Source organism: Achromobacter sp. JUb104, from assembly GCF_024806975.1.
Taxonomy (GTDB): domain Bacteria; phylum Pseudomonadota; class Gammaproteobacteria; order Burkholderiales; family Burkholderiaceae_B; genus Achromobacter; species Achromobacter spanius.
The window spans coordinates 1,587,063-1,700,435 of record NZ_JANUEY010000001.1; the positions used below are offsets into that span (position 1 = coordinate 1,587,063).

Genomic DNA, 113,373 nt, shown 5'->3' on the forward strand with positions numbered 1-113,373 from the left:
CGCATCCGTCAACGCCGCGCCGCCGCGCGACTTCAAGACCAGCGTCGTCAGCTCGGGCATCTGCTCGGGCGCGCTGGCATGCCAGCCCGGCGGGGCGGCGTCGGAGCTCAAATCCATCCAGTAAAAGCCATAAGGCGGCAGCGTCAGCAGATAAGGCAGTTCGCCGATCGCGGGGAACGGCGTGCCGCCCAGCATTTCCACCGGCACGCGGCCGCTGAACGCTTGCAGCGGCAATTCCACGGGCTGCGCCGCGTTGGACAGGTTGGCCACGCACAGGATGATGGTGTCGTTCCATTGGCGCAGGTACGCCAGAATCTTGCGGTTGCCGGGCTGGATGAAGCGCAGCGTGCCGCGGCCGAAGGCGTGGGTCTGGCGGCGCTGCGCCAGCATGCGGCGCGTCCAGTTCAGCAGGGAATGCGGGTCGCGCTGCTGGGCCTCGACGTTGACGGCCTCGTAACCGTACAGCGGCCCCATCAGCACGGGTAGCGGCAGGCGCTCGGGGTCGGCGCGCGAGAAACCGCCGTTGCGGTCGGGCGACCATTGCATGGGCGTGCGCACACCGTCGCGGTCACCCAGATGCACGTTGTCGCCCATGCCCAGTTCGTCGCCGTAATACAGCACCGGCGTGCCGGGCATCGACAAGAGCAGGCTGTTCATCAGTTCAACCCGGCGGCGGTCGCGTTCCAGCAAGGGGGCCAGGCGGCGGCGGATGCCCAGGTTGATGCGCGCGCGCGTGTCGGCGGCATAGACGCTCCACAGGTAATCGCGTTCACGGCTAGTCACCATTTCCAGCGTCAGCTCGTCATGGTTACGCAGAAAGATGGCCCATTGGCAGGTTTCGGGTATGTCCGGCGTCTGCCGGATGATGTCGGTGATGGGAAAGCGGTCTTCCTGCGCAATCGCCATGTACATGCGCGGCATCAGCGGAAAGTGGAACGACATATGGCATTCGTCGCCGGTGCCGAAATATTCCTGCGCGTCCTCGGGCCATTGGTTGGCTTCAGCCAGCAGCAGGCGGTTGGGATATTCCTGGTCGATCACCGCGCGTATCTGCTTCAGCACCTGGTGCGTTTCCGGCAGGTTCTCGTTGTTGGTGCCTTCGCGTTCCACCAGGTACGGCACGGCGTCCAGGCGCAGCCCGTCCACGCCCATGTCCAGCCAATAGCGCATCACCGACAGCACTTCTTTCAGCACCTGCGGGTTGTCGTAGTTCAGATCGGGCTGATGCGAATAGAAGCGGTGCCAGAAGTAGGCGTTGGCCTCGGGGTCCCAGGTCCAGTTGGACTTTTCCGTGTCGCAAAAAATGATGCGGGTGCCGGCGTAGGCCTTGTCGTTGTCGGACCACACGTAGAAATTGCGCGCCGCCGAACCGGGGCGCGAGGTGCGCGCCCGCTGAAACCAGCGGTGCTGGTCCGACGTGTGGTTGACCACCAGTTCGGTAATGACGCGCAAGCCGCGCGCATGCGCCTCGCGGATCAGTTTGCGCACGTCGGCCACGGTGCCGTAGTCGGGGTGCACGCCCCGGTAGTCGGCAATGTCATAGCCGTCGTCGCGCCGTGGCGACGGGTAGAACGGCAGCAGCCAGATCGTGTTCACGCCCAGGCTGGCGATGTAGTCCAGCTTCATGATCAGGCCGGGGACGTCGCCCACCCCATCGTCATTCGAGTCGAAGAACGACTTCACATGCAACTGGTAGATGACGGCGTCCTTGTACCAAAGACCGTCATCTTTCTGGGGGTGGGTTTCACTGATCATATTGGGCTCCAAGCGCGGTCAACCATGCAGGGACAGGCGCCAGACACGATAGGGTTGGTCGGGAGACAGCGTCACGGTGCGCGTCGCGTCGCGCCAGGTGTCGCGGCTGTCCGTCAGCAGGTCTTCGACTTCAAGGTGCGCGGGCCGGGCTTCACCGAACAACCAGAAGGGCACCTCCAGATGCGTGGTTTGCGGGTGGAAAGGGTCCAGGCTGATGGCGGTGAACACCACGTTGCCCAAGCCGGGCGTGGCCTTCACGAAGGCCAGCACGCGGTCGTTGCCGCTGGGTATTGCCGTCAGCCCGCGATGCGTTTGCAGGGCGGGGTTGGCGCGGCGGATCTGGTTCAGGCGCGCGATTTCGGCGCGGATGTTGCCGGGGGCACGCCAGTCGCGCTGGCGCAGCTCGTATTTTTCGGAATCCAGGTATTCCTCTTTGCCCGGCACCGGCGCGGCCTCGCACAGTTCAAAGCCGCTGTAGACGCCCCACAGGCCCGAGCCCATGGCGGCCAGGGCGGCCCGGATCAAGAAGCCGGGGCGGCCCGAGGTCTGCAAGAACACCGGGTTGATGTCGGGCGTGTTCACGAAGAAGTGCGGCCGGAAGAAGTCAGCCGGCGGCGGGTGCGAGATTTCTTCCAAATACGACTGCAATTCGGCGCGGTCATTGCGCCAGGTGAAGTACGTGTACGACTGCGTGAAGCCCACCTTGGCCAGCCGGTACATCATCTTGGGCTTGGTAAAGGCTTCGGACAGGAACAGCACGTCGGGATGCTGCCCATGCACTTCGGCTATCAGCCATTGCCAGAAGGGCAGCGGCTTGGTGTGCGGGTTGTCCACGCGGAAGATGCGCACGCCGTTGTCCACCCAGAACAGCACCACGTCGCGCAGCGCGCGCCACAGCGCCAGTTTGCGGGCGCGGCGCGGCGGGCCGCCATAGAAAGAGACGTTGACGATGTCCTGGTATTTCTTGGGCGGGTTCTCGGCATAGCGCAGCGACCCGTCGGGCCGCCACGAGAACCAATCAGGGTGCTCTTTCAGCCAGGGGTGGTCGGGCGAACATTGAATGGCGAAGTCCAGCGCCATTTCCAGACCGTGTTCTTGCGCGGCGCGCACCAGGCGCAAAAAGTCGGGCAGCGTGCCCAGCTTGGGTTCGATGGCGTCGTGCCCGCCGTCGGGTGAACCAATCGCATACGGGCTGCCCACATCGTCCGGGCCGGCGGTCAGCGCATTGTTGCGGCCCTTGCGGTTGCTTAGGCCGATCGGGTGGATGGGCGGCAGGTACAGCACGTCAAAGCCCATTTCCTGGATGTCGGGCAGGCGTTCGATCACGTCGTCAAACGTACCGTGGCGGCCTGGTTCGCGGGCTTGCGAACGCGGGAATAGTTCGTACCAGGCGCTATGGCAGGCTTGCGGCCGGTCGACCCAGATGGGGTAGGGGGCCGGCGTCACGGTTTCAAAGGGGCGGGCGTCCAGCGCGCGCATGGCGGCGGCCAGCTCGGGGCTGAGCAGCAGCGCGATGTGCGCCTCGGTGGGTTCCGTGCCCGCCTTCGGGTCGGGCAGGGTTTTCAACGCCTGCTTGACGACCGCCACGCTGTCGGCGGGATAGGCATGCTGGCTGGCGCGCTTATCGGCTTCGCGCAGCAACTGCATGCCCTCGGCCACTTCAAGCTGTAGCGCAAGGCCGGCGTCGTGCTTGACCTCCAGGTCGTGGTGATAGGTCTGCCAAACGTCAAACCACGCCGCCACCTGGAATTTGTGCGGTCCGATTCGCCGGGGCCGAAAACTAGCCTGCCAGCGGTCGTTGGACAGCAGTTTCAGCGGCGTGCGTTTCCAGTTGGCTTCGTCGGCGGCGCGCCAGCGCACTTCGCCCGCGATGCGGTCGTGCCCATCCATCAACAGGTCGGCCTGGACGGTGATGCGCTCATGCACCGTGCACTTCACGGGATGCGCGCCATCGTCCACGGCGGGCGACACGCTTTCAATGGCCACGCGCAGGCCGGCCCCGCCTTCGGTGCGCGGGCCGGGGTGGCGCGAGGCCTCGCGCACGGGCGGCATGGGCGTCACGGACAGCAGCATGCAGGCGCCGGGCGGCAGCGTGTCGCCAGCTAGGACGGGCGCGTCCGTCATGCGTTGGGGCAGGATGTCGCCGGGCGGCAGGCTGGGGGCCACCGCATCCCAATCGATGTGGGCGGGCTTGGCGTCGGCGGGGTTCAGGGCCAGCACGGCCGTGGCGCCGTCGGCGGTGTTGCGCAGGATCAGCGTGGCGCGGCCATCGCGGCCGCCCAGCACACAAGGCAACCCCGCGGGCAACCCCGTGGGCAGGTCCTGGCCGCTTAGCCATTGGTTGATGTCTGGAATCTGGGCGGGCGCGTCGATCTCGGTTTCCGTCGCCATCCAGCCATTCGCGGTAAAGGCGGCGGCCCAGGCGCCGCGTATATCCGCGTCAGGCCGGTTCGGGGCGTGGCCTTCCAGCGGCTGCGTGCTGGCCAGCACCGGCGCCACCCGCTGTAGCCGCGCGGCTTCTTCGGCCAGCCAGGCGGACTTGTAGTCCCACCAGGGCAAGGACGAAAACACGCCATCAAAACCGGCATCGCGCAGCGCGTCCAGTTGCGGCTGGGTCAGGCCGGGCGTCCACGCCAGGCAGCGGGGCGGGGAGGCATGTTGGCGCAGCGGGGCCAGCAGGTCGCGCCAGCTTGCGGCGGGCAGCGCCTGCGGCGATTCAAAGACAAAACCGGCCACGCCCGCGTCGACCCAGCGCAGCAGCCGTTCGGCCCAAGCGTGCGCAAACCCGCGGGCAAACTCGGGGGGCGGTTCGCGGTTCAGCGCCATCACGCCCCAGGTGCTCAGCGGCAAGCGCGGGTCGCGCGCGGGGTCGTCAGGCGGCGCGTGGTACCAGCCGGGCTGCGCGGTAGAGGGGCTGGCATCGACCGACACGCGGTCCAGCACTACCCGCAGCATCAGCATCAAGCCTTGCGCCGTGGCGGCGCGGGCCAGGCGGCCAAGACGCTCGGTGATGGGCTCGGTGCTATCGCCTGCCGGACTCAGGTCGGCATCGATGGGCGCCAGCGTGCGCGCATCGGCCGGCCGCAGCCAGGGCGGCGGAATCAGCACGGCATTGAAGCCGGCTTGCTGGATGCGGGCCAGCCGGGCTTGCAGCGTGGCGGGGTCGCCTGCCGTCGGCGCGCCGTCCGGCAAACCCAGGGGCGCGTGGCAGATGCGCAGCGCGGCGGGCAAAGAGGGGACGGGCGTCGAAGCAGCAGCCATGGGCATTCGCCTTTTCAGATGGGCATCGGCATGGAGCCGCGGGCCTGTCGGGTGCGCAGCTGGCGAGTGCCGGCAGCGCGGTCGGCCGAGGAAGCCGTGGCAGATTGCGTGGCGGACTGCGCGGCGGCTTGCACAGCGGTGTCGTCCGCGTCCGCGTCGGCGCGACCGGTCAGGGCTTGAAGCAGGTCTTCGTACGCACCCACGGCACGCTGCCAACTGAAGTCGGTGCTCATGGCGTTGCGCTGCATGGCGCGCCACAGCGTCGGGTGACGGCGCAGGTGCATGGCGCGCGACAAGGCATCGGCCATGGCGTCGGGGTGGTCGCCGTCAAACAGCAGGCCGTTGGCGAATGCCATCGCGGTCAGCGGCACGTCGGTACCCGGGTCTTCGATGGTGTCGGCCATGCCGCCCACGCGCGACCCGATCGGTACGGTGCCGTAGCGCATGGCGTACAGCGGCGTCAGGCCAAAGGGCTCGAAGCGGCTGCCGTGCAGCAGGATGTCGCCCCCGGCGTGCAGGCGATGCGCGCCCGCCTCGTTGTAGCCAATGTGGGTGGCGCAGCGCTGCGGGTAGCGGTCGGACAACGCCTTCAGCGCGGCTTCCAGGCGGCGGTCGCCCTGGCCCAGGATGGCGACCTGCATGTCCGGGTGGGCATCCAGGGCGCGCGGCAAGGCTTCGGCGGCAACGTCGGCCATCTTCTGGTCGGTCAGGCGGCTGCCCATCACCACCAGGCTGGCTTGCGGGTCGGCGGCCAAGCCGAATTCGCGTTGCAGCACGGTCTTGCACAACCGCTTGTTGGCCAGATCGGCGGCGGTGTAGCGCAAGGGGCCCAGGTGCGGGTCGCGCGCCGGGTCCCACAGCACGGTGTCGATGCCGTTCGGAATAGCGATCAGGTCGGCGGCGCGCTCGCGCAGCAAGCCGTCCAGCCCGCAACCGAATGCCGGGGTCAGGATTTCGCGGGCGTAGGTGTGGCTGACGGTGGTGACGCGGTCGGCGTGAGCGATGCCGGCCTTCATGAAGTTCAGCTTGTTCCAGGCCACGCAGGCGTGCTCGCCCCGGAAGGCGGGGGCAATGCCGAAAGCGGCGGCATCCTCTAGCGGGAACTGGCCCTGGAATGCCATGTTGTGGATGGTCAGCACGGATTTCACGTCATCCAGGCCCGCCTGGCGCATCAGCATGGGGATCAGCGCCGCGTGCCAGTCGTGCGCATGCACCACATCGGGGCGCGCAAGCCCCGGCACGCCGCGTGCAATACGCACGGCAGCGTGCGACAGCGCGGCGTAGCGCAGCCCATTGTCCGGATGTTCCTGGCCATCTTCGTCCACATAGAGGCCGGCGCGGTCATAGAGCGCATCGTTTTCCAGCAGCAGGAAGGGCAGCTCGGACGCGGGGCATACCCCGGCCAGCAGGCGGGCGTCGCCGCCCGGCAGGTCTTCCAGCCGCGCCACTTCGCGCACGCCTTCCAGGCGCTTGGCGGCGCCTCGATAAGCGGGCAGCAAGACGGTAGCGGGCACGCCCCGCTGGACCAGCGCCCGCGCCATGCCGGTGATTGCATCGCCCAAGCCCCCGGTCTTTGCCAGGGGGAATGCTTCGGCAGCCACTATAAGAATTGTCGTCGCCATGCTTGTTGCTCCGGGAAGGTCGGAGGGCCGCTGAAAAAGTGGGCCCGATTCCGTAAGGCTTTCTTATGCGCAAGTGGCGTGCCCAACACGGCGGGGCGAGGGCGGGCGCGGGCTTGAGCGCGGGCTAACCCCAGGGCGGGTCGGGGGGTTGCTGGCGTTTTTGCTGGCGTTTGTAAATTTGGGAGCAGCGCAACAAATTGCGTCTGGCGAGCGTTGGGGAGAGGCTGATTTCGGCAGCAGACCGAGGAGACGGGAATGCGGATTGCGGCGCGCCCGGATTCTGCTTTCCGTATGCCGAGCCATCCGGCCGGTACTCGGATTCAGCAACACCTGACCACAAGGAGCGCCAACGTGAAAACCGTTTCCGATTTTGTCCTCGCCCGCTTGGGCGAATGGGGCGTGCAGCGTGTGTTCGGCTATCCCGGCGATGGCATCAACGGCCTGATCGGCGCGTTTGGGAAAAACCAGGAATTGGAATTCGTCCAGGCACGCCACGAAGAAGGCGCGGCCTTCATGGCCTGCGCCCACGCCAAATTCACGGGGCAGGTCGGCGTGTGCCTGGCCACGTCCGGGCCGGGCGCCATCCACCTGCTTAACGGGCTGTACGACGCCAAGCTGGACCATCAACCCGTCGTGGCCATCGTGGGCCAACAGGCGCGCAGCGCGCTGGGCGGTGACTATCAGCAGGAGGTAGACCTGGTCAGCCTGTTCAAGGACGTGGCGCACGACTTCGTGCACATGGTCACGTCGCCGCTTCAGGCGCGCCACATGGTGGACCGCGCCATGCGTATCGCCATGGAACGGCGCGGCGTGACCTGCCTGATTTTTCCCAACGACGTGCAGGACCTGGAAGCCGTGGAGGCGCCGCCGCGCGAGCATGGCACCGTGCACACGGGCATCGGCCTGACGTCCCACGCGGCGGTGCCCCCGGAAGCCGCGCTGGATAACGCCGCCGCCATCCTGAACCAGGGCGAGCGCGTGGCGATGCTGGTGGGCGCGGGCGCGCTGGACGCGGGTGACGAGGTGCGCGCCGTGGCCGAACGGCTGGGCGCGGGCGTGGCCAAGGCCTTGCTGGGCAAGGCCGTGCTGCCGGACGCGCTGCCGTATGTGACCGGCGCCATCGGCCTGCTGGGCACGCAACCCAGTTGGGAAATGATGAACGAGTGCGACACCCTCTTGATGGTGGGCACGTCGTTCCCGTATGCCGAGTTCCTGCCCAAGGAAGGGCAGGCGCGCGCGGTGCAGATTGATGTCGATGGCCGCAAGCTCAGCCTGCGCTATCCGGTCGAAGTGGGACTGGTGGGCGACGCCCGCCTGACCTTGCAGGCGCTGTTGCCCAAGCTGGAAACCAAGGCGTCCGACCGCTGGTTGAAGGGCATAGAAAAGCGGGTGTCGCGCTGGCGCGAAACCGTGGTGGCGCGCGCGATGGTCGAGGCCAAGGGCGTCAACCCCCAGCGCCCCTTCCTGGAACTGTCCAGCCGCTTGCCGGCGCACTGCATCGTCACCTGCGATTCGGGTTCCGCGGCCAGTTGGTACGCGCGCGACGTGCAACTGCGCGAGGGCATGATGGGGTCGGTGTCGGGCGGGCTGGCCAGCATGGGCTGCGGCGTGCCCTATGCCCTGGCGGCCAAGCTGGCCCATCCCGGGCGGCCAGTCGTGGCGCTGGTGGGCGACGGCGCCATGCAGATGCTGGGCATCAACGAACTGATCACCATCGCGCACCGGTGGAAGGACTGGGACGACCCGACGCTGGTGGTGCTGGTGCTGAACAACGGCGATCTGAACATGGTGACGTGGGAGCAGCGCGTAATGGGCGGCGACCCGCGTTTTCCGGATTCGCAATGGCTGCCGCCGTTCTCGTATGCGGACTACGGCCGCATGCTGGGCCTGGAGGGCATCCGCGTGACCGAACCCGACGACGTCGGCCCCGCTTGGGGCCGTGCGCTGAACGCGGGCCGGCCCACCGTGCTGGAAGTGGTGACCGACCCCGAGGTGCCGCCGATGCCGCCGCACATTCCCCCCAAGCAGATTGCGGCCTACCTGACTGCACTGCGCAAGGAAGACATGGCCACCGGCGCCGCCGCGCTGCGCGCCACCATCAAGCAATGGTGGGCAAGCTGACGGAGGCAAGCCCTGGGCCGGGCGCCGTGTGCAACACCCTGTGCGAAATCCGCGCGGCGGGCACGGCGTTTGCGGACAGGGCGGGTCCTACCACCTAGTCGCTGAACGGATGTTCGGCAAAGGAGACACAGCATGGAAACTCAAACCAACATCGTGGGCGGCCCCAAGAGCAATCCCGGCGGCCCGGGCCCGGAGGTCATGGCCGCAAGCACGCTGGAAGGCAATGACGTCTACAACTCGGCGGGCGAAGATCTGGGTTCGATCAAGGAAATCATGATCGACGTGCCCCGGGGCCGCGTGGCCTACGCGGTGCTGTCGCGCGGCGGCGTGCTGGGTATCGGCGACAAGCTCTTCGCGATTCCGTGGAAGGCGCTCACGCTGGACACCGACCGCAAGTGCTTCGTGCTGGACATCGACGAAGAAACGCTGAAGAACGCGCCGGGCTTCGACAAGGACAACTGGCCCAGCATGGCCGACGAGACGTGGGCGCGTAACCTGCATACGTATTACAAGCAGGATATCTATTGGTAAGCCGCCAGCTCGGGCCATTAGCGCATGGCCCGGGTGGCGCCTACCATCAAGGCACCGGCCGCGGATCCCCGATTCGCGCGCCGGTCACCATTTCAGTCACCCAATTCACCAGCACCGAGGTATAGGCCCGCTGCGCGGATTTTTCCGTCAGCGCGTGGTCGGCGCCGTCGATGATGCGATGGGTCATCGAATGCGAGCGGCGGAACGCCGAGCGGTAGCTCATGATGGTGGAATGCGGGATGAAGGTGTCGTGCTCGGCTTCCACGATCAACACATCCCCGCTGAATTCCGCGCAGGCTTTCAGGGCGCGGTTCGTTTCCGGCGCCACGTAGGTGTTGCGATAGGCGCGCAGCGTTTCCCGGTTCAACTGGTTTTTCGGCAGCAGCCATTCTTCATCGCGGTACAAGGCGGGCACGTGCAACGCCAGCCAGCGCACGCGGCGCAGGCTGCTCAGCAGCGCGGCCAGATAGCCGCCATAGCTGCTGCCCACCACCGCGACCGACCCCGAATCTAGCGACGGATGGGTGGCAAGCAGGTCGTAGGCCGCCATCACGTCGCGCAGGTTATCTTCGCGCGTGACTTGTAATTGCTGCTCGCGCGTGGCCGCGTGGCCGCGCAGGTCGAACGTCAGGCAGACGCAGCCCAGCGCGGCAATGCCCTTGGCGCGCGACAGGTCAAACTGCTGGCTGCCACCCCAACCATGGATGAACAACACGCCGGGCACCTTGTTCTCGGGCGTCAGGAAGGTGCCGTCCAGCACCTGATCGTCAACGGACAGCGCGATGGGATTACTGTGCGCGGCCATTGCCAACCTCCTTCCAGCCATCCAAACCGTCCAACACGGCGGCCGACTTGCTGATGTGGCCCACCGCGGAATCCTTGCCGTGAAAGATCAGATGCTGCGGGATCGGCCGCGCGTGATCCTGCCCGTAGCGTTCGCGGGTGGCGGCGCGCACCGACGTCAGCGACGGCGACAGCGCAAACGCCTGCATCGCGGCCAGCTCGGCAAGACTTGCGCCGCCCGCCCTCCAGGACTGCTCCAGCACGCCGGCCCGCGCTTGGCCCGCGCGGTTGGTGCCGAACGCCACATCGTAGTTGCGGCGCGACGCGAACAACTGCGGATAGGCGGTGGACACCGCCGTGTCGTATTGGCAGGCCATGGCCACGGCCTGCCGTTCGGGGTCTGTCAGATCCAAGGCACGCAGCTTATCGAAACCGCCGCGCGCCACCCGCAGCACCGACCCGCCGTAGACGGCTATGCCCTGGTTGTCGGGCGTGAGCGATTGCGTGCCCACATATGCAATTTCCATTTTGCCCACGCGCGCCCAGCCGACGCTGTAGGTGGACACGTCTGCCAAGTCTTCTTCCAGCACCAGGCCCAGCCGGCGCATGGCGTAGGGAGATTGCTGCGCCAGCGCCGCGCGCAGTTCCTCGGCATTGCGCACCACGACCTGACCGCGCCCGGCGGTGGCGTCGGTGGGTTTGACGCGCAACGGCCCGTCTTGCAGCATCCGCATCCCGGCGGCTTCGGCATCCGCCAGGGTAAAGGCGCTATAGCCGGCCAGCACCACCTCGCGCAGCGCATCCGCCAGATCGCCCACCCAGGCCTTGGGCGCCTTCGCCTGAGGGCCGATCAGTCCATGTGTGATGGCTTTGCCGGCCACGAAGGAATAGGGGGCGACGCCGCCGTACAGGTCGGCCGCGCGGGTAATGCCCAGCCGGGCCGCGCGGATGGGGCCGATGATGGTGCGGTCGGGCACGTAGTAGGGCGGCGGTTCATCGCGGCGCCGGCTGGGGCGGTAGTCGGGTTCAAAACGGCGTCCCAACAAGGCCGCCAAGCGGACGGCCATGGCTTCTTGCGAGGCCACCTCGTGCTCGGAGGCGTTGGCGCGGCGGGGGTATGCCACCACCAGGTCGGATTCGCTATCGGAGTCGCTCGGAGATGGGGACGGTTTCATGAGGGCGGGTGGAGCAAGTTGTGTTCCTGGTCGGCTGGCGCACGGCGCTTGCGCCACGCGGCCAGGGCTTCAAACAGCGGAAAGGCGGCCAACGCCAGGCACATGGGCGCCAAGGCATAGCAGGCGCGGTAAGCCAGGGCGGCGCCCAGCGCTTCGGAATACGGCATGCGCGGCGCCAGCACGGCCACGAAGATGGCCTCGGTGGTGCCCAGCCCGCCCGGCACCCGTGTCAGCACCGCCGCAAAACTCGCGCACAGCAAAATGCCCAGCACCAGGGGGTAGGGCGCCTTGCCCTGTAGCAGCACGTAGGCCACGGCGCCCATGAACATCCAGGACAGCCCGGCAAACACGCATTGCATCACCGCCATGCGCAGGCGCGGCAAGGTCACGCGCTGGCCCATGAAGGTGGCCGAGCGACGGCTGGCGCGAGCGCACAGCCACACGTACGCGATGCCGGCCGCCAGCAAGCCGGCGCCAATCAGGCGCAGCACGCCGCTACCCACGTCCCAGCCCTTCGGCACCGTCAACGCGCCGCTGACGAACACCACGCCCGCCACCCAGGCATAGCCGATCCAGTTCGACGCGGCCGAGAAGACGGCCACGCGGGTCGCCACCGATTTGCGGCAGCCCAGCCTGGCATACATGCGCAAGCGCGCGCCCAGGCCGCCTACCAGCACGCCCAGGCTGAGGTTCAGGGCATAGCTCACCATCGCGATGCCCATCACCAAGGGCCAGGCCAGCTTGTGCCCGGTATAGCGGCGACCAAGAAGGTCCAGCGCGGCATAGCTCAGATAGCCCAGCACCACCAGGCCGCTTGCCATCAGGATGGATTCGCCAGGAATGCTGCGCATGGCCTGCCAGACCTTCGGCCAATCCACCGAGCGGCCAAAGTAGAACAGCAGCACGGCCACCACGGCCAGAACTACCCAGGGCAGCACCTTCTTGATGCGCGGCCAGCGGTGACGCAGGGAACGCATGAACGTTGTGCGATAGACCCTCATGCGGCCTCGCTTTCGCCCGGCTCGGGCGGTTTGATGGTTTGCAGGCGCGGCTTGTGGGCGGGCAGGGCGCCCGCCCAGGTCGGAAAGCGCCGCAGGAAGTGAAACACCACCACGCCCACCCAGAAGCGCCGCAGCGCGCGCGTGGACTTGGAACTGAAGGGCACGGGCTTGCAGTCCTGCGCGATCAGGTGGTCCAGGCTATCCCGCAGGGCTTTGTTCAACGAACTGTCGCGCACGACCACGTTGGCTTCCAGGTTCAGGGCCAGGCTCAAGGGGTCCAGATTGCTGGAGCCCACCGTGCACCAGTCATCGTCCACGCAAGCCACCTTGCCGTGCAGCGGCCGCTTGCAGTATTCGTAGATCTCCACGCCGGCGTTCTTCAGGTAGTCATACAGCATGGTGGCGGCCAGGCGCGCCACCAGCATGTCGGGCTCGCCTTGCAGCAGCAGGCGCACGCGCACGCCCCGGCGCGCCGCCTTGGTCAGGTCGCGCAGCAGGTGGTAGCCGGGAAAGAAATAGGCATTGGCGATCAGCACGTCCTGCTTGGCGGCGCGCAGGCCGGCGCGGTAGTAGCGTTCGATGTCGGTGGTGTGGCCGTTGTTGTCGCGCACCACCAGGCGCCCGCCGCCGTCGCCTTCGGGCACCGAAGCGGCGGCGGGGCGCCGCCAGCGGCGGGGGGGCTTGCGGCCGCCCCCAAGGGCGGAACGGGCGTAGTCGGCCAGGTCGGCCGCCAGGGGGCCGTCCACCCGCACCGCATAGTCCTGCTTGGCTTCGGGGCCGAAGTCCGCCAGGTGGTCCGCCGAAAAGTTGATGCCGCCGATCAGCGCGCACACGCCGTCCACCGCGACGATCTTGCGGTGCATGCGGCGAAACAGATTGGTGCGCACCCCCAGCAGGCGGGGGCGGGGGTCGAAGATATGAAAGCGCACGCCGCTTTCAGTCATGGCGCCAATGAACTCCTGGCTGAGCTGGTCCGAGCCGTAGCCGTCAACCAGCACGTCCACGCTGACGCCGCGCCGGGCCGCGTCAATCAAGGTCTTCTGCAAAGCCTGCCCGACTTTGTCGTCGAACAGGATGAAGGTTTCCACCAGCACTTCGTGCTTGGCGGAGGCGATGGCTTCGTTCACGGCGGGGAAATAGCCCTCGCCGTTTTCCAGCAGCGTGTAGCGGTTGCCTTCCCGCCATCCCAAGTTAGCGGCGGTCATAGTGCGATCTCCGCCGACAGGGGCACGTGGTCCGACAGGCGCGACCACACGCGCGAGGCCTGCGGCACGGGCCGCCAGTCACGCACGTTGCGCACGTAAATGCGGTCCAGCCGCAGCAGCGGCCAGCGCGCGGGAAAGGTGCGGGCGGGGCGGCCCAGGCGGGTGGTGAACACCTCTTGCGCGCCGCAGGTGGCCATGAAGCGGTCGGCGTTCAGACGCCAATCGTTGAAATCGCCCGCAATCAACAGGGGTTCGCCGTCGGGCACCTCGCGGGCGACCAGTTCGCACAGGCGGCCAAGCTGTTCGCCGCGATGGCGTTCCAGCAGGCCCAGGTGAACGCAGATGGCATGCACCGGGGCATCGCCCGGCACGCGCAGCACGCAGTGCAGCAGGCCACGGCCTTCATGGCCGTTCACGCTGATATCGTGGTTTTCGTAGCGCTCGATCGGGTAGCGCGACAGGATCGCGTTGCCATGATGGCCCGCCGGGTACACCGCGTTGCGTCCATAGGCGTAGTCCGACCACAGCGTGTCGGCCAAAAATTCATACTGCGACAGCGCCGGCCAGGCCTCGTGCCGTTCGGCATGATCCTGATGCTCGCCCAGGACTTCTTGCAGGAACACCACATCCGGCGCCGCCTTGCGCAACGCCTCGCGCAGGTCGTGCAGCATGAATCGCCGATTGAAGCTGGTGAATCCCTTGTGGGTATTGACGGTCAATACCGTCAAGCGCCGGTGGGATTCGTCGGTCGGGACGGGCATGGACTCTCCGGGGGAAATGGGTCCACAACCCTGCGCAAGTTTCGTGCCTGAGCTGAAAGCCGAGGGCGAATTTCATTGGGGGAAGGGGTGCCGGACTACATAGGAAGGGCCATGCTGGACGGGTGGCCGGAACTGCCCGCACTGGTCAAATTTGCCTGGGCCGGTATCGAATCGCCGCGTCATACCCGCATAAAAAACGGATTCTGAATCTGCAAAATCAAGGTTGTGCCCGCTTTTGCGTAGGGCCACAATCGGAATCCCCGCTATGCGGCAACCCGCCCGCAAGGAGAATTTGCATCATGACGATTGCCCCTCAGCCTTTGGACGCCAGCGTGGTCCAGGCCCTGTCCCGCATCACCACGGCCACGCTCACGACCGTGCTGTTGAAGAAAGGCTTGCGCAACGTGTGGGTACGCGGCGCGCGGCCACTGGCGCCGGGCGCCAAGCGGATTGTCGGGCGCGCGTTCACGCTGCGCTTCGTGCCCGCCCGCGAAGACCTGGCCACGCCCGCGTCTTGGGCGTCGCCCATATCCACGCGCGCCGCCATTGAAGACATGCCCGAAGGCTGCATCGCCGTGGTGGATGCGATGGGCGTTACCGATGCCGGCATCTTCGGCGACATCCTTTGCGCCCGCATGCAAAAGCGCGGCGTGGTCGCGCTGGTGACTGATGGCGTGGTGCGCGACCTGGAAGGCGTCGAAGGCACGGGCCTGCCCGTATGGTGCGCCGGCGCGGCGGCCCCGCCGTCGGTGGCCGGGCTGACCTTCGTCGGCTGGCAAGAACCCGTGGGCTGCGGCGGCGTGGCCGTCTTTCCCAACGACGTCATCGTGCTGGACCGTGACGGCGCCGTCCTCATCCCCGCCGCGCTACTGGACGAGGTGGTCGACATCGCCATCGAACAGGAACGCCTGGAAGGCTGGATCATGCAGCAAGTAGAAGCCGGCGAAAAACTCCCCGGCCTCTATCCTCCCAACGAACAAACTCGGGCCAAATACGAAGCCTGGCGAAACACCCAGTCGTAGGATGGGTGAAGCGCGGCAAACTCACCCAAAGAATCCCGCCCAATGCCGCGCGCAACCCATCACCCGATCAAGCAACCCTCAATTCCCCCCCCGTATATTCCCCGCAACCCCGCCCGCCACGGCGCCGATCGCGGCGCCCGTCCAGGCGCTGCCGCCCGCAATGGCGGCAATCCCCGCGCCCGCGGCACCCCCAATGGCCGCCCCGGACATGGTCCCTTGCTGTTTCGGCGTCATGTTCGTGCACGCCGCAAGCGTCCCTATCGCGACGCCGATGACTAACGTTCGAATAGCTTTCATGACGGCTCCTTCAAGGCTTGCGCTTCATGCCAGGAACGACGACCTCGAACCACAAGGTCTCGATCACCGGACGGTCCAGCCGCGAGGGGTTCGCGGCATACCAACCGTCCAGGCTCTGGGCCACCGTATCCAGGGTTTGCGTTTGCAGGCCCCTGGAAAACCTGGGCACCAGGCTCTGAGTATCGGGCGGCGCGCGGCGTGCCTGGTACGCGCGTTCGACTTCAAGCAGGTTGGAAATCCCCAATAGATAGGCTTTCTTGAGATTGGCGTCGGACTCCGTCCATTGCTTGCCGGTAATGATGGGGGCGGGGTCTGACATTTGCGCCACGCTGGGCGCGGTGGTCAGCAGAGACAGCGCCAGGGCTGCCGGACCTAACAGGTGTTTCACTTTCATCGCATCGCTCCTCGCGGGCTTAAAAGATCAAAAACAACCTTTGGATACCGTCCGCGAAAACCGGGCCAAGCAGGCCCGAAGCGGAAATCGGTAACAGTGAATTTATGCCTGAACGCAGGCGGCGGCAAGCAAGGTTTTGGGGGAGGGCGCGCGGCACCGGAGTCGCGGGCCGGCGCCATGGCGCGTAAAATGCGCGGCTTGACGCCGGCATTCGCCGGCGTCGTGGATTGGACGCATGCGTACCGGATTGTCCCGTCGCCTTCCTCGCTTTGCCTCGGCCGCCGATTTCGGGCGGCTGTTGCTGCTGCTGTTGCTGGTGGCACGGGCCTGGGTGCCGACCGGATACATGCCCGATGCCGACGCGCTGCGGCAAGGCCGGCTGGCGCTGGGCTTCTGTACGGCGGGCGGCAACGTCATGGCAGCCTTGCAATCGCTGGGTGAACGGCAGGCGCCTGGCGATGGCCATCAGACGATGCACGGCGAGCCCATGCTGCACGCCGATGATGGCCACCCCGGCCACCCCGGCCACCACGGCCACCATGGCGCCGGCCATGACGACGAACGCGGCGCCGGGCAGGAATGTCCCTTTGGCCTGAGCGCGCATCAAATCCTGAACCTGCCGCCCTTGGCGGCCGTGGCGCCCGTGCTGTTGCGCTGGCTGGCGCAGCGCCCGCCAAAGGTGGACGGCGCGCGCCCGCCCATGCCGGCCGCCGGCCCGCCCTTGGGCCAACGTGCGCCACCCTCGATACGCGGATAACTGTTTCCGCCATGCGCCCCGCGCGCATGCTTGCCGCCCGACCGGGGCGGCGTTGTTCGTATTCGAGAATCCCATGTCCACCCACACCCTGGATACCGCCTCCGCGCCTGCTCGCGCGCGGGTTGCGGGCAACAGCGCCTTACTGGCGTTGATCACGCGCCTGCACTTTTACATCGGGCTGTTTGTCGGCCCCTTCATTTTGGTGGCCGCCGTCACCGGCACGCTGTTCGTGCTGACTCCGCAGATTGAAAGCCTGCTGTATGCGGACCAACTGCACACCGCGTCCACCGGCCCGGCACAACCCCTGGCCAGCCAGGTCCGGGCAGCGCAAGACCGCATCGGCCCCGGGCCGCGCCTGTTTGCCGTGCGGCCCGCGCCGGCTCCGGGCGACACCACGCGCGTGATGTTCACGCAGCCCGGCATGGGCGATTCGGAAAGCCGCGCGCTGTTCGTCGACCCCGTCACGCTGGACATCAAGGGCGACATGACGGTCTACGGCACCAGTGGCACACTGCCGTTTCGCACCACTCTGGACTACCTGCACCGCAACCTGATGCTGGGGGCGCTGGGCCGCAACTACAGCGAACTGGCCGCGTCCTGGATGTGGCTGGCCACGCTGGGCGGGCTGGTGCTGTGGTGGGCCGGACGCCGCCGCAAGGCAAACGCAAATCAGGCGTTGGCCCAAGCCGCAGCCCAAGCCCGCAGCCCCAGGTTGCGCGCGCGCCGCTGGCACAGCTTGCTTGGCTTGTGGTTGGCGCTGGGGCTGTTGTTCCTGTCCGCCACCGGCCTGACCTGGTCGAACTGGGCGGGCGGCCGCGTGGACCAACTGCGCGCGCAACTGGGCTGGATCACGCCGGCGATTACGCTGAAGCTGCCGGGCGCGGCGGCCGGTGCGGCGGCCGGTGCCGCGGCGGCCGGTGCCGCGACCGGCCCGGCGATGGGCGGTGGTGAACACGCGCATCATCACGGCGGCATGCAGATGGAGGGCGGCGCTATGGCAGCCCCCATGGCTGCCCCCCAAGACCCCGCCCGCGATTTCGACCGCATCCTGCAAACCGCGCGCCAGGGCGGCATCGACAGCACGCAGCTGGAAATCCGGCCGCCGCGTAGCGCCGACCAAGCCTGGATGGTGCGCGAGGTAGACCGTTCCTGGCCCACCCAGGTCGACACCATCGCCATCGACCCCGCCGCCTACACGATCACCAGCCGCGCCGATTTCGACACCTTTCCGCTGATCGCCAAGCTGATCCGCTGGGGCGTCGACATGCACATGGGCATTCTGTTCGGCTGGCCCAATCAGTTGCTGATGGGCGCGATCGGGTTGGCGCTATCGGCCATGATCGTGCTGGGTTATCGCATGTGGTGGTTGCGGCGTCCGGCAGCGGGTGCCGGTGCTCAGACCCTGACCCAAGCCTGGGCCGCCCTGGGCTGGCCCGCGCGCATTGCCGTATTGGCGGTGGCGGCGGCGCTGGGCTGGTGCCTGCCCGTCATGGGGGTAAGCCTGCTGGCGTTCCTGGTGGTGGACGTGCTGCGCTCGTGGCGCCTTCAGTTGCCCACGCGCCGCGCGTAGCTGGCCAGCACGATGCGCTCGGACTGCGCCAGGTAGTCCTTCAGCGCATCGGCCGCCTTGCCGAATTCGCCGGCTTCCACGCTTTGCAGAATCTGCTGGTTCATGTCGGCATAGGGCGCGTGCAGGAATTCCGGGTCTTGCAACAGCCCGAAGACCAGCCGCAGTTCGGCCAGCAATAAGGAAAACATGGCGTTCAGCCGGTCACTGTCGGCCAATTCCACAATGGCCATGTGAAACGCCATGTTGGCGGTTCCCACGCCGGGCCAGTCCTGGCGTTCGCGGCAAGCCAAAGCGTCTTCCACGGACTGGCGCATGCGCTGGCGCGCCGGATGGTGCGGGTACGCCTGCGCCAGCGCCTGGCATTCGATCATGCGCCGCACCCGATAAATATCAATAATGGAAGCCATGCTGGGCACGGCCACCGCCACCCCTCGGTTGGGCGAGTGCGTCAGCAGGCCTTCCTTGGTCAGGTTGCGAAACGCCTCGCGCAGCGTGTTGCGCGAGACGTCCAGCGATTGCGTCAGCGCGGCTTCCGACAGCCGCTGACCGGGCATGAATTCCCCGTTGATCAGGCGGCGGCGGATCTGCTCGGTGACCTTGTCGGTCAGGGTCTGGTGCGCGGCGGGCAGCGTCATAGGCGAGGGGGGTCTAAATACCCGGTGGTGAAACCCGGTAGTGAAATTACCGATAGGCGAAAGCCTGGCTTTGATCTACCATACTAACCAATTTGTAGAACAATTGTGTAACTATCGTTCCACGATCAGCGGCAAAAAGAAGGCGTGCCGCCATCGGACTAAGGATCAAACATGGCTGAGATCGATTTAAACAGTGACTTGGGCGAAAGCCTTGGCGCCTGGCGCATGGGCGATGACGAGGCCATGCTGGCGGTGGTGTCCAGCGCCAACGTCGCCTGCGGTTTCCATGCGGGCGATCCGGCCGGCATCCTGAGCACCTTGAAGGCCGCGCGCGCCAATGGCGTGACGGTGGGGGCGCATGTGTCCTACCCAGACCTGACGGGTTTCGGCCGACGCAACATGGACGTGGCCAGCGCCGACTTGGTGGCCGACGTCATCTACCAGATTGGCGCGCTGAAAGGCCTGGCCGCCGCCGCCGGCACCGAGGTGCGCTACGTCAAGCCGCACGGCGCGCTGTACAACACCATCGCCCACGACGCCCGCCAGGGTAATGACGTGATCACGGCCATTCTGGAAATCGACCCCAGCCTGGTGCTGGTGGGCCTGGCCGGCGCGCCGCTGTTGACGCTGGCGCAAGAGCGCGGCCTGCGCGTGGTAGCCGAAGCCTTTGCCGACCGCGCCTACACCCCGCAAGGCGCGCTGGTGTCGCGCCGTGAAAAAGGCGCCGTGCTGCATGACCCGAAAGCGGTGGCGCAACGCATGCTGCGCCTGGTGCAAGAGGGAGTGGTGGAAGCCATTGATGGCAGCCTCACCCGCGTGCAGGCCGATTCCATTTGCGTGCACGGCGATAGCCCTGGCGCAGTAGACATGGCGCGCGCGCTGCGCACGCAGCTTGAGCAGGCCGGCGTCAGCATCCGCGCTTTCGCGGCCGCTGCCCCCCGGCAATCCGCCTAGGGAGCCAGCGTGCGTTTTCTGCCTGTAAACACCGACGCGCTGCTGGTTGAGCTTGATGACCTGGAACAGACCCTGGCGCTGTTCGCCGCGCTACAGGGCCGCCCGATTGAAGGGGTGACTGAACTGGTGCCCGCCGCCCGCACCGTGCTGGTGTTGTTCCAGCCCGGCGTGGTCTCGCGTGAGGCGCTGATTGCCGACATCGGCGCGCGCGACACCTCAAGCCGCGTGGCGCGCGACGGCAAGCTGATCGAGATTCCCGTCCATTACAACGGCGAAGACCTGGACGACGTGGCGCAGCACCTGGGCATCACGCGCGAAGAAGTCGTGCGCCGCCACACGGGCGGCACCTACAGCGTGGCCTTCACCGGCTTTGCACCGGGCTTTGCCTACCTGAGCGGCGGCGATCCCACGCTGGACGTTCCGCGCCGCAAGACCCCGCGCACCCGCATCCCGGCAGGCGCCGTGGCGCTGGCGGGTACGTTCAGCGGCGTGTATCCGCAAGCCAGCCCGGGCGGCTGGCAGATCCTGGGCGTGACGCCGGTCGCCATGTGGGATTTGAACCGTGACACGCCCGCGCTGCTGCAACCGGGCTATCGCGTGCGATTCATTGACGCGGGCGCGGCATCAGTAGCGGACACGTCCGCTGCATCGTCGGCATCGACCGCATCGACGGCATCCGCCGCCTCGACCACTCCGAACGCATCAACCTCGACCGCTTCAACATCACCCGCCACGCCGCCCGGCACCTCCCGCGCTGCATCCGCCACCCCCGCGCTGGAAGTCGTATCGCCCGGCTTGCAAGCCGTGTTCGAAGACCTGGGACGCCCCGGCCAGGCCCGCCAGGGCGTGGCCGCCTCCGGCGCCATGGACCGGGGCGCGTTGCGCGCCGCGAACCGGCTGGTGGGCAATGCAGCCGGTGAGGCCGCCATTGAAATCGTCTACGGCGGTTTCCAGGTGCGCGCCCACGGCCCGTGCGTGCTGGCCGTAACCGGCGCGCAGGGCAGCATCACTTTGCGCAACGCCGCCGGCGCAAGCTGGACGGTCCCCGGCTACCAAGCCTTTGCCATGGACGACGGCGACACGCTGACCCTGGGCCAACCGGACGCCGGCATCCGCTACTACGTGGCGGCGCGCGGCGGCTTTGCCGTGGAACCCGTGTTGGGCAGTTGCTCTACCGACACCCTGGCCCGCGTCGGCCCCGAACCGCTTGCGGCCGGTGACCGCATCGGCATCCGGCCAGCCGGGCAGGGCGCCATCGTGGGCGCACCCGAAACCGCGCCCGCCAACCTGCCGCGTACCGACGCCGAAGTGGTGCTGGACGTGGTGCTGGGGCCGCGCACCGACTGGTGCGACGCCGACGCCGTGGCGCTGCTGTCGCGCCAGGCCTGGACCGTAACGCCGCAATCCAACCGCGTCGGCATCCGCTTGCAGGGCGACGCGCCGCTGCAACGCGCCAACCATGCCGAACTGCCCAGCGAGGGCACCCGCAAAGGCTCGATCCAGGTTCCCGCCAGCGGCCAGCCCGTGCTGTTCCTGGCCGACCATCCGCTTACCGGCGGCTACCCCGTCATTGGCTCGGTCGCGCCCTGGCACCTGGACCGCGCCGCGCAAATTCCCATCGGCGCGCGCGTGCGCCTGAACCCCATTTCCGACTTCGTTCCGGTTGACGTGCCCGCCGTACAAGTCACCCCGACATAACGTGAACCCGCCTGCCATGAAGAAAGTCCTGATTGCCAACCGTGGCGAAATCGCCGTCCGCATCATCCGAGCCTGCGCCGACTACGGCGTGAAATCCGTAGCCGTCTATGCCGATGCGGATTTCGATGCGCTGCACGCGCGCATGGCCGACGAGGCCTATGGCCTGGACGGCGACCGTCCGGCGGATACCTATCTGAATATCGACAAGCTGCTGGACGTGGCGCGCCGCAGTGGCGCGGACGCGGTGCATCCGGGCTACGGCTTTCTGTCGGAAAGCCCCACGTTCGCCCGTGCGGTGATCGACGCCGGCCTGACCTGGATCGGCCCGTCGCCTGAAACCATCGAGCGGCTGGGCGACAAGGTCCAGGCGCGCAAGATTGCACTGGCGGTGGGCGCGCCCCTGGTGGCCGGCACGGCCGACCCCGTCAATGGCGCCGAAGACGTGCTGGAATTTGCACGCGAACACGGCTTGCCCATCGCCATCAAGGCGGCGTTTGGTGGCGGCGGCCGGGGCCTGAAGGTGGTATGGCGCATGGAAGACGTGGCCGAACTCTATGAGTCGGCCGTGCGCGAAGCCGTCACCGCCTTCGGCCGTGGCGAATGCTATGTCGAACAGTTTTTGGACCGCCCGCGCCACGTCGAAGCGCAGGTGCTGGCGGACCAGCACGGCAACGTGGTGGTGCTGGGCACGCGCGATTGCTCGTTGCAACGCCGCAACCAGAAACTGGTGGAAGAAGCGCCCGCGCCGTTCCTTAGCGACGACCAGCGTCAGCGCATCCATGCGTCCGCGCGCGACATCTGCGCGCACGCCGGTTATGTCGGCGCCGGCACCGTGGAATTCCTGCTTAGCGCGTCGGGCGCCATCTCGTTCCTGGAGGTCAACACGCGACTGCAAGTCGAGCACCCCGTCACCGAGGAAACCTGCGGGCTGGACCTGGTAGTGCAGCAACTGCGCATCGCTGACGGCCTGCCGCTGGGCTTCAGCGAGGCGCCCGCGCCGCGTTGCCATGCCATTGAATTCCGCATCAACGCCGAAGACGTGGGCCGTGGTTTCCTGCCGTCACCGGGCCGCATCGCCAGCTTTGCCCCGCCGTCCGGGCCTGGGGTGCGGGTGGACAGCGGCGTGGAATCGGGCTCGACCATTCCGGGCACCTTCGATTCCCTGATGGCCAAGCTGATCGTCACCGGCGCCACGCGCGAGCAAGCCATTGCCCGCGCCCGCCGCGCGCTGGCCGAGTTCCGCATCGAAGGCGTGGCGTCCGTGCTGCCGTTTCACCGTGCGGTGTTGGCGCATGACGACTTCCTGGGCGACGCATCGGGCTTCAAGGTGCACACGCGCTGGATCGAAACCGACTTCGCCAACGACCTGGAAGCCGCCGTGCGCCCGGAACCGCTGGGCGCCGTGACTCTGCATCGCACGGCCGTTGAAATCGACGGCCGCCGCGTGTCGCTGGGCCTGCCCGCCGAACTGCTGCGCGGCCTGCATGCCGCCGGGGCAGCCTCGGAGGACGCTGGCCAAGCCAACACGGCCAACGCCAACGCCCAAAGCGTAGCCGCGCCCATCGCCGGCACCATCCAGGCGTGGAAGGCCGAGGATGGCGCCACGGTGAAAGAGGGCGATCTGATCGCCACGATGGAAGCGATGAAAATGGAAATGCAGGTGCTGGCGCATCGCAGCGGCGTGCTCAAGCACGAAGCGCAACCGGGCCAGGCCGTGGCGGCAGGCGCGGCGATCGGGCGGATTGACTGATTGACTAAGCGTCGGCTATTGCGGGCGTTCCCAGCCCCCGCCCAAGGCGCGGTAAGACGCAATGGCCGCGCGCGCCGACTCGGTTTGCGCCTGTGCGCTGGCATCGCGGGTGCGTAGCACGGCGCTGTCGGCGTCCAGCACTTCGATCAGGCTGACAATGCCGTTCTGGTAGGCAAGGAATGAGCTTGTGCGCGCCTGCGTCAGCGCGTCCACGCCTTCGGCCAGGTAGCGCGACTGCTGTTCACGTTTGACCAGGGCCGAGAAGGCGTTTTCCACATCTTCGGAAGCGCGCAGCACCGCCAGGCGGTAGGCCGCCAGCGCTTCGGCGTTGCGGCCACGGGCGTTTGCAATGTCGGCTTCGATACGGCCGAAGTCGAACAGGCGCCAGCGCAGGCCAAGCATGCCTTGCATCTGGTTGGCGCTGTCGTTGAACAGGTTGCCGGATAGGGTGGTGGCGGTGCCAAGCACGGCGCCTAGCGAGAATGTTGGGTAGTACTCGGCGATCGCCGCGCCGATACCGGCGTTGGTAGCGGCAAGCTGGCGTTCGGCCGCGATCAGGTCAGGGCGGCGGCGCAGCAGGTCGGCCGGGGTGCCGGTGTCTGCAATGGCGGGCGGCAAGGGGATGGGCGCGCTGGCGGCCAGCAGGGCGCGATTGCTGCCGGGCGGCTCGCCCAGCAGCACGTCCAGCGCGTTCATGGCGGCCGACAGGCCGTCTTCCAGTACGGGCACGGTGGCGCGCACTTCGGCCAGCGCGCCTGTCGACTGATGTACCTGGAGTTCCGCGGCGAGCCCTTTGTCGAATTGCAGTTGCACGGTGGCAAGCAACTGGCTGCGTGTCCGGACCTGTTCACGGGCGATGTCCAGGCGGGTCTGCAATCCACGGATCAAGACGTAGATGTCGGCGGTTTGCGCCGCCACGGCAAGCCGGGCGCCGGCAACGCCGGCTTCGGCGCCTTGGTAGTTGGCAACGGCGACTTCACGTTGGCGTTGCAGGCCGCCGAACAGGTCGACCTCCCAGCCGGCGTTCAAGCCCAGTTCGTAATAGTCGCCATAGCGGTTGTAGTCGGGCGTGGCGTTCAGCAACTGGCCCTGCGGCGTCTCCAGGGACTGGCGCGCACGGGCGGCTTGGCCCGCCACGGCGGCCGAGGGCAGCATCGCGGCGGTGGCGCTGCGCAGACCCGCGCGCGACTGGGCCACGCGCGCCACGGCCTGCGCAATGTCCAGGTTCTGGTCGAGCGCGCGCTCCACCAATTGGGTCAGCAGCGGATCGTGAAACCCTTGCCACCAGACCCGGGTATCAGCGGCGGCCGGCGCCTGACGCGCCTGGATCGCGGCCTGTCCCATAAAATGCGGGGCTGACGCCGTATCGGGCTGCTGATAATCGGGGCCAACAGCACAACCTGCCAGAAGCAAGCTTGAGAGAAACAGCGGCACAGCATGTTTACGGGGCAGCATGACGGGGTCCTGCAAGACAGGTGAAAGAGAAAGTTGGCGCGCGTCGAACGTCCGTACCAGGGTTTGAGACGCGCCCATGCATCGAAAAAAAGATCACGAATAAACCGCGAATGGTGACTATTGTACGATATGGTCATTAGTCGTCAATCGATATAGCCATAAGGTAGCGTTCCTATGTCCGACTCGTCCCAGCAATCCCAAGGCCATCGCGGACCGACCGATCACAGCGTGCGAGACCAGATCGTCCAGGCGGCCAACACGCACTTCAGCCACTATGGCTACGACAAGACCACGGTGTCCGACCTGGCGCGCGAGATCGGCATTTCCAAGGCCTACATCTACAAGTTCTTCGATTCCAAGCAGGCCATCGGCGAGGCCATCTGCACCAACGTGCTGGGCCAGTTGATGGCGGGCGTGGAGCAGGCCATCGCCCAGGCCGAATCGCCCACCGACCGTTTTCGCCGCTTCTTCCTGAGTGCCGTGGAGCTCTCAGCGGAGTTGTTTTTCCAGGACAGGAAGCTCTATGAAATCGCGGCGCATTCCTCACTGGAAAAATGGGCTTCCTCTCAGGCCTACGAACAGCGCATGCGAGCCATCCTGACCGACATCCTGCGCGAAGGAAGAGAGCAGGGCGAGTTCGAGCGCAAGACCCCGCTGGACGAAACCGCGCGGTCGATTTATCTGGTGATGCTGCCCTTCATCAGTCCGCTTTTGCTTCAGTACAACCTGGACCGCTTGCCGGACGCCCCGCGTGAAGTGGCGAGCCTGGTGCTGCGCAGCCTGGCGCCCTGAGTGCTGGAAGTGGGGTCCGATCTGACCCCCGCAAAATCCCATTTAGTGACTATTGACAATATTGGTCATTAGACGCAAACTGCGCGGCAATCCGATTGCCCCAGGGGTGTCTTATGGTTTCTCGTCGTTCTGCCGTCACGGCGATCCCGGCCATCATGGCCGTCTTGTTGACCGGCACATTGGCCGGCGCATTGTCTGGTTGTAGCCCCGGCGCAGCCGATGATCCGCGTACCGGCATACCGCTGGTCAGGGTTGCCACGGTGCAAGCACCAGCCCCGGCGACCCGGGTGTACACCGGCGTGGTGGTGGCGCGGGTGCAAAGCGATCTGGGGTTCCGGGTGAACGGCAAAGTGGCCGAACGCCTGGTCGACACGGGCCAGCAAGTCAAGCGCGGCCAGCCGCTGATGCGGCTGGATCCCACCGACCTGGCCTTGGCGGCACGGGCGCGTTTGCAGGCGGTGCATGCCGCCCGCGCACGCGCTTCGCAAACGGCGGCGGACGAAAAGCGCTATCGCGTCCTGGTGGGCGCGGGCGCGGTGTCGGCATCCGCCTATGACCAGGCCCGCGCCGCGGCCGATACGGCCCAGGCCGATCTCAGCGCGGCGCAGGCGCAGGCCGATGTGGCGCGCAACGAAACGGGTTACGCCACCCTCTACGCCGACGCCGATGGCGTGGTCATGGCCACGTTGGCCGAGCCCGGCCAGGTGGTGACGGCGGGGCAGCCGGTGGTGCGCGTGGCGCGGTCGGGCCAGCGCGAGGCCTTGATTGATCTGCCCGAAACCGTGCGGCCGGCCTTGGGTTCCACCGGCGAAGCCACGCTGTATGGCGGCTCAAGCCAGCCCATTCCGGTGCAACTGCGAGAACTGTCCGACTACGCCGATCCGCGCACGCGCACGTTCGCGGCGCGCTACGTGCTTGACCCCAAGGCCGCGCAAGCGCCGCTGGGCGCCACCATCTCGGTATCGATTGCGGGCGCGCAGGGCAAGCCGGTGTTTCAAGTGCCCCTGGCGGCGCTGCACGATGAGGGCCGTGGGCCGGGTGTCTGGGTCTTGTCGGGCGAGCCCACGCAGGTGCGCTGGCGTGCCGTCACGCTGGCGGGCCTGGGGGAAGAGACCGCCGCCGTCAGCGCGGGCCTGGCCCCGGGCGAGCGCTTCGTGGCGCTGGGCGCGCACCTGTTGCATGAGGGCGAGACGGTGCGCGTGGCCGCGCCGCAGGGCCGGCGCGCGCTGGCCGCCACGGCGGGAGCGGCGCAATGAGCGGGTTCAATATTTCGGCGATCGCGGTGCGCGAGCGCGCCGTCACGCTGTTTCTCATCATCGCGATGTCGGCCGCTGGCATCTTCGCCTTCCTGCAACTGGGGCGGGCGGAAGACCCCAGTTTCACGGTCAAGACGCTGACGGTGGTCACCGCCTGGCCCGGCGCCACGGCGCAGGAGATGCAGGACCTGGTGTCCGAACCGCTGGAAAAGCGGATGCAGGAACTGAAGTGGTACGACCGCACCGAGACCTTCACGCGGCCCGGTCTTGCCTTCATGACGGTGACCTTGAAAGACAGCACGCCGCCTTCGGCCGTGGCCGAAGAGTTCTATCAGGCGCGCAAGAAGCTGGGCGACGAAGCCGCCAAGCTGCCCCCTGGCGTGCTGCCCCCGATGGTGAACGACGAGTATGGCGACGTGACCTTCGCGCTCTACGCCTTGAAGGCGCACGGCGAACCGCAGCGCAAGCAGGTGCGCGAGGCCGAGGAACTGCGGCAGCGCCTGCTCAAGGTGCAAGGGGTGAAGAAGGTCAACATCCTGGGCGAGCGCCCCGAGCGCATCTTCGTGGAGTTCTCCTACGCGCGGCTGGCAACGCTGGGTGTGTCGCCGGGCGAACTCTTTGCCGCGCTCAACGCGCGCAATCAGGTGACGCCGGCGGGCTCGGTGCAGACGCACGGCCAACAGGTGCAAATTCGCCTGGATGGCGCCATTGACGATCTGGAGCAAATTCGCGCAACGCCCATCGTGGTCGGCGGCCGTACCTTGCGCGTGGGCGATGTGGCCGACGTGAAGCGCGGCTATGAAGATCCCGCCACGTTTTTGATCCGCAGCCAGGGCGAACCCGCGTTGATGCTGGGTGTGGTCATGCGCGAAGGCCACAACGGCTTGGAACTGGGCGGCGCGCTTGCGGCCGAGGCCAACGCGATCGCGAAGGATCTGCCGCTGGGCATGAGCTTCACCAAGATCACGGATCAGGCCGTCAACATCGAAGAGGCCTACGACGAGTTCATGCTGAAGTTCTTCGTGGCGCTGGTGGTGGTGATTGTGGTGAGCCTGGTCAGCCTAGGCTGGCGCGTGGGCGTGGTGGTGGCGGCCGCCGTGCCGCTGACGCTTGCCGGGGTGTTCGTCATCATGCTTGCCACGGGCCGCGACTTCGACCGCATCACGCTGGGCGCGCTGATCCTGGCGCTGGGGCTGTTGGTGGACGACGCCATCATCGTGATCGAAACCATGGTCGTGAAGATGGAAGAGGGCATGGACCGCATCGCGGCGGCCACCTACGCCTGGGGCCACACGGCCGCGCCCATGCTTGCGGGCACCTTGGTGACCGCCATCGGCTTGATGCCGGTGGGTTTCGCCAAGTCCACCGCCGGGGAATACGCCGGCAACATCTTCTGGGTCGTGGCGTTCGCGCTGCTGACCTCATGGGTGGTGGCGGTGGTGTTCACGCCTTACATCGGCGTGAAGCTCTTGCCCACGATCAAACCCGTGCAGGGCGGCCATGGGGCCATCTACGGCACGCCCGGTTATCAACGCCTGCGACGTGGCATCGTGTGGGCGGTGGCGCACAAGAAGAAGGTTGCGCTCAGCGTGGTCGGCTTGTTCATCCTGGCGTTCGTCGGGCTGGGCCAGGTCAAGCAGCAGTTCTTTCCGGTGTCCGATCGGCCCGAGGTGCTGCTGGAAGTGCAGATGCCAGAGGGTTCCAGCATCGAAAGCACCACGGCGGCGGTCACGTCGGTGGAAAAATGGCTGGCTCAGCAACCCGAAGCGAAGCTTGTCACCAGCTACATCGGGCAGGGCGCGCCACGCTTCTATCTGGCGATGTCACCAGAACTGCCGGACCCCTCGTTCGCCAAGATCATTGTGCTGACCAGCAGCGAAAAGGACCGCGACGCGCTCAAGCTGCGTGCGCGCCAGGCGGTGGCCGATCAGCTTGCGCCGCAGGCGCGGGTGCGGGTGTCGCAACTGGTGTTCGGGCCGTACTCGCCGTTCCCGGTGGCGTTTCGCGTGGCGGGGCCGCAGGAAGAAACCGTGCGCCAGATCGCGCAACAGGTGCGTCAGGTGATGCAGGAAAACCCGTCGATGCGGCAGGTCAACACCGACTGGGGCGAGCGCGCGCCCACGCTGCATTTCGTGCTGGACCAGGACCGGTTGCGCGCCATCGGCCTGAGCTCCACCGACGCGGCGCAGCAGTTGCAGTTCCTACTGACGGGCATCCCGGTGACGCGGGTGCGCGAAGACATCCGCTCGGTGGAGGTGGTGGCGCGCAGCGCCGGGGCGCAACGCCTGGATCCCGCCGAGATCGGCGCGTTCACGCTGGTGGGATCGTCGGGCCAGCGGGTGCCGCTTGATCAGATCGGCCATACCGAGGTGCGGATGGAAAACCCGATCCAGCGCCGCCGCGACCGCGAGGTCACCATCACCGTGCGCGGCGACGTGGCCGAAGGCGTGCAGCCGCCGGATGTCTCCAAGCAGATCCTGCCCAAGCTGCAACCCATCATCGCGGCGCTGCCGGCCGGCTACCACATCGTGGCGGCGGCCGACCTGGAAGAAGCGGGCAAGGCCAACGCGGCGCTGGCTGCCGTGTTCCCGCTGATGTTCATCCTGATGCTGGTAGTGATCATCTTCCAGGTGCGGTCGATGTCAGCCATGATCATGGTCGTGCTGACCGCGCCGCTTGCGCTGGTGGGGGTGGTGCCGACGCTGCTGCTGTTCAACCAGCCGTTCGGCTTCAACGCCATCCTGGGCATGATCGGTCTGGCCGGCATCATCATGCGCAACACCTTGATCCTGATGGGCCAGATCCATATCAACGAAGAGGAAGGCTTGACGCCGTTCCACGCCGTGGTGGAAGCCACGGTGCAGCGCGCGCGGCCGGTGATCCTGACCTCGTTGGCCGCCGTGCTGGCGTTTATTCCGCTGACGTTCTCGGTGTTCTGGGGGTCGCTGGCCTACACGCTGATCGGCGGCACCATTGGCGGCACGGTATTGACGCTGGTGTTCCTGCCGGCCTTGTACGCCATCTGGTTCCGCATCAACCCGCAGCAGACACCGGCCGTGGAACCCCAGGCGGCCGGCGCCTTGCATCAGCTACACCGCTGACACGTTCCCCGCCGACCCGCCCGTGGCGGCGTCCGGCGGCACCGTCACGATTGAGGTCAATGACGGGTCCGCCGGCTTCAGCGCCGCCAGGTTCGGCCGAGGGCGTTGCAGTTCGGCGTTGCCCGCAAAGGCCTGCTCCATGCCTTGCGCCGCCTGTAGCACTTCGCGGTCGCCTCGGAAGCGCCCGATGATCTGCATGCCAAACGGCATGCCCAGGTGGTCGCTGCCGCAAGGCAGGGTCAGGGCAGGGTGGGTGGTCAGTGTGATCACATACGTGAGCGCCAGCCAGCGGTAGTAGTTTTCCTGGCGGCGGCCGTTGATGGACTCGGCATACAGCTGCGTCCACGGAAACGGCGAGACGGGCGTGGTGGGCGACAGGATCAGGTCGTAGTCGTCGAAGGCGCGCTGGAAACGCTTGATCAAGCGCGTCTGCTCGGCCTGCGCCCAGGCGCAATCCTTCAAGCTCATGGCCGCGCCCATTTCGAAGTTGGCGCGGCTGTTGGGGCCGAGGCTGTTGGGGTCTTTCTCGTAGGCGTCGCGCATGCCGGCCACGAAGGCCTCGGCGCGCAGCACGTCAAAGCAGCGGTGGGCGTCGCCGAAGTCCAGCTCGATGGGGTCGCAGGCGGCGAACAGGTGGCGCATGGCCGCGATCTTGGCGCGGAAGGTGGCACGGATGCCGTCGTCCACGTCGCACACCCCGAAGTCTTCGGTATAGGCCACGCGCAGGCGGCCAAGGTCGGCGGTGCCGGGGGTCAGGAATTGCAGCGGGTCCAGCGGATAGCTGAGCGGGTCGCCGGCGTCCGGGCCGGCACTGGCGGCCATTTGCAGGCAGGCGTCGGCCACCGTGCGGCCCATCGGGCCGACGACGGAAATCGGCGTCCAGCCCAGCAGCTTGCGCACGCTGGGCACCACGCCAGGCGACGGCCGAAAGCCCACCACGCCGCACTTGGATGCCGGAATGCGCAACGAGCCGCCGGTGTCCGACCCGGTGCAAAGCGGGAACATGTCGGTGGCAAGCGCCGCAGCCGAGCCGCCCGAGGAACCGCCCGCATTCAGGTTGGGGTTGAACGGGTTGCCGGTGGCGCCCCACACGGTGTTGCGCGAATTGGCGCCCGCGCCCATTTCGGGCACGTTGGTCTTGGCGGCCACGATGGCGCCGGCGTGGCGCAGGCGCGCCACCAGCGTCACGTCTTCCGTCGGCACATGGTCGCGATAGATCTGCGAACCAAAGGTGGTCAGCAAACCAGCGGTGGGTTCCAGGTCTTTCACGCCCAGCGGCAGGCCGTGCAAGAGGCCCAGCGTGTCGCCCGCCATCACCGCCTGTTCGGCGGCTCGCGCTTCGGCGCGGGCCCGCTCGAACGCGGTGGCGGTCACGGCGTTGATGTAGGGGTTGATTGCCTCGACGCGCGCAATGCACGCCTCCAGCAGTTCCACCGGCGAGAGTTGACGCGCCCCGATCAGGCGCCGCAACTCCACCGCGGACAAGGTGACGAGCGTATCGTCCAGTGCCATGAATGCTTCCTTTAATCGATCGTGATGTTGGCGCGCTGCGCAACATCGCGCATCTGCGGCAGTTCTTTCTGGATCAGCGCTTCGCCCTCGGCGGCGCTGGAGAAGGCCGCTTCAAAGCCCTGCGCCTCAAGGCTCTTGCGCACGTCGGGCGACGCGACCGTGGCGCGCAAGGCGGTTTCAAGCTTGGTCTTCACGTCGGCGGGCAGGCCGCGCGGGGCGGCGACCATCAGCCAGGTGTCCATGGCCACCGACGGATAGCCCTGTTCGGCAAAGGTCGGCACGTCGGGCAGGAAGCTAGACCGCGCGGGAGCCGACACGGCCAGCACGCGCACCTTGCCTTGCTTGCTTTGCGGCAGCGCGGCCGCCACGGTGTCGACCGAGAACGGAATCTGGCCGCCGATCAGGTCGGTCATGGCAGGGGCACTGCCCTTGTAGGGCACGTGGATCATCTGGATACCGGCGGCCGACAGGAAGGCTGCACCGACGAAGTGTGCGGTGGTGCCGGCGCCAAACGACCCATAGGCGGGCGGTTCCTTGCTGCGTTCCTTGGCGTAGGCCACCAGTTCCTTCAGGTTCTTGACCGGCACCTCGGGGTTGGCCAACAGCGCCAAGCCGGTGCGGCCAACAATGCCGATCGGCTCGAAGCTCTTGACCGGGTCGTAAGGCAGCTTTTTCTGAATGGCGGGGTTGACCGTGAAGGTGGTGCCGGAGCTGACAAACAGCGTGTAGCCGTCAGGCGCGGCCTTGGCCACGAAGCCGGCGCCGATGGCGGTGCCTGCCCCGGCGCGGTTTTCCACCACGATGGTCTGGCCCAGTTCCTGGCCGAGCTTTTGCGCGATGACGCGGCCCAGCACGTCGGTGGCGCCACCGGGCGGGAAGGGCACCACCAGGGTCACGGGGCGCGTCGGGTAGGCATTCTGCGCGCTGGCCACGGCGGGGAGGGCGAAGGCGCCGGCCAAGGCGACGGAAAGGGCAATCAAGGGAGTCTTCATGGTCATGCTCGACAAGAGTGGTGGAGGGGCGGCGCGTCTGTCGGCGCCTGGGGAGTTGCCGCGAGTTCTTGCCCGCGGTTCAGAAATCGGTCGTACTCTTCGGCCGGCACGAACAGCCCGCCCGTGGTCCAGGCCAGATGCGTGGCGCGCGGCATGTGTCGCAGCAGCTTATGTTGGCGCAGCCATTGCTGGCCCGCGATGCTGCCCAGCAACAGGCGCGGCCCGGAAAAACCCGCGGCGGCCGACGGCTCGATACGCAAGCCTTCGCTGTCATGCAGGCGTGCCAGGTCGCCGTAGAGCGTGTCGTCCGCCACCGTGTAGACGCCGGCCAGCAAGTGGCCGACCGCGTCATACGCCAGTTCGGACGCGCGCGGCACGGCCAGGCCATCAGCCTCGGTCTGATTGGTCAGCCCAATGTCGTAGACGGACGGCGGCACCGGCACGCCTGGCAATTCGCCATTGCCGGCCATCATGCGCAGCAGAAAGCAGGGCGACTGCACCGGCTCGGCAAAGAAGCAATGCACGTGCGCACCGAACAGCAGCGACAGGCCGAAGGCGATGCCGCCCGGCGCGCCACCCACGCCACACGGCAGGTATACAAACAGCGGATGCTCAGCATCGACCACGATGCCGGCCTGCGCAAGCTGGTCACGCAGCGCCAGGGCGGCGGCTGCATAACCCAGAAACAGCGAGGCCGATCGTTCGTCGTCAACAAAATAGCCGTGCGAATCGGCCTCGACCTGACGGCGGCCGGCCGCCACGGCTTTTTCGTAATCCCCCTGATGTTCGACCACCTCGACGCCGCGAGCGCGCAGGCGCGCCTTCTTCCATTCCTTGGCATCCGAAGACATATGCACGGCGGCACGAAACCCCAGCGCCGACGCGATCACGCCAATCGACAGGCCCAGGTTGCCGGTCGAGCCCACGGCCACCTGGTATTGCGCAAAGCAAGCACGCGCCTCTGGCGTGCCTAGCTTGCGATAGTCATCGCCCGGCGCGATCAAACCGCGTTCCAGCGCCAGCTTCTCGGTGAATTCCAACACTTCATGAATGCCGCCGCGTGCCTTGATCGAACCGGCCACGGGCAAAGCGTGATCGGCCTTCACCCACAGCCGCCCCGATGCCACCGGCAAGCCCAGCGCCTCTTGCATGGCGGCGGCCTCAAGCAGCGGTGATTCGATCACGCCGGCGGATTCTTCCAGTTCCGGAAACAACTGCGCCAGCAACGGCGCAAAACGCGCAAAGCGGTCATGCGCGGCATGTACGTCGGCCAAGCCAAAGGGTGCGGCGGCTAGTGCGGCCGCAGGAGCCGCGCCGTTGTCGGAACGGGTCCACAACGCAGGCCGCGCGGCACGCAGCGCTTGCAAGGACAAAGAGGAAACGGAGGCGTGGGACGGTGGCATGAACACGGTTGCAAAATGAAAAACGTCATCGAACGGTCACATCCTAGGCTCGGCCTTAGCGTTGCGGCAATATGCGTTGTTAGAATTGTTCGTTGCGCTTAACGCAAACCATGGGGAAACCCGATGAACGTGCAAGTCCTGCAAGAAATGGCCGTTCGCTACTTCCTGGAAGTGGCGCGCTGCGGCTCTGTCAGCGTGGCGGCGGAAAAGCTGGAAGTGGCGCCGTCAGCGGTCAGCCGCCAGATTGCACGGCTGGAGCGCGAGCTGGGCACCTTGCTGTTCGAACGCCGATCGCGCGGCATGGTCTTGAACGCCGCCGGCGAATTACTGGCGGCGCACGCCAAGCGCGCGCAGCAGGACGTAGAGCGCGTCAGCGGCGAAATCATGGGCCTGCGCGGTTTGCGCCAGGGGCTGGTGCGGGTCGTCTGTACCGAAGGTTTCGTGCACGACGTGGTGCCGGCCGCCATCGCGGAATTCCGCAAGCAATACGCCGGCATCCGCTTCACGCTGGAGGTGTGTTCGCAGCGCGAGGTGCCGGCGCGGGTGCGCGATGGCGCGGCCGACATCGGCATTACGCTGGGCCTGACCTCGCATCGCGACATGCAAGTTGAACTGCGCATGCCCGCGCCCGTGCGCGCGGTGGTGGCCGCCGACCATCCGCTGGCGCGCCGCGCCGACGTCTCGCTGGCGCAATTGATGGCCTATCCGCTGGCCTTGCCCGACGCCGATTCCACCTTGCGGCAATTGATCGACATCAGTTGCAGCCGCCAGCAATTGCAGTGCGAACCCGTGTTCTCAAGTCGCAGCGTCGACGCGCTGGTGGCCTTTGCCGGGGCAGGCGGCGGCGTGGCGTTCTGCGGCGAACTGGCCATCCGCTATCGGCTGCGCGGCAAGCAAGTGGTGGCCGTGCCGCTGCGCGACCGCGAAATGAACGAACGCCACTTTGAAGTGCAGACGCTGGCCGGCCGTGTGCTGCCGGAAGCGGCCAAGGCGTTCATCGCCAGCCTGCGCACGCAGTTGAATGCGGAATGACCCTATAGGCACACGCCGCGCCAGGCGTATGATTTCAGCCAGAGGATCAGCACCGGCCTGACGGCGGGCAGCCAGCCCGCGCGCCAGCCTTGCCTATCACGGCTTCGCATCGTCCCATCCGCTTTCCTTGCGCTGGGGCGCACAGGCGTCGCGCCATGAACCATCCGCTGCTTGCTGCCTGCTTCGGATCACCGCCGGGTGATCACGATTTCAAGGTATTCACTGGGCACCACCATCGTCGCGTCGCCAGAGCGATTGAACCGGTCTATTTGCGCCAGCAGATCGCTTTCCAGAGCGGCTTGCGCGGCAGGCTCCAGCATGGAAAACGCCTTGAGGACCGGGCCGTAATAGCTTCTGAATATCTGCACAAAATGCGCTGGCGAAAGATAGCGGAACACGAAGTGCCGCGCTTCCACCTGGATCGCCGAGGCGTGCGCGCCGAACATCTCGTCGATGCGCGCCCGGGTGCCCCACAGCGCGGGCGATTTGACGCCGGCCGGTGGCGGCACATGCTTGCCGATGGTCTTGAAGATCTGGCCCACGAAGCTTTCCGGCGTCCAATTGGCCAAGCCGATCTTGCCGCCCGGACGGCACACGCGGATCATTTCGGCGGCGGCCTTGTCCTGATCGGGCGTGAACATCACGCCGAAGGTGGAAACCACGGCGTCAAAGCTGCCTGGCGCGAAGGGCAGGGCTTCGGCATCGGCTTCCTGGAACTCAATCTTCAGCCGATCGGCGGCGGCGCGTTCGCGGCCACGGCTAAGCAACGCGGGCACATAGTCGGTCGACGTCACCTCGCACCAACGCCGTGCGGCGGCCAGCGACGCGTTGCCGTTGCCGGCCGCCACATCAAGCACTTTCTGGCCGGCGCGCACATCAAGGGCTTCGCACAGCTGCTCGCCCACGATCTGAAGCGTGGTGCCAATAACGGCATAGTCTCCGGAAGACCAGGTGGCTTGCTGCCGGGTCTTCACGGCGGCAAGGGTGGGCGGGGGGGAGGCCTGGGCGGGAGTTTGCGCGGGAGCCTGTGCTTCGGGAACAGCGGCAATATCGGATGCGGACATGGTCTGTCTCCATCAATACAAGGAAAAAGCACCGGCGGATATCGCCGGCACGGTGCCGATGCAAGGGCAGGGGCCAAACGGCTTGCGCGGTTCGTGCAATCGGTACTCAACCGTAGAGCGGGCGCGTGGAGGCTAGCGTGGTAGCCGGCGTGGAATCCCAGGCGGCTGGCGGGGAGGGATTTCCCGAGGTAAGCACCATCCGTATTCAACTGCTGGGGCCAACAGCCATCAGCAGGGCGGGTCAGCCTGTGCCGTTGCCGCCATCTCGCAAGCTGCGTGCGCTGGTGGCCTACCTGGCGCTGGCCTCGCACCCCGTTTCCCGCGCGCATCTGTGTGAGCTGCTCTGGGACATCCCGAATGATCCGCGCGGTGAACTTCGCTGGTGTCTCAGCAAGGCAAGAACCTTGTTGGACGATCCGGGCCACCCCCGCGTCCAGGCGGCGCAAGACAGCGTCACGCTGGACCTGCACGATTGCCGTGTGGATGTGGTCGACATCGAACAGGCGATGCGGCAGGGCATCAATAACGTCGGCACGGAGCGGCTACGCATGTTGGCGGCGCTGTTTGCCGGAGATTTCCTGGACGGATTGCTGATCCGATCCTGCCCAATGTTCGATAGCTGGCTGGTGGCGCAACGGCGGCGGTTCAGAGCCTGCCAGGTGGCGGTGCTGGAACACCTGGCGACGACGTTGCCCGACGGATCCGAAGAACGCTACGACTGCCTGGACAAGTGGCTGCGGCTTGCTCCCTTCGACCGGCACGCGCATGTGTTGATGCTGCAATCGCTTAACGCGCGTCAGCAGCTACGCGAAGGCGAAGAGCACCTGGCCGCCGCGATCCGCGCGTTTGAAGACGAAGGGCTGGATTGGCGTCCGTTGCGGGATGAATGGCGGCAGTTACGGCTGGCGCCGGCTGAGTTCCCCAGGTCGCCAGATTTGCCTAAGTCGCCGGCGACGCACGAGCCCCCTGAGCCGTCGGCAGCGCCCGGCATCGCCGCGCTTGCCGCATCGCCAGAAGGGGGCAAGGCCCAAACCCGACGCGCCTCGATCGCGGTCATGCCTTTCACAGACGCATCGGCACGCAACGGTGTGCGGGGAGGGCTGGGCGATGGCTTGGCCTACGACATCATCACCCGCCTGGCCAAGCTGCGTAGCCTGTTCGTCATTGCCCAGGGCACCGTCTTCGCCCTGGACCAGCGCAGCGTCGGGCCGGAAGAGGCCGGTCGAACGTTGAATGTGGACTTCGTGGTCAGCGGCATGTTGCGCCGGCATGCGAAGCGGATCATCGTTGACGTGGCGCTTGTCCAAGCCCGGACCGCCCGCATCGTGTGGGCAGAAACCTTCGATCACGCAGTGGACGACGCCTTTGTGGCGCTGGACGAGATCGGCAACCGGATCGTTGCCTCGGTCGAGATCGAAGTTGAATCCGCCGAGCGCGAGCGCGCCATCCTCACGCCACCCAATTCGCTGGACGCCTGGTCGGCGCACCATCGCGGCCTGTGGCACATGTACCGCTTTAACCAAGTTGACAACGCGCAGGCAAGACGTTTCTTCCAGATGGCGGTGCGGCTGGACCCGACGTATTCCCGCGCGTACGCCGGGCTGTCGTTCACGCATTGGCAGGACGCTTTCCAACGCTGGGGCGAGCAGAACCCGGCTATGGATCTGGCGTACCAAGCCGCAAGCCAGAGCTTGACCGCCGACGACCGGGATCCCGCCGCGCATTGGGCCATGGGCCGGGCGCTGTGGCTGCGCGGCAGCCAGGACCCATCGCTGGCGGAATTGCAGCGAGCGGTAGACCTAAGCCCGAATTTTGCGCTGGGGCACTACACCTTGGGCTTCGTCCATTGCCAGTCGGGCGACGCGCAGGCGGCGATCGGGTCGGCCGATCATTCCCGCCATCTGAGCCCGTTTGATCCCTTGATGTTCGGCATGCTGGCCGTGCGTGCGTTGGCGCTGGTCCGATTGGGGCGCGTTGAGGAAGCCGCCGATTGGGGCGTGAAGGCGGCCATGCGTCCAAATGCGCACCTGCACATCTTGGCGATCGCCGCGCATTGTTTGGCGCTGGCCGAGAGGCAGGACGAGGCGCTGGGGTTTGTGGCCTTGATTCATCAGGCAAATCCCGCGTATCGGGTGGCGGATTTGTTGAACGCGTTCCGGTTGACGACGGATGCGGAGGGCTTGTTCAGACTAGCGGCAATGAAGATCGGCTTGGCTTAATGGAAATCGCATAATGTGTATTATGTAAAGTGACAAATAGACGAAGCCCTGCCCATATCCCAGCCGCAAGCTGTCATCCAACGCTATCTATCCGTAATCAACCCCGCCAGCAACGTCTTGCTCACACCAGAACCTTCCGCCTTGCACTCGTCCCGGACCTGGCCCGCCTGATCCCCAACCGAATCTGCTTTTCAACCTCCAGCACCGCAAACAACACCACGCCGACGCCCACGATCAACACCCCATCCCACACCGGCACCGACTCCGTGCCGAAGATGACCTGCATCGGCGGCAAGTACGTCACCGCGAACTGCGCGGCCGTCACGGCTATCACCATCGCCCAGACCACCTTCGTACCCGCCACGGCTTTCCACGTCAGCGACGTCCCGTAGATGTTCCGAACGAAGAACAGATGGAAGATTTCCATAACCACTAGCGTGTTGAACGCCATGGTGTGCGCCAGCCCCATCGAGTAGCCGCTTGCCGTGGCGTAGTGAAAGATGCCGAACACGGCGATCAGGAACAACACGCTTACCAGCAAGATGTGCCAAGCCAGTTCGCCGCCGATCAGCGGTGTGCTGGGCGCGCGCGGGGGCCGGCGCATGGTGTTTTCTTCCGTGGGTTCAAAGGCCAAGGCCAGCCCCAGCGTGACCCCGGTCACCAGGTTGACCCAAAGAATCTGGATCGGCGTGACAGGCAGGCTGGTGCCGACCAGCAGCGCCACGATCACCGTCAAGGCTTCACCGGTGTTAGTGGGCAGCGTCCAGCTAACCACTTTCTTGATGTTGTCGTAGACGGTTCGGCCTTCGCGCACGGCGGCGACGATGGACGCGAAGTTCTCGTCTACCAGCACCAGTTCAGCCGCTTCCTTGGCGGCCTCACTGCCCTTCTCTCCCATGGCGATGCCCACGTCGGCGCGGCGTAGCGCCGGGGCGTCGTTGACGCCGTCGCCGGTCATCGCAACGATCATGCCTTGCGATTGCAGGGCCATGACCAGGCGCAGCTTATGTTCGGGGCTGGTGCGGGCAAAGATGTCGCAGTCCTGGGCCGCCTGCCGCAACGCGGCGTCGCTCAGGCCGTCCAGGTCGGCGCCGGTCAACACGGTGTGGGTGTCTTGCAGGCCGATCTGCGCGCCGATGGCGGCGGCGGTCTTGGCGTGGTCGCCGGTAATCATCTTGACGCGGATGCCGGCCTCTCGGCAGGCGCGTACCGCCTCGATGGCCTCGGCCCTGGGCGGGTCGATCATTCCCACCATGCCCAGCAGCGTCAAGGTTCCGTCGACATCGCTGTTCTCAAGCACGGTATGCGTGGGCTTCATGGACCGCACCGCAAACCCAAGCAGGCGTTGGCCGCTGGCGGCGATGCGGTCGGATTCCGCGTGCCAATACGCAGTGTTCAGCGGTTCGACACCGCCATCGTTGGCGCGCTGGTGGGCGCACATGGCCAGGATGCGTTCCGGCGCGCCCTTCACATAGATGAACGCTCGGCGCTCATGGTCGTGGCACAGCGTTGCCATGAAGCGCGTCTGCGAATCGAAGGCGATCGCGTCCGTGCGCGTCCAGCCCGCCCGAAGCTTCTGGACGTCCGCGCCGGCTTTCTCTGCAAACGCCAGCAGCGCGCCTTCCATCGGGTCGCCCTCGACCACCCAAGCGCCATCATGCTGACGCAGCGCGGCGTCGTTGCACAGCGTGCCGGCGCGTGCCAGTTCCTGCAACACGCCATGGTTTGACGCCTCTACGGCCGCGCCGTCAAGCAGGATGCTTCCTTTGGGTTCGTAGCCCACGCCGTCCAGCGCCAAGACGTGTTGCGGGGTCAAGACGGTGGCCACGACCATTTCATTGCGGGTCAAAGTGCCGGTCTTGTCGGTGCAGATGACGGACACGGCGCCTATCGTTTCAATGGCGGGCAGGCGCCGCACGATGGTGTTGCGCTGGGCCATTGCCTGCACGCCGATGGCCAGCGTGATGGTCAGCACGGCCGGCAGCCCTTCCGGAATGGCGGCAACCGACAGGCCGACCACCGCCATGAACAGTTCGGTGAATTCGTAGCCATGGACGAAGTAGCCATGCACCAGCAGCAGCGCGGCAACGGCAAGGATCACGGCGGTCAGCCACCTGCCAAAGCCATCCATTTGCTTGACCAGGGGCGTGGTCAGCGTTTGCACCGTGTCCAGCAGTGTGCTGATCCGCCCGATTTCCGTTTGCAAGCCGGTTGCCACCACTACCCCTCTGCCCTGCCCGGCTGCCACCAACGTGCCGCAATAGGCCATGGGCGATCGGTCGCCCAACGCCGCGTCGGTGGCGAGGGGGTTCGTGTGCTTTTCCACGGGCACGGATTCCCCGGTCAGCACGGCTTCCTGTACCCGCAGGGAATGCGCCGCCAGCAGGCGTATATCCGCCGGAACGCGGTCGCCCGCCTCCAGCAGCACGATATCGCCAGGCACCAGGGTCTCGCCCGAGATGCTGCGGCGCTCGCCATCGCGCAACACATTCGCGCGCGGAGCCAGCATCTGGCGGATGGACGTCATGGCCTTCTCTGCCTTGCCTTCCTGAATAAAACCGATGGCGGCGTTTGCCAGGACAACGGCCAGGATGACGCCGGTGTCGACGCCATGTCCCAGAAACGCGGTGATGGCGGCCGAGCCCAGCAGCACGTAGATAAGAACGTTGTGGAACTGTGCAAGGAAGCGGCTGAGCATGCCGCGCTGGCGTGCAACCGGCAGCCGGTTGGGGCCGAAGGTGGCCAGTCTGGATTCGGCTTCGGCCTGGTCCAAGCCTTTGGGCGTGGCCTTCAAATCGGCCAACACCGCGTCGCCCGCTTGGGCGTGCCAGGGGGAACCGTTCTGTTCTTGCGCGGCGTCTTGCATGGGTGGATTTCCTGTGCCGGGGTAGGGCCTTCCGGGGTACGGCCATCCGGGGTACGGCCCCCCAAGCATCGCACGGCCAGCTTGAAGAAGATTGATGTGGATCAACACCGTGCTTGAAGGCTGGATCATGCTGATAGCAGGCGCTCAGTCCCACTACGCCAAGCCCCTTAACTCTTGGAGACACCATGAAGAACGTACTCATCCCCGTCGACGGCTCGGACAACTCCCTGCGGGCCGTGCGCTACATGATCGATCGCGTGCGCGAATATGGTCCTTGCACCCTTCACTTGCTGAACGTGCAGCTTCCGATCGTGTCCGGCACAGTACTGACCTTCATTTCGGCGGCCGCCATCCAGGAATACTACGAAGACGAAGCCAAAATGGCCCTGGCGAAGGCGAAAGACATGCTGGATACCGCCGGCGTCATGTACCAGGCCGAGCTGCGCGTGGGCGCCGTCGCCGACACCATCAAGACCTACGCCGCGGAACAGCACTGCGACCATATCGTCATGGGCTCGCGCGGGCTGGGCGCGGCGGGTAGCCTGCTGCTTGGCTCGGTGGCGATGAAGGTACTGCACACCATCCATATCCCGGTGGTGCTTATCAACTAGCACGCGGACATTGCCCGCGCCCTGCTTTGCCGGAGAATCAACATGTACAACCGTATCCTGGTGCCCATCGATGGAAGCGCCACCTCCGAGGCGGGCTTGAAGGAAGCCATACGCATGGCGCAACTGACAAAGGCGAACATGCGCATGGTTCACGTAGTGGATGAGCTGTCGTTCGCGATGACGGTCGACGCCTACCGCTATCACGCGGGCGAACTCCTGGACCTGACGCGACAGACCGGCGCCAAGCTGCTTGAAGCCGCCGTGAGCACGGCGCGCGCGGCGGGTGTCGAGGCCGACAGCGTGCTGTACGAGAACCTGGACCGCACCGTCCACCAGCGCGTGCTGGACGAGGCCGACGATTGGAAGGCGGAGTTGATTGTCATGGGTACCCACGGGCGTCGCGGAGTGCGCCGGGCGGTGCTGGGCAGCAGCGCCGAGGCCATCATGCGCGGCGCGGCAGTGCCCGTGCTGCTGGTGCGGGCGCCGGACGGCTAGCCGGGGCCGATGCGGGTGGGCGGTGACGGGTGGCGGTATCTTGCACCCGCCGCCCATCTCTGTTGACCAATATCAATATCCACCGCGCCCGGCGGAACAAGATGGAAGCAACGATACAGTGGACAGGCTTGGACGCTGGCGTTCTGGAGAAACATGATGCTGGCACGCGACCTGATGTCCCAAGATCCCTTTTGCGTTAGTGCAAGTACACCGGTGTCGACGATTATTCACGCGATGCTGGACAAGAACATCAGCGCCGTCATGGTGACCGGCGACAGCGGCGAATTGATCGGCCTGGTCAGCGAAGGCGATCTGGTGCGCCGCCAGGACAGCGTGCATCAAAAGAAAAAAGACCATTGGCTGTCGCTGCTGGCGCAAGGCGAGGCGTTGAACCTGGAATTTCTGCATAGCTTGCAGTTAGGCGAGCGCACCGCCGCCGCCGTGATGAGCCGCCCCGTCATGACCCTGGACGACACCGCGCACCTGTCCGAGATTGTTGACGTGATGCTCAAGCACGGCATCAAGCGGGTACCCATCACCCGCGACGGCAAGCTGGTGGGCGTGGTGAGCCGCCGCGACATCCTGCGCGCCCTGCTGGCGCAGGAATCCTGAGCGTGCCGCTCGAACAAGGAGCCATGATGTCGCGCACAGCCATTATTTTCTATTCGCGTTCCGGCACGGGGCGCTCCGTGGCCGAACGCCTGGCCACGGCGTCTGGCTGGCCGGCGTGGGAAATCCGGGACGCCAAACCCAGGGCCGGCCTGTCCGGCGACCTGCGCTGTGTCGTGGACAGCCTGTTCAAGCGTAGCCCGGCGTATCGGTATGACGGGCCCGAGCTGGATGTGCTGGACCATGTGGTGCTGGTGGCGCCGGTTTGGCTGCGTTCCCTTGCCGCGCCCATGCGCGCCTTCCTGAAGACCGAAGCGTCTTTTCTGCCGGCCTATTCCGTGATCTGCGTCATGTCGGGCGTGGGCGGGTTTCGCGCTGTCGACGATATCGCCACCTTGGCGGGCAAGAAGCCCCGATCGATCCTGCTGTTGAAGCAGGCAGACGTACTGGCGGAAGAATGCGATGCGTCCCTTTTCCGCTTCAAAGAGCAGGTGGCCGCGGCCACCCCGGCGGGCCGCGACGACGCCCAGGTGATACCCGCCGTGGATTAAGCGCCCCAACCAAACGCCCTACCCCTCCCGGAGCGGTCTTTTGCGATCTGGATTCGCGTGGCAATGTGTGCTGCAATGATTCGTCGCTGGTTGTCGCAGCCCCCGTCCAGGGCAATGCTACGCAATGGGAAATTCGTCGAACGCACCTCCGCTGATCGACATCATCCAGTCCGCCACCGAGCCGATCATCACGATCGACGGGCAGCAGCATATCGTGATGTTCAACGCCGCGGCGGAACGTGTCTTCCTTCGCGATGCCGCAAGCACCATCGGCGCCAAGCTGGACATGCTGATACCCGTGCGCTTTCGCCAGGTCCACGCCAGGCATGTCGACCGTTTCAAGCACACGGGCATCTCTGAGCGTCAACTGGGCCAGGGCGCGCCGTTGTGGGGCTTGAGGTCCAACGGCGAAGAATTTCCCATGGAAGCGTCGATCTCGCAGACGCATACGGAATCCGGCGTATTCCTGTCCATTTTCCTGCGTGACGTCACCGAGCGGCAACGCATCGATCAGGCGCTGCGCGCCTCGCGCGATGAACTGACCCGCTTGTCCAACGCCTTGCTGCATGTGCGCGAACAAGAAAAAAAGCACATTGCCCGCGAACTGCACGACGACCTGGGCCAAAGCCTGACGGCGTTGACGATGGAACTGTCGCAACTGGAATCCACCATCGGCGCGAATGACCCGAAAGCACGCGAGCGGGTGCGGGAACGTGTGCAGGTGATGCGCGCCTTGGTCAAAAGCACGTTCGCGTCGTTGCGGCGCATTGCTTCCGACCTGCGCCCAGTCATGTTGGATGACCTGGGCCTGGCCGCCGCCGTCGAATGGTTGGTGGCTGGTTTTGTGTCGCGATACGGTATCGATACCGACGCCCGCATCGAAATCGGCCCGGCCGAACCGTCCAAACGGGTGGCCACCACCCTCTTCCGGGTGGTACAGGAAGCGCTGACCAACATCGCCAAGCACGCGCAGGCCAGCAAGGTGCAGGTGCACCTGTCCTGCACCACTACCCATTGCAGCCTGACCGTGCAGGACAACGGCGTGGGCACAACGCCCGACAGCATTGCCAAGAAGCTGCCCATGTCGCTGGGCTTGCAAGGCATCCGCGAGCGCGTGCGGCTGCTCAATGGCGAAGTCACGATCACCACGCGCAAGCAAGGGGGCTTTCGCCTGGAGGCCAAGGTGCCCGCCGAACATCCGAACTTGCCAGGGGAAATGAATTGATCACCCTGATGCTTGCCGACGACCACACCTTGCTGCGCGAAGGGCTCAGGCGGCTGCTTGAACAGGCGGGCGACATCACGGTGGCGGGCGAAGCGCGAGACGGCTCGGAAGCGCTGCGGCAGCTTGCGATGCGGCCCTGGGACCTGATCGTGCTGGACATGTCGATGCCGGGCCGCGATGGCGTGGGCCTGATCCGCCAGATAAAGGCGGACTTTCCCAAGGTGCCGATCCTGGTGCTGACCATGCATGGCGAGCAGCAATACGCCGTGCAGGCGATCAAGGCCGGCGCGGCGGGCTACCTGACCAAGGACAGCGCGGCCGACGAACTGGTGCAGGCCGTGCGCAAGGTGGCGGCTGGCGGCCGCTACCTGAGCCGGTCGCTTGCCGAGAGCATCGTGTTCGAGCGGCACGGCGATGTCAGCGGTCTGCCGCATCTGCTGTTGTCCGATCGGGAACTGTCCGTATTCCGGTATCTGGCGTCGGGCATGAGTAATTCGGATATTGCGCGGCTACTGTGCCTGAGCATCAAGACCGTCAGTACCTACAAGGGCAGGATCCTGGTGAAGATGCAGTTGCGCAACCAGGCCGACCTGGTGCGTTACGCCATCAAGCACGATTTGTTTGACGACGAGGCCAGCTCCGGCAAGTGATGAGGGACACCACGCAGCGCTCATCACGCCTCGGTAGCCCTGCTCGTAGGAATACGCCTACAGCTGTAGTCTGTTTCCCCTGAAAACTGGCGGGCTGCGCTGATAGTGCAAGCGAGTTTGATGATGCAGACTGGCGGTGGAGTGTGCCAGATGGCCCGTGAAACCTCCATTTTTCACCCGGCGGCCATCTTCACCTGACGTGAGGCGCAGCCATGGATGCTTCCCTTGTCCCTTCCCTTGTCCCCTACCCAGGCAACGGATCCCGGGGGGCCGCCCGGCGCGGCACCGGCATCCACGATGGACCGGTGCGGCTGCCGGCTGATTGCGACTTCTGCGGCATGGCGCGAATCTGCCAGCCGGGTCGCAACAATCACCTCCAACCTATCCACGATACGGCGCGCAACTGGCGCCTGGTCCACCGTGGCGAATCCGTTTACCGGGCCGGCGACTCCTTGTTGAATCTGTATTACCTGCGCGCCGGGTCGATGAAGATCCGCGTCACCAACCCATCCGGTTCCGAGCAGATCGTGGCGTTTCCGATTGCCGGTGCGTTGTTGGGGCTGGATGCCATCGCCACGGGCGCGCACGAGTGCGATGCCATCGCGTTGGAAGATTCGCTGGTGTGCGTGCTGCCCTTCGACGAGCTGATGTCCAATTGCCTGCACGACTCGGTGGCCTCGCGCGAATTCAACAAACTGATCGCCCAAGAGGTCAACCAGTTCCGGCGCCTGCTGACGGCGTTGGGCTGCATGTCGACCGAGGGCCGCATCGCGCGTTTTTTGGTGAACCTGTCGGAACAGATGGCGGCCAATGGCTATTCCGCCCGCGAATTCACGCTGAAGATGACACGCGAAGACATCGCCAACCATCTGGGCATGACGATCGAAACGGTATGCCGAACCTTCGGACGGATGCAAACGGCGTCGCTGCTGAGCGTCAGCAGGCGGAACCTGGAAATTCGCAATTTGGAAGCCTTGAGGAAAGTCGGTAGCGTCTAGCGCGGCGTAGCGTCGTTTGTCGTGTCCCACTACGCCCCGCCACGCCCTGGCTAATGCGAGAACAGCACCGGTACGGTCATGGCGCCCAGCAGCGAACGGGTGGCGCCGCCCAGCACCCATTCATGCATGCGGCTGTGCCCGTAGGCCCCCATGACGATCAGGTCCGCATTGAAATCCGCCGCCGCGCTCAGGATCGCGTCGCCGATGACGGTGTCGTCCATGTTCCTGGATTCTTGCTCGGGTTGCGGAAAACCGTGGCAGGCGCAGTAGGCCGCCAGATCTTCGAAGGGTACGCCGGCCTCAGGCTTGACGTCCGCATCAGGGGTGCCGACCAGCACGCGCAGCGCCCGGGCGTTGCGCAGCAGCGGCGCGGCGTCGGCGATGGCGCGGGCGGCTTCCCTGCCCCGGTCCCAGCAGTACAGGATGCGCATGCCGATGTTTGGAAACGCGCCCACCGAGGGCAGCACAATCACGGGCCTGCCGGCGGTCAGCAAGGTTTGCTCCACAAAATTATTGCCCGTTGCGGCGTACAGGTCGTAGGCGTTTTGCTGGCTGATGATGAGTACGTCCGAACACCGCGCATGCCGCACCGCACATTCAGCGGGTGCGTCGTCCCCTTGCCGCCACGACACGGCCACGCCCGCGTCTAGCGCGGCTTGGCTGAACGAGGCCTGGACGGCGGCGCGGCCCCGGGTGTTCATCTCGCGGGCCATGTCTATCGAGCGCACCCAGAGCCCCGCGGCGTCGTAAAAATAGCCCGGCAGCATGTAGCTGGCGAAGATGCCGGTCAGATGGGCGTCATGCGCCTTGGCCAGGCTCAGGCCCAGATCGATGCGGCGGGCGCAGTCGACCCCATTGTCCAGATGAACCGCGATACGGCTGAACATGGTTAGTCACCTTGTTGCCAGTCGGCGGCCACCCGCCTCCAAGAACCATGCTGAGCCGTCCTGAAGTTTCGATGTTGACCTTTATCAACGGAAAATCGGGGACGAAATTCCGGGCTCCCTGCCGCCCGCCATTGCAGGGCGGGCGGCAGGCGTCAACCGAGCCTGATCGCCAAGGCCGCCAGCGTCAACGCCAGCACCGGCAGCGTCAGCACAATGCCCACCTTGAAGTAGTAGCCCCAAGAGATCCTTGTGCCTTTTCGTTCCAGTACGTGCAGCCACAGCAAGGTGGCCAGGCTGCCGATCGGCGTGATCTTCGGGCCCAGATCGCTGCCGATGACGTTGGCGTAGATCATCGCTTCCTTCACCACGCCGCTTGCCTGGCTGGCGTCGATGGATAGCGCGCCGACCAGCACCGTGGGCATGTTGTTCATGATGGACGACAGCAGCGCGGCCATGAACCCGGCGCCAAAGGTCGCCGCCCAGACGCCCTGCTCTGCGAACCGGCTCAGCATATCCGCCAGATATTGGGTCAGCCCGGCATTGCGCAAGCCGTACACCACCAGGTACATCCCCAACGAGAAAACCACGATCTGCCACGGCGCTTCGCGGATCACTTTGCGCGTGCTGATCTTGTGGCCACGACCGGCCACCAGCAGCAGTATCGCTGCGCCCACGGCCGCCACCACGCTGACCGGCACGCCCAGCGGTTCCAGCCCAAAGAAACCAATCAACAGCAGCGCTAGCACCGCCCATCCTGACCGGAACGTGTTCAGGTCGCGGATGGCCGCGGCGGGCGGCTTGAGCTGGCTTTCGTCATACCGTTGCGGAATGCTCTTTCTGAAGTACAGGAACAACACCACCAGCGACGCCAGCACGGCCACGACGTTCACCGGCGCCATCACCGCCGCATAGCGGTTGAAACCGATGTCGAAGAAGTCGGCCGAGACGATGTTCACCAGGTTCGACACGATCAGCGGCAAGCTGGCGGCGTCGGCGATAAAGCCCGCCGCCATCACAAACGCCAGCGTCGCCCCGGGCGTGAATCCCAGGGCCAGCAGCATGGCCATCACGATCGGGGTCAGGATGAGCGCTGCGCCATCGTTGGCGAACAGCGCGGCCACCGCCGCGCCCAGCAGAATGATCAAGGCGAACAAGGCGCGGCCGTTGCCCCTGCCCCACCGCGCCACATGCAGCGCGGCCCATTCAAAGAAACCGGCCTCGTCCAGCAGCAGGCTGATGATGATGACGGCGATGAAAGTGGCCGTGGCGTTCCAGACGATGTTCCACACCACCGGAATGTCCGACACCTGCACCACGCCGGCGGCCAAGGCAAGCCCCGCGCCCAGGCTGGCGCTCCAGCCGATGCCCAAGCCACGCGGCTGCCAGATGACCAGGATCAGGGTAAGGATGAAGATCGTTATTGCGGCGAACATGCGGGCGTCTCGTCAGGCCTTGGGCGGCTCGACGCCGATCTGCTTCAGTTCTCGGTGGATGGCGGCCTTGTCCAACGCCGCGATAGGCAAGCTGGTGAAGACGTTGATGCGCGACGAGATCTGACGGAACACCTTTTCGAACACATGGCGGCGTTCGTCTTCCGAACCGACGGCGGCGGCCGGGTCCTCAAACCCCCAATGCGCCGAAATGGGCTGGCCAGGCCACACCGGGCAAACTTCGCCGGCCGCGTTGTCGCATACCGTGATGATGAAATCCATCTGCGGCGCATCCGGCGCGGCGAATTCATCCCAGCTTTTGCTGCGCAGGGTATCTGTCGGATAGTCCAGGGCCTTGAGCTTTTCCAGCGTCAAGGGGTTGACCGTGCCGCCCGGCTGGCTGCCGGCGCTGTAGGCGTGAAAGCGTCCTTTACCCAGGGTGTTGAGCAAGGCCTCGGCCATGATGCTGCGCGCGGAATTGCCGGTGCAAAGAAAGAGTACGTTGTAGACCTTGTCAGTCATGATGAGGACTCGTGAGTTGAGGTGGACGTATAGGGAGGCGGACGTCGAAGGCGGCATGCCACGCCAGACATGGCGTGCAGGCTTGCCGCCGCAGCGGCTTCAAGTCGGCGACTTCAAGTCGGCGACGCCAGCTTAAAACGTAAATTCCAATAGTTCAACAAATATTGTAGTATTCGCAACATGGACAAAAACACCGCAGTCATCGTCTTCGAATCGCTCGCCTCGGGCGTCCGGCTGGACATCTTTCGGCTGCTCGTGCGGGCCGCGCCTGACGGCTGCGTGGCGGGCCAGATCGCCACCGAACTCAGCTTGCCGCCCACCAACCTGTCGTTCCACTTGAAAGCGCTGACGCAAGCCGGCCTGCTGACGGTTGAGCAGGAAGGCCGCTTCATGCGCTATCGCGCCAACACCACGCTGATGTACGGGCTGGTGGACTACCTGACCGCCGAGTGTTGCGCCGGCGTGGCGTGCGCCGAGCGGCCCCAGGACGCGGAGTGCCAGTAATGACGCTGCCCTCCTCTGCTCGCCAGGCGGATGTGGTGATCGTGGGCGCGGGGCAAAGCGCCTTGGCGCTTGCCTATTTCCTGAAGCGCACGTCGCTTGATGTCGTCTTGCTGGACGCCAGCGCGCAAGCGGGTGGCGCCTGGACGAATGGCTGGGATTCGTTGCAGCTTTTTTCCCCCGCGCAATGGAGTTCCTTGCCGGGTTGGCCGATGCCGGCTGTGCCTGGGTATCCCACCCGCGATCAGGTTGTCGAGTACCTGGCGCGCTATGAAAGCCGCCACGGGTTCAACGTGCACCGCCCCGTGGTCGTGAATGCGGTACGCAAGAACGAATCCGAATTCATCGTCGAAACCGACCAAGGAGTTTGGCGCAGCCGCGCCGTGGTCAGCGCGACCGGCACCTGGAGCAAACCTTACGTGCCGCCCTTCGATGGCGCGTCCGAGTTCCGTGGCAGGCAGATCCATTCCGCGCAGTACCGGTCACCCGCGCCCTTTGCCGGCCAGCGCGTCCTGGTCGTGGGCGGCGGCAACTCCGGCGCGCAGATTCTGGCCGAGGTATCCCGCGTGGCGGACACCACCTGGGTCACGCAGACCGAGCCCCTGTTCTTGCCCGATGACGTGGACGGCCGGGTGCTGTTCGAACGGGCCACGGCGCGTTGGCAGGCGTTGCAACAGGGCAAGCAGCCGGACGATCTTCCCGGTGGATTCGGCGACGTCGTCATGGTTGCGCCCGTGCGCGAGGCCCGAGAACGCGGCGTGTTGCACTCGGTGCGGCCGTTCTTGCGCTTTACGCCACAGGGCGTCGTCTGGCCGGACGGTAGCGCCACCGACGTGGACGCCGTCATCTGGTGCACGGGCTTCCGGCCCGCGCTGGATCACCTGGCGCCGTTGGGCGTCATCAATGCCGAAGGCCGGGTCCCGCTGGCGGGTACGCAGGCGTCGGCGATGCCCGGCTTGTGGCTGCTTGGGTATGGCGAGTGGACGGGCTTTGCGTCCGCCACGCTGGTCGGCATCATGCGCACGGCCAAGTCCACGGCGTTGGAGGTGGCTGCTTATGTTCAGGCTGATCCGCTGACGCCACGCCGTGTTGAAGCGCCCGCTTCTGAACCTTCCTCGTTTGACTCCCCCTCTTCCATTCCGACCTAACTCCACCTAAACCAACCTGACAGGACACCATGAGCACCGTCACCATCTATCACAACCCCAAGTGCGGCACGTCGCGCAACACCTTGGCGCTGATTCGCAATGCCGGCGTTGAACCGCAAGTGATCGAATACCTGCAAACGCCGCCGGACCGCGCCACACTGCTTGACCTGATCGCGCGCTCGGGCCTCTCGGTAAGAGACGCCATCCGGCAAAAGGAAACCTCCTACCGGGAACTGGGCCTGGACGACGCATCGCTCACCGACGACGCCCTGATCGACGCCATGCTTGAACACCCCATTCTGATCAACCGCCCCTTTGTGGTGACGGCCAAGGGCGTGCGGCTGTGCCGGCCGTCCGAGCTGGTGCTGGACATTCTGGAAGAAGCGCAACGCGGTGCCTTCGTGAAAGAAGACGGCGAAGCGGTGATCGACGAGCACGGACAGCGCGTGCGCTAAGCCCCCGATGGCACACCGCCCGATGTCCCAGCAAGCTGCCTCCCCCGATAAAGCGCATGGTCTGGTGACCGCGCTGGGCATTGGGCAGATCTGTTCGTGGGGCTCGCTGTACTACAGCTTTCCCCTGATTGCCGAGGCGATGGGGGCCGAGCTTGGATGGAGCAAGCCCGATCTTTACGGGGCGGCCACGCTGGGGCTGATGCTGGCGGCGCTGGCCGCCTATCCCGTGGGCGTGGCGGTGGACCGGGGGTATGGCCGCTGGGTGATGGGGCTGTCGTCCCTGGCGGCCGGCGGCTTGCTGCTGCTGTGGTCGCAGGTGACGTCGCTATGGGCGTTCTACGTCCTGGTGGGCGGGATCGGGGCCTTGCAGGCCGCCACCTTGTACGAACCGGCGTTCGCTGTTGTTGCGCGCCGGGTCGGCCCTGGCCATTCACGCGCCGGCATCACCGCGCTGACGTTGTGGGGCGGGTTCGCCAGCACGGTTTTCATTCCGCTGGTGCAATGGCTGCTGAACCATTGGGGCTGGCGCGAAGCGTTGATGGCGCTGGCGGCGGTCAATGTGTTTGTCTGCGCCAGCGCGTACTTGCTGTTCATATCACCCGCGCGTGACGCCAAGCCCGCCAGCGACGTGACGCCGGCTGAAGAGCGCGAACGAAATCGCCTGGCGGTTCGGGACGCCTTGCATCGCCCTGTTTTCTGGGCCTTGCTGGTGTCCTTGACGGCTTATGCGGCGATGTTCTCGGCCTTCACCTTCCATATGTATCCCCTGCTGCGCGAACGCGGCATCGATACGGTGTCGGTGGTGCAAGCCATTGCGCTGATCGGCCCGGCCCAGGTGGCGGGGCGGATCGTGATCAGCCTGTTCGCGGCAAAGGCCTCGATGCGCGCCGTCGGCACCGCGGTCGTCACGATTTTCCCGCTGGCCTTTGGCGCGCTGGCCTTCCTGCGCGCCGATTTCCCGACCGTGGCGGCGGTGTGCGTCGTCTACGGCGCGGCCAATGGCATTTTCACGATCGTGCGCGGCATGGTGGTACCCGAAATGCTGAGCCGCCACGCCTATGGGGCGATCAATGGCTTGCTGACCGTGCCCATGACCTTTGCCCGAGCCGCCGCGCCGGTGGGCGCCGCCGCCTTGTGGGCGGTCGGGTCTTCTTACGACACGGTGCTGGCCGCCATCGTGGCGGTGGCGGTTGTACTGGCCGCGGGCTTTTGGCTGGCCGCCTGGATCAGCCGCCCAAGGCTTCAATTGATTTGAATGATTTGATTAGAGAGTGCAGCAATGACGACGTATTCCCCGCCTTCGGATCTTTCCGCTACAGACCTGGACCTGCCCAGCCTGGACGAAGCCTTGCTGGATGTCCCCAGCCACGAAAAGCTGGCGCTGGAAAGCGGCGCCACGCATCCGCCGCGCATTCTGCTGCTGTACGGTTCCCTGCGCGAGCGCTCGTATAGCCGCCTGCTGACTGAAGAAGCCGCGCGCATCCTGACCCGGCTGGGCGCGGAAACCCGCATCTTCGACCCCCGTGGCCTGCCGCTGCCCGATGGCGCACCCGCCGATCATCCCAAGGTGGCGGAACTGCGCGCGCTGTCGCTGTGGTCCGAAGGGCAAGTCTGGTGCAGCCCGGAACGCCACGGCACGCTGACAGGCGTATTCAAGAGCCAGATCGATTGGCTGCCCCTGGAAACCGGCAGCGTGCGCCCCACGCAAGGCCGCACGCTGGCCGTCATGCAGGTGTCGGGCGGATCGCAATCCTTTAACGCCGTGAACGCGCTGCGCGTGCTGGGCCGATGGATGCGGATGGTGACCATTCCCAACCAGTCGTCCGTGGCCAAGGCGTTTCAGGAATTCGACGAGGCCGGACGCATGAAGCCGTCTGCCTACTACGACCGCGTGGTCGACGTGATGGAAGAGCTGATCAAGTTCACCCTGCTGGTGCGCGACCGCAGCGATTACCTGACCGATCGCTACAGCGAACGCAAGGGCATGGCGGAAGAAGCCGCGCGCCTGGCGCGCGCGGCGATGGACCACGAAGCGGTGGCGTCCTAGGCCACCGCTTCCTTACGCGCGGCGGTGGCGTCCTAGGCCACCGCTTCCTTACGCGCGGCGGTGGCGCCGTAGGCCACCGCCTCCCTACGCACCACGCGGTCCTGACGCCTTAATCAATCGCCGCGCCCGCGGTTTTCACGACCTTGCCCAGGCGGGTGTATTCCTCGGCGCCAAAGTCCTTCAGCGTTTGGCGCGTGGTGGGCGACGGGATGGCGCCGCGCGATTCCAGCGTCTTCTTCACGTCGGGTCGTTGCAGCGCCTTGTTGACGGCGGCGTTCAGCTTCTCCAGCACCTCGGGAGGGGTGCCCTTCGGGGCGTACAGGCCGTCCCAGGCGAAGAACTCGTAGCCCTTCACGCCGGCTTCGTTCATCGTGGGAATGTCGGGATTGGACGCCACGCGCTCGGGCGTGGTCACGGCCAGCGCGCGCAGCTTGCCGGCGGCGATCTGGCCCGACACGTTGGGCATGACGTCGATCAGGAACGAAATGCGCCCGCCCAGCAGGTCGGTCATGGCCGCGCCGCCGCCCTTGTACGGGATGTGCATGACCTTGATGCCCGCCATCTGGTTCAGCAATTCACAGGCCAGATGCGACGACGTGCCATTGCCCGCCGAGCCGCAGGTCAGTTCGCCGGGGTGCGATTTGGCGTAGGCCAGCAGTTGGTCCAGCGATTTGAAGCGGTCGTCGGTACCGTTCACGACCAAGGCCGCGGCGATGACGGTAAAGCGCGAGATCGGCTCGAAGTCGCTGGGCGCGTAGCCCGGCGATTTATACAGCCAATGGTTGGTGGCCTGCGTGCCGTTGGTGCCGTATGACAGCGTGTAGCCGTCCGGATTGGCGCGCGCCGCGATGGACGTGCCGATGTTGCCGCCCGCGCCGGGGCGGTTTTCCACGATGATGGATTGGCCCAATTCGCGCGACAAGGGCTCGGCCACGAGCCGCGCCAGCGTGTCGCCGCCGCCGCCCGCCGCGAAGGGCACCACGAGCGTGATCGCGTGGGTGGGCCAGGCGGCTTGTTGCGCCAGCACGGTGGCGGATGGCAGGGCTGCACAGGCGGTGGCCGCCAGGCAAATCAAGGTCTTGGAAAGTTTCATGCTTGTCTCCTGTGGGGATTGTGTGCGCGCCCGCTTGGGTTTTAGGTGGGTTTTAGGCTTATCGGGCGCGTGTTTTTTTGCGAGCGTTGTAGTGGGATCTGGCCTTTCGGGTAGCAGAAAGTGTGTAGCGGGACGTGTTGGGTGCGACGTGTTGAGCGGATGCCTCAGACGAAGCGGCAACTCACCGACCCCAGCGAACCGTAGTCCACGTGGAAGGTGTCGCCGGCCTGGGCAAAAACGGGCCGCGTGAACGAGCCGCTAAGAATGATCTGGCCCGCTTCCAGCGCCACGTCGTGTTCCGCCAGCTTGTTGGCCAGCCACACGACGCCGTTGGCGGGGTGATTCAGCACGCCCGCCGCCAGGCCGGTTTCCTCGATGACGGCATTGCGCGACATCATGGCGCCGACCCAGCGCAGGTCCATGTCGCCCACGCGCACGGGGCGGCCGCCCATCACCACGCCCGCGTTGGCGGCGTTGTCGGCGATGGTGTCAAACACCTTGCGCGGGCGCTTGGACTCGGGGTCGATCTGGTGCGAGCGCGCGTCGATGATCTCAAGCGCCGGAATCACGTAGCGCACCGCGTCCAGCACGTCGAAGAGCGTCACGCCCGGGCCTTGCAGCGGGCGGTCCAGAATGAAGGCCAGTTCCACTTCCACGCGCGGCACGATGAAGCGGTCACGCGGGATCTCGGCGCCGTCGGCAAACAGCATGTCGTCCAGCAGCGCGCCGTAGTCGGGCTCGTCAATCTGTGACGACAACTGCATGGCGCGCGAGGTCAGGCCAATCTTGTGACCCACCAGGCGGCGGCCCGACGCAATCTTGTGCGCCACCCAGGCGCGCTGGATGGCGTAGGCGTCGGCGATCGTGATGTCGGGGTGGTCCAGCGAAAGCTGCCGCACCTGCGTGCGGCGCTGCTCGGCCTCGTCCAGCCGCAGCGCCAATGTTTTTATGGTGGTGGCGTCCATTGATGTCTCCTTGGGGGTGCTTTGTTTGTGCTTTGTTTGTGCTTTTCAGTGTTGTGTCGGCGGGCGTTGCCGATCACTCGGGCGGCAGATGGCGGCGGCTGCTTTTGTCGGCCAGCCGCCAACCGTCGGGCGTGGCGTCAAGCACGTCGTGGCATTCGCGGATGGATACCAGGCGGGGCGCCCCGCCCTGCTCTTGCGGCACGCTGTCGTAGGCGGTCAGGAAGTAGCCGACCGTGGCGCGCGCCGGGGTGTGCTCAGCGTCGCTCGATTGCTCGACCGCCTCCAGCCGCAGGTTGGTGATGACGTGGCAAGTGCTGCGTTCGGCCGCCCGGGCGTTCAGCGCGGCCAGCACTTCTTGCGGGCCGCATAGCCGCTTTCCCTGGCGCATCCACACGCCCTCCGGCGCCATCAGCACGGCGGCGGCGTCATGGCGGCGGGTGTCCAGCGCATGAAAAAACGTCAAGACCACCGCTTCGCAAGCGGCCTTGATCTCTATGGCCTGCATGGCCTCTGAAGCATGTTCCATGTTGTGTCGCGCTCCCTTATTCGATTTGGGCGTTGGCCAGCGGCACGTCTGGCCGCTGTAGCAATGCCGGGTCCACCACCGCGCGTTGCGCGATCCATTTCCGCAGTTGGCGCAAGTCGCGCGCGGCGTTGACCGCCACGCCGGCCACGACGCGGCCGCTGGCGTCCAGCGCCACCGACAGCAAGGCACGCGCGTCGGCCTGCGGGCGCAGCACTTCGCTGGCCGCCAGCGCCGGAAAGCCCACGATCTGCACCATGGCGTCGTACTGCTCGGACCAGACCGCGCCGCTGGGCAGATACGGCGCCGCTTCGCCCAGCGCGCTCAGCGCCGCCGCCGAACCCTGGTCTTGCGCGTTTTGCCACGATTCCAATCGCACCGCACCGCCCGCGTCGGCATGCATCGACACGGCCACATCACCGGCGGCGTACACATCCGGCGCCGACGTGCGGCAATATTCATCGACCAGCACACCGCGCTGGCAGACTATGCCCGCCTCGCGCGCCAGCGCGTCGTTGGCTTGTAGCCCCACGCCCAGCACCACGGCGTGGGCCGCGATGCGCGTGCCGTCGGCCAGCTCGGCCACGGGCCGCCCGTCTGCTTGCGCATGAACCGCAAGCAGGCTGGCGCCCAGCATGAGGTTCACGCCGGCTGTTGCATGCAGCGCGGCCAGGTACGCGGACACGCCAGGCAGCACGCTGCGGGCGCATAACCGCTGGGCCTGTTCCAGCACGGTGACCTGGGTGCCGGCCTGGCGCGCGGTGGCGGCCACTTCCAGCCCGATCCATCCACCGCCCACAATCAGCACCTGCTTGTCCGGCCCCAACTGGGCGCGCAGGCGCAGCGCGTCGTCGCGGGTGCGCAACACGTACACACCGGCATGGTCGATACCCGGCAACGGCGGCACGATAGGCCGGCCGCCCATGCACAGAATCAGCTTGTCGTAGGCGATTGACGCACCATCGGACGTGTCCACCTGCTTGTCGGCCAGCCGCAAGCGCGTGGCGGCCACGCCGGGCTGGAACGCCACGTTCAGCGCCGCCAGCCGCTCGGCCGAAAACAATTCGGTGCTTTCGGCGGGCGCGTGCCCGCCCAGCACGGCCTTGCTCAAGGGCGGGCGTTCATAGGGTGCGTGTGGCTCGTCGCCCAGCAGCACCACGCGGCCGGCGTAGCCGCGTTCGCGCAGGGTGGCGGCGGCCCAGCCGCCCGCCTGCCCCGCGCCCACGATGACGATCGCGCCCGAGTTCACGCGGTTTCTGCCTTCAGGTAGATGGTGTCGGCCTCGACCCGAACCTCGTAGCGGCGCAGGTCGGTGGTGACCGGCGGGCACTGTGGCTTGCCGGTGCGGATGTCGAAAACGCCCTGGTGCAACGGGCATTCGATGGTGCCGTCTTCCAGGTAGCCATCGGCCAGGCTGGCGTTGCCGTGCGGGCAGCGGTCCTGGGTGGCGCAGATGTCGTCGGGCAGCTTGTACAGGCAGACGGCCTCGCCTTCATGCACAACGCGCAGGGTGCCGGTGTCGGGCGAAATGTCCGCCACCAGGGCAACGGGTTTCCAGGTGTCCATGATTACAACCCCATCGCCTTGCGGTAATAGTCATAGAACGACCGGATCAGCACCTCGGTCACCATGTAGTCGGCCGGCTCGGTGTCGCGCCCGCCCATTTCCACAATGCCGCGCGCCTCGGGGTAACCGGTCACGCCGATCTGCACCTGGTTCAGCATTTCGCTGTCGTCCATCGACACGAAGCCGGCCGGACCCAGCAGGTTGGCGTGCTTCAAGCGCAGCCGGGTCATTTCCTCGTCGTCGTCCTCGTAGCCGTAATAGGTAAAGACCAGTTCGTGCTCGGTCGGGCTGCGCGGAATGACATGGCGCGTTTTCAGGGAATTGGCTTGGATGCCGAACTGCGCGGCCGGGAACACCCAGGCGCCGCCCACCCGGCCTCGGTTGAACTCGGCGCGCGGGGTCACGGTTTCCAGGTCCAGCAGTTCCAGGTCGTCGCGGAACCGGCTCATTTCCGTGGTGGCCTCGGTCTTCTTCTTGCCTTCGTTGTGCGACACCATGACGCTGTGCGCGCCGCCACCCGTGGGAATGCATTCCGACTTCGAATCCGCGCGCCACAGCCCGAAGGTGATGTAGAAGGTGTGCAGCAAGGTGGCGTGGTACGGGTCTTTCAGGTTTTCCAGGTACATCTTCCAGTTGCTGGGAATCAACTGGCGGCTGTAGCCCAGCAGCTTGAGCGGCTTGCCCGGCAGCATGTGGTCAATTTCGGCCAGCACTTCCGGGCCGCAATAGTCTTCAAAGCTGGGCGCGTCTTCGGAGAACGTGGCCCAGATGGAGCCGCCCCGGTTCACGCTGCGCAGCTTGCGGATGCCGTTCTGCTTGGGGTCGAAGTCACGCGGCATGCCGCCCTTGCCCATGGCGCCGCGCCGGAACGGCACGCCTTGCAGGTTGCCGTGCAGGTCGTAGTTCCATTGGTGATACGGGCAGGTGAAATCGGTGACGCGGCCGGTGTTCTGCCAGCAGATTTGCGCGCCGCGATGCGCGCAGCGGTTTTCCAGCACGTTCACGTCGCCCGTTTCGGTGCGCACCATGATGACCGGGCGGTTGCCGATCCAGTTGCGCTTGTAGCTGCCGGTCTCGGGCACTTCGCATTCCAGGCCCACGTAGTTCCAGGTCTGGCCGGCGAAGAACACGTCCATTTCCTTTTGGAAGATGGCGGGGTCGGTGTAGACCCAGTTGGGGATGCGCGTGTAGCCCTCTTTGGGCCAGCGGCGTTCAAGATGGATGGGGGCCGCGGCGGGCGTGTCCAGCACGGCGGAATCGGAACAGGTCATGGCTTTTCCTTCAAGCAAATTCAGATGGGCACGATCAGCGACGTGCGCACGCGGTAGTTGTCGTACACGCAGTCGCGGCGGCTGATGGCCAGGCCGTCGGGGGTGACGCGCAGCACGTCCAGGTAGCGGCCCACCATGTTCAGGCTGGGCTCGCGATCAGACAGCGACTCCATGATGGCGAAGTTGGCTTGCGACACGATGTGGTCGCCCTGCACTTCCATCACGCGCACGCCGCTGATGAAGTGGCGCAGCGAACGCGGTTCGAACATGGTCGTTTCGCGCAGCGCGGTCACGCGGTCGCGCACCATGTTCTTGTTCATGCAATAGATCAGGCCCAGCGGCAGGCCCGCGTCGTGGTTCTCGCGGGACAGCACGCGGTAGTGGCAGTCTTCGGTGAAGAAGTCGGGCCATTCTTCAAGCCGCCCCTCGTCCAGGCAAAAGGCGTAGTCGTCGTAGAAGTCACGCAGTTGCGCGCGCAGGGCCGGGGCGTCGGTCAGGTCGGTCAGGGTCATGAGGAATCCGGAGTGTGTTTCGGGGGAAGGCGCGGCGTGCGTCAGGTCGCGGCCGCCAACTGCGCGCGGTTGCTTTCAAAGCCGCTCTGGCTGCCCAGCGCCAGGATGGGTTCCTGCATGCGCTCCTGCCAGATCAGCGATTCCATGGCGATTTGCAGCGGGTGGTCTTGCACCGTCAGCGCGGACGTGGTTTCGGTGCCGGAATGGTGCGAATGCATGGCCCAGCCGGGCGCGGACAGGATCAGGTCACCCGCCTTCCAGTCCAGCCGCACGCCGTTGACCTTGCTGTAGCCGTTGCCGCGCAGGTAATAGTTGATGGCCGACGAGCTGTGCCGGTGCGGCACGTGGTGGTTGTCGGGCGGCGACGATGAAATGGTGGCGAAGAAGCTGTGGGTGGTGCCGATGCGGCGTTCGGTGGCCGGGTTGTACAGCACGAACAGGCGGCGGCCGTTGTAGCCGCGTGCCATGTCTTCCACGGTAGGCAGGTAGCGCGACACCGCCTGCCAGGGCCAGTGCAGCGCCTTGGATTCCAGCACGTCAATGTCGATCAGCCATTCGTAGCCCATCAGCCATGCGCCTTCAGGGGTGATCTGTTCACGCAGCGCCAGATCGCGCGATCGCGCGGCGTCGGGCGCGCGCGGCGGCACGGGCTTGGTGTTGGCGTCGGCGGGCGGCACGTCGCCGTCAAACTCTTCCACGTAGTGGATTTCCAGCTTTTCCAGCAAGGGCGCGTTGGAGTACGACAAGCGCACCCAGGGCGTCTTACCGTCATTGCGGTACGAATGCACCTGCATGGCGGGGGTGTTCCAGACGTCCCAATGCCCCACGCGGATATCGCGGCCGGCCACGGTGGCCACGCCTTCGCCGCTGATACAGATCTCCAGCATGTTGGAGTTCTTGCGCAGGTTGTAGGTGCGTTCGCCGGGGTTGACCACGTTGATGGTCACGTCGGTTCCCGGCGCCAGCCCCAGCCCGGGCGCGGTGGCCTCGGGGTGCGTGATGAGCGAGGCGCGGCGGCCGTTGTCGGGCCGGGGCGCGTCAATCAGCCGCGCGATTTCCAGATCGATGTCCTCTTTCGGGATCACGATCGACGGCCATTTGTTTTGCTCGCGAGGGCTGGCCCCGCTGACGTCGACGAACATGCTTGTCTCCTCTTGCTTCCGGCGCGCTGGCCGAATGTCTTGTTGATGGTTATCTGGGGTCTGGAGTCAGGGATCAGGGCTGCGACAGCAGCAGGTTTTCGCGGGTCTGTGGCGGCAGCTCCACCCCCAGCCCGTGGTCGCGTGCGTGCTCGTACACCACGCGCGCCATCGCCAGGTCAGACAGGCCCATGCCCATGCCCTTGAAGATCGTCAGCCGGGCGTCGTCGGGCCGTGATTCGCCGGCCGCCAGCAATTGGCCCAGCACCGACACGCCCTGCCACGGCGCGCCGTCGGATCCGTATCGTTCGCGCAGTTCGCGCGAGCCCTTGCGGGCGTTTTCCAGGTCGTCCACCACCACGCGGTCGGCCAGGCTGAACACGTCTTGCGCAAATTCCGCCTTGGCGGGCAGGATGGCGCCCACGGCGTTCAGGTGGCGGCAGTCGGCCAGCATGGCCGCGTTCACAAAGGGCTCGACGGCGCGGGTGATCAGCGTGACGATCTCGGCGCCGGCCAGCGCGTGCTCCAGACTGGGGGATGCCTGGATATCAAAGGCATATTTGCCCGCCACGCTGGCCACGAAGGCCTGGCGCTTTTCGGGTGTGGGGCTATAGACGCGCACCTGGCGCAAGGGGCGCACCGCCGCCAGCGCCGCCAGTTGCGTGACCGCTTGCGGGCCGGTGCCGATCAGCGCGGCGTGGGTGGCATCGGCCGGCGCCAGCGTGCGCGTGGCCACGCCGCTGATCGCCGCCGTGCGCAACATGCCCAGCGCGCGCGCTTCGATAATGGCGCGCAGCGTGCCCGTTGCCCCATCAAACAGGCTGAACAATGACCCGCCGCCCGCCTTGGTGTGCACCCAGGTCTTGAAACCCGCGTAGCCGCCCGGCCCCGTCTGCACCGAACCCAATGCATGCATTGAGCTGCCGTCGCCCCAGGTGGCCAGCGTCTTGGGCAGGTTGCGCGCTTCATCGCGCGCCTGCGCCACCAACATGTATTGCAGCGCGTCGATGGCGCGATGGATGTTCAGCACCGAGACCACGTCCCGTTCCGTCAGATACCGCAGCGCATCAGCCATGCGCGTCTCCTTGTTGGCGGGCGGGTTCATCCGCCACCGTATTGACCAGCGTGCCGACGCCCGGGATGTCCACTTCCAGCGTGTCGCCGGCCACCATGAAGCGCGGCGGCTTGCGGCTGGAGCCCACGCCTTCGGGGGTGCCGGTGGCGATGATGTCGCCCGGCGACAGCGGCGTGAACGCGCTGATGTAGGCGATGAGTTCGGGAATGGGAAAGATCAGGTCGGACACCTGGCCGTGTTGCATCAGCTCGCCGTTCAGGCGCGACACGACTTCCAGGCGGGACGGGTCGCCCACTTCATCGGCGGTGACCAGCCAGGGGCCGATGGCGCCGCTGCGCTCGAAGTTCTTGCCGGGCGTGACCTGCGCGTTGTGCTTTTGAAAGTCGCGCACGGAGTTTTCGGCCATGCAGGTGTAGCCCGCCACGTGCGACAGTGCGTCTTCGGCCGCAATGTGGCGCCCGCCCCGGCCGATCACCACCGCCAGTTCGCCTTCGTAGTCGAAGCGGTCGGATGCGCGCGGTTTCCACACGGGTTCGCGATGGCCCACCACGCTGTCGGCAAAGCGGACAAACATGGACGGATACGCCGGCAGGTCGCGGCCGGCTTCGGCGCGGCCGGCTTCGGCGCGGCCGGCTTCGGCTACGTGTCGACCGTAGTTCAAGCCCACGCACAGGATCTTTCCCGGCGCGGGTACGGGGGGCAGCCATTGCAGACCGGCCAAGGGCCTACAGGGCATGCCATCGGCGCGGGCCGCGCCGGCGATCTCGTCCAGGCCCGCTTCCAAGCCGGCAATGACGTCGGGCCAGACGTGGGTTAACACCACGACGTCGGTGTCTCGCACGACGCCCCAGGCGTTGCGCCCGGCCTCCAAGAAGCTGATGAGCTTCATTCTTGTCTCCTGTGCATGCGGCCATAAAGCATGCAGTCATCGATTCCGTTGCATGCATTCGGGGGCTTATTTGCCATCCGACCGCTGTTTTTCCGAATTATTGCATGCAATTTTGACGAATCGCAAGACCCGCACTGTTTTTTATTAGCCAATTGCATGCAATTTTCTAGGTACACTGGAGCCCCTTTCAGACACGTTTCAGCCGACGCCCTGCTATGGCCGCACAGATCGATAAAGTGATTTCCGAACTTCGGGACATGGTGCTTTCGGGCGCTTTGCAACCCGGAGAGCGGGTCGTGGAACTTCAGTTTTCGGCGCGCCTGGGCGTGTCGCGCACGCCGCTGCGCATTGCGCTGACCGAGCTCGAAAAAGAAGGCCTGCTGGAACGCCTGCCGTCGCGCGGGTTCCGCGTGCGGGCGTTCACGGTGGATGAAATTGGCGACGCGGTTGATGTGCGCGGCGTGCTGGAAGGCATGGCGGCGCGGCTGCTGGCCGAACGCGGCGCCTCGCCCGAGGTGCTGGAACAACTGTCGCAAGCGGTGGAAGAAGGACGCACGCTGTTGGCGCCCGCGCGGCGCGATCCCAACACCACGGTGGACGCGCGCGCCTGGGGCCAGATCAACCGCCGGTTTCACGAAATTCTGTGCGAAGCTGCCGGCAACCGCGCCCTGCTGTCCGCGCTGGAACACAACAACAAGACGCCGTTGGCCGGGCCCGCGGCGCTGACGCTGCCGTCCACCCCTTCCCTTTTGGAAACACCTTTTGTGCTGCGGGCGCAGGCCGACCACGAAGACCTGTTGCGCGCCATCACCCGGCGCGAAGCGGTGCGCGCTGAAAACCTGATGCGCGAGCACGCTTACCGCAGCCGCGAGAACAAGCGCGTGTTGCTGGAATCGCTGCGCGGCACGATCTCGGCGCAACCGCTGTTGGCGGATCACAGCGCCTAGCAAGCAAACGACCAGGCCTGACCGAAACCACTTGGGCACGGCGGTTGCTGCGTGCGGCCTGACGCCGCACATGCGCGGCACCGTCCAAGGTTGCCAAGATGCCGGACATCGCCGAAATTTTCGCGCTGGAGGCCGGGTTCGCCGAGATGTTCATACGCGGCACCACGATGTACTGGGTGCTGTACGCGCTGCTGCGCGTGTCGGGTCGGCGCGACCTGGGCTCGCTGGGCGTCGCAGACATGCTGGTGCTGGTATTGGTGGCGGACGCGGCCGGCAACGCCATGTCGGGTGACTCGTATTCGCTGGGCGACGGCATCATCGTCGTCACCACGATTGTGGGCTGGAGCTTCCTGCTGGACCGCCTGACGTATCGCTTTCCAGCGCTGAGGCGCTTTCTGGAGCCGCAACGTATCTGCCTGGTCCGAGACGGCCGCATCATCGTGTCCGGCCTGAAAAGCGAACACATCAGCCGTGGAGAATTGATGGAACAGTTGCGGCTGAAGGGCGTGGGAAACCTGGCCAAGGTGAAACGCGCGTACCTGGAATCCACGGGCGAATTCAGCGTCATCAAGGTCGGCGAAGAGATCCCGCCTGACCACTCCACCCTGGAAGAAAAGCAGGACCGCGACCCGTGTTAAGCCGGCGGCGGGAACGGCGATTGCTGGGAGTGGCGTGGGTGAATGTTATCCACGTGTTATCAACGGCGCCCCGCGCCATTCTTGGGAGACATACATGAAAACTCGCACCCTGACTGCTGCCCTGCTTTCGGTGTCCCTGCTGGGGGCCGGCAGTGTTGCCGTTGCGCAGCAAACCGCACCCGCCACGCCTTCCACGCCCGCCGCGCCCGCCACGGGCTCCGCACCGACGACGCCCGCCGCCCCGATGGCGGCCGAGTCCAAGCTGGACAGCAACGACCGCGACTTTATTGAAAATGCCGCGCAGTCCGGGCATATGGAAGTCGAAGGCAGCAAGATGGCACTGGAAAAGTCCCAGAACGCCGAGGTAAAGAAGTTCGCGCAGCAGATGATCGACGACCACACCAAGGCGGGCCAACAATTGGCGGCGCTGGCCAAGAGCAAGGGCGTGGACGTACCCACGGACCCGTCCTTGATGCAGCAAGCGAAGTTGAAGACGCTGGGCCTGCGCGACGAAGGGTTTGACGAGGCCTATGCCGAAGGGGTCGGCGTGTCGGCCCATGAGGATGCCGTGAAGCTGTTCGAGGAAGCATCGAACGAGGCCAAGGATCCCGAGGTGAAGCAGTTCGCCACGGAAACCTTGCCCAAGCTTCAGCAGCACCTGCAAATGGCCAAGACGCTTGAACAAAGCGTGAAGAACGCCAAGCCGAAGTAAGCGTAGTCAGCGGGTGGACGGCCTGCGCTAGCCGCAGGCCGCCACCAGAAAGACCGGCACGGTCTGCCAGATAACCGCCAAGGCAGACAGCAAGCACAGCGCACCTGTCAGCCAGAGGTGGAAGGTATCCAACCCCAGCTTCCTGACCCGTCCGGCCTGCCGCGCGGTCACGATGGCCATCACGGCCAACGCCAGCACCGTGCCGGCAAGTATCAACCACGACGACAGCGGCAGCCCCAGCGCGGGCAGCGCCAATGCAGAGCGTGGCCGCGCGCAGCCCAAGGCGTTGACGATGTAGATGGCCAGAAAGTGCACCATCCAGATCGTCGGGCCAGCAATCAGGAACAAGAGATCGCTTCCAAACGGGGTCTTGGTGCCTGGGGTCTTTGTATTGTTCATGGCTTTCATGGCGCTACCCCGCCAGCCGGGGAAAGGCGTGCACCAATCCCAGCCCCAACAAGCCCTGCGCAACGGTGTAGTGCCACATCATCATGGTGGTGTCGTAGCAGGCGCGCCGGGTATGAGACAGCCTGCCCGCCACCGAGCGCGCCACCGTGAACACGCCCATCGTGCCTGCCAGTAATGCAAACACAGCCTGCAAGCCCGCGACTGCGTACACCGCCGCCGCATAGGCCGACGCCTGCGGTCGCAAGCCTTCTGTCCAGTGCCCGTGCAATTCCACCGCGGACGCCGCCAGCAACAACCCCACCCCCACCAGCATCCCTGCCCTGACCCGGCCTTGCCGACCCTGCCGCAGCCAATAGCCGCAGCAGGCGATGAGCGCGCTTGCCCCCAGCAGCAAGCAGGCCGACAACGCGGCGCCACCCGGCGCGGCAAGGTCCGCCGCGCTTGGCCAGACCTCGGGCGATGTGGTCCACAAGAACAGATACGCGAAGGACAGCGATCCGAAGATGCTGGTGCAGACGATCACCAACAGCACCATGGCCCAGGCGTAATGCGAGCCCATGCCCGGGCACGACATGGGCAACCGCAGCCCCGCCCCGATGTCCACGGGCGGATGGTCCGGCCCGGTGTCCGCGTCCCATAGCCACCGCCACATCGACACCACGGCCAACACCCCGCAAGCGCCTGCCAGCGCATGCATCTTGAAGGTCAGCAACAGGAAAAAGCCCGCCGTGCCCAAGGCCGCCAGCAACGGCGACCAACCCGGCCCGGGCAGCGGCAGCACATAGTCGGGCTGCGCTTGCGCGGCGCTGGTGACCAGCGTGGAGCGCTGCCCCGCCGGGGTATTGGGCAGGAAGTAGCGCCCTTCGGCCACGTCGCGCGCCAGCCCGGGTTGGTCCCACAGGGGTTCGCGCGAGGTCACGAAGGGAATGCTGCGCAAGCCGTAGCGCCCGTTGGGCAGCCATTCCAGCGTGCCCGCGTTCCACACGTTGCCCACGCCCTGGCCGCTACCCGGCCGGAAATTGCGCGCCAGGTCCCACAGAAACACCAGCACCCCCGCCGCGATCAGGTAAGAGCCCACTGTGGACACCATGTTCAACAGCCCCCAACCCTGGCTTTCGGCATAGGTGTAGACGCGCCGGGGCATGCCGGCCAGACCGGTGAAATGCATGGGAAAGAACGTCACGTTAAAGCCCACGAACATCAGCCAGAACGCCCAACGGCCCAGCCGTTCAGACAAGGCGCGCCTGCTGATCAGGGGCGCCCAGTAATAGAACGCCGCGAACAATGGGAACACCATGCCGCCGAACAGGACGTAATGCAGGTGCGCCACGATGAAGTAGGTATCGTGCGCCTGCAAGTCGAAGGGAATGACGGCCACCATCACGCCGGTCAGCCCGCCCAGCACGAAGATGAAGAAGAAGCCAAGAATGAACAGCATGGGCGACTTCAAGGGGCGCAGGCGCACCGCCGCCGCGATGGTGGCGATCCAGGCGAACACCTGGATGGCGGTGGGCACGGACACCGCCATGCTGGCCGCCGACGCGAAGCTCAGCGACAACGCCGGGATACCGGTGGCGAACATGTGATGGACCCACAGGCCAAAGCTCAGGAACGCGGTGCCCACCACCGCCATCACCACCAGGCGGTACCCCACCAGCGGCACGCCCGTCATGGCCGGAATCATCATGGACACCATGCCGGCCGCGGGCAGGAAGATGATGTAGACCTCGGGGTGGCCGAAGAACCAGAACAGGTGCTGCCACAGCAAGGGGTCGCCGCCGCGCTGGGTGATGAAGAACGGCATGTCGAAGGCGCGCTCCAGCTCCAGCAAGGCGGTGGCGACGATGACGGCGGGAAACGCGATGATGACCATGCCGCAGAACACCAGCATGACCCAGGCGAATATCGGCATCTTGTCCAGCGTCATGCCGGGCGCGCGGGTGCGCAGGATGCCGACCGCAAGCTCGATGGCGCCGGCGATGGCGGATATTTCGATGAAGCCGATGCCCAGCAGCCACAGGTCGGCATTCATGGCGGGTGAAAACTGCGAACTGGTCAGGGGCGGATACATGAACCAGCCGCCGTCGGGCGCAAGCCCCACGAAGATGCTGCAAAAGAACACCAGCCCGCCCACGGCATAGGCCCAATACGCATAGGCGGACAGCCGGGGAAACGGCAGGTCGCGCGCGCCCAGCATGTTGGGCAGCAGCAGCACCGCGACCGCTTCGACCGCCGGCACGGCGAACAGAAACATCATCACCGTGCCGTGCATGGTGAATAGCTGGTTGTAAAGCGTGTGGCCGATCAAGTGGCTGTCGGGCGCGGCCAGCTGCGTGCGCATCAGCAGCGCCAGCACGCCCGCCAGCAGAAAAAACAGAAAAGCCGTGCCGATGTAAAGCAGCCCAATGGAGGTGTTGTTGACCACGGTCAGCGCGCGCCAGCCGGTCGGCGCCTTCCACACGCGTTCAAGCTCGTCGAACTCCCCGTCCGGGCGCGGTGCCGGGTTGGGCAGCTTGGGCGACAGCAATGCGCCCTGTTGCGGCAAGGCAGGCGTGGCGGTGGCGGGGTGCGGGGCGTCGTCGCTCACTTCAGGCTTTCCAAGTAGTGGGCCACGGCGCGCAGATCCTCGCCCGGCAGTTGGTCAAAGGACGGCATGGGGTTGCCGGGCTTGATGTGCTGGCTACCCGCGATCCAGCCGGCCAGCGCGCCGACATTGTTGGGCAAGACGCCCGCCGCCAACGACAAACGGCTGCCCACATGCGTCAGGTCCGGCCCCAGCGTGCCGGCCGCGGACGTGCCCCGCACCGTGTGGCATTGGGCGCAAGCCTGTTGGAATACACGCTCGCCCTGGCGCAGCGTGGGGCCGGCGGGCGCGGCGGGTTGTGCTTGCGCGCTCAGCCAGGCCTGGAAGGCGTCGGGCGCCATGGCCTGCACATCGAACTTCATGTTGGCGTGTTGGGCGCCGCAGTATTCCGCGCACTGGCCGGTGTACCTGCCCGCCCCCAGCGCGCGCACGCGCAGGCGGTTGACGTGGCCGGGAATCATGTCCAGCTTGCCGCCCAGTTCGGGTATCCAGAAACTGTGGATGACGTTGTCGGACTTCAGCACGAATTCCACCCATTCCCCTGCGGGAATGCGGATGTCGTTGGCGGTTTCAAACACGGGGTTGCCCGATGCGTCCAGGTAGCGCACCCGCCACCACCAGAGTTCGCCCGTGACTTCGATGCGGACAGCAGCCGTCGCCCCCGCGCGCGCCATCGCGGACGCCTCGCTCAATACGTACACCAGCAATGCGGTCAGGGCCACCACGGGAAAGGCGATGCCCGCGCCGACGATCAGCGACGGACGCGACAAGCGCCGCCGCCACGTCACCGGGCCGAAGAGCGCCACCCCGACCAGCGCCGCCACGGCCAGGAAAATCACCGTACCGCCGATGTACAGCACGTTGTTGATGTCGGCCACGCTGCCTGCGCCCTCGCCCGCTGGTGAGTCGGGCAGGAGCGTAGGCGCGCGCGGGTCGGCCGAAGCCGGCAGCGCGGCGGCAAGCGCGTAGGAAGGAATGGCGGCCATATCGGCCGTCAGCATGTGGCGTGCCTGAAAGGCGGCCTACCGGGGGTGCGGGGCTGGGAATAGTCGACGAGGGACAGCGAACCGGAGGTAAGGAGCGAGGAACCGGGAACGAGGAACAAGACTTGCTGATCTCGACCGGTCTGGAGGTGAAACCCGTGCGTACCCCTGCCCGACCCGCTTTCATGCTGCTTGGCGCCGCCACGCTGACGATCCTGGCCGCGTGTGGGGACGAGCGGGCGGCGCTCACGCCAAACCTGACGGCAGCCGCCCTGCCCGAGCGGGCCGACGCCGTCCGGGGCAGGCAATGGATATCCGATTACGGTTGCTTGGCCTGCCACGCCGTGCCTACGGTGCGAGGGCCGGCCTCGTCCGTCGGACCGCCCCTGGGCAACGTGGGGCGGCAAGCCTACCTGACTGGCCTGTTGCCCAACACCCCTGACAATCTTGTGCGGTGGCTGATGGACCCGCCCGCCATCAATCCGCGCACCGCCATGCCCAACGTAGGGTTGAGCCAAGCCGAGGCCGAGGACATCGCCGCCTTTCTGCTGTCGCTGCCCGAGTCACCGGAGCCATCATGAGCCGTTGGAAACGTGTCGCCGCGTGGTTGGTCGCCGCCTTGGCCGCTTCCGGCGCGGCGCTGGGCGCGGCCGTCATTTACTTCGGTTTGTACGACGTCAGCGCAACCGGCCCGCACACGGTGCCGGTCCACGCTTTGCTGGACGTGGCGCTGACGCGGTCGGTCAAGGTGCGCTCGGCCGACATCGATGTGCCCGGCGACCTGGACAGCCCTACGCGCATCCAGCGTGGCGACGCCTTGTTTCGCGCGCATTGCGTGCAATGCCATGGCGCCCCCGGGCAGGCGCCGGAGCCTTATGCGCTGGGCCTGAACCCCGCGCCCGCGTCCCTGGTGGGCAGCGCCCGCGAACGCCCCGCCGCCGAGATGTTCTGGATCACCCGGCACGGCGTCAAGATGACGGGCATGCCCGCCTGGCAGTACCGGCTGACAGACGAGCAGATCTGGGACGTGGTGGCTTTCATGCGGGTGCTGCCGACGTTGTCGCCCGAGGAATACCGCGACTTGGCGCAGCCGGCCACCGCCGCTTCCGGCGCATCTTCCGCCGCATCTTCCGCCGCATCTTCCGACGCCTCTTCCAGCTCACCATCCGCTCCGGCAGCCGCTCCAAGCGCCCCCACTCCGCCGCCCACACCCAGCGAGCCGCTGCGCGTGGGTGACGCCATGGCCGGACGCGACGCGCTACAGCAGTATTTATGCGTGACCTGTCATGCCATTCCGGGCGTACCCGGCGCGCGCCACCATGTGGGGCCGTCGCTGGCGGGCATGGCGGATCGTTCACGCATCGCGGGCGTATTGCCCAATACGCCCGACAACATGCGGCAATGGTTGATGGACCCGCAACGCATCAAGCCCGGTTCGGCCATGCCCGCCCTGGGGCTACGCGAACAAGACGCGCGCGACATCGCCGCCTTCCTGCGGACGCTGTCGAACTTTGACTAGGCATTAGCTACCAAGCTCGCAATCGGCGTGGCCTGGGCCGGTAGCGCGTCCGGCCCCACTTGCAGCAGCTTGCGGTCGCGCAGTCGAAAGGCGGTCAACACGCCGCCCGTCACGCAGCCGGTGTCCAGGCAGGCAACGTCCCGGCGTACCAGCAGCCCAAGCGTGGCCCAATGCCCGAACAAGATGGGCGTGTCCGCGCAGCGCCGTTCGGGCACGTCGAACCAGGGCAAGGTGCCTTGCGGCCAGTGGCCGGGCGTGGCGCGGGCGCCCAACGCCATGGCGCCATCGCGCGTGCACAGCCGCATGCGAGTAAATGCGCCCACGATGAAACGCAGCCGCTGCTCACCATGCAGCTTGGGGCTCCAGGCGCGCGGCGAGCCGCCCTGCAAGGCGTGCATCGTTTGGCGCCAGTCGTCGCCGCGCAGCGCGTGCTGAGCTTCTTCCGCCAGCGACATGGCCGTGGCCGCATCCCAATCAGGGTGGATGCCGGCGTGCGTCAGCACATGGCCCGCTTCGATATGCATCAAAGACCGCGCGCGCAGCCAGTCCAGCAGTTCGTCCACATCGGGCGACATAAATATATCGTTGAGCGTGTCGCGTCGACCGGGCCGCACACTGCCCGCAGCAATCTCCAGCGCCCGCAGGTCATGGTTACCCAGCACCACGGTTGCGCGTTCGCCCAGCCCCATGACGCGGCGCAGCGTCGCGGCGGACGCGGGGCCACGGTTGATCAGGTCGCCCACGAACCACAAACGGCATTCGGGTTCGTCCGCGATCTCGGGGCGGGCCAGCAGCGCGTCCAGGAAATCCACACAACCATGCACGTCGCCAATCGCCCAGATTGACGGGGTGCCCGGTAATGGCTGCTGATCCATGGTGTCCCCACTCCTTGCTTCCTAGGCGAAATCGCCCTCGCCCAGCATGATGGGGCCATCCGCGGGCACCCATTGCGCGCGGTGCGCGGCGTCTTGCAATGCCTCGGCTGCGCTTTCAAATGCGCGCAACAGTTCGGTAGCCGAGTCGTCCGACGCGCCGAAGCGCCGCCGCAACACATCGCCCGAAATCTCGAATTGGCGCGTGACGCCGGCGGTTTCCATCTGGAAGATGATGGCATCGCCTTGCGCGTGGGCATCGGTGGCTTTGGTGAACTTCATGGTGATTCCTCCTGTTGCTTAAGGGTTTGCGTCGGGCCTGTCGGCCAGGCGCCGGGCGCGCGCCAAGGCCTGCACAATGGCCTGGTACGCAGCATCGCGGCTTTCATGGCTGGGGCTGCGCAACGCGAACGACGGATGAAACGTGGCCAGCACGCGGCTATCGCCCCGCTTGAGCACCTTGCCCATCGCCGCCTTCAATGTCTGCTTGGCGTCTTGCATGACGGCTCCCAGGGCAGTCGCGCCCAGCGCCACGATGACGCGCGGGCCAACGTCGTCCAACTCCCGGTCCAGCCAGTACGAGCACGCCCGTATCTCTACCTGCGCCGGCGACTTGTGCATGCGCCGCTTGCCACGAAGCTGCCACTTGAAGTGCTTCACGGCGTTGGTCACATACACGTCGCGGCGGTCCACGCCCGCCTGGGCCAGCGCCTTGTCCAGCAGGGCCCCGGCCGGCCCCACGAAAGGCAGGCCGGCCAGATCTTCTTTGTCGCCGGGCTGTTCCCCCACCAGCATGATGGTGGCTCGCCGCCCGCCTTCGCCCCCCACCGCCTGCGTGGCGTTGCGCCACAAGCCGCAACGTCGGCAGTCATCCAGGGAGACCGGCCGCTGGTCCGGGTTGATGTCCCCGTCACGGCCGTCCGCGGGCTTGGAGGCGGCGCTCATGGTGCACCGGCTATTCCCGGCCGCCGCCGATGGCGGTGTTGCCAGGCTGCGGCGTGCTGGAGCCCTTGCCCGCGACCCGAATCCGGTTATCCACGTCCTGCACGCCCGCGCAGGCATCGGTGCAGTCTTCGATGCGGTGCTTGGTGTGGCGGTCGGGCGCGGTGCCTTCCAGCGTTACCCGGCCGTCGGCCACGCTGACCGATACGTCGCTCACGTCCAGGCCACTGTGTGCCAGGTATTCGCAGACGTTTTCACGCACGCGCTCGTCGGACCGCGTATAGCCCTTGGGGTCTGTGCGCAACGACCCGCGGTCGCGCCACGCGGTAGGCCCACGGTTGTAGCCGCCGCGTTCCGCCGTTTCGAATGACATGCCGGTTTCGTCGCCCCAGCGTGGGCGGTCGCCGTAGTAGCCGCCTTCTTCATCGCCGTAGGACGTGGGGCCGGAATAGGACGGGTTGCGCGAGCCGTAGACTTGCTCGCGCTGGTAGGACGGGTCTTCATTGCGAAAACCGCCATAGCTGCTTTGGCCAGGGTCGGCGCTGCGGCTGCGCACGTCACCCCGCGTTTCCCGCGTACCGGGCGCGCGGCGGGAATCTTCGCCTTGCCGCATGCCTGATGCGCGACGGGTGCCTTCCCCTTGGTAGCCGAAGGACGGAGCGGGATCGTGCCAGGGTTCCTGACCACCCATGCTGCGGGCCTGGCGCCGTTCAAAATCGGCATCGCGATAGGAGGAATTCTGATTGGGGTCGCGGTAGGGGTCGCGATGGGATTCGCGATACGGGTCGCCCCCGGCGCGTCCACGTTGATGGGCCTGCCGATGCGGATCGCCCCGTCCGGCGTCGCCACCGGGGTCACGTTCAAAGTCGTCGTCGTAGCGGGGGGAGTACCTGGGGTCACGGTTCATTGCGAGTCTCCTGTGTAGAGCGGACCTGCCTCGCACGAACCGGTGATGGCCCGTGCGGGCGCCTGCCGGATACGCAGCAAGTCGTGTGCCGCCGCTGTGGGGCCGGGTCATGAACCGAATGGACGCGCGCGCGGCAGACAACGTCCGGCACTTCTTACAACGGCGGTAATAAGTGCCGGGTCGCAACAGGTTGCGCCGGCCGTCGAATCGTAGGATGGGTGGAGCGCGGCAAAGCGCCAAAAAGAACAAAGCTGCGATCCGCGCGAAACCCATCAAGCAACGCCCCAATTCTTCTGCAACCTAGCCACATAGCCACCGCTGCATGATGGGTTCCGCGCGATTGGCGTTGGAGTCCTGGGCACGACCGTGCCGCGCTGCACCCATCCTACGATGCACGGTCGGCGCAATTCGTAGGATGGGTGCAGCGCGGCAGAGCGCCAAAAAGAACAAAGCTGCGATCCGCGCGAAACCCATCAAGCAACGCCCCAATTCTTCTGCAACCTAGCCACATAACAACCGCTGCATGATGGGTTCCGCGCGATTTGCGTTGGAATCCTGGGCACGACCGTGCCGCGCTGCACCCATCCTACCGGCGCAGGGTCACCACGCTGCCTTCCACACAGGCCACCAGGACGTGGCTATCTTCAACACTCACCGCGTAGCCGCCCGTGAATGCCGAAAACGCGGGCAAGACCGTAATGCCGGGGCGTAACCAGAACGCCGGCCAATCTCTCGGTACGCCCGGCAGCCGGGTTTTGGGGTGCACGTGTCCGGCGATGACGTGCCGGCCCTGCGGGTCCGGCTGCGGCAGATGGCGGAACACAAAGGGCCCATCGACATAGGCTTCGCCCAGTTGCCGCATTCCCAACGCCGCCCCCTCCAGCGCGCGGTCGTGGTTGCCCGCCAGCACCGCGACATCCAGGGCGGCATGGGCCTGCCGCCATGCTTCCCAATCTTGACGCCAGCCCGCTTGCGACATGGGGCCATGCAGCACGTCACCCACCACCCATAGCTCGCGCGCACGGGTGTCGTGCACCAGTTGCGTGAGCCGGTCCAGGTCGGCCTGGGTGGCGCCGCGCGGCACGGCGATGCCTGCCTGCCGGAACACATGGCTCTTGCCCAGGTGCAGGTCGGCGATGACCAGCCGTGCGCGCGCCGGCCAATACAAGGCACGCTGGCCGAGCAACAGTACGGCTTCACCCGCCAGGCGGATCGCCAGGGTGTCGTCATGCGCGCTGTCAGCTTCGCGGTGAGACCCGCTGTGAAATTCACGGTCAGACCCGCTGCTAGATCCACTGCCAGAAACATCCTCACCCGATTCCGGCATAGCGCTTCTCCAGTTGCGCGGCGGCGCGCTTGACTCGTGCTTGCCAGCTTTCCGTGCTGAGTTGCCCGCGCAGGCTTTCGGTCCATAGCGGGAACGACAGGGGTGTCAGCGCCCGGGGTTGGCACAGGTCCAGCGCGCGCGATTCGCAATCTTGCAAGGCCGCCAGCAGGCGCGGCGCTTCCAATTGCTGTTCGAACACTTCACGCTCGGCTTGCGCCAGCAGCAGGTGGTCGGGGTCGTAGCGGCGCAACACGTCATACAGCAGACCGCTGGACGCCTGTACCTGGCGCAGCGAACGGGCCGCCCTGCCCGGCAACGACGGCGTCAGCAAACCCGCCACGCGCGCAATTTCCCGGAACTGCCTGCGGGCAAGCTCGCCCAGGTTGACGCCGTCGCGCAGGTCAGCGGCCATGTTCTCGGGGCTGATCAGTTGGCGCAGCAGCGTGTCGTCCAGCTCAGCGGGTTCAGCCAACGTCAACATCAAGCCGTAATCATTGACCGTATAGGAAAAGGTATTGGCTTGAAGCCGGCCCCAGCGCAGCGCAATCATGGCGGCCATGCCTTCGTGGACGGCGCGACCCGCGAACGGAAACAGGAAGACGTGCATGCCCCGCCGCGTGGCGATGCGTTCGGCCAGCAGCCGGCCGGGCGCCGGCAGCGCGCTGGCTTCACGTTGAATGCGCAGCAAGGGTTCGACCGCGCGCATTTCCGGGTGGCTGCCGGGTTCCGCGTACAGGCTTTGCACTTCGCGCGCCAACTGCGTGGACAGCGGCATGCGCCCGCCCTGCCACGTTGCCACCGGCCCATCGCCCCCCTTGGCCCGCCGCACATAGGCCGTCATGCCTTCCAGTCGCACCAGTTCCAAGGTGCGTCCGGCAAACTGGAAACGGTCGCCTGGCCGCAGCCGTGCCAGAAACCCTTCTTCGACCGAGCCCAGCCCGCCGCCGCGCAAGTACTTCACCGACACGGCGCCGTCCGCCGTGATAGTGCCGATGGACAAGCGATGCCGCAGCGCGATGCGGCGGTCGTGCACGCGATAGCAGCCGTCTTCGTCTTTTTCAACGCGGCGGAATTCCGGATAGTTGGACAAGGCGCGGCCGCCTTGCACAATGAAATCCAGCACCGCCTGCCAGGTGGCCGCGTCCAGTTCGGCATAGGCATGGGTGCCGCGCACTTCGTCAAACAGCGCGTCGGCCTTGAAGCCGCCACCCAGCGCCAGCGTGACCGCGTGCTGTGCCAGCACGTCCAGGCTGCCGCGCGGCGGGGGCCGCGATTCGATTTCGCCGCGCGCGATGGCCTGTCGCGCGGCGGCGTACTCGATCAGTTCCAGCGCCTGCGCGGGCACGCACAGCGCATGGCCGGATTCGCCCGGACGGTGCTTGGCCCGCCCTGCCCGCTGCAACAGCCGCGCCACACCCTTGGGGCTGCCCACCTGCAACACCTGGTCCACCGCCGGAAAGTCCACGCCCAGATCCAGGCTGGATGTGGCCACCACGCAGCGGATGCTGCCGTCGCGCAGGCCTTGTTCGGCGCGGGTGCGCAGCGCCGGGTCCAGCGAACCATGGTGCAGCGCCAGCGTGGCCGGGTCTTCCGGCCAGATCGATTCCAGCGCGCGGTGCCAAAGCTCGGCCTGCGCGCGCGTGTTCGTGAACAGCAGGCTGGCCCGCACGTCGAACAGCCGCTTGTACACGCGCGGCAATTGAGACAAGCCCAGATGCCCGGCCCAGGGCAGCGCGCCGTTGCGCTCGGGCAGCAAGGTCGACAGCGTGACCTTGCGCGGCCGCGCGCCCGCCACCAGTGCGCTTTGCGGCCGATGCGGCAGCAACACGTCGCGGGCTTCGTCCAGATTGCCCAAGGTGGCCGACAGGCCCCAGGTGCGCAAGGCGGGCGACAAACGGCGCAGACGGGCCAGGCACAGTTGCAGCAGCACGCCCCGCTTATTGCCCAGCAGTTCATGCCATTCATCCACCACCACCGCCCGCAACGCCCGAAAGCGCGACGACGCATCCGCGTAAGACAAAAGCAGCGCCAGCGATTCCGGCGTAATGACCAGCACGTCGGCCTTGCCCTGGCGGGCCAGCCGTTTGTCGCGCGCGCTGGCATCGCCCGTGCGCAGGGCCACGGTCCAGCCCAGGCCCAGCTCGCTTGCCGTCTGGGCCAGGGCGCGGGCGGTGTCGGTGGCCAGGGCGCGCAGCGGCGTCACCCACAGCACCCGGGGGCCTGCACCGGTTGTGGGCCGTGCCACATCCGGGTTGGACAAGGCTTCCAATACCGGCCCACCAAAGGCCGCCAGCGTCTTGCCGCTGCCGGTTGGCGTGTGCAGCAAGCCGGATTCGCCCGCCAGATACCGCTGCCAGGTCTCGCGCTGAAACGCCGCCGCCCGCCAGCCTCGCGCCTTGAACCAGGCCGCCAGGGGCGCGTCCCAGCCACGCGGGGGCGGTGTCATCGCGCCAGCGCCTTCAGCGTATCCAACTGGTCGGCCTCGGCGGCGGGCTTGTCGCGCCGCCATCTGAGGATGCGCGGAAAGCGCACGGCCACCCCGGACTTATGTCGCTTGGACAGGTTGACGCCTTCAAAGCCCAGCTCGAACACCTGCACCGGCTCCACCGAGCGCACGGGGCCGAAGCGTTCGCGCGTGTGGGCGCGCAGCCAGCGGTCGAGTTCCAGGATTTCCTTGTCGTCCAGCCCGGAATACGCCTTGGCGATGGGCACCAGCGCGTCCCCTTGCCACAGGCCGAAGGTGTAGTCGGTGTACAGGGTGCTGCGGCGGCCATGGCCGGACTGTGCATACAGCAGCACGGCGTCGATGGTCAGTGGGTCGATCTTCCATTTCCACCAATCGCCACGCCGCCGTCCACTTTGGTAGCCGGCGGCGGCGCGCTTGAGCATGAAGCCTTCCACGTCGCGCTCGCGCGATTCCAGGCGCAATTCGGCGGCGGCTTCCCAACTGCCCGGCGCCACCGTGGGCGACAGCGACAGGCGCGGGTCGGGATGGCGTTGCAGCAGCGCTTCCAGCATGGCGCGGCGCTCGGCCTGGGGCCGGTCGCGCAGGTCGGCGCCGTTTTCCTCCAGCAGGTCGTAGGCCAGCATCCGCACAGGGGCTTCGGCCAGCCACTTGGGGCCGGGCTTGAGCCGCTGGATGCGCGTTTGCAAGGCGGAAAACGGCATCGGCCCGGTGGCGTCTTCCTGCCAGGCCAGCAGTTCGCCATCCAGCACGCAGTCCACTTGCAGCGCGTGGGCGGCGGCTTCGACTTCCGGAAAGCGGCCGTCCAGCCGTTCTTCGCCGCGCGACCACAGCGCCACCTCGCCGTGGCGGCGGATCAGTTGGGCGCGGATGCCGTCCCATTTCCATTCGATCAGCCAATCATCGATGGGCCCGAGCTTGGCCGGCTCGCCATCCAGCGGCGAGGCCAGAAAGAATGGGTATGGTTGCTGGCGGTCGCCGGGCAAGGCTTCGGTGCTGAGCAGGTCGCGCAGAAAGGCGGGGCTGGGCGTCCACGTGCCCAGCATGCGTTGCGCGATGCGGGCAATGGGCACGCCCGACATTTCGGCCAGCGCCTGCTGCACCATGCGCTGCGATACGCCCACCCGCAGCGCGCCCGTCAACATCTTGTTGAAGACCAGGCGCTGGTCGAACGGCAGGCTGCGCCAAGCCGGCACGATGATGTCCCGGCGCTCGGCTTCGTCGCGGTTGGCGGCGGGCAGCAACACTTCTTCGATCCAATCGGCCAGGCCGCGCTCGGGGCTTGGCAGTTCGGGGCTTGCCCGCCCGGAATCGGAGCCGGGTTCGGGATCCGGCATCAGCAACGCCAAGGTCTCGGCCAGGTCGCCCACCTGGTCATAGCTGGCGTCCAGCAGCCAGGGCGGCGTGCCGGAGGCGGCGGCGGCCCAGGCGCGCAGTTCGGCCACACCCGCGATCTTGCGGCGCGCGCTGCTGATCTTGCCGCCCGCCAGCAAATACAGCGCCCAGACCGCGTCGCGCGGTGGCGCATCGCGAAAGTACGCCACCAATGCCGCCCGCTTGTCCAAGGTGGCGGTACTCCGGTCCAGTTCCTGATATAGCGCCGCGAATCGCTTCATGCTGGGCTTGGCCTCCGGGTCAATCGTCTTCGCCGTATTGGGTGGCCAGCGTTTCGGCCGCCGTGCCGGCGTCGTTCAGCGTGCGGACCAGCGCATCCGTATCGCCATGCGTGGCGATGACGCGGCGCGCGCCCGTTTCGTGGATGGTGCGCAGCAGGTCCGGCCAATCGGCATGGTCCGACACGACAAAGCCCCGGTCCATGTTGCGACGCCGGCGGTTGCCCCGCAAACGCATCCAGCCCGACGCAAAGCCGTGCTGCGCGCGACGGAATCGCCGCAGCCATGTGCTGCCCGCGGCTGACGGCGGCGCCAGGATCAGCTCGCCGGCAAAGCCCGATCCAGACGCGGCGGGTGCGCCGCCATCAGCATCAATGACCAGGCGCGTGTCCGCCATGTGAATACCGGCCTGCCGGTACACGTCCACACCGGCCGCGATGGCGCCGTGCAAATACACGGGCCGGTCGATCCAGGGCGCCAGTTCCGCCAGCACGCGCTGCGCCTTGCCCAGCGCGTAGCAGTACAGAATGGCGGCCTCGCCGCGGGCGGCGCACAGGTCGCGCCATTGGACGATGTCGCGCGCCACCTCGGCCGTGTCGGGCCAGCGGTAAATGGGCAAGCCAAAGGTGGCTTCGGTGATGAAGGTGTCGCAAGGCACCACTTCAAAGGGGCTGCAAGTGGGGTCCGGTTGGCGTTTGTAGTCGCCCGACACCACCCAGACCTGCCCATCGGCTTCGATGCGAACTTGCGCCGACCCCAGCACGTGGCCGGCCGGGTGCAAGGAGACGCGGGCGTTGCCCAGCGTGAAGACGTCTCCATAACCGTGCACGCGGTAGTCCTGCTCGCCCAGGCGCCACTGCAAGATGGGCAGCCCTTCGGCGCTGGTGTGATAGCAGCCCATGCCCACGCGGGCGTGATCGCCATGGCCGTGGGTGAGCACGGCGGTGGCCACCGGCCGCCAGGGGTCGATGTAGAACTGGCCGGCCGGGCAATACAAGCCTTCAGGCCGCCATTGCACGACGTCAGACATCGAAACCTCCTCGGGCATGAGTTGTGCTGATAGGCGTGGTGTGTAGCACTTTCACGATACTTCAAGAGGTCTTATGCGAACCAAGCACATTCTGACGATCCTGGCATTGGTGGTGGCGGTGGCGGTGTTGATGTCGATGGCGCCGTGGTGATGATCCCCGGCCGGCCAGGTCATTAGCCGGCCGGCTCATTAGCCAGGTTCCAGCCGCCGCGCAGGGCGGTGGCAAAGCCGCCTTCCACCCGGGAATGCGGGCGCGCGCTGGTAGTCACGCGCGGCAGGCTGGACCACGCAATCCGCGCCCCACCCCGCTCCAGCTTGTCTACCAGCGCCTGGTCTTCGCTGCACGGCAACGCTTCAAAACCGCCAATGCGGCAATACGCGCCCGCTTCGATACCCAGATTGGCGCCGTGCACATGCCGATGCCCGTCGCGATCCTGGTATTGCCCGGTAAACGTCCGGCGCGCCTGCGCCGCCCGGACGCCATGCTCGCGCCAGCCCGCCACGCCCACCGTGCCGCACACGACTTCCGCATTCAAGGACAACTGATCCACCAGCCAGCGCGGCGATACGCGAGTGTCGGCGTCGGTGAACGCCAGCCAGCGCGCGCCGGCTTGCAGCAGATCATGGGCGCCTTGCGCGCGGGCCACCCCGACATTGCGCGCGCCGATCGCCAGGCTATGCACGGGCCACGCCCCGATCAGCTGCGCCGTGCGATCCACGCAATGATCCAGCACCACCACCACGCGCACGGCCTCGGCGCGCAGCTTCGGGTGTCGCGCCGCCCGCAGCACGGAGCGCAGGCAGGCGGTAATGTGGCGTTCTTCGTTGTGGGCCGGAATACAGACGCCGATCATGGCTCACCCTTCCTGTTGTCGGTGCCACCCGTCCAGCGCAAAAGCGCTTTCCTGGTGCTTGAAAATCGGTACGAGCCCGCGCAGCGAACCTAGCGCATCGTGCAAGGCATCGGTGGCTTGCAGGCGGTCATCAAAGTCAGGCCGGAAATGGCAGGCCACCAGTTCGCCATCGTTGGCCAGGCAGCGGTCCACACCTTGCAGGAACAGCGTCAACGCGGCGTCGTCCAGGTAATACCCCAGCTCCGACACGATGATCAGGTCAAACCCGCCATGCGGCACGGGCGGCCATTCGCGCGGCAGGTCCAGCGTCAGTGTGTCGACGTGTTCGATGCCTTGATCCGCCAGCCGCGCGCGGCAGCGGCTGAGCGCGGTGCCGGCGAAATCCACCGCGCACACGCGCTGGCAGCGGGCGGCCAGCGGCAAGCTCAGGTCACCGTTGCCGCAGCCCGGCTCGAAGGCATGGCGGTAATGTTCCCGCCCCAGCGCCGCCAACAGCAGCGCGCGCTTGCGCCGTTCGTACCAGGCGCTGCCCACGCGCCAGGGGTCGGCGTGCCGGCGGTACAGCGTTTCGAAGTGGTCCACGCCTACAACTGCCACGGCGGTTCCTCCTGATTGCGGACCAGCCGCCCCAGCGCCGCCTGATCGCGTTCCGCGTGGCTTTGTCGGATGAAAACGGGCAGATCGGCCATCACCTGCGCGAAGCCGGCGTCGCGGCACAGCGGCCCGGCGCCCAGCGCCCGCCCTGCCCGTGTCATCACCTCGCTGGCGGCAGCCTCGACAGCCAACCGCGCGCGGGCGCAAGCCAGCGTGCAGGCGTCCGCCGGGTTCGCGTCGATGAGGGCGGCGGTGTCGCGCAACACGGCGCGCGCCTGCGCCATGGCCACATCGATGGCGCCCAGATGGGCCAGCCGATGCGGGTTTTCCGTCGGCGCGCTTGGGGCGGTTGGTGCGCTTGGTGCGTTTGGCGTCTCTGCCGGCGTGGCGGCTCGCAGCGTCGACGCAATGCGCGTCAACCCGCCGTACCAGCACGCCGCCACACCCGCGCCGCCATGCTGAAAACCCGGCCGATTCACGTAGGCACCCGGCGCGCCGACCTGCCGGCACACCGCGTCATCGAACACCACGTTGACGCTGGCCGACGCGCGCATGCCGACCGCGTGCCAACCTTCGCTTGTAACCGTAACCCCGGGCTGATCCAGGGCCCCCGCCACCAGACAGGGTTCGCCCGCGGGGTCCCAAGCGCTGACCAACGCATGGCTGATCGTGGCGGCGCCGGAACACCATGCCTTCACGCCGCGCAAACGGGCGCTGCCGTCGGGCTGCGGGACCAGCGCCACGCGGTAATCGGGCGGCTCGGCGCACCACACGCCCCAGCGGCTGCCCGCAGGCGCGTCAAGTGTCAGGCCGAGTTCCGCAAATATCGCCAAGGCATCCGTGTGCCCTTCATACAGTTTGACCAGGCTGAGGTCCACGGCGGCCACGCGGGCCAGCGCCTGCCAGCGGGCCAGCGTGGCGCCGGAACCTGGTAGCGGCAGGTGGTCACAGCCGGCATCCACCAGGTGGCGCAAGGCGATACCGGGATCGGGCGGCGCGGCCAAATCACTCCAATAGCCCAATTCGCTCAACACGCGGCGAATGGCGGCCAAGGGCGCGCTGGGCAACAGAATCGCGGGGCGGTTGCTCATGACTTGCCACGCTTGAAATCCAGCGCATCCATGGCCGGCCCCACCGCTTGCGGCGCATAGCCGTCCCAGGGTGTGTTGCCCGCGTCCAGACGCTCATGAATATTGCTGATGGTCCAGTGCGCGCCGCTGGATAGTTTGTCGAGTTCGTCCCACGCCACCGGCACCGACACGCCCATGCCGGGCCGCGCCCGTGCCGACCACGCCGACACCGTGGTTGCGCCAAAGCCATTGCGCAGATAGTCGGCAAAGATCTTGCCCACGCGATTCTTGGGGCCGCTTTTAGCCACGAAAATCTGCGGCAAGGTGCGGGCCAGATGCACCACGACGGTCTGCGCAAAGGACTTGATAGTGTCCCAATCGTATTGACGGCGCAGCGGCACGACCACATGCAAGCCCTTGCCACCACTGGTTTTCAGCCAGGATTCCAGGCCCAGTTCATCCAGCATGGTGTGCACCAGCCGGGCAGCCTGCTGCATCGTTGCCCACTTGACGCCTTCGCCGGGATCCAGGTCGAACAGCATGCGGTCGGGTTTGGAGATAGCCGTTTTCACGGCGTTCCAGGTATGGAATTCCACCACGTTCATCTGCACGGCCGACATGATGGCTTCGGCCGTGGGCACTTCCAGCAGCGGCGGATGATCCGGGTCCAAGCGCGTGGGCAAGGACTTCACGCCCGGCATGGCGGCTTCCAGGTGCTTCTGGAAAAAGAGCTGGCCGTCGATACCGGAAGGCGCGCGCAGGAAGGATACGGGGCGGTCTTTCAGGTGTTCCAGCATCAAGGGTGCAACCAGGCCGTAGTACCGCGCCAGGTCCAGCTTGGTCAGCTTGGTGGACGGGTCGATGACGCGCTCAGGGTGCGTCAGCCGCGCGGGTTTGGCGCGCGCGGGGGCGGCGGCCTGGGGCGCGGGGGTGGGCTTGGCCTCGGCCTGGGACTTGGCCCGGGGCCTGGCAGTGCTGGCGGCCTGCGCCCGAGACGCCGCCGCCGGCTTTTCACGGATGATCTGGCTGGGCGGCTTGTCTTGGCGCAAGCCACGAAACACCGAATGGCGGATGTGTCCGCCGCTGGTCCATTCGCCGAACGACACCTCGGCCACCAGTTCCGGCTTGACCCAATGCACCCCTTTCGCCTGCCCGCCGCTGACGGGTTTCTTGTCGGTTTCGATGGCGGACAGCGTCTTGTGCAGCGCAATCAGCCCCTGGCGGTCAAAGCCGGTCCCGACCTTGCCCGCATAGCGCAAGGCGCCATCGTCTTCATGCACGGCAAGCAGCAAGGCGCCCAGGCCTTCGCGCGCACCTTGCGGGGCGGTATAGCCCACAATGACGAATTCCTGCCGCTTGGCGCACTTGATCTTCAGCCAGCTATCGCTGCGCCGCGACACATAGGGCGCCGACTGGCGCTTGGCCATGATGCCTTCCAGGCCCATCTTGCAGGCCGACGCCACCAGGTTCGACGGCGTTTCCTTGAACGCTTCGCTAAAACGCAGAAAGTCGTCGTCGGCGGTGTCCATCAATTGCGCCAGCAGTTCGCGGCGCACGGTCAGCGGCTCTTCGCGCAGGTCGCGGCAGCCGATGAACGGCAGGTCAAAGGCGTAGAACACAATGTCGCCGGTGCGGTCATTGTCAAAAGCGTTTTGCAGCGCCTGGAAGTTGGGCACGCCCTGTTCGTTCAGCACGACGACCTCGCCATCCACCCATGCCCATTTGGCGGGCAGTTTGGCAAAGGCCTGGACGATATGCGGCAGCTTGGCGCTCCAGTCGTGGCCGTTGCGGGTGTACAGCTTGACCTCGTCGCCCTCGATGCGCACCAGCAGGCGGTAGCCGTCGAACTTCAGTTCGTACAGCCAGTCTTCCGCGTGCGGCGGCAGGCCGTCGACCAGCGTGGCGAGTTGGGGCTTGAATGCGGTGGGCAGATCGGCGGGCCGGCCGGGCAACGGGTCTGCGGTGGACGTGGCGCTGGGCTTGGTATCGGGCTTAGCGGCGGGCGCCGTAGCGGACTTCGTAGCGGCCTTGGCCTTCGTGGTCTTGCCGACCGCCTTTGCATCGCGCAGCGGCACCACGCTGTCCGGCATTTCGTCCACCACGCTGAATTCGCGTTCGGGGCGCGCATAGGCGTCGCGGTCCTTGATCAGCAGCCACGGCGGCTGCTTATCGCCTTCCTTGCCCTTCATGCGCACTAGCGCCCATCGGCCCTGCATCTTCTTGCCTTGCAGGTCGAACTTCAGGTGGCCCTCGCGATAGCCTTTGCGCGCATCGGCCACGGGCGTCCAGACCCCTTCGTCCCAGATGATGACTTTGCCCGCGCCGTATTGGCCTTCGGGAATCTGGCCTTCGAACTGGTTGTAGGCAATGGGGTGGTCTTCCACCTGTACGGCCATGCGCTTGACCGAGGGGTCGAAACTAGGCCCCTTGGGCACCGCCCAACTTTTCATGGCGCCGTCCAGCTCCAGGCGAAAGTCGTAGTGCAGCCGGCTGGCCCAATGCTTCTGGATGACGAAAGCGCGCGCGGATTCGTTTGCCTGCCCGCCCTCGGCGGGTTCGGTGGTCACCTTGAAATTGCGCTTTTGCCGGTAGGTTTTAAGACTGTCGGCCATGTCACGCCGCCTTGCGCGAAGAGGAGGAGGTTTTCGTGGTCTTCGTCGTCTTCTTGGTGCTCTTCGCGGACTTCTTCGTGGCCGTCTTTGTGGCCGTCCGCTTCTTCGCGGCGGCCGGCTGTTGCTTGGCCGTCTTGCCCCCCTTCAGGCTACGTTGCAGCAATTCCGTCAGGTCGATCACGTTGTCGGCGTATTCGGGCGCTTCTTCCTGCGGTTCGACCACGGTTTCCGTCTTGCCGGCCTTCACCTTGCGAGCCACCAGGTCCATCACGGCAGCCTTGAATTCGTCCTTGAATTCCTCGGGGTCCCACTTGCCGGACATGTCGTCGACCAGCATCTTGGCCATCTTCAATTCGCTGGCGCTGGGCGCCATGCCCTTGGCGCCGACTTTGGGCAGATCCAGCCCTTCCAGCGACTTGACGTCATCGCCCCAGCGCATCAGGTTCAGCACCAGCACATCACCCGACGGAATCAAGGCGGCCAGGTGCTGCTTGGTCTGGATCACCACTTTGGCGATGCCGATCTTGCCAGTCTTGGCCAAGGTGTCGCGCAACAAGGCGTACACCTTTTGGCCCTTGTTGATGGGCGCCACGTAGTACGGCCGTTCAAGGTAGACAAAAGAGACGTCGCCGGCCTCCACAAACTGTTGTATCTCTATGGTTTGCGTGGTGCGGGGATAGGCGTCGGCGATCTCTTCCGGGGAAATGATCACGTACTGGCCGTCTTCGTATTCCACGCCTTTGACGATGTTGTCTTTGTCGATTTCCTTGCCCGTGCGCTTGTTGATGCGCTTGTACCCGACCGGGTCCATCGAGCGTTTGTCCAGCCAGTCGAAGTCCACCCCGGAGTCCGTGGTGGCCGTATGCAGGCCGACCGGTATATGGACGAGGCCAAACGAAATCGCCCCCTTCCAGATGGTTCTTGTTGCCATGATCCGCTCCTCTCAGTCGGTGCTGAGTTCAGCAAATTGTGTTCCCGCTGGAATGGGGCGTCGTCAAAGAATGCGAATTCATAGTTAAGAAAGCACTTTAACTATTTTGCTTTAATGACGGCCGATTAGATATATCTATCAAGTAGTTATCGATTACTTAGAAAGTAATTTCTACCTTCAATATCCGCACTGCCGAACACCCATCTTGATGTGCAAAGGGAAAACCCGAAGAAACTTTTTCAATTGAGAGTCGGTCGCAATTCGTTCAGTTGCATGTCAGGCGGGCCCGCTCGTGGCCTATCTCCCCTTTCCGAGAGTACCGATGATGCCGTCACGCACGCGCGCCGCCGCGCCACCGACCCGTTTTCCTCAAACCTCGGAAGAGACTACGCCAGCCGGCCTGTCAGTCATGGACGCCACCGTGGTGCTGGTCGGCGTGGTGATCGGCATCGGCATCTTCGGCTTTCCGCCACTAGTTGCCCAACACGCCGCGTCCGAGGCCATGTATATCGCGCTGTGGTGCGCGGGCGGCTTCGTCATGTTGGTGGGCGCGCTGTGCTACGCGGAACTGGGTTCGGCCTACCCCGGCGCGGGGGGCGAATACCTGTACCTGACCCGTGCCTGGGGCCCGCGCGTGGGCTTGTTGTTTGCCTGGGCACGCTGCACGGTGATCCAGACCGGCGCCATTGCGGTGGTGGCGTACATCTATGGTGACTACGCGCAACGCCTGATGCCGCTGGGCACCTACGGGCCAGCCGTGCATGCGGCGATTTCAGTGGTGGCATTGACGGCGCTGAACGTGGTGGGCACGCGCCATTCCAAGCGGCTGCAATGGGTCTTCACGATCTTGACGCTGCTGGCCCTGGGGGCGGTGCTGGTGGCCAGCCTGTCGGGCACGGGCGGCAACGGGCTGGCTCCGGTGGCTCCCACCCCGCTTACCGGCAACCCGGCCGGGCTGATGGGCATGGGCATGGTGTTCGTGCTGCTGACCTACGGTGGGTGGAACGAAGCCGCGTACCTCAGCGGCGAACTGCGCGAGCCCGGACGCAACATGAGCCGGGTACTGCTGATCGGCACGGCGGTGGTGACCGGCGCCTATCTGCTGACGAACCTGGCCCTGTTGGAACTATTTGGCCTGCAAGGCTTGCGCAACACCCCCGCGTTGGGCGCCGACGTCATGCAATTGGCGGCCGGCCCCTATGCGGCGGCATTGCTCAGCCTGACCGTCTGCGCCACGGCGCTAAGCACCATCAACGGCACCATCATTACCGGCGCCCGCGTCTACTACGCGCTGGGGCGCGACGTGCCCAAGCTGCGCGCCCTGTCGGGCTGGAGCGCACGCAATGAAACACCGGTGGCCGCCTTGCTGGCCCAGGGGCTCATCACACTGGCGCTGGTGGGGTTGGGCGCGTTCAGCCAGAACAGCGTGCAGACGCTGGTGGCCTACACCGCGCCGGTTTTCTGGATTTTCATGCTGCTGGTGGCGGCGTCCGTCTGGCGCTTGCGCCAGTTGGATCCCGACCGCCCCAGGCCGTTTCGCGTGCCGTTCTACCCCCTGCCGCCGCTATTTCTTGGCCTGACCTGCGCGGGCCTGGTCTATTCCAGCGCCGTCTATGCGGGGGCCGGGGCGTTGATCGGGCTGGCGGTGCTGGCGGCCGGCGTGCCGATGCTGCGATTGCTGAAACCCGCCCGATTGCCCGACTGACTTTTATTGTTCGACCCACAAGGAGCCATCATGCAAGCCTCGACTCAGCCTCTAGACTCCCGCCGCGTGACAAGTGGCGGCCTGCCACGGGCCCGACTCATCGCTGTCGCCACCGCCATGGCGCTATCGCTGGCATTCACCGCCGTCGCCATGGCGCAACCCGCGGCAAAGCCCGCTGGGTCGGCAGCCCCAAGCGCCGCCAAGGACGACTACAAGCCAGACGTGGGCCAGGCCGGCAAGGACGTTATCTGGGTACCCACGCCGCAAACGCTGGTGGACAAGATGCTGGACATGGCCAAGGTGACCCCGCAGGACCGGCTGATGGACCTGGGCTCGGGCGATGGGCGCACCGTGATCACCGCCGCGCAACGCGGGCTGACGGCGCAAGGCATTGAATACAACCCGGACCTGGTGGAGCTGTCGCGCCGCAACGCCCAGAGCGCGGGCGTGGCCGACCGCGCCACCTTCGTGGCGGCGGACTTGTTCAAGACGGACCTGTCCAAGGCGGACGTGATCACCATGTTCCTCTTGTCCACCATCAACGAAAAGCTGCGCCCCACCCTGTTGCAGTTGAAGCCCGGCACGCGGGTGGTGTCCAACACGTTCCGCATGGGTGACTGGGAACCGGATGCGTCCGAAACCGTCACCAAGGACTGCTCCACCTACTGCACCGCGCTGCTGTGGATCGTGCCCGCCAAGGTGGAAGGCAAATGGGAAGTGGACGGCCAGACGCTGCAACTCACACAGCAGTATCAGATGCTGTCCGGCAAGTTCGGGTCGGCCGACATCACGGATGCGCGCATGAACGGCACCGCCATCGCGTTCACCGCCAACGGCGTGCGCTACACCGGCGAAGTCAATGGCAAGACCATGAGCGGCACCGCCGCCGGCAAGGGCAATTGGACGGGGAAGCGGGTGTAGTCACCGCCGGAGGAACTGCCGGGGTAGCTGCCGAAGTAACTGCTGGGAATAGCGGCCGGGTCATTCAGGTTTGACCGGGCCGCTTCTCATGCAATAGCATGCGTTGCATGAGAAGAGACAGCAAACTTTCCGGCGTGCTTCACGTACTGCTCCATATGGCCGAAGCGCCCGGTCCCATGACGTCCGAAGACCTGGGCCGGGTCATGCAGACCAACCCGGTCGTCATTCGCCGCATCATGGCGGGCTTGCGCGACCAACAGTTGGTCAGCTCTGAAAAAGGCCATGGCGGCGGCTGGACCATCTCTTGCGATTTCAACGCCGTGACCCTGCGCGACATCTACGAAGCGTTGGGTTCACCGGAAATCTTCGCCATGGGCAACCGTAGCGAATCGCCCGGCTGCCTGGTAGAGGCCGCCGTGAATAAGGCGCTGACCGGCGCTTTCGAAGACGCCGAAGCCTTGCTGATGGCGCGCTTTGGCGGCGTGACGCTGGCTGCGTTGAGCAAGGATTTCCACGAAGCCATGGTCAAACAGGGACGGCGGATTGATCTGGGCGCGGTACATCAGCCTTGACGGCGCGAAGGAAGGGACTGCCGGTTCAGCGAGCCGCAATCAGGCAGGAGCACGCCACGCCGCCAGCGTCGATTCCACCAAGGCGATCTCGTCCTGCCCCATGCCGGCAGCCGCGTAATACCGCTGGCGCCGCGCCACGACACTGCGCACCGCATCCACGATCGAGCGCGCGGCCGCCTCTGACCGCAACCCAAAACGCCGGTACTCCGACAGGCAATTCTCAAACGTGCTGTCGCGCCCGGCCGTGCCGATATGCAGGTAATGGCGGGCGGAGCCTTCCTGCGTCACCACGTCGAACAGCGGCGCCAGCCGATAGGTATGGGCGCCCTCGTCCTTCAGGAATCCCACGTTCTTCAGGTGGTCGTCGGTGTTGTGAACGGCCACGTTCAGGATCATGCGCGCGTAAAGCTCTTTCAGGTCCTGCACAGGGTTCGACGAAATGCGGCGCGTGACGTCGGCCAGGCGCGCATAGGAATACGTGGCCTTGCCCTGGGGGCCGTCCAGGTCGCGTTTGCCGATCTGGACGGATGGGCTGATCAACGACGCGCCGCTTAGAAAATGGCGGCGCGCCACCACGGGCGCCGCGCCTTCGGGCACCGGCAGCAGCTCGCGGTCAAAGCGGTGGGTCAGCAGCACCGCGCCCAGATGGGTTTCGGTCAGCCGGATGTCGGGCACGGTCAGTCCGATGGCGCGCGCCATCCGCAGGTTGGCGAATTCAACCCGCTGCCGGTCATAGGAATCGCCCTTGCGGGGAAACTTGGCAATCCACATTTCGCCCTGCTCGTCGCGCACGATGGTCTTGGGGCGCGCGCCGCCGATATCCCATGAACTGCCCAGGATGTCGCGATACAGCCCTTTGGGCTTCACGCCCTGGTCGATGTCGGTCAACAGGTCGGCCAAGGATTCCAGTTGGCTGACTTCGGGCAGCCGATAGGTCTTGCGCATGTTCGGCGTCAGCAGGCGAGCGCTGAAGAACAGCGCGCCCACGCCCATGCCCCGACCGCGCAGCAGCACTTCGTCTTCCGTGACGCGCGCGCCCGCCTTGTCCACCCGCATGACGTTGCGCCCCCAGGCGTCGGGCGCCGCATCGAAGATAGCGCCCAGCGTTTCGTAGCGGCTTTCGGTGCGAAACGTGGTGGTGGCGTCGATCAGCGGCAGGTTCAGCGGGTCCAGCGCGAAGGCGCGTGGGTCGCGCACATAGGACTGCACGTAGGTGAATTCGGCGAAGAAGCGGGTTTCGTCGGAGTCGTCCAGCGTCAGCACGCCGGCCAAGACCGCTTCACCGCGGATGCCCACGTAGACGAACAGTTCGCTTTCAACGGATTTGTGCTTGCGAGCGCGCGCCATGCCGACCCTGGCCTAGAGCTTGGAAGGGTCGGCGCGGTGCGCATGCAAGGCGGCGCTGCTGCCTCGGCTGGGCCGGCGCAAGGCATCCAGCCGCTTGCCCACGCCGTCTTGTTCGGGGTCGCCCAGCGCAAACACCTGGTCGGCATAGCCGTATTGCAGCAAGGCCTCGATCGCCAAGGCCAGCGATACGCCGCCGTCGCCCCGCTCCAGCCGCGCGATGGTGGCGCGCGAAACGCCCATGCGGCTGGCCAGCACGCTTTCGGATTCGGCGCGGCGCAAGCGTGCCGTGCGTAGGTTGGCGCCCAGGCGGACCAGCGCTTCGGCGGCATCAAAACTGGGCTCTATCTTCTTTTTCATGCCGCAATAATAGATCCGACAACCTGGAAATGCACGATTAATAGATCATGGTGTTTTTTATCTGTGACTCATTAATAGTTCATTAATTAAATCTATGAGCTATTAATAATTCAAAAGCTTCATTCCAGAAATAGTGCTCAAACCACCACCGCCTGATCCAGCCGCAACCCGCCCCGCGCGGTATCCAGGGTGACCTGCGCGCCCAGCGGCAGCGTCAAGTTCGGGTCGCCGTGACCGCTGGGCCAGCCCGCTAGTATCGGAATTCCGCGCGCTCGGAACTGATCGAGTATCAGCGGATACAGCAGGCCTTGCGCCTCGGCGTCGTCCATCTGGCCGCGCAGGCGGGTGAAGTTGCCCACCAGCAAGCCGCGCACGCTGTCGAACTTGCCGGCAGCCGCCAGTTGGCCCAACAGGCGATCCACGCGGGGAATGGCTTCGTTCACATCTTCGATGAACAGGATGGCGTCGCGCGTGTCGATGTCGTTGCGCGTGCCGGTCAAGGCGGCGATCAGCGCCAGGTTGCCACCCACCAGCCGCCCGCTGGCCACGCCCGACACCAATTCAGTGGCCAGGGCGTCTAGCGGGGGCGCAATCCAGGAGCCCGCCCCCATCTGGCCGCTGACCATCGCCAGCACGCTGGATTCCGTGGGTTCGCGCTTGCCGGCCAACAGGTCTTGCGCCAGCATCGGCCCGTGAAAGGTCACAAACCCCACATGCCGCTGCATGGCCAGGTGCAGGGCCGTAATGTCGCTATACCCGATGAAAGGTTTGGGGTGCCGGCGCAATAGCCCGACATCCAGTTGATCCAGCAAGCGCCACGACCCGAAGCCGCCTTGCAGGCACCACACCGCACCCACCTCGGGGTCGGCGAAGGCGGCGTGCAGATCGGCCAGCCGGTCGGCGTCGCTGCCGGCCAAGTAGTCATAGGGGGGGCTCATGCGGGTGCGGCTGGCGGGCATGACCTGGGCGACGTAGCCCCGGGCTTCCAACCATTCCGCCGCCTCGTCGCTGGCGTTAAGCGCAGCCGAGGCCGGCGCCACAATCGCGATTCTTGCGCCGGGCCGTAGAGCGGGTACCGGCGTGGCCCCGATGCCGTTGGGGGGCGGGGGCGGCGTGGGTTTTTGGGAACGGCCGGAAACCGTGCCAGCTGGCGTGGCAGAGCGGCCGCCCGGTGCGCGGCTGGCGCAACCGCCCAGCACCAACGCGGACAGGCACAGCGCCCCGCCCTGTTTCAGGAAGCTTCTGCGGTGGGTCGGGACAGGCAAGGCGGGTTCGGCAGGCTGGGGGGGCATGGTTCGGGGTTGGATGCTTAGAACCGCTCGTAGTCCAGCCGGTAACGCCATTGGCCCACGGCCAGGCCCGCCATGGGCAGCCGCCCGATGCGGATGCGGCGCAAGGCCTGGAGCTGCAAGCCCGCGGTGTCGCACACATATTCAATGAAACCCAGCGGCGGCGTCTTCAGTGCAAACCGAAGATGGGTTTCGTTCTGCCAACTGACCTTCATGGGGGTGGCGGCGCGCCCCTCAAAGGACATGCCGCGTTGCAGGCGCGCCAAGTCGCCGTCGCTGAGTTTGCCCGTGACCTGCGCCACGTACTCTTGCTCAACCAGCTTGCCCTCTTCCATCAGCTTGCGCAAAATGGCGAACTCTTGCGTATACACGACCAGGCCGCTGGCGGCACGCTCAAGCGGGGTGACGAGTTTCAGGCCGTTGAACATGCGCTTCAGATAGCGCCGACCGGACCGGTCGCCGGGCATCAGGTTCTTGGGAATGATCAAGTCCAGCGCCGATCCCGGTTCGTTGTCGGCATAGGTGCCTTCGGGCTTGTGCACCAGCACCGTCACGGGCTTGATGTCTTCCAGCTTGGCGCCGGGCAGCAGCGCAACGGTCTGGCCGGGGGCGACCCGGGCGCCGGGTTCTTCCACGGTCTTGCCGTCCACGGCGACCCAGCCGCCTTCTATATAGCGTTCGGCATCGCCGCGCGAGCAAGAGAGATCCGCGGCCAGTCGTTTGGCAAGGCGTGCGCTGTCGCTCATTGGGCCTCCGCCTGCACGACGGGCGTTGCCGGGACAAATTGGAATTCGGGCGCGCTGTTTGCCAGCGCAAGCGGGTGCATCGTCATGGGTAGTGTTGGGGTGCTGCAAAAAAAGGCGGGCTGTGCGCCCGCGGTATCAGGCAGATGTTACGCCTTTTCAACGGTGGAGCCCGGCGGTGCGGCGATCGGCGTGTCAAGGGTGGACTCAATCGGCGCGTCGATAGACGCGTCGGATATTTCCGCCGTCGTCGCGGGCGGCGGCACCTCGGCGATCCAGGCTTTCAGCAAGGTCGACGTCACGGCCAGAATCACCGGACCGATGAACAGGCCGACGATACCGAAGGCGACCAAGCCGCCCAGCACGCCCGACAAAATCAGCAGCAGCGACAGATTCACCCCGCGCTTGATCAATATGGGGCGCAGCAGGTTGTCCAGCGTGGCCACCACCAGCGCCCACACCAGCAGCACAATGGCTGCCACCTTCATGTCGTTCTGAAACAGCCAGATCACGCCCCCAAGCATCGGCAGGAACGGGCCCAGTTGCGCCAGGCACAGCATCACCATCAAGGCCGTCAGGATACCGGCGGCCGGCACCCCCGCAATCCACAAGCCCAAACCACCCAACGCGGACTGCACCACCGCCGTCACCACGATGCCCAGCGCCACGGCGCGCACGGCGGCGCCCGCCAAGCGGACGGCCGCCACGCCACGTTCACCCGCCAGCCGGTTTGAAAACCGTTTTACGAAGTCGGCCGCCGCATCGCCCTGGCTGTACAGAATGCCCGAGATGATGATGGTGATGAGCATGTGCATGACGAACACGCCCACGATGGCGGCGTGGCTCAGCAGCCAACGGGCGGCCATGGTCAGGTAGGGTTCCAGCCGCGCCAGCAGCCCGCCCGCGCCCGCATCCGACAGCGTCTGCCATTCCTCGGCCACGCGCGGGCCGGCAACGGGAATGCTGCTGATCCAGCGCGGTGGCGCCAGCAAAGTGTAGTCAGGCAGGCTCTTGACCGCCGCCATGATGGCGCCGCTATGCAGCGCCAGGGTCGAGATCACCTGATACAGCGGCAAGACAATCACAAACAGCAGAATCAGCAACATGATGCTGGTGGCGGCCCAGCGGCGCCCGCCGCAGCGCCGCTGCACGGCCCGCATCACGGGCCAGGTCGCCACCACGATGGTCGTTGCCCAGATCAGCCCGGGCAGAAAGGGACGCAGCACGTACAGGCTGCCGACCATCAGCGCGGAAAGAATGACGACCAGAAGCAGAATGCGGGCCAGATCAACCGTGGTTCGTGGGTTCACGCGTTGCTCCCGGCAAGGCAAGTAGCCCTGCATGATGGCGCACCGCAACCGAGGGGCGGTTGCCCGTCTGGGTGTCGTGGATGCGATCAATTCGAAATTTATACGAAATTTGCTGGGACTTATAGGGAAACCACAACCACCCGGGACCATCCTGGCCACTGCAATGCGCCGGAGCGTGTGCGACTAGGGTGCGGCGGGCGAAGGGCTTTGCGTGGCGGCCTGGGTCGCGGCCATCAAATGCCGTGTCAGCGCGACCAGCTGCTCGTCCTTTTGCTGCAACTGCGCCAGCAACGTGGACGACTGTGTGTCAGCAGCGGCCAGGCGAGCCAACAGTGCTTGTTCGTTTCCGCGCGCGGCCGCCAACGCGCCTTGAGCCGACGCCAGCGCCTCTTGCAAGGCCGCTTGCGCGGCCTCGTGCCGCGCCTGGGCCGCTACGCTGCCGGCGTGCGCGGCTTGCGTTGCGGCATCGGCTTCGCGCTTGGCGTCCAGCGCCTGGGCCAGCGCGGCCTGGTGTTGGCTTATCTGCTTCTGGCTGGCCGCGTGTGCCTCATCCAGCCGCGTTTGCAGCTTTTTGGCCGCGCCGCGTTCGGCGTCCAGTTCGTTCAGCCAGCGCCTTTCGTGAGCGGCGTGGCGCGCTTCCAATGCCTCCACGGCTTGCGCGTGCAGGCCGCGCATTTTTTCGGCTTCGGTCAGCAGGGTTTGCACGGCGCTTTGCGCGTCTTCCAGTTGCCCCCGGCTTTGCTTCAGTTGGTCGTCGCGCTGACGCAGTTGCCGCTCCGCCGCTTGCAGGCGCTCTTCGGTGGCGGCCAATTGCGCCGTCGCGACCCGCAAGCCTTCCTGCAGATCCTGCTCCCGGTTCTCCAATTGGATTTCCCGCTGCTGAAGCTGCTCGGCTTGCGCGGCCAACCGTTCGCCCTCTTCCGCCAGTTCTTCCCAGCGCTGCCGGTAGCCCTCTGCTTGCTGGGCGCGGGCCTCGGCCAGCGCCGCCTCCCAAAAGTGCGTAGCGGCCTGGGTGACCGGGTCGGGTATGGCGGGCGGCGCGGCGAACGCACCCGGATCCTTGATGCGCGCGCCTAAAGCGCGGAACCACGTTTCCAGGTGCGGGCTGACCGTGTTGGGCGACCCGCGCCCAATCTTCTGCCGTACCCGTTCAATAGTGGGTCGTGCGCCTTCCAGCAGCAGGGTGTCAGCGGCGGTCCAGACGTCGTTTTCGGTAATTCCCGTGGCCATCGCCGGTTTCCTCTAGAAGGCATATGAACGCTGGATAAAATCCAGAATTAGTCACGATAATGGAACCTTATCGTGATTTAATTTTTATATGTGTTAGATATCATACAGCATACATAATAATATGTATGAAATAGGCATTAGGATGCATCCAGTGGCCGTTTTCGGTGGCGCCGCCCCAAAACACCCGCTTTCATCTCGTGCTGACATCCCTTCTACGTTCCCCAACCAAGGCCCTGCCCTGATGCCGCTGACATTGCTGGCTTCGCTGCCCCTTCTGGACCCCAACACCCTGGACAAGCAGGCGGACGCTGCCGTGCGCGGCCTGATGCGCGAAGGCAGTTCCGCCAACACGGCGGCCAGCTACCGCGCGGCCATCCGCTACTGGACGGCCTGGTTCGAGCTGCGCTACGGCCAGCGCTTTGCCCTGCCCTTGCCCGAGGCCGCCGTCATCCAGTTCGTGGTTGACCATGCGCAGCGCGCGTCTGATCAAGGGTTGAAATGGGAACTTCCGCTGGCGCTGGACCAGGAACTGGTCCGCCTGAAGGCCAAGGGCCGCTTGGGGCCGCCCAGTCTGAATACGCTGCTGCAACGCTTGTCGGTCCTGTCCAAGGCGCATGAGCTGCACGGCTACCCCAACCCCTGCCGCGCCGCACCCGTGCGCGAACTGCTGGCCAAGACACGCCGCGCCTACGCCCGGCGCGGCATGGCGCCTGCCAAAAAAGAAGCGCTGACCCGCGAGCCCTTGCAAGCCATGTTGGCCACCTGTGACGGCTCGCTGCGCGGCATCCGCGACCGCGCGTTGCTGCTGTTCGCCTGGGCCAGCGGTGGCCGCCGCCGTTCCGAGGTGGTGTGCGCCACGCTTGAAAACACCCGTCGCACGGCCGAGGGCTTTCTGTACACGCTGACCCAATCCAAGACGAATCAGGCGGGCACCCAGCGGCCCGGCGACCAAAAGCCCATCGTGGGGTCGGCGGCCCAGGCGCTGGAGGCCTGGCTTGCGGCCAGCGGCATCCGCCAGGGCCCGATCTTTCGCCGCGTGCGGCGCGGTGATGTGGTGGGCGAACCGCTGGCCGCCGCCGCCGTGCGCGCCATCGTGCTTGAACGCTGCAAATTGGCGGGGCTGGAAGGTGAATTTTCGGCCCACAGCCTGCGTTCGGGCTTTGTCACCGAGGCCGGCCGGCAGAACGTGCCCTTGGGCGACACCATGGCCATGACCGGGCACGCCAGCGTGGCCACGGTCATGGGCTACTTCCGCGCCGGCGCGGCCGCGCAGTCGCCGGCCGCCCGCCTGCTGGACGACCCGGACCCTCAAGCCCTATAGATAAGCGCGGCGTTTGCCGTTAATCTCGCGTCGCGATGCCGACTACGCCGCATCCCTATCCGATAGCCTGATCGCCCTAAGCCCGTCCTGAGTCCGCCCCGAGTCCCGTCCTGATCCTGTATGCGAATCAACCTACGCGGGCTTGTGCTTGCACTTACCGTCCTTAGCGCCATCGCCGCCACGGCCAACGCGCTCTACGCCAGCTACCTGGTGCAACGTGACCAGCTCATCGCCAATACGCTGGAATCCAATCGCGTGTACGCGGCCAAGCTGGCGGAAAGCACCACCTATTTCCTGAAATCGGCCCAACAGCAACTGGCATACAGCGCCCGCCACCTGGCGAGCCAGGTCGACGCTCCCGACGTGCTGGCGGGCGAAGTGGCGCGCTTGCGGGAACAGGCGAACGATTTCAATTCGGTGGGCGTGATCAGCGCGGACGGCATCATCCTGGCCACCTCACAAACCTTCAGCAGTTTCGTGGGTGCGCGGGTGGACAGCCCGGGAAGCCGCGCGGCATTGCAGGCCCGTAAACCGTTGATCAGCAAGCCGTATGTGTCGATGGCGGGCAACATGCTCATCAACCTGTCGCATCCGATCTACTCGAACGACGGCCGCTACCTGGGCTATATCGCCGGCACCATCTATTTGCGCAGCCACAACAGTGCGCTGCAGGAGCTGCTGGGCAAGCACCATTATCAGGATGGCTCTTACCTGTATGTGGTCGACCGCGACGGCCAGATGATCTATCACATACAAGCCGACCGCATCGGCGAAGACGTCAACCGCAACCCGGTGGTGGCGGCGGTTACCCGGGGCGAATCGGGCGCGCAGCGCGTGGTGAACACCCAGGGCGTGGACATGCTGGCGGGCTACGCGGTCGAGCCGCTAAGCGGCTGGGGCATCATCGCGCAACGGCCGGCGGAAGTGACCTTGGAGCCGATCCACGAATTGATCTGGGCGCTGATCGGCTACGCGGCGCCGTTGGCGCTGGCGTTTCTGCTGGCCATCTGGTGGTGCGCCCGCATGATTTCCCTGCCCCTGTCGCAATTGGCCACCAACGTTGAGCACCAGGATGTGGCCGTCGCCATGCAACGGGTGCAGTCGGTCAAGGCCTGGTACTTCGAAGCCGAACGCTTGAAGCGCGCGGTGATGAACAGCATTTCCAGCTTGCAAGACAAGATCGGCAAGCTCAACCAGGCCAGCATGACCGACCCCTTGACCGGGCTGCGCAACCGACGCGGCACGCAGGATGCCGTAGAGCAATGGCAAACCGGGGGCACGCCGTTTGCGGTGGTGGCGCTGGATATTGACCACTTCAAGCGCGTGAATGACACACACGGGCATCCGAAGGGCGACGAGGTAATTCGCGGCATGGCCAAGCTGATGCAGGAATGTTCACGGCCGTCGGACGTGCTTTGCCGCAGCGGTGGCGAAGAATTCCTGATGCTTCTGCCCAATGTCGGCATGAAGGAAGCCGCCCGCGTGGCCGAGCGATTGCGCCTGCACACGGCTGACCGGCCGCTACATGGGGTGCCCGGCATCACCGTGTCGGCCGGCGTGGCGCAGTGGCCCTCCTGTGGCGCCGAGGTTGATCAGGTCTTTCAGGCGGCCGACGCGGCCCTGTATGCCGCGAAGGCGCAAGGGCGAAATCGGGTCGTGGTGCACGGCCACGCATAGCCCGATCGGGCCGTTGCCGCACCACCCCTATCACTCACATTCGTAGTCCTCTTATTTGCTTCCGCAGCGACTCTCACCATAATGCGCCATGGTGATTGCGATGTTAATTATTAATCGCTGACGGGGCTGGCCACCCTTTCGCAGTACGTGTGCATTCCGTACGCAGTTCGTAGGTAGCTTGTACGTCGCTCGTGCACAGCTCTTCCGCAACGCATCGCTCCACCAGCCGCTTCACTCGTCGACCCACACGTCGACTCAATCGTCGTTTCCACGTCTTTTGCGACCCGCCTTCTGGCAGGCCGCCGGGGATCCTTTTGTCCAACGCAACACAACCATCAGATGGGGTACTCATGAAAGCAGCAAGCATCAAGCGCGGTGCGCTGGCCATCGCTTTGGCCGCATTGTCCAGCACCGCCGCTCACGCCGCCACCGCCACCACCAGCGTCACGCTGTATGGCGTCATCGACATGGGGCTGGGCTTTGAACGGCGCCACCACAACGCGGAAGAGTCGTCTCGCTCGCAAGTGGGGTTGCGCGATGGCACGATGTCGGGCTCCCGCTGGGGCTTGCGCGGTGTCGAAGATCTGGGTAGCGGCTACAGCGTGGTGTTCCGTCTGGAAAGCGGCTTTCACCCGCAAAACGGCAAGCAAGGCCAGGGCCGGCTATTCGGGCGCTGGGCCTATCTTGGGCTGGTGGGCGACTTTGGTGAATTGCGGGCCGGGCGCCAGCAGGTGCTGAGCGATAGCTGGGGCGGTATCTCGTCACCCTTCGGCACCTCGTGGGACGGCGCGTCCGCCTCCGTCACGTCGGGCTACAACGACGGCGACTTTGGCCATGGCGGCCGCGTCAACAATGCGTTTATCTATCGCACGCCGGTCTGGAACGGATGGCAGGCGGGTCTGGGTTATAGCTTCGAGGCCCAAGACAATGATCAATTCGCCACCGCCAACCACGACCGTGTGTGGACGGCCGGCCTGCGCTACCGCGCCGGGCCGATCTCCACCGCACTCACCTACGAACGCCTGAATCCAAACGCCAGCGTGCCGGGCAAGCTCAACGCCAGCAACGTGCAACTGGCGGCATCCTATGACTTCGAATGGATGAAACTGCACGCGGGCTATGGCAACTTGCGCAATCCCAACGTAGGGCCCTCGGCCGGCGTCAGGCGCGTGAATTCGTATGTGGGCGGCGTCAGCGTGCCGCTCAGTGGCAACAGCAAGGTGCTGGCCGCCTACCAGCGCGCCACCAGTTCGCACATCAAGGGATGGGGCCTGGGCTATGAATACGACTTGTCCAAGCGCACCAACCTCTACGCGCTGCTTGACCGCGTAGACCACCTCCAATCGCACACGCTGCAATCCGTGGTGGGCATGCGCCACCACTTCTGAGGCAATACTTTTGAAGCACCTCCTCTAAGCCACTCCGCCCCGGCTGCCATTGCGGCCCCCGGGGCGGCTTGCCCTGCCCCTACACCAGCATGGGCCAATAGGTAGGCGCCAGGCACAACCACATCTCGGCGCTCATGGCATCCGGCTTGCGCTTGGGCAAGCCCGTGCGGCGCTTGAGCGCATCGCCTCGGCATGCAAACACAATGCTGTGCGCGCAAGACGTGTCGCTAACCTCAATGACCGATCCCGCAAACTGCTTTTTTATACGGCCCAGGTAGGTGTTGAGCTGAAAGTTCGACACATGGAAGTTGCACACCATCATGCCGTCGGGCGCCAAGGCGTTGAAGCAACTTTCATAGAACGCCTCGCTTGCCAACTGCTCGGGCAGGCCGTTGATGTCGTAGCCGTCCACCAGCACCGCGTCATAGTGGTCTTGGTACTGCCTGATCAGTGCCGCGCCGTCGCCTTGCAGCACGCGAAAACGGTTGTCGTCCCGTGGCACGTGAAAGGAATCGCGCAACGCAATGACGTGCGGATTGATCTCGTACACGTCGATGCTCGTGGATGGCAGATGCTGATAGCAGAATTTGGCCAGCGATCCCCCGCCCAAACCCACCATGGCAATGCGCTGCGGATTCGGGTTGAACATCAGAAACGCCATCATGATGCGGGTGTATTCCAGATTGAGCGCCGACGGATCTTTCGTCCACATGCGGCTCTGGATTTCAGAATGAGAGAACATCAACGACCGAGACGTCGTCGTGGCGTACACGAAAGGCCTAACTTGTTGATTGTTTGATGTATTTTCAGACATTCCAAAGGCTCACTGGCTAAAGCATGGCGATGCGTGCAGACCTGGCGCGAGCTAATGCACACCTTCCAGTACACACCTTCCGGCACGCGCATTCCAGCGCACACAATCGCCCATGCAAAAACGCCGCTGGCGCGGCGAGGCGCCAGCGGACGGGTCAGGCAGATCAGGGGAAAAAGCGGATTGGCGGGCTACACGTTGAAACGGCGCACACAAGGCGCGCCGTTCAGGTAGCTAAGCGGATATGTTCAGAAACCAAGAAACCAAAAATACGGGTCCGGGCGGTTCCAAACACAACCAGCAGCGTGATTTATGCCCGCGAATGCGGGACAGCCACAGGGACTAATTCACTAAGACTGTTGCAAGGGGCGCTATTTGGAAGACCGCGATTTGTCGCCGTCTTTAGAGGCGTCGGAATCCGCGGCAACGGCATCCATTTCAGATTCCTGGTTCACTTCAGGGGCCTTCCAGTTAAGCGGCGGAACTTCAAAACGCCACTTTTTACCAACCAGTTGATGCGACATAAGCGTTCTCCTATGCGTGGTGCGTGGCTACCCCCGCCAAAGCGATGCACCGCCGGTTCAAGCGCGCCAAGAATGCCCGGTAAGTCGCGGGGGGCAGGCATTCCAAGAAGTCAGACGGCAGATCAAATAGTTGTTTTAATTTTGCCGTCAATTAAAAGATCTTAGCATATTTATGACTGAAAAAGCAAGCAGATACCTATGGGCGAGCCAGGTGCTTGACGCATGGAGAACGATCATTCTATGATCCGTCCATCCTATGCAGAACGATCGTTCTCCGGTCGTTGTTTCACCGAGCCCAAACATGATGGATGCCATGACCTCGACGCAGGAGCGCCTGCTTCGCGCCACCGAACACCTTATCTATCAAGGCGGCATCCATGCCACCGGCATGGACCTGATCGTGAAAACCTCGGGCGTGGCGCGTAAGAGCCTGTACAAGCACTATCCCAACAAAGACGCGCTGGTGGCAGCTGCTTTACAGGCGCGCGACGAGCGCTGGATGCAGTGGTTCATCGTCGCCACCACCCAGGCCGAAACGCCGCGCGCACGCTTGTTGTCCATCTTCGACGCCTTGCAGGAATGGTTCGAGTCCGACGGCTTTCGCGGGTGCGCCTTCATCAACGCGGCAGGTGAAATCAGCGACCCCGCCAACCCCATCCGCGTAGTGTCGCGACTGCATAAAGCCCGTTTGCTGGAACACGTATTGCGCTTGGCAGAAGACGCCAAGCTGCCCGACCCCGACGAGGCCGCGCGCCAATTGCTGGTGCTGATCGACGGCGCCATCGCCGTGGCGCTGGTCACGGGCGATGTGTCCATTACCGCCAGCGCGCAACGCGCCGCCGCCGCCCTCTTTCCAGCTGGCCAATGACCTTTCCCCCACCCACAAGGCCCTTACGATGACCTCGCAACCTGAATCCCGCCCGCCGCTGCCGCCCTTTACCCACAAGAGCGCGGTACAGAAAGTTCGCCTTGCCGAAGACGGCTGGAACAGCCGCGATCCTGACAAAGTGGCGCTGGCCTACAGCCTGGATACGAACTGGCGCAACCGCGCGGAATTCGTCAAGAACCGCCACGAAGCGCGCGCGTTCCTGGCGCGCAAATGGGCCAAGGAACTGGACTACCGCTTGATCAAGGAACTCTGGGCATTCACCGACAACCGCATCGCCGTGCGCTACGCCTACGAATGGCATGACGATTCCGGCAACTGGTTTCGTTCCTACGGAAATGAAAACTGGGAATTCGGCGAAGACGGCCTGATGGTCAATCGCTACGCCTGCATCAACGATCTACCCATCAAAGAGGCCGACCGCAAGTTCCGCTGGCCGCTGGGCCGCCGCCCGGACGACCACCCGGGCCTGTCGGAACTGGGGCTGTGAACCGCCCCCGCTCCACTCCTTATTCATAGGCCTTCAACAACTTGCCGAGCAAACGGCTCAGTTGCTCTTGCTCGGACGCGGTCAACGGCGACAGCACTTCCGCCTGATTGCGCAGGTGCGCCACCACCGCCTCGTCGATCAGCTTGATGCCCGCCTTGGTCAGCATCACCAGCGTGGCGCGGCCGTCATCAGGGCTGGGGGTTCGCACCACCCAGCCCGCTTTTTCCAGGCGATCGATCCGGTTGGTCATGCTGCCCGACGAAATCATGGCGTCTTCGTATAGCGCCGTGGGCGTCAGCGCATAGGGCTTGCCGCTGCGGCGCAGTGTGGCCAGCACATCGAATTCGCCAGGTTGCAGGCCAAACTCCACAAAGAGCGGGTTGATCCGGTCTCGGGTAATGACCAGCGCGCATTCGCCCAAACGCCCCAGCACGCGCATCGTTGATACGTCCAGCTCGGGGCGTTCGCGGTTCCATTGCGCCACGGCACGACTTGCTCTATCCACGGGGATCTCCTCCATTTATCTTGACGTCAAGATAAAATCCAAATATCTTGACGCCAAGATAGTCTACCGGAACGCCTCGCACGCTGCGACGCGTTCCGGCTTTGGAGCCAACGTGTCACCTTCTTGTTTGAACGCCTGGCGCATCGCCGCCATCATCCTGGTGGGGCTGAACCTGCGCCCCGTCCTGGCATCCGTTCCCCCCTTGCTGGACGTATTGCAAGCCGCCACCCGCATGTCCGATACGGCCGCCGGCCTGTTGACCGCCCTACCCGTTTTCGTGATGGGTCTGGGCGCCTTGAGCGTGGCGCCGCTGCGTCGATGGGCCAGCGAGCAGCATGGAATTGCGGCGGGCGTGGCGCTGATCATGGCCGCCACCGCAAGCCGCCTGTGGGCGGGCAGCGCCAGCCTGATGCTCTTGACGGGCGTCATTGCGGGCCTGGGTATCGCCGTCACGCAAGCCCTGCTTCCCCTCTATATCAAGACGCGGTTCTCGTCCGGCGTCAGCGCCATCATGGGCCTCTATTCGACCGCGATCATGGGCGGCGCGGCGGTGGCCAGCGTGGCCTCGCCCGTGATCGCGCAGCGCGCCGGATGGCCTGAAGCGCTGGCGGCCTGGGCCTTGCCCGCGGGCGTGGCGTTGCTGTGCTGGTGGTTGGTAAGCCGGGGCGGCGCGACGCTCGCAACCGGGAAGATGATGGCGCGCGACATGTCCACCCCGCGTGCGCGGCGCTGGCTGCTGGCGGCGTTCTTTGGCCTGGGCACGGGCGCCTACACGCTGGTGCTGGCCTGGCTTCCCCCCTATTACACAGCGCTGGGCTGGACGCCGGTGGCGTCAGGCCAATTGCTGGGCGCGGTTACGGTGGCCGAGATTGCGGCGGGGTTGCTGGTGTCCCTGGCCATTGGCCGCTTGCCCGACCGCCGGCCCGCATTGTTCACCGCGATAGGTGCGCTGGTGCTGGGCCTGCTTGGCCTGATCGCCGCGCCCGCCATGCTGGCCTGGCCCGCCGCCGTGCTGGCCGGACTGGGCATCGGCGCCTTGTTCCCGCTGTCCTTGATCGTGACGATGGACCATGCGGCAACGCCCGCGGAGGCTGGGCGCCTGGCCGCGTTCGTGCAAGGCGTGGGCTATCTGATCGCGGCGCTCTTTCCGTTTGCCGCCGGTCTGATCCGCCAGCATATGGCTGACTTGAAGCCGGCCTGGATGTTGATGGCGGCGCTGTGCGTGGTGCTGTTTGTGATGGCGGCTCGATTCCGTCCGATGCCAAGCATCACAAAGGGTTGAGGACCCGGCAGCACTTACTGCCGTACTTGCTGCCAGTTCTTGTCAGGCCTCGGGCGCCGCCAGCGGCCCGGCAGTATGGCCGTCGATATGGCCCAGCGGCCGGCCGGGGTCCAACCGGTCGCGCAAGCGCTGTTTCAGGACTTTGGCTTCCGGAAAACCGCCGTCGCTCTTGCGGTCCCAGATCAGATCGCCGTTGTAGGTGATCTGAAAAATGCCGCCCGTGCCCGGCTGCAACACCACTTCGCCCAGGTCGGTGGAGAAGGTGGACAGTAGCTCTTGCGCCATCCATCCGGCGCGCAGCAGCCACTGGCATTGCGTGCAGTAGAGGATGACGATGCGGGGTCGAAAGGCCGGGGTATTCATGGGGAAATATTCTACTGCGCGTGTCGCTTCTGTCATCGGTGCGCCGCTTGCCCGCCACGGCATTCATGGATAATGTCGGGTTTTCCCGGATGCGAATCGCACCCAAAGCCTGTCATGACGTCTGCTGCTTCTACCCCTGGCCAACGCTGGCTGATCGGTCTCTTGATGGGGCTGGTCACGCTCACGCCGATGGGTATCGATATCTACCTGCCATCGCTGCCCGCCATGGCGGCGGGGTTTGGCGAACCCGTCAGCGCGCTACAGGCCAGCATCACGCTATTCATCTTCGCCGTGGGCCTGGGCCAGATGTTGATCGGCCCCTTGGCGGACCGCTACGGACGTCGGCCCGTTGCCCTGGGCGGAGCAATGGCCTATCTGGCCGGCTCGGCGCTGGGCGCGGCCGCGTCCACGCTTGAGGTGTTTTACGTGGCCCGTGTCATTCAAGGCTTGGGCGCGTGCTCGGCGTCGCTGGTGGCGTTTGCCGCCGTGCGTGACAAGTTCAGCCCTGCCGTGGGTGCGCGCGTCTACAGTTATTTGAACGGCGCCTTGTGCTCCGTGCCGGCGTTGGCGCCTATGCTCGGTGGCGCGCTGGCGGTGCATGCCGGCTGGCGCAGCACCTTCGTCTTCATGGTGTTGTTCGCGTTCGCCTTGATGGTGCTATTGGCCCGGCGCTTCGAAGAGACGCGGGCCGCACCCTCCACGCCACGCGGTCCGCTCTACAGCCTGCCGAGGTATCTGCCCATCATCGCCAGCGGGCGATTTCTGTACTTTGCCCTGTTCGGCATGGCGGGCATGGCGATGATCCTGGTCTTCGTGTCGGCCGCGCCCGTGGTGCTGGTGCAGCAACTGGGTTATTCCGAGCTGGGTTTTTCGGCTTGGTTTGGCGGCAATGCCGCAATCAACATTGCGGCCTTCTTTCTTGCGCCCGCCTTCATCGCCCGGTTTGGACGGCACACCATGGTGCGGGTCGGCATGGTCGCGCTGCTGTTGGCGTCGGCCATGCATGCCGCCGCCTGGTGGTGGATGCCGCTATCGGCCTGGGTGTTCATGCTGCCCGTGGCCGTGCTGACCGTGGGGTTCTCCTTGGCCCTGGGCTCCGGCCTGAGCCTGGCGCTGGAGCCTTTCGCCGACCGCGCGGGCACGGCCGCCGCCGTGTACGGCTTGTTCCAGATGAGCGGCTCGGCTGTCGTCGCCACCGTGTTGCTGGACAGCGGCATGGCGCCGCAAGCCGCGATGGCGCTGATCGGCCTGCTGATTGTGGCGCCGCTCTTGCTCCTGTCGCCCGGCATGGCGCGGCGACTGAAGAGCTGAACACCCCGGGCTGAACTCGGCGCGCTGAACGGGGCGGATCGGCTTGCGCTAGTATCCAGGAAACAATTATTCCTGGAGACAACATGGCCCCGGATTCCCTGAATAACGTAGCGCCGCTTGAACCATTGCTGCTGCGCAGCTCGGCGGGCGGCGTCGTCACGCTGCGCCTGAATCGGCCCTCGCAGTTCAACGCGCTGTCCGAAGGCCTGCTGGCTGCCTTGCAGCACGAGATCGACGCCTTGGCCAGCGACCCCGATGTGCGTTGCGTGGTGCTGGAATCCGCGGGCCGGGCGTTTTGCGCGGGCCATGACCTGCGGGAAATGCGCAGCCAGCCTTCCCTGGATTACTACCGCGCGCTGTTCCGTCAGTGCGGCAGTGTCATGCAGGGTTTGCAAGCGCTGCCCGTGCCCGTCATTGCCAAGGTCCATGGCATCGCGACGGCGGCGGGTTGCCAACTGGTGGCCAGTTGCGACCTGGCCGTGGCCGCGGACACGGCGCGCTTTGCCGTGTCGGGCATCAACGTGGGGTTGTTTTGCTCGACGCCCGCCGTGGCGCTCAGCCGCAACGTGTCCGCCAAGCGCGCCTTCGAAATGCTGGTCACCGCGCGCTTCATCGATGCGGCGCAGGCGCGCGACTGGGGGCTGATCAACGATGCCGTGCCCGAGGCCGAACTGGATGCGCGGGTTGATGCGCTGACGGCGGACATTCTTGCCAAGAGCCCCACCGCCATCCGCTACGGCAAGCGCATGTTCTACCAGCAGCGCCAGATGGCCTTGGCCGATGCCTACGACTACGCCGGCGACGTGATGGCGCGCAACATGATGGAAGCCGACGCCTGCGAAGGCATCGACGCCTTCCTGCAAAAGCGCGCGCCGCGCTGGCAGTCCTAGGCGAAATAGGCCAGCGCCCACCCGCCCGCGGCCGCCATCAGCACCACCCACACGGCCGACCAGCGGGCATAGACCAGCAAGGCAAACAGCAGCAAGGCAAGGCCAAAGTCGGCCTTGTTCAAGATGGCGCTGGTCCAGACCGGGTCATACAGCGCCGCCAACAGAATGCCGACCACGCTGGCGTTCACGCCGGCGATCATGTTGCGCACGCCAGGACGCCGCCGCAAGCTTTCCCAGAACGGCAAGGCGCCCGCTACCAGCAAGGCGCCGGGCAAGAAGATCACGCTCAAGAGCACCAAGCCGCCCACCCACCCCGACAGCGGGCCGGATGACATGGCGCCCAGGAAGGCAGCAAAGGCGAACAGCGGCCCCGGCATCGCTTGCGCCGCGCCGTAGCCGGCCAGGAAGTCGGCGCTGGACACCATGCCGCCCGATACCGCCGTGGCGTCCAGCAAGGGCAGCACCACATGGCCGCCGCCAAACACCAGGGCGCCCGCGCGATAGAAGCCGGCAATCTGCGCAGCCAACGCAGAATCCGACAGGGCCGCCCACACCGGCAGCCCAATCAGAAACGCCACGAAAAGCACCAGCGCCACATAGGCCGCGCCCCGCGACCCGGCCTGGGGATGGCTAGCCATGATGGGCCGGGGCGGCAGTTGCAGCGCCGCCGCGCCCACCATGGCGCCCAACAAGATGGCGCTGATCTGGCCCCAGGCGGTGGGCAACGCGATGGTGATCAGCGCGGTGGCCACCGCCAAACCCGCCCTTGGACTGTCAGGGCACAGCGTACGGCCCATCCCCCACACGGCCTGGGCCACGATCGCCACGGCGGCAACCTTCAGCCCGTGTACGACCGCCGACCCGGACAGCCAGCCGAAGTGGGCCAGGCCCATCGCAAACCCAATCAGCGCCAGCGCGGTCGGCAGCGTGAATGCCAGCCAGGCCGCCGCCATGCCGGCCCATCCGGCGCGGCGCAGGCCAAGCGCCATGCCGACCTGGCTGCTGGCCGGGCCTGGCAGAAACTGGCACAGGGCCACGAGATCTGAATAAGCGTAGTCATCCAACCACTGGCGCCGGTCCACGAATTCCGTACGGAAGTACGCCAGGTGCGCCACCGGGCCGCCAAACGAGGTCAGGCCCAAACGCAGAAACACCAGGAAGACTTCAAGACAGGATCCGCGCGACGGCTGCGCGTGTTCGTGGGCGGCGGCCGTGCTGGCGACGTGCTCGTCGTGCGATGGAGGGTGCGGCATGGGACGTGGGCTTCTTGGTCGGTCGGAGCGCCGGAACCTCGCTCCTGTTCCAAGCTTATAGCCGGGGCACGAGCCGCTTTCAAGCACCGCTTTCATACAACGTTTCAGCCTAGGCATGGCCCAGAACTAAACACTATTTATGGCACTTCTGGTCTGGGCCAATCTGCCGCATCCTACGGGTTCCTGATGGCTTCCCCCTTTCAACAACAACGTTTCAATCAAGGTAGACCCACATGACCCAGCGGTTGGATTACTTCCAGGTGTCGGCGCAACTGTCCAAGAAGTACATGGACTTCAGCACGGCCATGAAAAATGTGCCCGTGATCGAGGAATTCGGCGACCTGGTCGACATCCGCGCCTCGCAGATCAACGGTTGCGGCTTTTGCCTGGACATGCACGTCAAGCAAGCCAAGATCCGTGGCGAACGCGAACTGCGCTTGCACCACGTGGCTATCTGGCGTGAATCGACGCTGTTCTCGGCACGCGAACGCGCCGCGCTGGCCTGGACCGAAGCCTTGACCACCCTGCCCGCCCATGGTGTGCCGGACGAGGTCTATGAAGCGGTGCGCGCGCAATTGTCCGAATCGGAAATCTCGGACCTGACGTTTCGCGTGGTGGCCATCAATGGCTGGAACCGCCTGAACGTGGCGTTTCGCACCGTGCCCGGTTCGGCCGACGCCGCCTTCGGGCTGGACAAGGCCGGCTTGAACTAAGCACGCGGGGCGGCAATGCGTCGGGAGTGCGCGCGCAATACATCAGCTGCTACATCAACGCCCGGATCCGCAGGCCGAATTCATACGCCTGCTCTTGCGACGCGATGTTGGTAAAGCCCAGCAACAAGCCTGACTGCGGATCCGGTAACGACGACCATCGCGACAAGGGATGCGCGTATAGACCTTGTTCCAGCATGCGCGCGGCCAGCGGCTGGTCGCGCAGCTTGCCGTCCATGCGCGCCACCAGATGCATGCCCCCCGGCTGGGAATCAATCCGCAGGCGGCTTCCCAGCGCGGCGCTCAAGCCCGCCGCCGTGGCCTCGCGACGTTCGCTATACAGCCGCCGCATCCGCTGGATGTGACGTCCAAAGTGCCCTTCGCTGATGAAGGCCGTCAGCAGCGCCTGCGTATAGGCCGGCGCGCCGCCCGACAGCAGCCGGCTGATCTGGTCAAAGCGCGGCACGTGCGCCTCGGGCACCACCAGGTACGCCAGGCGCATGCCGGGAAACAGCACCTTGCTGAACGACCCCGCGTACAACACCCGCCCCTGCGTATCCAGACTCTTCAACGCGGGCAGCGGACGGCTGACGTAGCGGTATTCGCCGTCGTAGTCGTCTTCCACAATCCAGGCCTGACTGCGCTCGGCCCAGTCCAGCAGCGCCTGGCGGCGGGGTAACGACAAGGACATGGACAGCGGGCTTTGATGGGCCGGCGTCACCACCGCCGCCCTGGCCTGCCCCGCGCGCGCCACGCCTTCCGCCACCATCAGGCCATCCGCGTCCACCGGCACCGGCACGGCGTCCAAGCGGGCCTGCGCCAACAGCGCCCGCGTGGGCGGATAGCCGGGGTCTTCCACCCAGACACGGTCGCCGGGCGCAAGCAAGGCCTGGATGATCAACTGCATCGTGAAGTTGTAGCCCGAGGTGATATACACCTGCGCGGGCTGGCAATGAATGCCGCGCGCCACGCGCAGATAGGCCGCTACCGCGGTGCGCAGGTCGGGCAAGCCATCCGAGGGCGGATAAGACAGATCGGCCGCCTGCAAGCCGCGCAACTGGCGGGCGCCCAGGCGCGCCCAGAGCTTGCGCGGAAAGGCATCCAGCGCCGGTATGCCCATCTGGAACGGCAGGATGCGGGGCGGCCGATGCCAGCCGTGCTCGTCGTCCGCCGCTTCGACCGGCGCGACGACAGCGGGTGCGGCGGCTTGCGGTTGCAGATCGGGTGCCACGATGGTGCCGGCCTGCCCGCGCGCCTGGATGTAGCCTTCGGCGGCCAGCAGCGAATACGCCACTTCGATCGTGCCGCGCGCCACGCCCATTTCCTTGGCCAAGGCGCGCGCCGACGGAATGCGGTCGCCGGCTTTGAGGGCGCCCTCCGCGATGGCGCTGCGAAAGCGCTCATACACCTGACGGTAAAGCGGGTCGGTGCTGTCCGGGGCAAGCGGTGCCTGGGCCTCGGGGCGGCGGCTGATCATGGCATAGTCCAAAGTTCAATTTATGGCTCTACAAATTATGGCATGGCAAATCTACGATGACGGCTGACTTCCAACCCTGACACCAGCCCCCCTATGCAAACCTCCACGGCCGACCCCGCCCTGCACCACATCGAAACCGAAGAAGAATTACGCGCGTGCCTGCCGCTGATGCGCGAGCTTCGGCCGCATTTGGCTGACGCCGACGACTTCACCGCGCGCATCCGCCGCATGCGTGACCAAAGCTACCGCCTGCTGGCCGGCAACGATGGCGGCAAGCCCGTGGCGCTGGCCGGCTACCGCTACCAGGAAAACCTGATCTACGGCCGCTTTCTGTATGTGGACGACCTGGTGGTGGACGCCACGCGGCGCGGTGGCCGCTGGGGCGCGCGCCTGCTGCACGCGCTGGACGGCATTGCGCGCGAGGCCGGTTGCGCAAAACTGGTGTTGGACACCGGCCTGGCCAATTCGATGGCGCAACGTTTCTACTTTCGGCAAGGGCTCTTGAGCCAAGGCCTGCACTTCAGCAAAAACCTGGACACGACGACCGCATGAACATTCTTCACATCACCTGCAGCCCCCGCGGCCGCGCTTCCGAAAGCCACCGCCTGTCGCAACGCATCATTGAACGCCTGGTCGACGACGCAGACGGCGCGGCGCCCGCCATCGTGGAACTCGACGCCACTCGCCTGCCCCATGTGGACCACGACTACGCGCTGGCGCTAAGCGCGCCGGCAGACCCGGCGGACGACGTGCTGAATCGAGGCGCGCTGCGCCTATCCACCGAACTGATCCAGGCATTGCAAGACGCCACCCACATCGTCATCGCCACGCCCATGCACAACTTCACGGTGCCGTCGGCGTTGAAAGTCTGGATTGATCATGTGGTGCGGGTGCGCAGCACGTTTCGCATCACTCCCGAAGGCAAGATCGGTAATTTGCCGGATCGCCCCGTGTATGTGGCCGTGTCGTCGGGCGGTGAATTCTCGGGCGACGCGGCGCGCCAGCCGGACTTCCTGACGCCCTACCTGAAGCATGTGCTGGGCACGATCGGCCTGTCCAACGTGACCTTCTTTTCGGTGCACGGCACCGCGCGCGGTGATGCGGCATTGCAGGCGGCCCGCGCCTTGGCCGAAGCAAAAATCGCGGCGCATCCGCTGGCTACGGCATCCGTCGCCTGATCGTGGGCCGGCCTGGTAAAGCTTCATAAGTGCTTGTTTACCAGGCCTTTCAGCCACGTCCGCTTATTAAATCGGGTCGCATTGACACCGTGGAAACGCGCACACTACGCTAGGCCGCAAGCAAGCGGCGCCAGCCACTGTGATAACGGCTTCTTAACGAAGCGCCATCACGCATACGGCGTACTTCGCCCGACCGATTCGTTCTTGTTGGAGACGTGCGATGACCTGGCGCCAGCCCCTTCTTTTCATGACCGCTCTCGTCGCGCTAAGCGGCGTTTTTTCCGTACCGTCGCAGGCGGCGTGCAGCGACCAGAAAATAATGACGATGGCAGGCGATGGCAAATCGGTGAAGGCCATCGCCAAGGCCTGCAACATGCCCGTGGCCAAGGTGCGCGCCGCCATGCAGAACCAGACCGATGACGACGACGATAGCATTGCCGCCGCCACGGCAGCGCCCGCGCTGGTGCCCAAGAAGCTGCCGTCCGGCGCCGGTCTGGCCAGTTGCGACTGCCAGGGCACGGTGCCCTACGGCGACAAGGACCCCGAACAGCGCTGCGAAAGCGGCATGTCCATCGCAACGCCGTGCGCCGGTTACTGCCCGCCGCGCGGTATCGCGCCTTGGCGCCGTGTGTGCAGCTAGGCGCGATCAGCCGCTGCTTATGAACCCGCGCTAGCGCGCGTGGACATCGTCATTGCGGCATGTCGAACGCGTATATCCGCTTCCACTCGCGCGCCATGTCCACCACCACCCAGCCTTTGCTGCCCGCTTCATCCAGGGCCTTGTCCAACCGGCCGATCCGGGAATCCCGGTCGTAGGCCCATTCGCGCTTGGCGTCGGTGTGGTGCACCAGGCCAGCAAAGCGCTTGCCCGGTCCCGCCATCGTCCATTGCAGCATCTGCAGGTCGCCGTCGGAATTTCCGAACGCGAAAATGGGCTGCCGGCCGATGAATTTATTGATGGACACGGGCTTGCCTGGGCCGTCGTCGTTGTAGTCCAGCTTGGGCAAGCGCATCAACACCGGCTTACCGTCCTGCATCTGGAATTCCGTGGCGAAGGTGGTGCCAATGACCTGCTCGGGCGGAATGCCGTAGACGTCCTGCGCCCAGGCACGCATGAATTCGACTTCGCCGCCCGACACGATGTAGGTCTTGAAGCCATTGCCGCGCAGGTAGTACAGCAGCTCGCGCATGGGTGCGAAGGTCAGGTTGGTATAAGGTTGCTTGAAGCGCGGATGCTTGGCGGTCTTCACCCATTGCTTGACCTCGTCCGAGAACGCCTGCGTCGTCATGTTGGTATGCGTCACGCCGACAATCTTCAGCAAACCTTCCTTGCCGGCGGCCGCCAGCGTCTGACGGTCGCCTTCCAGCGCGGCCTTGTAGGGCTGTTCCAGTTTCCATTCCGGGTGTTGCGGCGCCAGGACCTTCAATTCGTCCATGGCAAAGATCAGCTCGAAGTACATCGGCTGTTCGCTCCACAGGGTGCCGTCGTTATCAAACACCGCAATACGGTCGACCGGCGCCACATAATCCGGTCCGCCCTCTTTGGTGACCGCGTCCACGAAAGCCAGGATCGCCTGGCGGGACGGGCCCTCGTTCCAGGATGGCAACGGCGTTTGGGCGTGCGCGGCGCAGGCGATAAGCAGCAACGCCAGCATGGCGTAGCAGCGCCGTGCGAAACGGACAGACAGGTTCATGACGATTCTCCTGGAACGGGATCGAACTTGCGAGGGTCAAGCGGCATCAGGCCAAGGCGCGGCGCGGGGGGCTTGGCTGGCCGTGCGGCTGGCGCGGCGTCAGCGGCTGGCGACGCCGTTCTTGCGGGCCTGCGCCAATTTCCACTGCTGCGGCGTCATCACCGTGCGGAATCCCAGGTGCGACATGCCATTCATCGGGTCGGTGCCGCGCCGCGCGCTGGTGCGGTAACTGATGCAATAGGTATCGCTGCACAGGAACGAGCCGCCACGGGTTACGCGCTTGGGCGCGCCGGGCGGCACAGCGCCGTCGTCCGGGTCGAAGCTGTCGGCCGGCCCGGCGGGGTCCACGGGCGGCTTGCGGTACTGCGCCTGAATCTTGAAGGCGTCGGCGCGGTACCAGTCGGACGTCCATTGCCAGACGTTGCCGGCCATGTCGTAAAGCCCGTAGCCGTTGGGCGAGAAGCTGCCGACGGGCATGGTGCCCACCTGCACTTTTTCATCCTTCACAACGGGAAACGGCTGCGCTTGCTGCGTGTCCCAGATATTGGCCATCGGCTTGCCCTGGGGCAAAAGCTCTTCGCCCCAGGCGTAAGTGGCCTGTTCGAGTCCACCGCGCGCCGCCATTTCCCATTCAGTTTCAGTCGGCAGGCGCTTGCCGGCCCATTTTGCATAGGCCACGGCATCTTCGTACGACACCTGCACGACGGGGTGATCGTCCTTGCCGTCGATCGACGTGCCCGGGCCTTGCGGATGCCGCCAATTCGCGCCCGCCACGTAGCGCCACCAACGCGAGTAATCGCGCAGCGACACCTCGGACTCGGTGCCCACGAACACCATGGCGCCGGGCACCAGCAGGCTGTCGTCGGGGCGCGGCGTGCCGGGTGGCAATTGCACCTTCAGGTCTTCCCATTTGGGTTTTTGCTCGGCTGTCGTGACATAGCCGGTGGCTTCTACAAAGCGGCGGAACTGCGCATTGGTGACGTCGT

General features: G+C 65.7%; 105 protein-coding genes (2 of these 105 running past the window's edge). 45 read left to right on the forward strand and 60 right to left on the reverse strand.

Annotated features, from left to right (window positions below):
• The 3 genes in view from treS to glgA are tightly spaced (at most 18 nt apart) and all read right to left on the reverse strand, a layout consistent with a single transcriptional unit that may run on beyond the window.
• Positions 1-1,755 carry the 5' portion of a maltose alpha-D-glucosyltransferase gene (gene treS, locus M2361_RS07130; protein ID WP_259247402.1) on the reverse strand. 1,656 nt of this gene lie to the left of the window's left edge, so 1,755 of the gene's 3,411 nt are visible here — the first part of the coding sequence; it begins with the start codon at positions 1,753-1,755; its stop codon lies beyond the left edge, outside the window.
• 18 nt (positions 1,756-1,773) lie between these two features.
• The gene (locus M2361_RS07135) at positions 1,774-5,016 is read right to left on the reverse strand and encodes an alpha-1,4-glucan--maltose-1-phosphate maltosyltransferase (RefSeq protein ID WP_259247403.1); all 3,243 of its coding nucleotides are present in this window, start codon (positions 5,014-5,016) and stop codon (positions 1,774-1,776) included.
• A 14-nt stretch (positions 5,017-5,030) separates the two neighbouring features.
• Entirely contained in the window at positions 5,031-6,638 is a 1,608-nt protein-coding gene (gene glgA, locus M2361_RS07140; protein ID WP_259247404.1) for a glycogen synthase GlgA, read from the reverse strand.
• A gap of 351 nt (positions 6,639-6,989) precedes the next feature.
• Between glgA and M2361_RS07145 the strand changes: the two genes are divergently transcribed.
• Together M2361_RS07145 and M2361_RS07150 are read left to right on the forward strand one after the other, a co-directional pair.
• The gene (locus tag M2361_RS07145) at positions 6,990-8,759 is read left to right on the forward strand and encodes a thiamine pyrophosphate-requiring protein (RefSeq protein ID WP_259247405.1); all 1,770 of its coding nucleotides are present in this window, start codon (positions 6,990-6,992) and stop codon (positions 8,757-8,759) included.
• Positions 8,760-8,891: 132 nt separating this feature from the next.
• Complete coding sequence (locus M2361_RS07150) at positions 8,892-9,290, forward strand: PRC-barrel domain-containing protein (protein ID WP_259247406.1); 399 nt, start codon at positions 8,892-8,894, stop codon at positions 9,288-9,290.
• A 46-nt stretch (positions 9,291-9,336) separates the two neighbouring features.
• Here M2361_RS07150 and M2361_RS07155 read toward each other — a convergent pair whose 3' ends face one another.
• Genes M2361_RS07155 through M2361_RS07175 form a run of 5 tightly spaced genes read right to left on the reverse strand, consistent with a single transcriptional unit; the run spans position 9,337 to position 14,215 of the window.
• Positions 9,337-10,095, reverse strand: coding sequence for a S9 family peptidase (locus M2361_RS07155; protein WP_259247407.1), 759 nt, complete (start codon positions 10,093-10,095; stop codon positions 9,337-9,339).
• Positions 10,079-11,248, reverse strand: coding sequence for a DUF3182 family protein (locus M2361_RS07160; protein WP_259247408.1), 1,170 nt, complete (start codon positions 11,246-11,248; stop codon positions 10,079-10,081). Before M2361_RS07160 ends, M2361_RS07155 begins: the two co-directional genes overlap by 17 nt.
• Positions 11,245-12,249 (reverse strand): lysylphosphatidylglycerol synthase domain-containing protein, encoded by a 1,005-nt coding sequence (locus M2361_RS07165; RefSeq protein WP_259247409.1) that lies wholly within the window; start codon positions 12,247-12,249, stop codon positions 11,245-11,247. Before M2361_RS07165 ends, M2361_RS07160 begins: the two co-directional genes overlap by 4 nt.
• A complete protein-coding gene (gene clsB, locus M2361_RS07170) occupies positions 12,246-13,454 on the reverse strand; it encodes a cardiolipin synthase ClsB (RefSeq protein ID WP_259247410.1) in 1,209 nt (402 codons plus the stop codon). Before clsB ends, M2361_RS07165 begins: the two co-directional genes overlap by 4 nt.
• Positions 13,451-14,215 (reverse strand): endonuclease/exonuclease/phosphatase family protein, encoded by a 765-nt coding sequence (locus tag M2361_RS07175; protein WP_259247411.1) that lies wholly within the window; start codon positions 14,213-14,215, stop codon positions 13,451-13,453. The genes clsB and M2361_RS07175 overlap by 4 nt, the downstream gene beginning before the upstream one ends.
• Positions 14,216-14,514: 299 nt before the next feature.
• On the opposite strand from M2361_RS07175, the gene M2361_RS07180 reads away from it, so the two are divergent.
• A complete protein-coding gene (locus tag M2361_RS07180) occupies positions 14,515-15,237 on the forward strand; it encodes a ribonuclease activity regulator RraA (protein WP_259247412.1) in 723 nt (240 codons plus the stop codon).
• Between the two features lie 78 nt (positions 15,238-15,315).
• Here the strand turns inward: M2361_RS07180 and M2361_RS07185 are convergent, their stop codons facing one another.
• On the reverse strand, positions 15,316-15,534 hold the full coding sequence (locus M2361_RS07185; protein WP_100855696.1) for a hypothetical protein: 219 nt from the start codon (positions 15,532-15,534) through the stop codon (positions 15,316-15,318).
• Between the two features lie 10 nt (positions 15,535-15,544).
• Positions 15,545-15,928 carry a hypothetical protein gene (locus tag M2361_RS07190; RefSeq protein WP_259247413.1) on the reverse strand — a complete coding sequence of 128 codons (384 nt, stop codon included), beginning with the start codon at positions 15,926-15,928 and terminating at the stop codon, positions 15,545-15,547.
• A 235-nt stretch (positions 15,929-16,163) separates the two neighbouring features.
• On the opposite strand from M2361_RS07190, the gene M2361_RS07195 reads away from it, so the two are divergent.
• Both M2361_RS07195 and M2361_RS07200 read left to right on the forward strand, forming a co-directional pair.
• Positions 16,164-16,685 carry a DUF2946 family protein gene (locus M2361_RS07195; protein WP_259247414.1) on the forward strand — a complete coding sequence of 174 codons (522 nt, stop codon included), beginning with the start codon at positions 16,164-16,166 and terminating at the stop codon, positions 16,683-16,685.
• Between the two features lie 73 nt (positions 16,686-16,758).
• Positions 16,759-18,255, forward strand: coding sequence for a PepSY domain-containing protein (locus M2361_RS07200; protein WP_259247415.1), 1,497 nt, complete (start codon positions 16,759-16,761; stop codon positions 18,253-18,255).
• On the opposite strand, the gene M2361_RS07205 is transcribed toward M2361_RS07200, so the two are convergent.
• Entirely contained in the window at positions 18,231-18,890 is a 660-nt protein-coding gene (locus M2361_RS07205) for a GntR family transcriptional regulator (protein ID WP_259247416.1), read from the reverse strand. The genes M2361_RS07200 and M2361_RS07205 overlap by 25 nt on opposite strands.
• A 171-nt stretch (positions 18,891-19,061) precedes the next feature.
• Between M2361_RS07205 and M2361_RS07210 the strand changes: the two genes are divergently transcribed.
• From M2361_RS07210 to M2361_RS07220, 3 genes are read left to right on the forward strand one after another with little or no spacing between them, the layout of a single operon-like run.
• Positions 19,062-19,844, forward strand: coding sequence for a LamB/YcsF family protein (locus M2361_RS07210; RefSeq protein WP_100855701.1), 783 nt, complete (start codon positions 19,062-19,064; stop codon positions 19,842-19,844).
• 9 nt (positions 19,845-19,853) lie between these two features.
• Positions 19,854-21,542 (forward strand): 5-oxoprolinase/urea amidolyase family protein, encoded by a 1,689-nt coding sequence (locus tag M2361_RS07215; protein WP_259247417.1) that lies wholly within the window; start codon positions 19,854-19,856, stop codon positions 21,540-21,542.
• Positions 21,543-21,558: 16 nt separating this feature from the next.
• A complete protein-coding gene (locus tag M2361_RS07220) occupies positions 21,559-23,292 on the forward strand; it encodes a biotin carboxylase N-terminal domain-containing protein (RefSeq protein WP_259247418.1) in 1,734 nt (577 codons plus the stop codon).
• Between the two features lie 15 nt (positions 23,293-23,307).
• Here M2361_RS07220 and M2361_RS07225 read toward each other — a convergent pair whose 3' ends face one another.
• Complete coding sequence (locus tag M2361_RS07225) at positions 23,308-24,747, reverse strand: efflux transporter outer membrane subunit (RefSeq protein WP_259247419.1); 1,440 nt, start codon at positions 24,745-24,747, stop codon at positions 23,308-23,310.
• Positions 24,748-24,921: 174 nt separating this feature from the next.
• On the opposite strand from M2361_RS07225, the gene M2361_RS07230 reads away from it, so the two are divergent.
• The 3 genes from M2361_RS07230 (at position 24,922) to M2361_RS07240 (ending at position 29,896) form a co-directional block, all read left to right on the forward strand.
• The gene (locus M2361_RS07230; protein WP_259247420.1) at positions 24,922-25,539 is read left to right on the forward strand and encodes a TetR/AcrR family transcriptional regulator; all 618 of its coding nucleotides are present in this window, start codon (positions 24,922-24,924) and stop codon (positions 25,537-25,539) included.
• Between the two features lie 113 nt (positions 25,540-25,652).
• Positions 25,653-26,795: an efflux RND transporter periplasmic adaptor subunit gene (locus M2361_RS07235; protein WP_259247421.1), complete on the forward strand. Its 1,143-nt coding sequence runs from the start codon at positions 25,653-25,655 to the stop codon at positions 26,793-26,795.
• Positions 26,792-29,896: an efflux RND transporter permease subunit gene (locus tag M2361_RS07240; RefSeq protein ID WP_259247422.1), complete on the forward strand. Its 3,105-nt coding sequence runs from the start codon at positions 26,792-26,794 to the stop codon at positions 29,894-29,896. Before M2361_RS07235 ends, M2361_RS07240 begins: the two co-directional genes overlap by 4 nt.
• On the opposite strand, the gene M2361_RS07245 is transcribed toward M2361_RS07240, so the two are convergent.
• The 3 genes from M2361_RS07245 to M2361_RS07255 are packed head-to-tail and all read right to left on the reverse strand — an operon-like array spanning position 29,885 to position 33,803.
• Positions 29,885-31,408 carry an amidase gene (locus M2361_RS07245; RefSeq protein ID WP_259247423.1) on the reverse strand — a complete coding sequence of 508 codons (1,524 nt, stop codon included), beginning with the start codon at positions 31,406-31,408 and terminating at the stop codon, positions 29,885-29,887. The genes M2361_RS07240 and M2361_RS07245 overlap by 12 nt on opposite strands.
• Before the next feature lie 11 nt (positions 31,409-31,419).
• Positions 31,420-32,406 carry a tripartite tricarboxylate transporter substrate binding protein gene (locus tag M2361_RS07250; protein ID WP_259247424.1) on the reverse strand — a complete coding sequence of 329 codons (987 nt, stop codon included), beginning with the start codon at positions 32,404-32,406 and terminating at the stop codon, positions 31,420-31,422.
• Complete coding sequence (locus M2361_RS07255; RefSeq protein WP_259247425.1) at positions 32,403-33,803, reverse strand: D-serine ammonia-lyase; 1,401 nt, start codon at positions 33,801-33,803, stop codon at positions 32,403-32,405. Before M2361_RS07255 ends, M2361_RS07250 begins: the two co-directional genes overlap by 4 nt.
• Positions 33,804-33,926: 123 nt before the next feature.
• Between M2361_RS07255 and M2361_RS07260 the strand changes: the two genes are divergently transcribed.
• Positions 33,927-34,835, forward strand: coding sequence for a LysR family transcriptional regulator (locus M2361_RS07260; RefSeq protein WP_259247426.1), 909 nt, complete (start codon positions 33,927-33,929; stop codon positions 34,833-34,835).
• A 188-nt stretch (positions 34,836-35,023) separates the two neighbouring features.
• On the opposite strand, the gene M2361_RS07265 is transcribed toward M2361_RS07260, so the two are convergent.
• Positions 35,024-35,899, reverse strand: a complete 876-nt coding sequence (locus M2361_RS07265) for a class I SAM-dependent methyltransferase (RefSeq protein ID WP_259247427.1) — start codon at positions 35,897-35,899, stop codon at positions 35,024-35,026.
• Positions 35,900-36,024: 125 nt separating this feature from the next.
• Between M2361_RS07265 and M2361_RS07270 the strand changes: the two genes are divergently transcribed.
• Positions 36,025-38,118 (forward strand): transcriptional regulator, encoded by a 2,094-nt coding sequence (locus M2361_RS07270; RefSeq protein ID WP_259247428.1) that lies wholly within the window; start codon positions 36,025-36,027, stop codon positions 38,116-38,118.
• 121 nt (positions 38,119-38,239) lie between these two features.
• Here M2361_RS07270 and M2361_RS07275 read toward each other — a convergent pair whose 3' ends face one another.
• Complete coding sequence (locus tag M2361_RS07275; protein WP_259247429.1) at positions 38,240-40,984, reverse strand: cation-transporting P-type ATPase; 2,745 nt, start codon at positions 40,982-40,984, stop codon at positions 38,240-38,242.
• A 185-nt stretch (positions 40,985-41,169) separates the two neighbouring features.
• On the opposite strand from M2361_RS07275, the gene M2361_RS07280 reads away from it, so the two are divergent.
• The 7 genes from M2361_RS07280 to M2361_RS07310 all read left to right on the forward strand — a co-directional run bounded on the left by M2361_RS07280 (position 41,170) and on the right by M2361_RS07310 (position 46,123).
• Positions 41,170-41,595 carry a universal stress protein gene (locus tag M2361_RS07280; RefSeq protein ID WP_259247430.1) on the forward strand — a complete coding sequence of 142 codons (426 nt, stop codon included), beginning with the start codon at positions 41,170-41,172 and terminating at the stop codon, positions 41,593-41,595.
• Between the two features lie 42 nt (positions 41,596-41,637).
• On the forward strand, positions 41,638-42,090 hold the full coding sequence (locus tag M2361_RS07285; RefSeq protein ID WP_259247431.1) for a universal stress protein: 453 nt from the start codon (positions 41,638-41,640) through the stop codon (positions 42,088-42,090).
• A gap of 174 nt (positions 42,091-42,264) precedes the next feature.
• Positions 42,265-42,702 carry a CBS domain-containing protein gene (locus M2361_RS07290; RefSeq protein WP_259249255.1) on the forward strand — a complete coding sequence of 146 codons (438 nt, stop codon included), beginning with the start codon at positions 42,265-42,267 and terminating at the stop codon, positions 42,700-42,702.
• 2 nt (positions 42,703-42,704) lie between these two features.
• The gene (locus tag M2361_RS07295) at positions 42,705-43,250 is read left to right on the forward strand and encodes a hypothetical protein (protein WP_259247432.1); all 546 of its coding nucleotides are present in this window, start codon (positions 42,705-42,707) and stop codon (positions 43,248-43,250) included.
• Positions 43,251-43,374: 124 nt separating this feature from the next.
• On the forward strand, positions 43,375-44,475 hold the full coding sequence (locus tag M2361_RS07300; RefSeq protein WP_259247433.1) for a PAS domain-containing sensor histidine kinase: 1,101 nt from the start codon (positions 43,375-43,377) through the stop codon (positions 44,473-44,475).
• Positions 44,472-45,125: a response regulator transcription factor gene (locus tag M2361_RS07305; protein WP_259247434.1), complete on the forward strand. Its 654-nt coding sequence runs from the start codon at positions 44,472-44,474 to the stop codon at positions 45,123-45,125. Before M2361_RS07300 ends, M2361_RS07305 begins: the two co-directional genes overlap by 4 nt.
• 212 nt (positions 45,126-45,337) lie before the next feature.
• Positions 45,338-46,123: a helix-turn-helix domain-containing protein gene (locus M2361_RS07310; protein ID WP_259247435.1), complete on the forward strand. Its 786-nt coding sequence runs from the start codon at positions 45,338-45,340 to the stop codon at positions 46,121-46,123.
• Positions 46,124-46,173: 50 nt separating this feature from the next.
• Here M2361_RS07310 and M2361_RS07315 read toward each other — a convergent pair whose 3' ends face one another.
• The 3 genes from M2361_RS07315 to M2361_RS07325 all read right to left on the reverse strand — a co-directional run bounded on the left by M2361_RS07315 (position 46,174) and on the right by M2361_RS07325 (position 48,962).
• Positions 46,174-47,010 (reverse strand): universal stress protein, encoded by an 837-nt coding sequence (locus M2361_RS07315; protein WP_259247436.1) that lies wholly within the window; start codon positions 47,008-47,010, stop codon positions 46,174-46,176.
• 152 nt (positions 47,011-47,162) lie between these two features.
• Entirely contained in the window at positions 47,163-48,443 is a 1,281-nt protein-coding gene (locus tag M2361_RS07320; protein WP_259247437.1) for an arsenic transporter, read from the reverse strand.
• Between the two features lie 12 nt (positions 48,444-48,455).
• Entirely contained in the window at positions 48,456-48,962 is a 507-nt protein-coding gene (locus M2361_RS07325) for an arsenate reductase ArsC (RefSeq protein ID WP_259247438.1), read from the reverse strand.
• Between the two features lie 180 nt (positions 48,963-49,142).
• Here M2361_RS07325 and M2361_RS07330 point away from each other — a divergent pair, with 180 nt between their 5' ends.
• From M2361_RS07330 to arsH, 5 genes are read left to right on the forward strand one after another with little or no spacing between them, the layout of a single operon-like run.
• Positions 49,143-49,466, forward strand: a complete 324-nt coding sequence (locus M2361_RS07330; protein WP_259247439.1) for a helix-turn-helix transcriptional regulator — start codon at positions 49,143-49,145, stop codon at positions 49,464-49,466.
• Positions 49,466-50,611: an ArsO family NAD(P)H-dependent flavin-containing monooxygenase gene (locus M2361_RS07335; protein ID WP_259247440.1), complete on the forward strand. Its 1,146-nt coding sequence runs from the start codon at positions 49,466-49,468 to the stop codon at positions 50,609-50,611. The genes M2361_RS07330 and M2361_RS07335 overlap by 1 nt, the downstream gene beginning before the upstream one ends.
• A 29-nt stretch (positions 50,612-50,640) precedes the next feature.
• A complete protein-coding gene (gene arsC / locus M2361_RS07340; RefSeq protein WP_259247441.1) occupies positions 50,641-51,066 on the forward strand; it encodes an arsenate reductase (glutaredoxin) in 426 nt (141 codons plus the stop codon).
• Positions 51,067-51,088: 22 nt separating this feature from the next.
• Positions 51,089-52,321 carry an MFS transporter gene (locus tag M2361_RS07345; RefSeq protein WP_259247442.1) on the forward strand — a complete coding sequence of 411 codons (1,233 nt, stop codon included), beginning with the start codon at positions 51,089-51,091 and terminating at the stop codon, positions 52,319-52,321.
• Positions 52,322-52,345: 24 nt separating this feature from the next.
• Positions 52,346-53,113: an arsenical resistance protein ArsH gene (arsH, locus tag M2361_RS07350; RefSeq protein ID WP_259247443.1), complete on the forward strand. Its 768-nt coding sequence runs from the start codon at positions 52,346-52,348 to the stop codon at positions 53,111-53,113.
• Between the two features lie 109 nt (positions 53,114-53,222).
• On the opposite strand, the gene M2361_RS07355 is transcribed toward arsH, so the two are convergent.
• The 10 genes from M2361_RS07355 to M2361_RS07400 form a co-directional block, all read right to left on the reverse strand.
• The gene (locus M2361_RS07355) at positions 53,223-54,206 is read right to left on the reverse strand and encodes a tripartite tricarboxylate transporter substrate binding protein (protein ID WP_259247444.1); all 984 of its coding nucleotides are present in this window, start codon (positions 54,204-54,206) and stop codon (positions 53,223-53,225) included.
• 164 nt (positions 54,207-54,370) lie between these two features.
• Positions 54,371-55,171 (reverse strand): 2-oxo-hept-4-ene-1,7-dioate hydratase, encoded by an 801-nt coding sequence (gene hpaH / locus M2361_RS07360; RefSeq protein ID WP_259247445.1) that lies wholly within the window; start codon positions 55,169-55,171, stop codon positions 54,371-54,373.
• 73 nt (positions 55,172-55,244) lie between these two features.
• Complete coding sequence (locus tag M2361_RS07365; protein ID WP_259247446.1) at positions 55,245-55,697, reverse strand: nuclear transport factor 2 family protein; 453 nt, start codon at positions 55,695-55,697, stop codon at positions 55,245-55,247.
• Between the two features lie 16 nt (positions 55,698-55,713).
• Positions 55,714-56,943: an NAD(P)/FAD-dependent oxidoreductase gene (locus tag M2361_RS07370; protein ID WP_259247447.1), complete on the reverse strand. Its 1,230-nt coding sequence runs from the start codon at positions 56,941-56,943 to the stop codon at positions 55,714-55,716.
• Positions 56,940-57,260, reverse strand: coding sequence for a non-heme iron oxygenase ferredoxin subunit (locus tag M2361_RS07375; RefSeq protein ID WP_259247448.1), 321 nt, complete (start codon positions 57,258-57,260; stop codon positions 56,940-56,942). Before M2361_RS07375 ends, M2361_RS07370 begins: the two co-directional genes overlap by 4 nt.
• Positions 57,261-57,262: 2 nt before the next feature.
• The gene (locus M2361_RS07380; protein WP_259247449.1) at positions 57,263-58,531 is read right to left on the reverse strand and encodes an aromatic ring-hydroxylating dioxygenase subunit alpha; all 1,269 of its coding nucleotides are present in this window, start codon (positions 58,529-58,531) and stop codon (positions 57,263-57,265) included.
• 20 nt (positions 58,532-58,551) lie between these two features.
• Positions 58,552-59,043 (reverse strand): aromatic-ring-hydroxylating dioxygenase subunit beta, encoded by a 492-nt coding sequence (locus M2361_RS07385; protein ID WP_050444775.1) that lies wholly within the window; start codon positions 59,041-59,043, stop codon positions 58,552-58,554.
• Between the two features lie 41 nt (positions 59,044-59,084).
• The gene (locus M2361_RS07390) at positions 59,085-60,185 is read right to left on the reverse strand and encodes a cupin domain-containing protein (RefSeq protein ID WP_259247450.1); all 1,101 of its coding nucleotides are present in this window, start codon (positions 60,183-60,185) and stop codon (positions 59,085-59,087) included.
• A gap of 73 nt (positions 60,186-60,258) precedes the next feature.
• The gene (locus tag M2361_RS07395) at positions 60,259-61,257 is read right to left on the reverse strand and encodes an ornithine cyclodeaminase family protein (RefSeq protein ID WP_259247451.1); all 999 of its coding nucleotides are present in this window, start codon (positions 61,255-61,257) and stop codon (positions 60,259-60,261) included.
• Positions 61,250-62,146, reverse strand: a complete 897-nt coding sequence (locus M2361_RS07400; RefSeq protein WP_259247452.1) for a fumarylacetoacetate hydrolase family protein — start codon at positions 62,144-62,146, stop codon at positions 61,250-61,252. Before M2361_RS07400 ends, M2361_RS07395 begins: the two co-directional genes overlap by 8 nt.
• A gap of 215 nt (positions 62,147-62,361) precedes the next feature.
• On the opposite strand from M2361_RS07400, the gene M2361_RS07405 reads away from it, so the two are divergent.
• The 3 genes from M2361_RS07405 (at position 62,362) to M2361_RS07415 (ending at position 64,443) form a co-directional block, all read left to right on the forward strand.
• Positions 62,362-63,093: a GntR family transcriptional regulator gene (locus M2361_RS07405; protein ID WP_100855748.1), complete on the forward strand. Its 732-nt coding sequence runs from the start codon at positions 62,362-62,364 to the stop codon at positions 63,091-63,093.
• Positions 63,094-63,191: 98 nt separating this feature from the next.
• Positions 63,192-63,731: a DUF421 domain-containing protein gene (locus tag M2361_RS07410; protein ID WP_259247453.1), complete on the forward strand. Its 540-nt coding sequence runs from the start codon at positions 63,192-63,194 to the stop codon at positions 63,729-63,731.
• 94 nt (positions 63,732-63,825) lie between these two features.
• Entirely contained in the window at positions 63,826-64,443 is a 618-nt protein-coding gene (locus M2361_RS07415; RefSeq protein WP_259247454.1) for a DUF4142 domain-containing protein, read from the forward strand.
• 27 nt (positions 64,444-64,470) lie between these two features.
• On the opposite strand, the gene M2361_RS07420 is transcribed toward M2361_RS07415, so the two are convergent.
• Genes M2361_RS07420 through M2361_RS07430 form a run of 3 tightly spaced genes read right to left on the reverse strand, consistent with a single transcriptional unit; the run spans position 64,471 to position 68,436 of the window.
• Positions 64,471-64,842 carry a hypothetical protein gene (locus tag M2361_RS07420; protein ID WP_259247455.1) on the reverse strand — a complete coding sequence of 124 codons (372 nt, stop codon included), beginning with the start codon at positions 64,840-64,842 and terminating at the stop codon, positions 64,471-64,473.
• 13 nt (positions 64,843-64,855) lie between these two features.
• Positions 64,856-67,378: a cbb3-type cytochrome c oxidase subunit I gene (locus M2361_RS07425; RefSeq protein ID WP_259249256.1), complete on the reverse strand. Its 2,523-nt coding sequence runs from the start codon at positions 67,376-67,378 to the stop codon at positions 64,856-64,858.
• Between the two features lie 56 nt (positions 67,379-67,434).
• Positions 67,435-68,436: a c-type cytochrome gene (locus tag M2361_RS07430; RefSeq protein WP_259247456.1), complete on the reverse strand. Its 1,002-nt coding sequence runs from the start codon at positions 68,434-68,436 to the stop codon at positions 67,435-67,437.
• Between the two features lie 107 nt (positions 68,437-68,543).
• On the opposite strand from M2361_RS07430, the gene M2361_RS07435 reads away from it, so the two are divergent.
• Positions 68,544-68,999, forward strand: a complete 456-nt coding sequence (locus M2361_RS07435; RefSeq protein ID WP_259247457.1) for a cytochrome c family protein — start codon at positions 68,544-68,546, stop codon at positions 68,997-68,999.
• Positions 68,996-69,937, forward strand: a complete 942-nt coding sequence (locus tag M2361_RS07440) for a c-type cytochrome (RefSeq protein ID WP_259247458.1) — start codon at positions 68,996-68,998, stop codon at positions 69,935-69,937. The genes M2361_RS07435 and M2361_RS07440 overlap by 4 nt, the downstream gene beginning before the upstream one ends.
• Here M2361_RS07440 and M2361_RS07445 read toward each other — a convergent pair.
• The 13 genes from M2361_RS07445 to M2361_RS07505 form a co-directional block, all read right to left on the reverse strand.
• Positions 69,934-70,812, reverse strand: coding sequence for a symmetrical bis(5'-nucleosyl)-tetraphosphatase (locus M2361_RS07445; protein WP_259247459.1), 879 nt, complete (start codon positions 70,810-70,812; stop codon positions 69,934-69,936). The genes M2361_RS07440 and M2361_RS07445 overlap by 4 nt on opposite strands.
• Positions 70,813-70,833: 21 nt before the next feature.
• Positions 70,834-71,091 carry a DUF1488 domain-containing protein gene (locus tag M2361_RS07450; RefSeq protein ID WP_259247460.1) on the reverse strand — a complete coding sequence of 86 codons (258 nt, stop codon included), beginning with the start codon at positions 71,089-71,091 and terminating at the stop codon, positions 70,834-70,836.
• A gap of 18 nt (positions 71,092-71,109) precedes the next feature.
• Entirely contained in the window at positions 71,110-71,754 is a 645-nt protein-coding gene (locus M2361_RS07455; protein ID WP_259247461.1) for a UdgX family uracil-DNA binding protein, read from the reverse strand.
• A gap of 10 nt (positions 71,755-71,764) precedes the next feature.
• Positions 71,765-72,658: a BON domain-containing protein gene (locus M2361_RS07460; protein ID WP_259247462.1), complete on the reverse strand. Its 894-nt coding sequence runs from the start codon at positions 72,656-72,658 to the stop codon at positions 71,765-71,767.
• A 586-nt stretch (positions 72,659-73,244) separates the two neighbouring features.
• Entirely contained in the window at positions 73,245-73,985 is a 741-nt protein-coding gene (gene pdeM, locus M2361_RS07465; protein ID WP_259247463.1) for a ligase-associated DNA damage response endonuclease PdeM, read from the reverse strand.
• Positions 73,969-76,431, reverse strand: a complete 2,463-nt coding sequence (locus tag M2361_RS07470) for a ligase-associated DNA damage response DEXH box helicase (RefSeq protein WP_259247464.1) — start codon at positions 76,429-76,431, stop codon at positions 73,969-73,971. Before M2361_RS07470 ends, pdeM begins: the two co-directional genes overlap by 17 nt.
• Entirely contained in the window at positions 76,428-78,065 is a 1,638-nt protein-coding gene (locus M2361_RS07475) for an ATP-dependent DNA ligase (RefSeq protein WP_259247465.1), read from the reverse strand. Before M2361_RS07475 ends, M2361_RS07470 begins: the two co-directional genes overlap by 4 nt.
• A gap of 19 nt (positions 78,066-78,084) precedes the next feature.
• A complete protein-coding gene (locus tag M2361_RS07480) occupies positions 78,085-79,092 on the reverse strand; it encodes a ligase-associated DNA damage response exonuclease (protein WP_259247466.1) in 1,008 nt (335 codons plus the stop codon).
• 173 nt (positions 79,093-79,265) lie between these two features.
• Entirely contained in the window at positions 79,266-79,946 is a 681-nt protein-coding gene (locus M2361_RS07485; RefSeq protein WP_259247467.1) for a glycosyltransferase family 2 protein, read from the reverse strand.
• 3 nt (positions 79,947-79,949) lie between these two features.
• Entirely contained in the window at positions 79,950-80,543 is a 594-nt protein-coding gene (locus tag M2361_RS07490) for a bifunctional 2-polyprenyl-6-hydroxyphenol methylase/3-demethylubiquinol 3-O-methyltransferase UbiG (RefSeq protein ID WP_259247468.1), read from the reverse strand.
• Positions 80,531-81,631 carry an acyl-CoA dehydrogenase gene (locus M2361_RS07495; protein ID WP_259247469.1) on the reverse strand — a complete coding sequence of 367 codons (1,101 nt, stop codon included), beginning with the start codon at positions 81,629-81,631 and terminating at the stop codon, positions 80,531-80,533. Before M2361_RS07495 ends, M2361_RS07490 begins: the two co-directional genes overlap by 13 nt.
• Positions 81,628-84,222, reverse strand: a complete 2,595-nt coding sequence (gene ligD, locus M2361_RS07500) for a DNA ligase D (protein WP_259247470.1) — start codon at positions 84,220-84,222, stop codon at positions 81,628-81,630. The genes M2361_RS07495 and ligD overlap by 4 nt, the downstream gene beginning before the upstream one ends.
• 1 nt (position 84,223) lies before the next feature.
• A complete protein-coding gene (locus M2361_RS07505) occupies positions 84,224-85,153 on the reverse strand; it encodes a Ku protein (protein ID WP_259247471.1) in 930 nt (309 codons plus the stop codon).
• Between the two features lie 409 nt (positions 85,154-85,562).
• On the opposite strand from M2361_RS07505, the gene M2361_RS07510 reads away from it, so the two are divergent.
• From M2361_RS07510 to M2361_RS07520, 3 genes are all read left to right on the forward strand, one after another.
• Positions 85,563-86,858, forward strand: a complete 1,296-nt coding sequence (locus M2361_RS07510) for an APC family permease (protein ID WP_259249257.1) — start codon at positions 85,563-85,565, stop codon at positions 86,856-86,858.
• Positions 86,859-86,888: 30 nt separating this feature from the next.
• A complete protein-coding gene (locus M2361_RS07515; protein WP_259247472.1) occupies positions 86,889-87,779 on the forward strand; it encodes a cyclopropane-fatty-acyl-phospholipid synthase family protein in 891 nt (296 codons plus the stop codon).
• Between the two features lie 107 nt (positions 87,780-87,886).
• Positions 87,887-88,351 carry an Rrf2 family transcriptional regulator gene (locus M2361_RS07520; RefSeq protein WP_259247473.1) on the forward strand — a complete coding sequence of 155 codons (465 nt, stop codon included), beginning with the start codon at positions 87,887-87,889 and terminating at the stop codon, positions 88,349-88,351.
• Between the two features lie 39 nt (positions 88,352-88,390).
• On the opposite strand, the gene M2361_RS07525 is transcribed toward M2361_RS07520, so the two are convergent.
• The 6 genes from M2361_RS07525 to M2361_RS07550 all read right to left on the reverse strand — a co-directional run bounded on the left by M2361_RS07525 (position 88,391) and on the right by M2361_RS07550 (position 94,627).
• A complete protein-coding gene (locus M2361_RS07525) occupies positions 88,391-89,698 on the reverse strand; it encodes a type II toxin-antitoxin system HipA family toxin (protein ID WP_259247474.1) in 1,308 nt (435 codons plus the stop codon).
• A 12-nt stretch (positions 89,699-89,710) separates the two neighbouring features.
• Entirely contained in the window at positions 89,711-90,055 is a 345-nt protein-coding gene (locus M2361_RS07530; RefSeq protein ID WP_259247475.1) for a helix-turn-helix transcriptional regulator, read from the reverse strand.
• Between the two features lie 137 nt (positions 90,056-90,192).
• Complete coding sequence (locus M2361_RS07535) at positions 90,193-91,347, reverse strand: LD-carboxypeptidase (RefSeq protein WP_259247476.1); 1,155 nt, start codon at positions 91,345-91,347, stop codon at positions 90,193-90,195.
• A gap of 17 nt (positions 91,348-91,364) precedes the next feature.
• Positions 91,365-92,090, reverse strand: a complete 726-nt coding sequence (locus M2361_RS07540) for an RNA pseudouridine synthase (protein ID WP_259247477.1) — start codon at positions 92,088-92,090, stop codon at positions 91,365-91,367.
• 146 nt (positions 92,091-92,236) lie between these two features.
• The gene (ydiK, locus tag M2361_RS07545) at positions 92,237-93,430 is read right to left on the reverse strand and encodes an AI-2E family transporter YdiK (protein WP_404976289.1); all 1,194 of its coding nucleotides are present in this window, start codon (positions 93,428-93,430) and stop codon (positions 92,237-92,239) included.
• A gap of 150 nt (positions 93,431-93,580) precedes the next feature.
• The gene (locus tag M2361_RS07550) at positions 93,581-94,627 is read right to left on the reverse strand and encodes a DNA-binding protein (RefSeq protein ID WP_259247479.1); all 1,047 of its coding nucleotides are present in this window, start codon (positions 94,625-94,627) and stop codon (positions 93,581-93,583) included.
• Between the two features lie 241 nt (positions 94,628-94,868).
• Here M2361_RS07550 and M2361_RS07555 point away from each other — a divergent pair, with 241 nt between their 5' ends.
• The 3 genes from M2361_RS07555 (at position 94,869) to M2361_RS07565 (ending at position 99,013) form a co-directional block, all read left to right on the forward strand.
• Positions 94,869-95,948 carry a site-specific integrase gene (locus tag M2361_RS07555; protein WP_259247480.1) on the forward strand — a complete coding sequence of 360 codons (1,080 nt, stop codon included), beginning with the start codon at positions 94,869-94,871 and terminating at the stop codon, positions 95,946-95,948.
• Positions 95,949-96,092: 144 nt separating this feature from the next.
• On the forward strand, positions 96,093-97,625 hold the full coding sequence (locus M2361_RS07560) for a sensor domain-containing diguanylate cyclase (protein ID WP_259247481.1): 1,533 nt from the start codon (positions 96,093-96,095) through the stop codon (positions 97,623-97,625).
• Between the two features lie 350 nt (positions 97,626-97,975).
• Positions 97,976-99,013 carry a porin gene (locus M2361_RS07565; protein WP_259247482.1) on the forward strand — a complete coding sequence of 346 codons (1,038 nt, stop codon included), beginning with the start codon at positions 97,976-97,978 and terminating at the stop codon, positions 99,011-99,013.
• A 79-nt stretch (positions 99,014-99,092) separates the two neighbouring features.
• Here M2361_RS07565 and M2361_RS07570 read toward each other — a convergent pair whose 3' ends face one another.
• On the reverse strand, positions 99,093-99,725 hold the full coding sequence (locus M2361_RS07570; protein ID WP_259247483.1) for a fused MFS/spermidine synthase: 633 nt from the start codon (positions 99,723-99,725) through the stop codon (positions 99,093-99,095).
• A gap of 470 nt (positions 99,726-100,195) precedes the next feature.
• Positions 100,196-100,348: a hypothetical protein gene (locus tag M2361_RS07575; protein WP_259247484.1), complete on the reverse strand. Its 153-nt coding sequence runs from the start codon at positions 100,346-100,348 to the stop codon at positions 100,196-100,198.
• Between the two features lie 304 nt (positions 100,349-100,652).
• Between M2361_RS07575 and M2361_RS07580 the strand changes: the two genes are divergently transcribed.
• Both M2361_RS07580 and M2361_RS07585 read left to right on the forward strand, forming a co-directional pair.
• A complete protein-coding gene (locus M2361_RS07580) occupies positions 100,653-101,216 on the forward strand; it encodes a TetR/AcrR family transcriptional regulator (protein WP_259249258.1) in 564 nt (187 codons plus the stop codon).
• Between the two features lie 28 nt (positions 101,217-101,244).
• Positions 101,245-101,724: a DUF1348 family protein gene (locus M2361_RS07585; RefSeq protein ID WP_259247485.1), complete on the forward strand. Its 480-nt coding sequence runs from the start codon at positions 101,245-101,247 to the stop codon at positions 101,722-101,724.
• A 19-nt stretch (positions 101,725-101,743) separates the two neighbouring features.
• Here M2361_RS07585 and M2361_RS07590 read toward each other — a convergent pair whose 3' ends face one another.
• Positions 101,744-102,229 carry a MarR family winged helix-turn-helix transcriptional regulator gene (locus M2361_RS07590; RefSeq protein ID WP_259247486.1) on the reverse strand — a complete coding sequence of 162 codons (486 nt, stop codon included), beginning with the start codon at positions 102,227-102,229 and terminating at the stop codon, positions 101,744-101,746.
• A gap of 112 nt (positions 102,230-102,341) precedes the next feature.
• On the opposite strand from M2361_RS07590, the gene M2361_RS07595 reads away from it, so the two are divergent.
• Positions 102,342-103,511, forward strand: a complete 1,170-nt coding sequence (locus M2361_RS07595; RefSeq protein WP_259247487.1) for an MFS transporter — start codon at positions 102,342-102,344, stop codon at positions 103,509-103,511.
• A 42-nt stretch (positions 103,512-103,553) separates the two neighbouring features.
• On the opposite strand, the gene M2361_RS07600 is transcribed toward M2361_RS07595, so the two are convergent.
• Positions 103,554-103,874 carry a SelT/SelW/SelH family protein gene (locus tag M2361_RS07600; protein ID WP_259247488.1) on the reverse strand — a complete coding sequence of 107 codons (321 nt, stop codon included), beginning with the start codon at positions 103,872-103,874 and terminating at the stop codon, positions 103,554-103,556.
• A 114-nt stretch (positions 103,875-103,988) separates the two neighbouring features.
• On the opposite strand from M2361_RS07600, the gene M2361_RS07605 reads away from it, so the two are divergent.
• Both M2361_RS07605 and M2361_RS07610 read left to right on the forward strand, forming a co-directional pair.
• Positions 103,989-105,185: a multidrug effflux MFS transporter gene (locus M2361_RS07605; RefSeq protein WP_259247489.1), complete on the forward strand. Its 1,197-nt coding sequence runs from the start codon at positions 103,989-103,991 to the stop codon at positions 105,183-105,185.
• Between the two features lie 83 nt (positions 105,186-105,268).
• Positions 105,269-106,075: an enoyl-CoA hydratase gene (locus M2361_RS07610; RefSeq protein WP_259247490.1), complete on the forward strand. Its 807-nt coding sequence runs from the start codon at positions 105,269-105,271 to the stop codon at positions 106,073-106,075.
• Here M2361_RS07610 and chrA read toward each other — a convergent pair.
• Positions 106,072-107,328 carry a chromate efflux transporter gene (gene chrA / locus M2361_RS07615; RefSeq protein ID WP_259247491.1) on the reverse strand — a complete coding sequence of 419 codons (1,257 nt, stop codon included), beginning with the start codon at positions 107,326-107,328 and terminating at the stop codon, positions 106,072-106,074. The genes M2361_RS07610 and chrA overlap by 4 nt on opposite strands.
• A gap of 233 nt (positions 107,329-107,561) precedes the next feature.
• On the opposite strand from chrA, the gene M2361_RS07620 reads away from it, so the two are divergent.
• Positions 107,562-108,041 carry a carboxymuconolactone decarboxylase family protein gene (locus M2361_RS07620; protein ID WP_259247492.1) on the forward strand — a complete coding sequence of 160 codons (480 nt, stop codon included), beginning with the start codon at positions 107,562-107,564 and terminating at the stop codon, positions 108,039-108,041.
• Positions 108,042-108,090: 49 nt separating this feature from the next.
• Here M2361_RS07620 and M2361_RS07625 read toward each other — a convergent pair whose 3' ends face one another.
• Entirely contained in the window at positions 108,091-109,515 is a 1,425-nt protein-coding gene (locus M2361_RS07625; protein ID WP_259247493.1) for a PLP-dependent aminotransferase family protein, read from the reverse strand.
• A gap of 93 nt (positions 109,516-109,608) precedes the next feature.
• On the opposite strand from M2361_RS07625, the gene M2361_RS07630 reads away from it, so the two are divergent.
• From M2361_RS07630 to M2361_RS07640, 3 genes are all read left to right on the forward strand, one after another.
• Positions 109,609-110,067 (forward strand): GNAT family N-acetyltransferase, encoded by a 459-nt coding sequence (locus M2361_RS07630; protein ID WP_259247494.1) that lies wholly within the window; start codon positions 109,609-109,611, stop codon positions 110,065-110,067.
• A complete protein-coding gene (locus M2361_RS07635; RefSeq protein ID WP_259247495.1) occupies positions 110,064-110,693 on the forward strand; it encodes an FMN-dependent NADH-azoreductase in 630 nt (209 codons plus the stop codon). The genes M2361_RS07630 and M2361_RS07635 overlap by 4 nt, the downstream gene beginning before the upstream one ends.
• A gap of 247 nt (positions 110,694-110,940) precedes the next feature.
• Entirely contained in the window at positions 110,941-111,333 is a 393-nt protein-coding gene (locus M2361_RS07640; RefSeq protein ID WP_259247496.1) for a hypothetical protein, read from the forward strand.
• A 49-nt stretch (positions 111,334-111,382) separates the two neighbouring features.
• On the opposite strand, the gene M2361_RS07645 is transcribed toward M2361_RS07640, so the two are convergent.
• Complete coding sequence (locus tag M2361_RS07645) at positions 111,383-112,387, reverse strand: HAD family phosphatase (protein WP_259247497.1); 1,005 nt, start codon at positions 112,385-112,387, stop codon at positions 111,383-111,385.
• 99 nt (positions 112,388-112,486) lie between these two features.
• Positions 112,487-113,373, reverse strand: partial view of a formylglycine-generating enzyme family protein gene (locus M2361_RS07650; protein WP_404976352.1) — the 3' portion only. Its footprint extends 181 nt past the window's final position; 887 of the gene's 1,068 nt are visible here — the last part of the coding sequence; its start codon lies off the right edge, out of view — the gene reads right to left on this strand; it ends in the stop codon at positions 112,487-112,489.

Coding starts and splice junctions, on each gene's coding strand:
- M2361_RS07205 (WP_259247416.1), bottom strand. CDS start 18,890: ATGACGCTGCCCGCCGCGCACCAGACCCTGACCGACAAGGTCACCGAG.
- M2361_RS07550 (WP_259247479.1), bottom strand. CDS start 94,627: ATGGCCACGGGAATTACCGAAAACGACGTCTGGACCGCCGCTGACACC.
- M2361_RS07195 (WP_259247414.1), top strand. CDS start 16,164: ATGCGTACCGGATTGTCCCGTCGCCTTCCTCGCTTTGCCTCGGCCGCC.
- M2361_RS07330 (WP_259247439.1), top strand. CDS start 49,143: ATGGACAAAAACACCGCAGTCATCGTCTTCGAATCGCTCGCCTCGGGC.
- M2361_RS07345 (WP_259247442.1), top strand. CDS start 51,089: ATGTCCCAGCAAGCTGCCTCCCCCGATAAAGCGCATGGTCTGGTGACC.
- M2361_RS07395 (WP_259247451.1), bottom strand. CDS start 61,257: ATGGCTGATGCGCTGCGGTATCTGACGGAACGGGACGTGGTCTCGGTG.
- M2361_RS07510 (WP_259249257.1), top strand. CDS start 85,563: ATGGACGCCACCGTGGTGCTGGTCGGCGTGGTGATCGGCATCGGCATC.
- M2361_RS07285 (WP_259247431.1), top strand. CDS start 41,638: ATGTACAACCGTATCCTGGTGCCCATCGATGGAAGCGCCACCTCCGAG.
- M2361_RS07430 (WP_259247456.1), bottom strand. CDS start 68,436: ATGCTGACGGCCGATATGGCCGCCATTCCTTCCTACGCGCTTGCCGCC.
- M2361_RS07635 (WP_259247495.1), top strand. CDS start 110,064: ATGAACATTCTTCACATCACCTGCAGCCCCCGCGGCCGCGCTTCCGAA.
- M2361_RS07185 (WP_100855696.1), bottom strand. CDS start 15,534: ATGAAAGCTATTCGAACGTTAGTCATCGGCGTCGCGATAGGGACGCTT.
- M2361_RS07530 (WP_259247475.1), bottom strand. CDS start 90,055: ATGAAAAAGAAGATAGAGCCCAGTTTTGATGCCGCCGAAGCGCTGGTC.
- M2361_RS07255 (WP_259247425.1), bottom strand. CDS start 33,803: ATGCCACCGTCCCACGCCTCCGTTTCCTCTTTGTCCTTGCAAGCGCTG.
- chrA (WP_259247491.1), bottom strand. CDS start 107,328: ATGCCGCACCCTCCATCGCACGACGAGCACGTCGCCAGCACGGCCGCC.
- M2361_RS07235 (WP_259247421.1), top strand. CDS start 25,653: ATGGTTTCTCGTCGTTCTGCCGTCACGGCGATCCCGGCCATCATGGCC.
- M2361_RS07385 (WP_050444775.1), bottom strand. CDS start 59,043: ATGACCCTGACCGACCTGACCGACGCCCCGGCCCTGCGCGCGCAACTG.
- M2361_RS07365 (WP_259247446.1), bottom strand. CDS start 55,697: ATGGAACATGCTTCAGAGGCCATGCAGGCCATAGAGATCAAGGCCGCT.
- M2361_RS07475 (WP_259247465.1), bottom strand. CDS start 78,065: ATGAAGCGATTCGCGGCGCTATATCAGGAACTGGACCGGAGTACCGCC.
- M2361_RS07625 (WP_259247493.1), bottom strand. CDS start 109,515: ATGATCAGCCGCCGCCCCGAGGCCCAGGCACCGCTTGCCCCGGACAGC.
- M2361_RS07645 (WP_259247497.1), bottom strand. CDS start 112,387: ATGAACCTGTCTGTCCGTTTCGCACGGCGCTGCTACGCCATGCTGGCG.
- M2361_RS07585 (WP_259247485.1), top strand. CDS start 101,245: ATGACCTCGCAACCTGAATCCCGCCCGCCGCTGCCGCCCTTTACCCAC.
- M2361_RS07640 (WP_259247496.1), top strand. CDS start 110,941: ATGACCGCTCTCGTCGCGCTAAGCGGCGTTTTTTCCGTACCGTCGCAG.
- M2361_RS07535 (WP_259247476.1), bottom strand. CDS start 91,347: ATGCCCCCCCAGCCTGCCGAACCCGCCTTGCCTGTCCCGACCCACCGC.
- M2361_RS07210 (WP_100855701.1), top strand. CDS start 19,062: ATGGCTGAGATCGATTTAAACAGTGACTTGGGCGAAAGCCTTGGCGCC.
- M2361_RS07605 (WP_259247489.1), top strand. CDS start 103,989: ATGACGTCTGCTGCTTCTACCCCTGGCCAACGCTGGCTGATCGGTCTC.
- glgA (WP_259247404.1), bottom strand. CDS start 6,638: ATGGCGACGACAATTCTTATAGTGGCTGCCGAAGCATTCCCCCTGGCA.
- M2361_RS07355 (WP_259247444.1), bottom strand. CDS start 54,206: ATGAAACTTTCCAAGACCTTGATTTGCCTGGCGGCCACCGCCTGTGCA.
- M2361_RS07400 (WP_259247452.1), bottom strand. CDS start 62,146: ATGAAGCTCATCAGCTTCTTGGAGGCCGGGCGCAACGCCTGGGGCGTC.
- M2361_RS07570 (WP_259247483.1), bottom strand. CDS start 99,725: ATGTGGACGAAAGATCCGTCGGCGCTCAATCTGGAATACACCCGCATC.
- M2361_RS07315 (WP_259247436.1), bottom strand. CDS start 47,010: ATGTTCAGCCGTATCGCGGTTCATCTGGACAATGGGGTCGACTGCGCC.
- M2361_RS07580 (WP_259249258.1), top strand. CDS start 100,653: ATGGATGCCATGACCTCGACGCAGGAGCGCCTGCTTCGCGCCACCGAA.
- M2361_RS07190 (WP_259247413.1), bottom strand. CDS start 15,928: ATGAAAGTGAAACACCTGTTAGGTCCGGCAGCCCTGGCGCTGTCTCTG.
- ydiK (WP_404976289.1), bottom strand. CDS start 93,430: ATGCAGGGCTACTTGCCTTGCCGGGAGCAACGCGTGAACCCACGAACC.
- M2361_RS07200 (WP_259247415.1), top strand. CDS start 16,759: ATGTCCACCCACACCCTGGATACCGCCTCCGCGCCTGCTCGCGCGCGG.
- M2361_RS07440 (WP_259247458.1), top strand. CDS start 68,996: ATGAGCCGTTGGAAACGTGTCGCCGCGTGGTTGGTCGCCGCCTTGGCC.
- M2361_RS07390 (WP_259247450.1), bottom strand. CDS start 60,185: ATGTTCGTCGACGTCAGCGGGGCCAGCCCTCGCGAGCAAAACAAATGG.
- M2361_RS07135 (WP_259247403.1), bottom strand. CDS start 5,016: ATGGCTGCTGCTTCGACGCCCGTCCCCTCTTTGCCCGCCGCGCTGCGC.
- M2361_RS07375 (WP_259247448.1), bottom strand. CDS start 57,260: ATGGACACCTGGAAACCCGTTGCCCTGGTGGCGGACATTTCGCCCGAC.
- M2361_RS07460 (WP_259247462.1), bottom strand. CDS start 72,658: ATGAACCGTGACCCCAGGTACTCCCCCCGCTACGACGACGACTTTGAA.
- M2361_RS07480 (WP_259247466.1), bottom strand. CDS start 79,092: ATGTCTGACGTCGTGCAATGGCGGCCTGAAGGCTTGTATTGCCCGGCC.
- M2361_RS07555 (WP_259247480.1), top strand. CDS start 94,869: ATGCCGCTGACATTGCTGGCTTCGCTGCCCCTTCTGGACCCCAACACC.
- M2361_RS07290 (WP_259249255.1), top strand. CDS start 42,265: ATGTCCCAAGATCCCTTTTGCGTTAGTGCAAGTACACCGGTGTCGACG.
- M2361_RS07415 (WP_259247454.1), top strand. CDS start 63,826: ATGAAAACTCGCACCCTGACTGCTGCCCTGCTTTCGGTGTCCCTGCTG.
- M2361_RS07445 (WP_259247459.1), bottom strand. CDS start 70,812: ATGGATCAGCAGCCATTACCGGGCACCCCGTCAATCTGGGCGATTGGC.
- M2361_RS07525 (WP_259247474.1), bottom strand. CDS start 89,698: ATGGCGCGCGCTCGCAAGCACAAATCCGTTGAAAGCGAACTGTTCGTC.
- M2361_RS07520 (WP_259247473.1), top strand. CDS start 87,887: ATGAGAAGAGACAGCAAACTTTCCGGCGTGCTTCACGTACTGCTCCAT.
- M2361_RS07515 (WP_259247472.1), top strand. CDS start 86,889: ATGCAAGCCTCGACTCAGCCTCTAGACTCCCGCCGCGTGACAAGTGGC.
- M2361_RS07505 (WP_259247471.1), bottom strand. CDS start 85,153: ATGGCAACAAGAACCATCTGGAAGGGGGCGATTTCGTTTGGCCTCGTC.
- M2361_RS07265 (WP_259247427.1), bottom strand. CDS start 35,899: ATGTCCGCATCCGATATTGCCGCTGTTCCCGAAGCACAGGCTCCCGCG.
- clsB (WP_259247410.1), bottom strand. CDS start 13,454: ATGACCGCCGCTAACTTGGGATGGCGGGAAGGCAACCGCTACACGCTG.
- ligD (WP_259247470.1), bottom strand. CDS start 84,222: ATGGCCGACAGTCTTAAAACCTACCGGCAAAAGCGCAATTTCAAGGTG.
- M2361_RS07250 (WP_259247424.1), bottom strand. CDS start 32,406: ATGACCATGAAGACTCCCTTGATTGCCCTTTCCGTCGCCTTGGCCGGC.
- M2361_RS07300 (WP_259247433.1), top strand. CDS start 43,375: ATGGGAAATTCGTCGAACGCACCTCCGCTGATCGACATCATCCAGTCC.
- M2361_RS07150 (WP_259247406.1), top strand. CDS start 8,892: ATGGAAACTCAAACCAACATCGTGGGCGGCCCCAAGAGCAATCCCGGC.
- M2361_RS07575 (WP_259247484.1), bottom strand. CDS start 100,348: ATGTCGCATCAACTGGTTGGTAAAAAGTGGCGTTTTGAAGTTCCGCCG.
- M2361_RS07180 (WP_259247412.1), top strand. CDS start 14,515: ATGACGATTGCCCCTCAGCCTTTGGACGCCAGCGTGGTCCAGGCCCTG.
- M2361_RS07485 (WP_259247467.1), bottom strand. CDS start 79,946: ATGATCGGCGTCTGTATTCCGGCCCACAACGAAGAACGCCACATTACC.
- M2361_RS07630 (WP_259247494.1), top strand. CDS start 109,609: ATGCAAACCTCCACGGCCGACCCCGCCCTGCACCACATCGAAACCGAA.
- M2361_RS07245 (WP_259247423.1), bottom strand. CDS start 31,408: ATGGCACTGGACGATACGCTCGTCACCTTGTCCGCGGTGGAGTTGCGG.
- M2361_RS07455 (WP_259247461.1), bottom strand. CDS start 71,754: ATGAGCGCCGCCTCCAAGCCCGCGGACGGCCGTGACGGGGACATCAAC.
- M2361_RS07320 (WP_259247437.1), bottom strand. CDS start 48,443: ATGTTCGCCGCAATAACGATCTTCATCCTTACCCTGATCCTGGTCATC.
- M2361_RS07310 (WP_259247435.1), top strand. CDS start 45,338: ATGGATGCTTCCCTTGTCCCTTCCCTTGTCCCCTACCCAGGCAACGGA.
- M2361_RS07610 (WP_259247490.1), top strand. CDS start 105,269: ATGGCCCCGGATTCCCTGAATAACGTAGCGCCGCTTGAACCATTGCTG.
- M2361_RS07220 (WP_259247418.1), top strand. CDS start 21,559: ATGAAGAAAGTCCTGATTGCCAACCGTGGCGAAATCGCCGTCCGCATC.
- M2361_RS07160 (WP_259247408.1), bottom strand. CDS start 11,248: ATGAAACCGTCCCCATCTCCGAGCGACTCCGATAGCGAATCCGACCTG.
- M2361_RS07335 (WP_259247440.1), top strand. CDS start 49,466: ATGACGCTGCCCTCCTCTGCTCGCCAGGCGGATGTGGTGATCGTGGGC.
- M2361_RS07240 (WP_259247422.1), top strand. CDS start 26,792: ATGAGCGGGTTCAATATTTCGGCGATCGCGGTGCGCGAGCGCGCCGTC.
- M2361_RS07420 (WP_259247455.1), bottom strand. CDS start 64,842: ATGAACAATACAAAGACCCCAGGCACCAAGACCCCGTTTGGAAGCGAT.
- M2361_RS07175 (WP_259247411.1), bottom strand. CDS start 14,215: ATGCCCGTCCCGACCGACGAATCCCACCGGCGCTTGACGGTATTGACC.
- M2361_RS07540 (WP_259247477.1), bottom strand. CDS start 92,090: ATGAGCGACAGCGCACGCCTTGCCAAACGACTGGCCGCGGATCTCTCT.
- M2361_RS07410 (WP_259247453.1), top strand. CDS start 63,192: ATGCCGGACATCGCCGAAATTTTCGCGCTGGAGGCCGGGTTCGCCGAG.
- M2361_RS07260 (WP_259247426.1), top strand. CDS start 33,927: ATGAACGTGCAAGTCCTGCAAGAAATGGCCGTTCGCTACTTCCTGGAA.
- hpaH (WP_259247445.1), bottom strand. CDS start 55,171: ATGGACGCCACCACCATAAAAACATTGGCGCTGCGGCTGGACGAGGCC.
- M2361_RS07280 (WP_259247430.1), top strand. CDS start 41,170: ATGAAGAACGTACTCATCCCCGTCGACGGCTCGGACAACTCCCTGCGG.
- M2361_RS07405 (WP_100855748.1), top strand. CDS start 62,362: ATGGCCGCACAGATCGATAAAGTGATTTCCGAACTTCGGGACATGGTG.
- arsC (WP_259247441.1), top strand. CDS start 50,641: ATGAGCACCGTCACCATCTATCACAACCCCAAGTGCGGCACGTCGCGC.
- M2361_RS07380 (WP_259247449.1), bottom strand. CDS start 58,531: ATGACCTGTTCCGATTCCGCCGTGCTGGACACGCCCGCCGCGGCCCCC.
- M2361_RS07225 (WP_259247419.1), bottom strand. CDS start 24,747: ATGCTGCCCCGTAAACATGCTGTGCCGCTGTTTCTCTCAAGCTTGCTT.
- M2361_RS07230 (WP_259247420.1), top strand. CDS start 24,922: ATGTCCGACTCGTCCCAGCAATCCCAAGGCCATCGCGGACCGACCGAT.
- pdeM (WP_259247463.1), bottom strand. CDS start 73,985: ATGCCGGAATCGGGTGAGGATGTTTCTGGCAGTGGATCTAGCAGCGGG.
- arsH (WP_259247443.1), top strand. CDS start 52,346: ATGACGACGTATTCCCCGCCTTCGGATCTTTCCGCTACAGACCTGGAC.
- M2361_RS07450 (WP_259247460.1), bottom strand. CDS start 71,091: ATGAAGTTCACCAAAGCCACCGATGCCCACGCGCAAGGCGATGCCATC.
- M2361_RS07565 (WP_259247482.1), top strand. CDS start 97,976: ATGAAAGCAGCAAGCATCAAGCGCGGTGCGCTGGCCATCGCTTTGGCC.
- M2361_RS07620 (WP_259247492.1), top strand. CDS start 107,562: ATGACCCAGCGGTTGGATTACTTCCAGGTGTCGGCGCAACTGTCCAAG.
- M2361_RS07155 (WP_259247407.1), bottom strand. CDS start 10,095: ATGGCCGCGCACAGTAATCCCATCGCGCTGTCCGTTGACGATCAGGTG.
- M2361_RS07495 (WP_259247469.1), bottom strand. CDS start 81,631: ATGAGCAACCGCCCCGCGATTCTGTTGCCCAGCGCGCCCTTGGCCGCC.
- M2361_RS07470 (WP_259247464.1), bottom strand. CDS start 76,431: ATGACACCGCCCCCGCGTGGCTGGGACGCGCCCCTGGCGGCCTGGTTC.
- M2361_RS07325 (WP_259247438.1), bottom strand. CDS start 48,962: ATGACTGACAAGGTCTACAACGTACTCTTTCTTTGCACCGGCAATTCC.
- M2361_RS07275 (WP_259247429.1), bottom strand. CDS start 40,984: ATGCAAGACGCCGCGCAAGAACAGAACGGTTCCCCCTGGCACGCCCAA.
- M2361_RS07165 (WP_259247409.1), bottom strand. CDS start 12,249: ATGAGGGTCTATCGCACAACGTTCATGCGTTCCCTGCGTCACCGCTGG.
- M2361_RS07600 (WP_259247488.1), bottom strand. CDS start 103,874: ATGAATACCCCGGCCTTTCGACCCCGCATCGTCATCCTCTACTGCACG.